The 115,343-nt window shown below is 36.5% G+C and carries 101 protein-coding genes (2 of these 101 only partly in view); 59 read left to right on the forward strand and 42 right to left on the reverse strand.

The annotated features are described in order from the left end of the window. Nucleotides 1–470, reverse strand: the 5' portion of a protein-coding gene (locus tag IO90_RS11385) for a hypothetical protein (protein WP_034966550.1). It extends 286 nt beyond the left edge of the window; 470 of the gene's 756 nt are visible here — the first part of the coding sequence; it begins with the start codon at nucleotides 468–470; the stop codon falls past the left edge of the window. 221 nt (nucleotides 471–691) lie between these two features. Here IO90_RS11385 and IO90_RS11390 point away from each other — a divergent pair, with 221 nt between their 5' ends. Continuing rightward, on the forward strand, nucleotides 692–1,141 hold the full coding sequence (locus IO90_RS11390) for a very short patch repair endonuclease (RefSeq protein WP_051878572.1): 450 nt from the start codon (nucleotides 692–694) through the stop codon (nucleotides 1,139–1,141). A 10-nt stretch (nucleotides 1,142–1,151) separates the two neighbouring features. Here the strand turns inward: IO90_RS11390 and IO90_RS18410 are convergent, their stop codons facing one another. The 9 genes from IO90_RS18410 to IO90_RS11435 form a co-directional block, all read right to left on the reverse strand. Further along, a complete protein-coding gene (locus IO90_RS18410; protein ID WP_051878575.1) occupies nucleotides 1,152–1,970 on the reverse strand; it encodes a M23 family metallopeptidase in 819 nt (272 codons plus the stop codon). Nucleotides 1,971–1,980: 10 nt separating this feature from the next. Next, nucleotides 1,981–2,745, reverse strand: coding sequence for a DUF6882 domain-containing protein (locus tag IO90_RS11400; RefSeq protein WP_034966551.1), 765 nt, complete (start codon nucleotides 2,743–2,745; stop codon nucleotides 1,981–1,983). Between the two features lie 13 nt (nucleotides 2,746–2,758). Continuing rightward, nucleotides 2,759–3,727, reverse strand: coding sequence for a Gfo/Idh/MocA family oxidoreductase (locus IO90_RS11405; protein ID WP_034966553.1), 969 nt, complete (start codon nucleotides 3,725–3,727; stop codon nucleotides 2,759–2,761). A gap of 103 nt (nucleotides 3,728–3,830) precedes the next feature. After that, entirely contained in the window at nucleotides 3,831–4,139 is a 309-nt protein-coding gene (locus IO90_RS11410; RefSeq protein ID WP_034966554.1) for a type II toxin-antitoxin system RelE/ParE family toxin, read from the reverse strand. Beyond that, nucleotides 4,121–4,363: a hypothetical protein gene (locus IO90_RS11415; protein WP_228374679.1), complete on the reverse strand. Its 243-nt coding sequence runs from the start codon at nucleotides 4,361–4,363 to the stop codon at nucleotides 4,121–4,123. Before IO90_RS11415 ends, IO90_RS11410 begins: the two co-directional genes overlap by 19 nt. Before the next feature lie 50 nt (nucleotides 4,364–4,413). Next, on the reverse strand, nucleotides 4,414–5,445 hold the full coding sequence (locus tag IO90_RS11420) for a Gfo/Idh/MocA family oxidoreductase (RefSeq protein WP_034968980.1): 1,032 nt from the start codon (nucleotides 5,443–5,445) through the stop codon (nucleotides 4,414–4,416). A gap of 196 nt (nucleotides 5,446–5,641) precedes the next feature. Then, on the reverse strand, nucleotides 5,642–6,394 hold the full coding sequence (locus IO90_RS11425; RefSeq protein WP_034966557.1) for a hypothetical protein: 753 nt from the start codon (nucleotides 6,392–6,394) through the stop codon (nucleotides 5,642–5,644). A gap of 251 nt (nucleotides 6,395–6,645) precedes the next feature. Further along, entirely contained in the window at nucleotides 6,646–7,470 is an 825-nt protein-coding gene (locus IO90_RS11430; RefSeq protein WP_034966559.1) for an SDR family oxidoreductase, read from the reverse strand. A 131-nt stretch (nucleotides 7,471–7,601) separates the two neighbouring features. Continuing rightward, nucleotides 7,602–8,579: a 3-oxoacyl-ACP synthase III family protein gene (locus IO90_RS11435; protein ID WP_034968984.1), complete on the reverse strand. Its 978-nt coding sequence runs from the start codon at nucleotides 8,577–8,579 to the stop codon at nucleotides 7,602–7,604. A 294-nt stretch (nucleotides 8,580–8,873) separates the two neighbouring features. Between IO90_RS11435 and IO90_RS11440 the strand changes: the two genes are divergently transcribed. The 3 genes from IO90_RS11440 (at nucleotide 8,874) to mazG (ending at nucleotide 10,935) form a co-directional block, all read left to right on the forward strand. Then, entirely contained in the window at nucleotides 8,874–9,524 is a 651-nt protein-coding gene (locus IO90_RS11440; RefSeq protein ID WP_034966562.1) for a protein-L-isoaspartate(D-aspartate) O-methyltransferase, read from the forward strand. Then, nucleotides 9,525–9,971, forward strand: coding sequence for a PH domain-containing protein (locus IO90_RS11445; protein WP_034966564.1), 447 nt, complete (start codon nucleotides 9,525–9,527; stop codon nucleotides 9,969–9,971). Nucleotides 9,972–10,164: 193 nt separating this feature from the next. After that, nucleotides 10,165–10,935: a nucleoside triphosphate pyrophosphohydrolase gene (gene mazG / locus IO90_RS11450; protein WP_034966566.1), complete on the forward strand. Its 771-nt coding sequence runs from the start codon at nucleotides 10,165–10,167 to the stop codon at nucleotides 10,933–10,935. Nucleotides 10,936–11,048: 113 nt separating this feature from the next. On the opposite strand, the gene IO90_RS11455 is transcribed toward mazG, so the two are convergent. Continuing rightward, a complete protein-coding gene (locus IO90_RS11455) occupies nucleotides 11,049–11,525 on the reverse strand; it encodes a cupin domain-containing protein (RefSeq protein WP_034966569.1) in 477 nt (158 codons plus the stop codon). Then, on the reverse strand, nucleotides 11,526–12,521 hold the full coding sequence (locus tag IO90_RS11460) for a zinc-binding alcohol dehydrogenase family protein (protein WP_034966571.1): 996 nt from the start codon (nucleotides 12,519–12,521) through the stop codon (nucleotides 11,526–11,528). A gap of 91 nt (nucleotides 12,522–12,612) precedes the next feature. Between IO90_RS11460 and IO90_RS11465 the strand changes: the two genes are divergently transcribed. The 4 genes from IO90_RS11465 (at nucleotide 12,613) to IO90_RS11480 (ending at nucleotide 14,877) form a co-directional block, all read left to right on the forward strand. After that, nucleotides 12,613–12,984, forward strand: a complete 372-nt coding sequence (locus IO90_RS11465; RefSeq protein WP_034966573.1) for a winged helix-turn-helix transcriptional regulator — start codon at nucleotides 12,613–12,615, stop codon at nucleotides 12,982–12,984. 81 nt (nucleotides 12,985–13,065) lie between these two features. Further along, nucleotides 13,066–13,668 (forward strand): LemA family protein, encoded by a 603-nt coding sequence (locus IO90_RS11470; protein ID WP_034966576.1) that lies wholly within the window; start codon nucleotides 13,066–13,068, stop codon nucleotides 13,666–13,668. Then, nucleotides 13,665–14,096 carry a TPM domain-containing protein gene (locus IO90_RS11475; protein WP_034966578.1) on the forward strand — a complete coding sequence of 144 codons (432 nt, stop codon included), beginning with the start codon at nucleotides 13,665–13,667 and terminating at the stop codon, nucleotides 14,094–14,096. The genes IO90_RS11470 and IO90_RS11475 overlap by 4 nt, the downstream gene beginning before the upstream one ends. After that, nucleotides 14,077–14,877, forward strand: coding sequence for a TPM domain-containing protein (locus tag IO90_RS11480; protein ID WP_034966580.1), 801 nt, complete (start codon nucleotides 14,077–14,079; stop codon nucleotides 14,875–14,877). The genes IO90_RS11475 and IO90_RS11480 overlap by 20 nt, the downstream gene beginning before the upstream one ends. A gap of 57 nt (nucleotides 14,878–14,934) precedes the next feature. Here the strand turns inward: IO90_RS11480 and IO90_RS18845 are convergent, their stop codons facing one another. Then, entirely contained in the window at nucleotides 14,935–15,297 is a 363-nt protein-coding gene (locus IO90_RS18845; RefSeq protein WP_034968987.1) for a hypothetical protein, read from the reverse strand. A 191-nt stretch (nucleotides 15,298–15,488) separates the two neighbouring features. Between IO90_RS18845 and IO90_RS11490 the strand changes: the two genes are divergently transcribed. The 4 genes from IO90_RS11490 to IO90_RS11505 all read left to right on the forward strand — a co-directional run bounded on the left by IO90_RS11490 (nucleotide 15,489) and on the right by IO90_RS11505 (nucleotide 20,741). Further along, nucleotides 15,489–16,013, forward strand: coding sequence for an NAD(P)H-dependent oxidoreductase (locus IO90_RS11490; protein WP_034966582.1), 525 nt, complete (start codon nucleotides 15,489–15,491; stop codon nucleotides 16,011–16,013). Beyond that, nucleotides 16,013–17,863, forward strand: a complete 1,851-nt coding sequence (locus tag IO90_RS11495) for a cation:proton antiporter (protein ID WP_034968989.1) — start codon at nucleotides 16,013–16,015, stop codon at nucleotides 17,861–17,863. The genes IO90_RS11490 and IO90_RS11495 overlap by 1 nt, the downstream gene beginning before the upstream one ends. Before the next feature lie 296 nt (nucleotides 17,864–18,159). After that, entirely contained in the window at nucleotides 18,160–20,241 is a 2,082-nt protein-coding gene (locus tag IO90_RS11500; RefSeq protein WP_228374704.1) for a M3 family metallopeptidase, read from the forward strand. A gap of 128 nt (nucleotides 20,242–20,369) precedes the next feature. Beyond that, on the forward strand, nucleotides 20,370–20,741 hold the full coding sequence (locus IO90_RS11505; RefSeq protein WP_034966586.1) for a hypothetical protein: 372 nt from the start codon (nucleotides 20,370–20,372) through the stop codon (nucleotides 20,739–20,741). Nucleotides 20,742–21,135: 394 nt separating this feature from the next. Here the strand turns inward: IO90_RS11505 and IO90_RS11510 are convergent, their stop codons facing one another. The 5 genes from IO90_RS11510 to IO90_RS11530 form a co-directional block, all read right to left on the reverse strand. After that, entirely contained in the window at nucleotides 21,136–21,582 is a 447-nt protein-coding gene (locus IO90_RS11510) for a carboxymuconolactone decarboxylase family protein (protein ID WP_034966588.1), read from the reverse strand. Nucleotides 21,583–21,695: 113 nt separating this feature from the next. Continuing rightward, nucleotides 21,696–22,271, reverse strand: a complete 576-nt coding sequence (locus tag IO90_RS11515) for a Crp/Fnr family transcriptional regulator (RefSeq protein WP_034966590.1) — start codon at nucleotides 22,269–22,271, stop codon at nucleotides 21,696–21,698. A gap of 69 nt (nucleotides 22,272–22,340) precedes the next feature. Continuing rightward, nucleotides 22,341–22,970, reverse strand: a complete 630-nt coding sequence (locus IO90_RS11520) for a PH domain-containing protein (RefSeq protein WP_034966592.1) — start codon at nucleotides 22,968–22,970, stop codon at nucleotides 22,341–22,343. A 45-nt stretch (nucleotides 22,971–23,015) separates the two neighbouring features. Next, nucleotides 23,016–23,558 (reverse strand): transposase, encoded by a 543-nt coding sequence (locus tag IO90_RS11525; RefSeq protein ID WP_228374680.1) that lies wholly within the window; start codon nucleotides 23,556–23,558, stop codon nucleotides 23,016–23,018. Nucleotides 23,559–23,678: 120 nt separating this feature from the next. After that, nucleotides 23,679–25,604 carry an ABC-F family ATP-binding cassette domain-containing protein gene (locus tag IO90_RS11530; RefSeq protein ID WP_034966594.1) on the reverse strand — a complete coding sequence of 642 codons (1,926 nt, stop codon included), beginning with the start codon at nucleotides 25,602–25,604 and terminating at the stop codon, nucleotides 23,679–23,681. Nucleotides 25,605–25,997: 393 nt separating this feature from the next. Between IO90_RS11530 and IO90_RS11535 the strand changes: the two genes are divergently transcribed. Beyond that, nucleotides 25,998–26,972 carry a deoxyhypusine synthase family protein gene (locus tag IO90_RS11535; RefSeq protein ID WP_034966597.1) on the forward strand — a complete coding sequence of 325 codons (975 nt, stop codon included), beginning with the start codon at nucleotides 25,998–26,000 and terminating at the stop codon, nucleotides 26,970–26,972. A 79-nt stretch (nucleotides 26,973–27,051) separates the two neighbouring features. On the opposite strand, the gene IO90_RS19015 is transcribed toward IO90_RS11535, so the two are convergent. The 3 genes from IO90_RS19015 to IO90_RS11545 form a co-directional block, all read right to left on the reverse strand. Continuing rightward, a complete protein-coding gene (locus IO90_RS19015; RefSeq protein ID WP_165569352.1) occupies nucleotides 27,052–27,198 on the reverse strand; it encodes a hypothetical protein in 147 nt (48 codons plus the stop codon). Between the two features lie 81 nt (nucleotides 27,199–27,279). Continuing rightward, entirely contained in the window at nucleotides 27,280–27,585 is a 306-nt protein-coding gene (locus IO90_RS11540; protein ID WP_034966599.1) for a DUF493 domain-containing protein, read from the reverse strand. A 75-nt stretch (nucleotides 27,586–27,660) separates the two neighbouring features. Next, nucleotides 27,661–28,215: a ferritin gene (locus tag IO90_RS11545; protein ID WP_034966601.1), complete on the reverse strand. Its 555-nt coding sequence runs from the start codon at nucleotides 28,213–28,215 to the stop codon at nucleotides 27,661–27,663. Nucleotides 28,216–28,510: 295 nt separating this feature from the next. On the opposite strand from IO90_RS11545, the gene IO90_RS11550 reads away from it, so the two are divergent. The 5 genes from IO90_RS11550 (at nucleotide 28,511) to bglX (ending at nucleotide 37,619) form a co-directional block, all read left to right on the forward strand. After that, nucleotides 28,511–31,333 (forward strand): SusC/RagA family TonB-linked outer membrane protein, encoded by a 2,823-nt coding sequence (locus IO90_RS11550; RefSeq protein WP_034966603.1) that lies wholly within the window; start codon nucleotides 28,511–28,513, stop codon nucleotides 31,331–31,333. Between the two features lie 137 nt (nucleotides 31,334–31,470). Beyond that, nucleotides 31,471–32,775 (forward strand): RagB/SusD family nutrient uptake outer membrane protein, encoded by a 1,305-nt coding sequence (locus tag IO90_RS11555; RefSeq protein ID WP_410492588.1) that lies wholly within the window; start codon nucleotides 31,471–31,473, stop codon nucleotides 32,773–32,775. An 80-nt stretch (nucleotides 32,776–32,855) separates the two neighbouring features. Next, nucleotides 32,856–34,244: a glucoamylase family protein gene (locus tag IO90_RS11560; RefSeq protein ID WP_117596595.1), complete on the forward strand. Its 1,389-nt coding sequence runs from the start codon at nucleotides 32,856–32,858 to the stop codon at nucleotides 34,242–34,244. Between the two features lie 240 nt (nucleotides 34,245–34,484). Beyond that, nucleotides 34,485–35,195: a prolyl oligopeptidase family serine peptidase gene (locus IO90_RS11565; RefSeq protein ID WP_034966607.1), complete on the forward strand. Its 711-nt coding sequence runs from the start codon at nucleotides 34,485–34,487 to the stop codon at nucleotides 35,193–35,195. Between the two features lie 96 nt (nucleotides 35,196–35,291). Then, on the forward strand, nucleotides 35,292–37,619 hold the full coding sequence (gene bglX, locus IO90_RS11570; RefSeq protein WP_034966609.1) for a beta-glucosidase BglX: 2,328 nt from the start codon (nucleotides 35,292–35,294) through the stop codon (nucleotides 37,617–37,619). Nucleotides 37,620–38,100: 481 nt separating this feature from the next. On the opposite strand, the gene IO90_RS11575 is transcribed toward bglX, so the two are convergent. Continuing rightward, a complete protein-coding gene (locus IO90_RS11575; protein WP_034966611.1) occupies nucleotides 38,101–39,462 on the reverse strand; it encodes a PQQ-dependent sugar dehydrogenase in 1,362 nt (453 codons plus the stop codon). 224 nt (nucleotides 39,463–39,686) lie between these two features. Between IO90_RS11575 and IO90_RS11580 the strand changes: the two genes are divergently transcribed. Together IO90_RS11580 and IO90_RS11585 are read left to right on the forward strand one after the other, a co-directional pair. After that, nucleotides 39,687–42,596, forward strand: coding sequence for a protein translocase subunit SecDF (locus IO90_RS11580; protein ID WP_034966613.1), 2,910 nt, complete (start codon nucleotides 39,687–39,689; stop codon nucleotides 42,594–42,596). A 356-nt stretch (nucleotides 42,597–42,952) separates the two neighbouring features. Beyond that, entirely contained in the window at nucleotides 42,953–44,170 is a 1,218-nt protein-coding gene (locus tag IO90_RS11585) for a TCR/Tet family MFS transporter (RefSeq protein ID WP_034968999.1), read from the forward strand. A gap of 182 nt (nucleotides 44,171–44,352) precedes the next feature. Here IO90_RS11585 and IO90_RS11590 read toward each other — a convergent pair whose 3' ends face one another. After that, nucleotides 44,353–45,603, reverse strand: a complete 1,251-nt coding sequence (locus tag IO90_RS11590) for a chloride channel protein (RefSeq protein WP_034966616.1) — start codon at nucleotides 45,601–45,603, stop codon at nucleotides 44,353–44,355. 149 nt (nucleotides 45,604–45,752) lie between these two features. Between IO90_RS11590 and IO90_RS11595 the strand changes: the two genes are divergently transcribed. Both IO90_RS11595 and IO90_RS11600 read left to right on the forward strand, forming a co-directional pair. Next, nucleotides 45,753–46,076 (forward strand): twin-arginine translocase TatA/TatE family subunit, encoded by a 324-nt coding sequence (locus tag IO90_RS11595; protein ID WP_034966617.1) that lies wholly within the window; start codon nucleotides 45,753–45,755, stop codon nucleotides 46,074–46,076. A gap of 3 nt (nucleotides 46,077–46,079) precedes the next feature. Next, on the forward strand, nucleotides 46,080–46,631 hold the full coding sequence (locus tag IO90_RS11600) for a phosphatase PAP2 family protein (RefSeq protein ID WP_034966619.1): 552 nt from the start codon (nucleotides 46,080–46,082) through the stop codon (nucleotides 46,629–46,631). Between the two features lie 3 nt (nucleotides 46,632–46,634). On the opposite strand, the gene IO90_RS11605 is transcribed toward IO90_RS11600, so the two are convergent. Both IO90_RS11605 and IO90_RS11610 read right to left on the reverse strand, forming a co-directional pair. Further along, nucleotides 46,635–47,465, reverse strand: a complete 831-nt coding sequence (locus IO90_RS11605; RefSeq protein ID WP_034966621.1) for a GLPGLI family protein — start codon at nucleotides 47,463–47,465, stop codon at nucleotides 46,635–46,637. A gap of 88 nt (nucleotides 47,466–47,553) precedes the next feature. Continuing rightward, on the reverse strand, nucleotides 47,554–48,027 hold the full coding sequence (locus IO90_RS11610; protein WP_034966623.1) for a 23S rRNA (pseudouridine(1915)-N(3))-methyltransferase RlmH: 474 nt from the start codon (nucleotides 48,025–48,027) through the stop codon (nucleotides 47,554–47,556). Nucleotides 48,028–48,057: 30 nt separating this feature from the next. Between IO90_RS11610 and IO90_RS11615 the strand changes: the two genes are divergently transcribed. Continuing rightward, a complete protein-coding gene (locus IO90_RS11615) occupies nucleotides 48,058–48,996 on the forward strand; it encodes a YihY/virulence factor BrkB family protein (protein WP_034966625.1) in 939 nt (312 codons plus the stop codon). Nucleotides 48,997–49,205: 209 nt separating this feature from the next. Here IO90_RS11615 and nhaA read toward each other — a convergent pair whose 3' ends face one another. Beyond that, nucleotides 49,206–50,372, reverse strand: coding sequence for a Na+/H+ antiporter NhaA (gene nhaA, locus IO90_RS11620; RefSeq protein ID WP_034966626.1), 1,167 nt, complete (start codon nucleotides 50,370–50,372; stop codon nucleotides 49,206–49,208). 1 nt (nucleotide 50,373) lies between these two features. After that, nucleotides 50,374–52,575: a RelA/SpoT family protein gene (locus IO90_RS11625; protein ID WP_034966627.1), complete on the reverse strand. Its 2,202-nt coding sequence runs from the start codon at nucleotides 52,573–52,575 to the stop codon at nucleotides 50,374–50,376. Between the two features lie 255 nt (nucleotides 52,576–52,830). On the opposite strand from IO90_RS11625, the gene IO90_RS11630 reads away from it, so the two are divergent. From IO90_RS11630 to IO90_RS11645, 4 genes are read left to right on the forward strand one after another with little or no spacing between them, the layout of a single operon-like run. Then, nucleotides 52,831–54,273 carry a circularly permuted type 2 ATP-grasp protein gene (locus IO90_RS11630; protein ID WP_034966628.1) on the forward strand — a complete coding sequence of 481 codons (1,443 nt, stop codon included), beginning with the start codon at nucleotides 52,831–52,833 and terminating at the stop codon, nucleotides 54,271–54,273. A 47-nt stretch (nucleotides 54,274–54,320) separates the two neighbouring features. After that, nucleotides 54,321–55,250: an alpha-E domain-containing protein gene (locus IO90_RS11635; protein WP_076768782.1), complete on the forward strand. Its 930-nt coding sequence runs from the start codon at nucleotides 54,321–54,323 to the stop codon at nucleotides 55,248–55,250. A gap of 57 nt (nucleotides 55,251–55,307) precedes the next feature. Beyond that, nucleotides 55,308–56,288 (forward strand): transglutaminase domain-containing protein, encoded by a 981-nt coding sequence (locus IO90_RS11640; RefSeq protein ID WP_034966632.1) that lies wholly within the window; start codon nucleotides 55,308–55,310, stop codon nucleotides 56,286–56,288. A 32-nt stretch (nucleotides 56,289–56,320) separates the two neighbouring features. Beyond that, nucleotides 56,321–56,734 carry a VanZ family protein gene (locus IO90_RS11645; RefSeq protein WP_034966634.1) on the forward strand — a complete coding sequence of 138 codons (414 nt, stop codon included), beginning with the start codon at nucleotides 56,321–56,323 and terminating at the stop codon, nucleotides 56,732–56,734. A 131-nt stretch (nucleotides 56,735–56,865) separates the two neighbouring features. On the opposite strand, the gene proC is transcribed toward IO90_RS11645, so the two are convergent. From proC to IO90_RS11675, 6 genes are read right to left on the reverse strand one after another with little or no spacing between them, the layout of a single operon-like run. Then, nucleotides 56,866–57,669 (reverse strand): pyrroline-5-carboxylate reductase, encoded by an 804-nt coding sequence (gene proC / locus IO90_RS11650; protein ID WP_034966636.1) that lies wholly within the window; start codon nucleotides 57,667–57,669, stop codon nucleotides 56,866–56,868. Between the two features lie 20 nt (nucleotides 57,670–57,689). Beyond that, nucleotides 57,690–58,391, reverse strand: coding sequence for a DsbA family protein (locus tag IO90_RS11655; protein WP_034966638.1), 702 nt, complete (start codon nucleotides 58,389–58,391; stop codon nucleotides 57,690–57,692). Between the two features lie 4 nt (nucleotides 58,392–58,395). Continuing rightward, on the reverse strand, nucleotides 58,396–58,947 hold the full coding sequence (locus IO90_RS11660) for a hypothetical protein (RefSeq protein ID WP_034966640.1): 552 nt from the start codon (nucleotides 58,945–58,947) through the stop codon (nucleotides 58,396–58,398). Nucleotides 58,948–58,998: 51 nt separating this feature from the next. Further along, complete coding sequence (gene murB / locus IO90_RS11665; RefSeq protein WP_034966642.1) at nucleotides 58,999–60,039, reverse strand: UDP-N-acetylmuramate dehydrogenase; 1,041 nt, start codon at nucleotides 60,037–60,039, stop codon at nucleotides 58,999–59,001. After that, entirely contained in the window at nucleotides 60,039–60,485 is a 447-nt protein-coding gene (locus tag IO90_RS11670) for a hypothetical protein (protein ID WP_034966645.1), read from the reverse strand. Before IO90_RS11670 ends, murB begins: the two co-directional genes overlap by 1 nt. Before the next feature lie 11 nt (nucleotides 60,486–60,496). Continuing rightward, a complete protein-coding gene (locus tag IO90_RS11675; protein ID WP_034966647.1) occupies nucleotides 60,497–61,699 on the reverse strand; it encodes a pyridoxal phosphate-dependent aminotransferase in 1,203 nt (400 codons plus the stop codon). A 123-nt stretch (nucleotides 61,700–61,822) separates the two neighbouring features. Here IO90_RS11675 and IO90_RS11680 point away from each other — a divergent pair, with 123 nt between their 5' ends. The 4 genes from IO90_RS11680 to IO90_RS11695 all read left to right on the forward strand — a co-directional run bounded on the left by IO90_RS11680 (nucleotide 61,823) and on the right by IO90_RS11695 (nucleotide 64,716). Continuing rightward, nucleotides 61,823–62,449: a YiiX/YebB-like N1pC/P60 family cysteine hydrolase gene (locus tag IO90_RS11680; RefSeq protein ID WP_034966649.1), complete on the forward strand. Its 627-nt coding sequence runs from the start codon at nucleotides 61,823–61,825 to the stop codon at nucleotides 62,447–62,449. 75 nt (nucleotides 62,450–62,524) lie between these two features. Beyond that, entirely contained in the window at nucleotides 62,525–63,754 is a 1,230-nt protein-coding gene (locus IO90_RS11685; protein ID WP_034966651.1) for an aminotransferase class I/II-fold pyridoxal phosphate-dependent enzyme, read from the forward strand. Nucleotides 63,755–63,954: 200 nt separating this feature from the next. After that, the gene (locus tag IO90_RS18420) at nucleotides 63,955–64,395 is read left to right on the forward strand and encodes a DUF4395 domain-containing protein (RefSeq protein ID WP_051878585.1); all 441 of its coding nucleotides are present in this window, start codon (nucleotides 63,955–63,957) and stop codon (nucleotides 64,393–64,395) included. A gap of 9 nt (nucleotides 64,396–64,404) precedes the next feature. Then, complete coding sequence (locus tag IO90_RS11695; RefSeq protein WP_034966653.1) at nucleotides 64,405–64,716, forward strand: NIL domain-containing protein; 312 nt, start codon at nucleotides 64,405–64,407, stop codon at nucleotides 64,714–64,716. On the opposite strand, the gene IO90_RS19020 is transcribed toward IO90_RS11695, so the two are convergent. The 6 genes from IO90_RS19020 to IO90_RS11725 all read right to left on the reverse strand — a co-directional run bounded on the left by IO90_RS19020 (nucleotide 64,711) and on the right by IO90_RS11725 (nucleotide 70,835). Next, nucleotides 64,711–65,490 (reverse strand): helix-turn-helix domain-containing protein, encoded by a 780-nt coding sequence (locus tag IO90_RS19020; protein ID WP_165570275.1) that lies wholly within the window; start codon nucleotides 65,488–65,490, stop codon nucleotides 64,711–64,713. The two genes, IO90_RS11695 and IO90_RS19020, sit on opposite strands and share 6 nt — an antisense overlap. Before the next feature lie 486 nt (nucleotides 65,491–65,976). Beyond that, nucleotides 65,977–67,668 carry a T9SS type A sorting domain-containing protein gene (locus tag IO90_RS11705; protein ID WP_034966655.1) on the reverse strand — a complete coding sequence of 564 codons (1,692 nt, stop codon included), beginning with the start codon at nucleotides 67,666–67,668 and terminating at the stop codon, nucleotides 65,977–65,979. A 147-nt stretch (nucleotides 67,669–67,815) separates the two neighbouring features. After that, nucleotides 67,816–69,123, reverse strand: coding sequence for a UDP-N-acetylglucosamine 1-carboxyvinyltransferase (gene murA, locus IO90_RS11710; RefSeq protein ID WP_034966657.1), 1,308 nt, complete (start codon nucleotides 69,121–69,123; stop codon nucleotides 67,816–67,818). Further along, entirely contained in the window at nucleotides 69,123–69,776 is a 654-nt protein-coding gene (locus IO90_RS11715; RefSeq protein ID WP_034966660.1) for a DUF4290 domain-containing protein, read from the reverse strand. The genes murA and IO90_RS11715 overlap by 1 nt, the downstream gene beginning before the upstream one ends. 175 nt (nucleotides 69,777–69,951) lie before the next feature. Further along, nucleotides 69,952–70,377 carry a thiol-disulfide oxidoreductase DCC family protein gene (locus IO90_RS11720; protein WP_034966662.1) on the reverse strand — a complete coding sequence of 142 codons (426 nt, stop codon included), beginning with the start codon at nucleotides 70,375–70,377 and terminating at the stop codon, nucleotides 69,952–69,954. Continuing rightward, nucleotides 70,374–70,835, reverse strand: coding sequence for a heme-binding domain-containing protein (locus IO90_RS11725; RefSeq protein ID WP_034969013.1), 462 nt, complete (start codon nucleotides 70,833–70,835; stop codon nucleotides 70,374–70,376). Before IO90_RS11725 ends, IO90_RS11720 begins: the two co-directional genes overlap by 4 nt. Nucleotides 70,836–71,353: 518 nt before the next feature. Between IO90_RS11725 and der the strand changes: the two genes are divergently transcribed. After that, the gene (gene der, locus IO90_RS11730) at nucleotides 71,354–72,664 is read left to right on the forward strand and encodes a ribosome biogenesis GTPase Der (protein ID WP_028121367.1); all 1,311 of its coding nucleotides are present in this window, start codon (nucleotides 71,354–71,356) and stop codon (nucleotides 72,662–72,664) included. A gap of 427 nt (nucleotides 72,665–73,091) precedes the next feature. Next, on the forward strand, nucleotides 73,092–73,742 hold the full coding sequence (gene upp, locus IO90_RS11735; RefSeq protein WP_034966664.1) for a uracil phosphoribosyltransferase: 651 nt from the start codon (nucleotides 73,092–73,094) through the stop codon (nucleotides 73,740–73,742). A gap of 61 nt (nucleotides 73,743–73,803) precedes the next feature. Here upp and IO90_RS11740 read toward each other — a convergent pair whose 3' ends face one another. Then, nucleotides 73,804–74,460 carry a ComF family protein gene (locus IO90_RS11740; protein ID WP_034966666.1) on the reverse strand — a complete coding sequence of 219 codons (657 nt, stop codon included), beginning with the start codon at nucleotides 74,458–74,460 and terminating at the stop codon, nucleotides 73,804–73,806. 123 nt (nucleotides 74,461–74,583) lie between these two features. Next, nucleotides 74,584–76,236 carry an alpha-glucan family phosphorylase gene (gene glgP / locus IO90_RS11745; protein ID WP_034966668.1) on the reverse strand — a complete coding sequence of 551 codons (1,653 nt, stop codon included), beginning with the start codon at nucleotides 76,234–76,236 and terminating at the stop codon, nucleotides 74,584–74,586. A 303-nt stretch (nucleotides 76,237–76,539) separates the two neighbouring features. Between glgP and IO90_RS11750 the strand changes: the two genes are divergently transcribed. The 25 genes from IO90_RS11750 to kdsA all read left to right on the forward strand — a co-directional run bounded on the left by IO90_RS11750 (nucleotide 76,540) and on the right by kdsA (nucleotide 113,964). Continuing rightward, nucleotides 76,540–77,319, forward strand: coding sequence for a hypothetical protein (locus IO90_RS11750; RefSeq protein WP_034966670.1), 780 nt, complete (start codon nucleotides 76,540–76,542; stop codon nucleotides 77,317–77,319). An 803-nt stretch (nucleotides 77,320–78,122) separates the two neighbouring features. Then, nucleotides 78,123–83,183, forward strand: coding sequence for a beta strand repeat-containing protein (locus IO90_RS11755; RefSeq protein WP_034966671.1), 5,061 nt, complete (start codon nucleotides 78,123–78,125; stop codon nucleotides 83,181–83,183). Nucleotides 83,184–83,508: 325 nt separating this feature from the next. Further along, on the forward strand, nucleotides 83,509–87,918 hold the full coding sequence (locus tag IO90_RS11760) for a YDG domain-containing protein (protein ID WP_034966673.1): 4,410 nt from the start codon (nucleotides 83,509–83,511) through the stop codon (nucleotides 87,916–87,918). Between the two features lie 656 nt (nucleotides 87,919–88,574). Beyond that, on the forward strand, nucleotides 88,575–88,841 hold the full coding sequence (locus tag IO90_RS11765; protein ID WP_034966675.1) for a hypothetical protein: 267 nt from the start codon (nucleotides 88,575–88,577) through the stop codon (nucleotides 88,839–88,841). Between the two features lie 47 nt (nucleotides 88,842–88,888). Next, complete coding sequence (locus IO90_RS11770) at nucleotides 88,889–89,497, forward strand: sugar transferase (RefSeq protein ID WP_034966677.1); 609 nt, start codon at nucleotides 88,889–88,891, stop codon at nucleotides 89,495–89,497. Beyond that, nucleotides 89,490–90,098, forward strand: a complete 609-nt coding sequence (locus IO90_RS11775; protein WP_228374681.1) for an acetyltransferase — start codon at nucleotides 89,490–89,492, stop codon at nucleotides 90,096–90,098. Before IO90_RS11770 ends, IO90_RS11775 begins: the two co-directional genes overlap by 8 nt. A gap of 169 nt (nucleotides 90,099–90,267) precedes the next feature. Next, nucleotides 90,268–91,401: a DegT/DnrJ/EryC1/StrS family aminotransferase gene (locus tag IO90_RS11780; protein ID WP_076768783.1), complete on the forward strand. Its 1,134-nt coding sequence runs from the start codon at nucleotides 90,268–90,270 to the stop codon at nucleotides 91,399–91,401. 10 nt (nucleotides 91,402–91,411) lie between these two features. After that, nucleotides 91,412–93,343 carry a polysaccharide biosynthesis protein gene (locus IO90_RS11785; RefSeq protein WP_034966680.1) on the forward strand — a complete coding sequence of 644 codons (1,932 nt, stop codon included), beginning with the start codon at nucleotides 91,412–91,414 and terminating at the stop codon, nucleotides 93,341–93,343. Nucleotides 93,344–93,384: 41 nt separating this feature from the next. Further along, entirely contained in the window at nucleotides 93,385–94,188 is an 804-nt protein-coding gene (locus IO90_RS11790) for a polysaccharide biosynthesis/export family protein (protein WP_034966682.1), read from the forward strand. A 26-nt stretch (nucleotides 94,189–94,214) separates the two neighbouring features. Next, on the forward strand, nucleotides 94,215–96,539 hold the full coding sequence (locus IO90_RS11795) for a GumC family protein (protein ID WP_051878592.1): 2,325 nt from the start codon (nucleotides 94,215–94,217) through the stop codon (nucleotides 96,537–96,539). 8 nt (nucleotides 96,540–96,547) lie between these two features. Continuing rightward, entirely contained in the window at nucleotides 96,548–98,917 is a 2,370-nt protein-coding gene (locus tag IO90_RS11800) for a GumC family protein (protein ID WP_034966684.1), read from the forward strand. 55 nt (nucleotides 98,918–98,972) lie between these two features. After that, the gene (locus tag IO90_RS11805) at nucleotides 98,973–100,436 is read left to right on the forward strand and encodes a flippase (protein WP_034966685.1); all 1,464 of its coding nucleotides are present in this window, start codon (nucleotides 98,973–98,975) and stop codon (nucleotides 100,434–100,436) included. A 141-nt stretch (nucleotides 100,437–100,577) separates the two neighbouring features. Then, on the forward strand, nucleotides 100,578–101,708 hold the full coding sequence (locus tag IO90_RS19245; RefSeq protein WP_034966687.1) for an EpsG family protein: 1,131 nt from the start codon (nucleotides 100,578–100,580) through the stop codon (nucleotides 101,706–101,708). A 20-nt stretch (nucleotides 101,709–101,728) separates the two neighbouring features. Then, nucleotides 101,729–102,574 carry a DUF4422 domain-containing protein gene (locus IO90_RS11815; protein ID WP_034966689.1) on the forward strand — a complete coding sequence of 282 codons (846 nt, stop codon included), beginning with the start codon at nucleotides 101,729–101,731 and terminating at the stop codon, nucleotides 102,572–102,574. Nucleotides 102,575–102,636: 62 nt separating this feature from the next. After that, nucleotides 102,637–103,488, forward strand: coding sequence for a glycosyltransferase (locus tag IO90_RS11820; protein WP_034966690.1), 852 nt, complete (start codon nucleotides 102,637–102,639; stop codon nucleotides 103,486–103,488). An 83-nt stretch (nucleotides 103,489–103,571) separates the two neighbouring features. Further along, nucleotides 103,572–104,294, forward strand: coding sequence for a glycosyltransferase family 2 protein (locus tag IO90_RS11825; protein ID WP_034966692.1), 723 nt, complete (start codon nucleotides 103,572–103,574; stop codon nucleotides 104,292–104,294). A gap of 113 nt (nucleotides 104,295–104,407) precedes the next feature. Next, complete coding sequence (locus tag IO90_RS11830; RefSeq protein WP_034966693.1) at nucleotides 104,408–105,742, forward strand: GH39 family glycosyl hydrolase; 1,335 nt, start codon at nucleotides 104,408–104,410, stop codon at nucleotides 105,740–105,742. 17 nt (nucleotides 105,743–105,759) lie between these two features. Continuing rightward, nucleotides 105,760–106,833: a glycosyltransferase gene (locus tag IO90_RS11835; protein ID WP_034966695.1), complete on the forward strand. Its 1,074-nt coding sequence runs from the start codon at nucleotides 105,760–105,762 to the stop codon at nucleotides 106,831–106,833. Nucleotides 106,834–106,958: 125 nt separating this feature from the next. Continuing rightward, nucleotides 106,959–107,927, forward strand: coding sequence for an NAD-dependent epimerase/dehydratase family protein (locus IO90_RS11840; protein ID WP_034966697.1), 969 nt, complete (start codon nucleotides 106,959–106,961; stop codon nucleotides 107,925–107,927). Nucleotides 107,928–108,150: 223 nt separating this feature from the next. Then, nucleotides 108,151–108,609: an adenylyltransferase/cytidyltransferase family protein gene (locus IO90_RS11845; protein ID WP_034966699.1), complete on the forward strand. Its 459-nt coding sequence runs from the start codon at nucleotides 108,151–108,153 to the stop codon at nucleotides 108,607–108,609. Then, nucleotides 108,606–109,151: a dTDP-4-dehydrorhamnose 3,5-epimerase gene (rfbC, locus tag IO90_RS11850; protein WP_034966701.1), complete on the forward strand. Its 546-nt coding sequence runs from the start codon at nucleotides 108,606–108,608 to the stop codon at nucleotides 109,149–109,151. Before IO90_RS11845 ends, rfbC begins: the two co-directional genes overlap by 4 nt. Nucleotides 109,152–109,272: 121 nt before the next feature. Beyond that, nucleotides 109,273–110,664: an exopolysaccharide biosynthesis polyprenyl glycosylphosphotransferase gene (locus IO90_RS11855; RefSeq protein WP_051878597.1), complete on the forward strand. Its 1,392-nt coding sequence runs from the start codon at nucleotides 109,273–109,275 to the stop codon at nucleotides 110,662–110,664. A gap of 143 nt (nucleotides 110,665–110,807) precedes the next feature. Beyond that, nucleotides 110,808–112,109, forward strand: coding sequence for a 30S ribosomal protein S12 methylthiotransferase RimO (rimO, locus tag IO90_RS11860; RefSeq protein ID WP_034966704.1), 1,302 nt, complete (start codon nucleotides 110,808–110,810; stop codon nucleotides 112,107–112,109). Between the two features lie 347 nt (nucleotides 112,110–112,456). Beyond that, nucleotides 112,457–112,984, forward strand: a complete 528-nt coding sequence (locus IO90_RS11865) for a DUF1697 domain-containing protein (RefSeq protein ID WP_034966707.1) — start codon at nucleotides 112,457–112,459, stop codon at nucleotides 112,982–112,984. Between the two features lie 170 nt (nucleotides 112,985–113,154). Beyond that, on the forward strand, nucleotides 113,155–113,964 hold the full coding sequence (kdsA, locus tag IO90_RS11870; protein WP_034966710.1) for a 3-deoxy-8-phosphooctulonate synthase: 810 nt from the start codon (nucleotides 113,155–113,157) through the stop codon (nucleotides 113,962–113,964). A gap of 99 nt (nucleotides 113,965–114,063) precedes the next feature. Here the strand turns inward: kdsA and IO90_RS19250 are convergent, their stop codons facing one another. After that, nucleotides 114,064–114,225, reverse strand: a complete 162-nt coding sequence (locus IO90_RS19250; protein ID WP_081871814.1) for a PH domain-containing protein — start codon at nucleotides 114,223–114,225, stop codon at nucleotides 114,064–114,066. Nucleotides 114,226–114,413: 188 nt separating this feature from the next. Here IO90_RS19250 and IO90_RS11875 point away from each other — a divergent pair, with 188 nt between their 5' ends. After that, nucleotides 114,414–115,343, forward strand: the beginning of a protein-coding gene (locus IO90_RS11875; protein ID WP_410492594.1) for a TonB-dependent receptor plug domain-containing protein. The gene runs 1,278 nt beyond the window's last position; the window shows 930 of its 2,208 coding nt (coding positions 1–930); its start codon is at nucleotides 114,414–114,416; the stop codon falls past the right edge of the window.

Here is a 115,343-nt window from a genome sequence, read left to right on the forward strand (position 1 = left end):
TCTCTATTCAAAATATCTTTTAAAAAAATATCTCCATTTGTTTTAGTGTTATAAAAAAAATTATGTTTGACAATATATTTATTGAAAGTAATATCAAATTTGCTGGAAATTTGTTTTGCTTCATTTTCATATTGATAATAGTCAATAATTTTTCCGACATTCTTTCCATCTTGATAAAATAAAAATATCTTGACTCCTCTCCCTCGAAGAATACGATTCACAGAATACATAAATCGTAATTCATAAATGCTTTCTTTCAAACCAAAATCTAACGTTCTTGTGATTGGGTGATAAAAGTTTTGAATATCAAGTATATTCTCAAATTTTTCGTTTTTAATATTTTCAATTTGAATAGAATCTGAACTGAAAATAAACTTTTCAAATTCTTTTTTAGCTACATCATAGTTATCTTCTTGACAGTAAACTATCAATGAAAAGAAGACGAGCAAAAAAGAAAATAAAGGTTTCATTAATCTGATTTCTAAATAGACAAAGTTATTTCGTCGTTTCAAAAGTTGGATGATTCTGTTTTCTTATTTATTTGGTTGGAAACAATAATACTCGATTGTAAATATATCATATTTCTTGAACTCACAAAAAGTTAGATTCATTTATACCATCAATTCTTACAAAATTCTATTTGGTCTCGCTTTTGAATTTAACATAATATATTTTGTGAAGGATTCTAACAATGAAGCAACCAGATAATTTTGTGAGAGACAAACGTTCACCAATTCCTTTGAGTGAGAGTGTTTCAAGGGTTATGCGAAAAAACAAGAGCAAAAATACACAGCCGGAATTATTGCTTAGAAAAGAGCTTTGGAAAAATGGAATCCGTGGTTATAGACTTCATTCCAAAAAACTTCCCGGAAAACCAGATATTGCTTTTATCTCGAAAAAGATTGCGATTTTTGTTAATGGTTGTTTTTGGCACCGATGTCCACACTGTCAATATAAATTGCCCAAAACGAATAGGGATTTTTGGAAAGATAAATTTGAGAGAAACATCGCAAGAGACCTAAAAGCCAATGACCAATTGAAAGAGATGAAATGGAAAGTGATAACCATCTGGGAATGCGAACTAAAGAACAAGGAAAAGCTGGAACTGACTGTCCAAAAAATAAAAGACCACATAACGTGATCTTTGTAGATTAATAATTTCGCGTATATTTTTCTTTCTCCTGCAAGTAGATCGGATTGGGACTTTCCTTCACCCGAAATTTCGTTTTATAGTAAGTTCGCTCACCGTTGATTTTATTGGTGAAAACTGAAAAATGTAGATGTGGACCTTTGCTCCAGCCGGTATTTCCACTGTAACCTATGAGTTGACCTTGCTCCACAATGTCTCCTTTTCTCACCACAGAACCATTTTTTTTGAGATGCACATATTCCCCTAATGTCTGGTCTGAGTGAAGAATGATGATTTTGTTATTGTATTGAGCACAATCTTTGGTACTGCAAAATTTATCGGAATCGGATTTTACAAAAACAACTTTTCCGCCTCTCGATGCTGTTACTTTTGAATTAAACTTGTGACTGAAATCCAATGAATAAGCATTCTGATGTGAAAAATTCCCGTTGTAACCTTGATAGATGCTCTCGGTTTTATCTTTTTCGTAAGGCAACCAATAAGTCGTGTCATCTGCCTTTGAAACATTGATGTCTCCTAAAACATAATAATTTTTATACTTGAAACTGTATGGCTCAAACTTTTCTTTTGGAGAGAATTTGGCGAAAATTTCCCTTTTTGTATTTGCAGGAATCACCTTGATGGTGGAATTGGGAATTGAAACGTCCATATTTTTAGTTTCATAAGTAAACTCGATGCTTACCGGTGCCAACTCATTATTGGAAATGTACAAAATGTAATCTCCATCCACCTTTTCTTTTTCAATCGTGATGTTTAGATCTTCTTGAGAATGAAATAATGAAAAGGTGAAGAAGAAAACAAATAGTTGTAGGAATTTCATCTCAATATTTTTAGTATGATTTATTTTGATTGGATTTTTTCATTTCAAAATAACAATCTTCACAAACTAATTTGATTTTTGCAAATTCTTCTGATTTGTCGTTCCAACCATCGCATTCTATTCGCTTCCTTTCGCATTCATCGCACCAAGCAGAAAAATCATCATCATCTTCCAAATCCATTCCTGGAAAAGTTTCAAATGATTCCTCAAAACCTTTCTTAGAATCAAGTTCTAAATGCTGACAAACAAATGCTGGTCTTTTAAAACCGTGATTACCACAATCTACAGTTTTTTGTTTGAGTTTCCTAATTTCTTGATTGCTGTCGGGGTTTATTAACTCTGTTAATAGTAAGAAATGTTCTAGATTGTCTCCATTGATTTTATAAACGCCAATTCCTGCTAATAATTTTTGACTAATTGCTAAGAATTCCCAGCCATCAAATTCATCACTTGTAAAAGTTCCAGTTGTTAATTTTTCAAATTGATTTTCTTCCCCAAATTGTTTGATTTTTAAAGTTTCAATTTTATTTTTCTCATTCAAATAATTATTGAACCAGCTCCACATCCAAGTTTTCTGACTCAAAGAAAAAGTTCCAATGGGAATATATTTGAAAAAGATTTCATCATCGTCACTGTTGTATAATCTTAAAATCGCCGACTCACCATCATAAAACCAATTAGCATAAGAATCAATATCAAATTCTTCCTTGAATCTGTTTTGAATAGGAATTAGTCTGTCAAGTTCTGATTGAGCAAAATTTTTATAATCATTCATCGATTATCGGTCATCATTTATAACTTACCAACCTCATAATCTCCAGCGCTACCTTCAAAGCCTCCGTTCCATCTTCCAAAGAAACCTGAACGGGAACATCATATTGAATAGCATTGGCAAAACTTTCCAGCTCATCAAGAATCGCATTATTCGGCTGAATGTTCGGATATTCGAAAAGGATTTGGTTTTTCTCGCCTTCCGCATTTTCGATAATCATATCAAAGTCGGATGGATTTTCCGGTGCTGGTTTCATTCGGATAACTTCGGATTTTTTTTCCAAGAAATCGACAGAAACATAAGCATCTTGCTGGAAAAATCTCGATTTTCTCATTGCTTTCATTGATATTCTTGAAGTCGTCAGATTCGCCACACAACCATTTTCAAACTCAATTCTCGCGTTGCAAATGTCCGGCGTTTTGCTCACAACCGAAACACCACTGGCGTGAATCAACTTCACTTTCGACTTCACCAGACTCAGCAAAATATCCAAATCGTGAATCATCAAATCCAAAACCACAGAAACATCTGTCCCTCTCGGATTGAATTCCGCAAGTCTGTGAATCTCGATGAACATTGGATTTTTAATATAATCTTTCGCACCAATGAACGCCGGATTGTACCTTTCCACGTGACCAACTTGCGCTTTGATTCCAAACTCGTTGCATTTTTGAAGAATTTCTTCCGCCTGTTCCAGCGTTTGCGTCACAGGTTTTTCAATGAAAAAATGGATGCCTTTTTCAATCGCTTTTAATGCATAATCATAATGGTAAAGCGTTGGCGTCACAATATCCAACATTTCGATTTCGTTCAAAAGTTCCTCCAAACTTTCAAAATATTTATAACCGAATTCCGATTCCAGTTTTCGGCCGTTTTCTGCGTCTTTGTCGTGGAAACCAACGAGTTCGTACTTCTCAGATTGATTCAACAATCGCAAATGGATTTTTCCCAAATGTCCCGCGCCCACAAGTCCGGCTTTTATCATAGCTAATTTTTCTTAAAGACGTAAATTTAAGAATTATCGCCAACCAACATAAAAAAAGACCCAGAATTTTTAAACTTTCTGAGTCTTGTCATTTTAAAAATTTTTAAGTGTAGTCGAAGTCTGTATCATTTTCATCTCTTCTTGCATCCCAAATTGATAAAATAATCAACTGCGTTTCAGTTGCTTCGTAGAAAATCAAGTAATTGCGAACAATGCTGATTCTCGTGTTTTCATCAGTTGTTGTTGTTCTGCCAATTTTTGGATGTTGAGATAATAGATTGACAGCTTCGCTAAATGATGTACTGAGCTTTTTGCTGTAAGTTTTTGATTTGGTCTTGTTTGTCCAATAAATTAGAATTTCCTTAAGTTCAAGTTTTGCAGAGTTAGTCCAGACTATTTTTCGTTTAGCCATTGCTGAATCTCTTTGTTTACTTGTTCATCACTGGATATTTCTCCATTTGCATATTCTTTTCGAGCTTCTGCAATTCTGTTTTCTTGTTGTTTTGATAATACAAAAGCATTTTCATCCAGTTCAAAATCCAACAATTTTTTAATTTCTCGTATAACCCGAATCTCTTTCAATTCGGTTATTTTATTGATAACATCTAATTTTAATTGTAATTCGGCTGAACTCATTTGGATTTTATTTATATCAAATTTACAAAAAAATTAAAAACATAAATGTTTTATCCTAAAGATATCAATTTGCCTTTCTCAGAACTTTCCTTCGTTGCCTCAATCACTTTCATCGTCTGATAAGCCTGTTTCGCAGTCACGGGAACCTTCTTGTCGTTCACAATCGCCTCATAAAGGTCATCACAAAAGTTAAGATAATTCCCTTGAAAAGTAGGGAAGTGGACAACTCTGTCATTGTAAACCAAAAGTCCGGTTTTTTCTTCTGGCTCCGTTCCCCAATTCTCGCGATTCGGAACTTTTCCCAATTTCAATTCATCTTCTTGCACGTCGCCACGATGTTTTAGGAAACTTCCTTTCTTGCCGTGGAAAACATACGCGGGCGTTGGTTCTTTCACGAAATAACTGGATTTCAATCTCACGCGTTTGTCCGAATAATAAAGCAAAATATCAAAATAATCATCAATCTGCGTATTCTCTCTTGTCCTTCTGATATCTGCAAAAACTTTCTCAGGATAACCAAACAAAGTCAAAGCCTGGTCGATGATGTGCGAACCCAAATCCATCAAAATGCTCGCGCCGGGATTTCCATTTTCCTTCCACGCTTTCGGGCTCAGTTCCGGATTGTATCTTTCAAAACGGATTTCTGCTTCCACGATTTCGCCAAGATAATCCTCATCCAAAACCTTTTTCACAGTCTTGAAATCACTGTCATATCTTCGGTTTTGATAAACGCAGAGTTTCATTTTTTTTTCTTTCGCCAGTTTGTGCAATTCTTCAGCTTCCTCAGAAGTTGTCGTAAAAGCTTTCTCCACCAAAGCATTTTTCCCAGCTTCCAAAACTTTCTTCGTAAATTCGAAATGCGTGTCGATTGGCGTATTCACAACAACCAATTCAGCATCGCTTTCCAGAACGGCTTCGAGAGAATCAAAGCTCGTGACTTCCGGATAATCTTGCTGGATTAATTTCTTGCTTCGTTCATAAGCGCCCAATAATTCGTAACCTTCGTGAACTTCGAAAAACGGTGCGTGAAACAATTTCCCAGAACCGCCGTAAGCCAACAAGGCTGTTTTTATTTTTCTCATAAAATTCTCACAATTAATTTGAAATAATTTCTGTCTTGCAAAGTCGCAATAAATTTGAAATAAAACCACAAAAGTCACATAAGAATTTTGCAGTTAAAAAAATATTGTTTTAGTATTTTGGGCAACTTGGGAATACAACTGGAATTTATTAAAAATTTAACCTAATGAACTATGCTAGACTTTTATGATGCAACATTTATTTTCTCTTTTTTGAAAAAACTTCCAAAACTCCATTTTTTCCTTTTTCTCCATACTTATCTGTTGCATTTTTTCCTTTTATCACATTAATTTTGTCGACATCTTCGGGTTTTAGAGAATACATTGATTCTTCACTAACTTCTTTTCCGTCCAGTATTATTAATGGTTTTACCTCTTCCGGATTTTCTTTATGATATGAATAACAATTAGCCCAAAAGGCAATTCCTACAATAGGTTGTTCTGAATAATATTTTTTATCAATTGGATATTGTGGTTTTTTGTCCTTATTGATTTTTACATAAAAGTAGATTTTTTTACCGTTATTAATTCCATAATAATCAGAGCACCCACGAGATGTCCAAGTCAGGCTATCATATTTTTTTATAATGTCATTTGCTTTTAGGGTTTTCATATCAATATAATTTCCATCAGGCAAATAACCTTTAAAGTCTTCTGTTAAATGAATTTTCGCAATCGTATTTAAGTCAGATTGGTGTTTTTGAAAAATCACGTCTGGATATAATTGGCTTTCATATCCAATTCTGTTTTCAAATCTAGCATCTTGAACAAAACCATCTGAGCATAAATCCATCTCGACGACGCTGGATTGCTTTAAATTTGGGTCTTTTTGTTTCAGATAATCAATTGTCAACTCACATAATTTAAAATCGAAAAGTTTAATAGTATCGCTTCTTTGTGAATACGTTTTAATAGTTGTAATTAAAACTAAAATTGTCAATATTTTCTTCATTGTAAAGTTTTCTATAGTCAGATATTTCGTAGACTAAACTGATTTTGCAAATTTAATTCTTATAAATCCGCTCAATCCACCCAATCTGCGAGAGATTTGTTATAGATAAGGCTTAGAGAGCCTCAGCCTGACATCGCTGAAAATAAATAGTTAGGAATTAGATTTGTAATTCTGAGCGGATTCGAAGACCTTCAAAACTCTAAGACTCTAAAACACTCCAACTCTCAAACCCAAAAATTCTCCAACTCAACCTATCCCATAATATGAAAACCACCATCCACGTGACGGATTTCGCCAGTAATTCTCGTTTCTTTTCGGAAAAGATGAACAATCTCGTGAGCCAAATCTTCCGGCAAAGCATTTCCAAGCGGACTGATTCTGTTAGCTCTTTCCACATCTTCAACTTTCAAAGTTGCGTTGCCAGCTTTGCTTCCCATATAAGGTGAGAATCTAATGGCGTTGGCGCGGATTCCGTATTCTTTTCCCAATTCATAAGCCATTTCTATCGTCAGCCTTTCGAGCGCCGCTTTTGCAATACTCATATTGATGTAAGGGAAAAACGAAACTTTTTCTGCTGCGATATAACTCAACGAAACAATCGAAGATCCTCTTTGCAAAACACCATTGGACAACAAAGCGTGACATAACGAAATCAACGAAAACGCCGAAACATTCATCGTATCATTAAATTCCTCAGCAGTTACTTCCAGCATTGGTTTCACGGATTTGTTTCGGATGGTTTTGTCCATCGCAATTGCGTGAAGAAATCCATTCAGCTGAATGTCTTTATTTTTCAAATCCTCAGCAAGGAATTTTAAACTATCTGGAAGTGTCACATCCAAAGGCGCGGTGTAAACATCATTTCCCAAAACTTTCTTACAAGCCGATTCAAAATCCTCGTAGTTTTTATTGAGAAATCCTGCTGCTTTTTCAGAAAGATTGTTGTGGAAAGGTGTCACGCCCAAACCTGTGCAAACGACTTTTCCGTTGTTCTCTAATATTTTCTCAGCGGTTTTCATCGCCAAAGAATTTTCATCTGCAATTCCTGTAATTAGGAAAGTTTGATTTTCTAACATAGTTTCCAAGTGTTATATATTAACGCAAAGGCGCTATTTTTTTATTTGAATTTTGTTTAAAAGTCGCAAATGAAAACTTTGCGACTTTTATTAGTTTTTTACTTTGAAATCTTGCGACTTTGCGATAAAAATTATGCCTTATAAAGCGCAGTTCCCCAAGTCCAACCCGAACCAACAGCTGCGAAAAGCAAGATGTTTCCAGATTTTACTTTTCCACTTTTGTAGGTTTCATCAAGGACAATTGGGATGGTTCCGCCAGAAGTGTTGGCGTATTTGTCCATATTCGTCATTACTTTTTCGAAAGGAATGTTGGTTTTTCTGGCGGTTTCCTGAAGGATTCTGATGCTCGGCTGATGTGGGATTACCCAATCTACATTGTCGGAAGTCATTTTGTTGGCTTCCAATATTTCGTCGATGGTTTCTGGTAAAACTCTGGTTGCGGTTTCAAAAACCTCTTTGCCGTTCATTTGGAAATAGTGAAGTTTCTGTTTCAAAGTTTCTTCCGAAGCCGGCATTTCCGAACCACCTGCTGGAATATTAAAATGATATTTCCCCGTTCCGTCCGCGTGCAGTTTGAAATCGAAAAAGCCTTTGTCTTCAGTTGTTGCAGATAACAAAATCGCACCTGCACCGTCTCCAAAGAAAACTGAATCTTTTCTTTCCCAATCCGTAATAGTCGAAAAAGTGTCTGCTCCGATAACCAAAACATTTTTGTACATTCCGGTTTCTATGAACTGACAGCCGATTGCGATTCCATAAAGTCCGCCTGAGCAAACTGCCGAAATATCAAAGGCAACCGCTTGTGGTGCATTCATTTTTTCCTGAACGAAACACGCTGTTGATGGCGCTTGACGGTCAGGTGTTGAAGTGGCGACGATTATTAAATCAATATTTTCTGGTTTTACATCGGTGTTTTCCAATGCTTTGAGTCCGGCTTTGTAGGCCAAATCGCTGGTCACTTCGCCTTCTGCAATTCGGCGTTCTCTGATTCCGAGATTCTTGAAAATCCATTCGTCGGACGAACCTACTTTTTCGAAAAATTCATTTTTTAAAATTTTTGGTGGAACGTACGAGCCTGTTCCTTTTATGTAAGCTCTTATTTTCTGCATAACATCCATTCGTTCATTCAATTAATTAAAAGTTTATTTAAATATTTGGTAAAAAAACAATCAAATTTATAAAGTTTAATCTGATTGAAGTAGAATTTTTTAATAAATGTTGAAAATTATGATTCTTGTTTGGATTTTAAATTTATCCTTCGGAAATTGCAAGTTATAATAGTTAATTCCATAAAACGGAAAGACTTCGACTCCGCTCAGCCTGACATCGCTGTAGTAATAGCTTAAGTATTAGAGTTGTCACACTGAGCGGAGTCGAAGTGCCAATTAAAAAGCAATTAGTAAATGAGAGATACTTACGTTCACAAAGGGAAAAGAAAACAATTAATGGATTATCTTCATCAGAAGATTGGAATCACTGACGGTTTTGTTTTGTCTGCGATGAACGAGGTTCCAAGGCATCTTTTCATAGAAAGTGTTTTCGAGGATTATGCGTACGAAGACCGCGCTTTCCCGATCTTGGCGAAACAGACGATTTCTCATCCTTCAACCGTTGCGGAACAAACGGAATTGTTGGAAGTTGAAGAAGGCGAGAAAATCTTGGAGATTGGAACTGGTTGCGGTTATCAGACGGCAGTTCTTATCAAAATGAAAGCTTTGGTTTACACGATTGAACGTCAAAAAGACCTGTTCGATTTTTCTCATAAACTTTTCAGAGAGTTGGATTTGCGTCCGAAGTTTCAGAGTTTTGGCGATGGCTTTGCTGGTTTGCCGACGTTTGCGCCATTTGACAAAGTCTTGGTAACTTGTGGTGCGGAAGTTCTGCCCACAGAATTATTGAAACAATTAAAAGTCGGAGGTAAAATGGTCATTCCACTTGGGAAAACCGATGAACAGATTCTTTACCGATTTACGAAGATTTCGGATACGCAGTTTGAGAAAGAGGAATTTGGGGTTTACAAGTTTGTACCGATGTTGCAAAATAAATCACATTAAATGAAAATTTTTACCAGCCGATTGGATGGCATTTACGCCACAATGTATATTGTAATTACGGTTTTCCTTTTGGGAATTGTTGGAGTTTCTTACTTTGATGAGGATTTGAATGTGCTTGGATGGAGCATTTTAACGGCGATTCTTTTGGCTGTTGTAGTCGTTTTGTCTATCAGTTTTTTCTTTATTAAAATTAAAATCAAAGATGAAGAACTGATTGTCAGCGTCATCTATAATGTTTTCAGAATTAACATTTTTAAAATTACAAAAATCAGAATTGGTGAGACGATGTGGAGCGGTTTTCACAAATGTGGAACTGCAACGGGCGGATTGATTATTTTTTCGAAAAATAAAAACGACCTGTACATTACACCGAAAAATCAAGATGAATTTTTGGAGGAATTGCTGAAAGTTAATAGTCATATCATTATTGAAGATGTGAGAAAATAGTTGATGGTTGTTGGTTGAAAGTTGATGGAAATTGACTTTGAAAGACAAATGTTGAACTTTGCGAAGCGCAGCCCGACTTGAGCGGACTCTTCGAGAGCCTCAGAGTGACAAAATGGGAACGGAGGACAGATAAAGGCGCCCAAATAAATAAGAATAAAATTAATAATCATTTATCAAATATCATTCATCATTTATGAACACACGAGAGGAAAAAATGGAGGCTTTTGGAAGGCTTCTTGATATAATGGATGATTTGCGGGAAAAATGCCCGTGGGACAGGAAGCAGACGTTGGAAAGTTTGCGCCATCTGACGCTTGAGGAAACTTACGAATTGTCTGATGCGATTCTGAACAATGACCTTTTGGAAATCAAGAAAGAGATTGGCGATGTGCTTCTGCATTTGGTTTTCTATGCGAAAATCGGTTCTGAGAAAGAGAGTTTTGATATAGCTGATGTCATCAATTCTTTGAATGAGAAGTTGATTTTCCGCCATCCGCATATTTACGGCGATGCTGTTGCGGAAGATGAGGAAGCAGTGAAGCAAAATTGGGAAAAACTGAAATTGAAGGAAGGAAATAAGTCCGTGTTGGAAGGCGTTCCGAAGAGTTTGCCTCCGATTATCAAAGCTTACAGGATTCAGGATAAAGTGAAGGGGATTGGTTTTGAGTTTGATTCTGCGGAAGATGCGTGGGCGAAAGTGGAAGAGGAGTTGGAGGAATTTCACGCGGAAACTGAGGCTGATAAAAAGGAGCAGGAGTTGGGCGATGTTTTCTTTTCTTTGATTAATTATGCCAGAATTTCTGGCTTAAATGCTGATACAGCTTTGGAACGAACGAACTCGAAATTCATTTCCAGATTTCAGAAAATGGAAGAGTTGGCTTTATCTAAAAACCTTAGCCTCGCTGACCTTAATCTTGTAGAAATGGACGAGCTTTGGGAAGAAGCCAAGGTTTTTGAAAAATAAATCTTATCTGTTAAAATTTTATAATCTCGCTGATCAGGCAAATTGAGCAGATTTTTTATCTATATTAAATCTGCAAAATCAGCGTAATCTGCGAGAATTTTTTTTCTAATTGATTATTCAGCATCAATCAAAACTGCCAATTGGATACAGTTTTCATCAGAACGATTACTCCAAGCGTGATTCGTTCCGGTTTGGATGACTATGTCGCCAGCTTGCAAAAGCGTTTCATCTGTGTCGGTGATTAGATATATTTCGCCTGAAAGAATGATGATATAATCCAGACTTTTGGTTTGATGCACCAGCGGATGAGGTTGTCCCGCAGACGCTTCGATTCCTAGTTGCTTATCTGGTGGAATCTGGACGTAGCGGAAATAAGTTCCATTTTTAATGACACTTGGAATTGCGGAATTTTCTGTCGGTTTTTCCTGTTCAAAACTTGCCGGCATTTTGCTGGTTTGCCAGACGTCGGAAATAATCAATCCGGGAAAATGTTCTGAGACATTGGTAACGATTTCGTCTTTTGCGATGTAAGATTTTCCGTTTTTCGTTCCGGTGATGATTCTTCTCGGAATTGCTTTGATGTTGCTCATTTATTCTTGATTTTGCATTATTAATTTTTTGCCTTGCGTTTGATTATTCTTCAATAATTGTTGCGCTTTTTCAGCAGTTTCAGAGGAAAGTCCACCAATAATTTTGATTGGTAAAGATTTGACTTTTCCATCGTCGATGTATTGTTTGATTTGATTGAGAGATTTTCTGAAATGATTGTAATTTTTCTCTTTTGCATAAATAAAATTTGAAATATTGAGAATAGTTGCACCAACTCCGAAGAGTGAATCGCTAGCTTTTGGTGTGATGAAATGGGTAACATTGGCGTAGATTCCGTTGGCTTTCAAAACGTCGGCGGAGATTTCTGATAATTGATGTCCAACTGCATCGATGACCAAATCGAATTTCTGATTTTGATTGATTTCTAAAATCTTCTCAGCTAAATTATCCTGATTGTAATTGACTATTTGATTTTCATTAAGGCCAATCTCAATTAATTGTTTGATACTTTCCTGATTGCCAGCTGTGACAACAATTTTCTTATTTAAATTTCCTAAAATTAATCTCAAAACAAAATTCCCAACTCCGCCGGATGCGCCAGTTATCACAACATTTTCTATTTGATTCCAATCAACGCGATTGAAAATTTGTAAAGCTGTAATTCCGATAGAAGGCAAACCAGCTGTTTCTTCAAAACTGATTGAAGTTGGTTTTTTCGCCACAATAGCTTGAGGTAAAATAATTTCTTCAGCATAAGTTCTGTTGCTTCCCATACTTCCGCAAACGAAAAAAACTTCGTCGTCAATCTTCAAAAGGTTCACATTTTGTCCAGTTTCGACGATGATTCCGGAACCTTCTCTTCCAAGGATATTAGAAAATAAATATCTCTTTTCGTGTTCATTTTCCCGCATCTGATAATCGATGGGATTGAAGCCGGATGCGAGGATTTTGATTCGGACTTCCTCTGGATTTATTGGTCTTAGCGTGACGGTTTCGTCTTTAAGCTGATTGTTGTCGTCTAGAATAATAGCTTTCATATTACTTTATTTTAATACAAAGTTATTGGTAAAAAGCTTTAAATTTGTTAGTAGTTAACCAAAGGTTACTAGTTACCTTAATGAAATCGATATGAGTAAAATTGTTGTAGATAATATAGAAAGAGAAGCAACTTGCGGTGAAGAACTGATGGCGATGAGAGATTGTTTGGATATTCTGGGCGGTAAGTGGAAGCTGATGATATTGAGATATTTGACCAATCGGGAACACCAAAAGTTACATTTCAAAAAACTTCAACGCGAAATTAATGGGATCTCTGCCAAGATGCTAAGTAAAGAATTGAAAGAATTGGAAACCAATCTTCTCATCACCAGAACTGTCGAAGATGACACGCAAATAATGGTTTTCTACGCCATTACGGAATACGGTAAAAGCGTCACGCCACTTACAGAAAATCTCGTCCAATGGGGAATCACACACAGAAAGAAGATTATTGAAGGTTAATGCCAATATCCATAAAAATTAATTTTAAGATTGCATTTAATTTGTATATTTGATTAATTAACATTTATAAAAACATAAAATATGAGAGGTAAAGGTTGCCTGATTGTTGGTGTCGCACTTTTGGCATTGGCAGCAATAGTTTTCTTTTGGGGATCTGGAAGATACAATTCTATGGTTAAAGCGAATAATGATGTTCTTGAAAAATGGGCGAACGTAGAAACCGTGTATCAAAAACGTGCGAACTTGATTCCAAATCTTGAAAGAACAGTAAAATCTTACGCAAAATTTGAGCAGGAAACTTTGACACAAGTAGTTGAGGCAAGAGCAAAAGCAACTTCTGTTAATGTAGATCCTACAAATATGACGGAGGCGGATATGGCAAAATTCCAACAAGCACAAGGTCAACTAAGCGGAGCGCTAGGAAAATTACTAATGGTTGTAGAAAAGTATCCAGATTTGAAAGCAGATCAGCAGTACATCAACTTCCAAAGAGAATATACAGCGATTGAAAACAGCATCCGTTCAGAAACGGTTTACTACAATGGATCTGTAAAAGGTTTCAACAATCTTGTGGAGACTTTCCCTGGAAACATCGTTGCGGCTTTGTTCCCGAAATTCAAATCTAAACCAACATTCAAAGCAGCAGAAGGCGCGCAAAATGCACCTGATGTTTTCTCAGAATAATGAATCATTTTCTTACAAATACAGAGATGGCTTCCCTCGTGGAAGCCATCAAATTAGCTGAAGACCACTCTTCGGGAGAGATTCGTGTGCACATAGATTCCACCGGGTTGGACAATTTTGCAAAGAAAGCTTTCCATATTTTCCAATCTCTGGAAATGCACAATACCAAAGAGAGAAACGCCGTGTTGTTCTATGTGAATTTTGAACAGCATTATCTCACGATCATTGGTGACGAAGGTATTCATAAAAAAGTGAAACAGTCTTTTTGGGACACGCTCCACGACGAGATCACAGCTGAGTTTGCTAAAGAAAATTACCACAACGGACTGAAAGATGCCATCCTGAAAACTGGCTACGAACTGAAAAAATATTTCCCTTTCGAAGGGGAAAATATCAATGAACTACCCAATGATCTCAGCTTCTCTTAAACGATTTACTTTCGCATTCTTCCTGGTCTTTGGTTTGTTTGTCAAAGCTCAGTTGGTGCCGGAAAAACCAGCCGTGCTTTATCCTGTTTACGATAAAGTAGGATTGTTGACGGAGTCGGAAAAAAATGCACTCAACCAAAAATTGATCAAAGTATCCGATTCCTCGTCCACCGAGATTTTAGTTATAATTCTTCCGACAGCAGGTGGCGAAGATGTGAATTATCTCGCGACAATGTACGGTCAAAAGTGGGGAATTGGACAAAAGGGTATTGATAATGGCGTTGTATTTCTGATTGCGACGGAGGACAGAAAGTTTTCCATCCAGCCAGGTAGAGCAGTTGAGCAATATTTGACAGCTTCCGTGGCTGGTCAGATTTTGGATTATCTGGTGACACCAAGCTTCAAAAAAGGAGAATGGTACAACGGGATAGACAGAGGCACTTCTGCGATTATGGAAGCGGTTCAGGGTAAATTCAAACCGATTGTAAAGAAGCAGAAAAAAGAAGATGGAATTAATGTCGGAAGCGTTATTCTGATTGTTCTGATCATTATCATTCTTATGAGTATCATCAACAAAAACAACCGTGGAGATGATGACGACGATGATTACACGCTTTCCCGAAAAGGAAACCGACGATACCGAGGGGGATTCTTCCCGTTCCCATTCCCAGGCACTTTTGGTGGCGGTGGATTCGGAGGCGGAAGCAGTGGAGGCGGCGGTTTCGGAGGCTTTGGCGGCGGCGGAAGTTTCGGCGGCGGTGGCGCTTCTGGCGGATGGTAGAATAGAGAATGAAATTATAAATAATAAACCCGGATGATTGTATCTTCCGGGTTTATTTTATTTATGTTTTGCATTCCTCAACAAGTAATGATAAACATTTTGATTGCCAATTGAGATTGCATAAGCTGTTATGAATTCAAATCCATTTTTTGACATGAAATTTAGAGCATCAATCATTGAATTGAAATCGATAGGTTTTCCATCTGCATCTTTTACAATGGTTTCTTTACCAGTTGAGAAAAATTTTGTTCGTTGCCCAAAATCAATTTCTATAGTAAGTTTTGTAGTTAATAGCTTTGATGTTCCAACAATTCTAACATACTCTACATCAATATCTTTCAATGGAATATCATTTACTGTTTGTGCATTAACTAAATAGCCACCTAGAAGTAAACAAAAAGAAAATAAAGTTTTTTTCATTATAATATTTATTTGTGTGCGAAAGTATACTTTTAATTTCTCAATCAAATGCGGAAATCCGTAACCGTAAAAAAAAGTTTCTGAAAGTGAAGTACATTTTTTGTATTCCAAAATAATTTTCAATTTCGTAATACATTGGAATTTGATTTGAAGCGATTTTTTAATTATATTTACGAAAACCGCATTTTCCCTTGAAGAAAACACTTGTTCTATTTGCACATCCTTATTTCGAACATTCTACAACCAACGTAAGATTGTTGAAATGTTATGAGGAGATGCCAAATGTGACGTTGCGCGATTTGTACGAGGATTATCCAGATTTTCATATTCAGCCTTTTCGCGAGCGCAAGAGAATTGTGGAGTATGAAAGGATAATTTTCCATTTTCCAATCATTTGGTTTGGCTTGCCACCATTGTTGAAACTTTGGATCGATGAGGTTTTTGATATGCGTTGGATCTCCGAAGGTGGCCTTAATATCCTTTCTGGCAAAGACGCAATCATCATCACTAGCGTCGGCGGAAGCGAAAATAACTATTCCAAAGAAGGAAAATACAAGACCAGCGCAGAAGAACTTCTCACAGGGCTTCGCGTTTCGCTGGACATCAATAATATCGAACTTGTAAAAACACATATCGTTTACAATGCAGATAATCTGGACAGTAATCAATTAGATATTTCATGTAAACAACTCTCACAAATACTCAAGGAAGTATGATGGAAAACTCTATTGCAATGACGATTCTAATTTTTCTGGGCGTTGCCATTATTATGGTGCCGTTGGGGAAGAAACTGGGTTTGAGTTCCGTGATCGGCTATCTACTCGGCGGTATTTTGATTGGCCCATTTTGTTTACAGCTCACAGGCAAAGACGCCGCAGACATTATGCATGCCTCAGAGTTAGGTGTCATTATGCTCTTGTTTTTAGTCGGATTGGAGTTGGAACCACAGAAGCTATGGCAAATCAGGAAACGAATTCTAGGACTTGGGCTCAGTCAAATGTTGCTTAGTATTGTCGGGATTTTCGTTGTGTTTTACATTGCAGGATTCGGGCTACAAAAATCGTTTATCATTTCGCTTTGTTTCGCAATGTCTTCCACAGCGATTGTTCTTCAAACGTTGAAGGAGAAGAACCTTTTCCGAACCGTTAGTGGAGAGTCTTCCTTTTCGATTTTGCTATTTCAGGATATTGCGGTGATTCCGATTTTGGCGCTTCTGCCATTTCTCGCAAAATCCCAGAAAGCCGTTTCTCAGATAGATCACGAACGAGTTCTATTGCATTATATTCCCGAATGGTTACAACCTTTTACAGTAATTGGAGCCGTTCTAGCATTGATTTTATTAGGTCGATATATCTTCATCCCATTTCTAAGATTCGTTTCGAAGTCTGGACTAAATGAGCTCTTGACCGCCGCTTCGTTGTTCCTCGTGATTGGCGTTTCAGAATTGATGATCTCCATTGGTTTAAGTCCGGCTTTGGGTGCGTTCATTGCAGGCGTGATGTTGGCAAACAGCGAGTTCCGGCACGAGTTGGAAAGTAATATAGATCCGTTCAAAGGTTTGCTTTTGGCGGTGTTTTTTGTGAGCGTTGGTGCGACGATCAACTTTGATATCATTGCTTCCAAACCTGTTTTTATTTTTTCTGCCGCGTTTATAGTGTTGGCTATCAAAGCTTCTGTTTTGTTCGGAATCGGGAAATATTATAAAATGAACAACGAGCAAAGTTTTTTCCTAGCGTTTGCCTTGTCGCAAGTCGGTGAATTTGCTTTTGTTTTGATTAATTTTTCCGCCAGTTTATTTTTAATTGATTATCAGGCCAACTCAGAATTGATGGCGATTGTAGCGATTACGATGTGTATTTCGCCACTCCTTTTGATCTTCAAAGAAAAAGTTCTCGACAAACGTTTTATCAAACAAAAATCTGAGGAAAATGTTGAACTCGGCATCATCAAACAAAGAAAAATCATCATCGTTGGATTTGGCTATTTTGGAAGTACAGTTGGTAGATTGCTGAAAGCCAACGGAATCCGATCTACAGTTTTGGACAACGATCCGGATAGAGTTGCGTTGTTGCGCTCGAACGGATTCAATGTATATTATGGCGATGCCACCAAGCCAGCACTTTTGCGTTCTGCCGGAATCGAGGATGCAGAATTGCTCGTGGTTTGTCTGGATGATCCGGAGAAAAATAAATTGCTTGTAGATTATGCCAAAGAAAATTATCCCAATCTCAAAATCTTTGTCCGCGCCAAAAACCGTTTGGATGCCTACGAATTTCTGAATAAAAAAGTCGATAATATCTACCGGGAAACCTTGGGAACCGCTGTGGATATGGCTGTTGACATCCTTCAGGAAAACGGAATGCGGAAATACACCGCCAGAAGAATGGGGAAACGATTTATGATTATCGATAAAGCGATGACCAGACGACTCGCCAAAGAAAAAGATAAAAACCTGATCACTTTTACATTGCGCGAAACCTTGGAACGCGAAGCCGAATTGCTCGCATTGGACAGTATTTCCTTCGAAGAAAACCATTGGAGTGGAGACGAGGACGATGATAAATGATGAAAGTAATTTGTGCGGCTTTTTCCGTCTTCCACTCCCTCCCGATTTTACATCGTGATCCACTCAAACATCGATTCAATACAAAAAAATAAGGAATTGAGATAAGTCGGTCTGCAGATTCGTCATAGAACAGCATTAGTCAATAGATTGAGGTTTTGTTTAAGAATCGAATTTTCAAAAAACACCATTCGATTATTCCCGCACTTTTCATTACATTTATTCCCTAATTAATTTTATAAATGAAAAAAATAAAAACTTCATTACTAATAACATTTCTTGCCGTAAATACAGGAAATATGATGATAAATGCTCAGCAGAAAAAAGCGTCTGCAACCACAGAAAAATCTATGAACAACAATCCTTTTCTTAAAAATAGTCCGTTGCAATACCAAGCTCCGGAATTTGATAAAATCAAAGACGAACATTTCAAACCTGCTTTTGAAATCGGACTCAAAGAACAATTGGCAAACATCGATAAGATAATCAATGACAAGTCTGCACCAACATTTGAGAACACGTTTTTAGCTTTGGAAAACAGCGGACAAACTTTGGGACGCGCAACGATTATTTTTTATAATCTGACAAGTTCCAATACCAATGATGTCCTTCAAAAAATAGAGGAAGAGTACGCACCAATTTTCGCCGCACATTCGGATAAAATTTCTCTGAATGAAAAATTATACAAAAGAATGAAAGCGGTAAAAACGGATAAATTGGATGCAGAAAGCAAAAGATTGACCGAGTTTTATCTAACTAACTTCGAATTGGCCGGCGCCAATCTTTCGTCTGAGAACAAAGAAAAACTGAAACAGATCAACCAGCAATTGGCAACATTATCTACACAATTCAGCAACAAATTGTTGGAGGCCAGAAAAAATGGAGCTGTTTTGATTTCTGACGTCAAAGAATTGGATGGACTTTCCGCTGATGAAATTGCTGCGGCCGCAACAGATGCAGAACAAGCAGGACAAAAAGGAAAATATCTTTTGGCTCTACAAAATACCACACAACAACCAATGTTGCAAAACTTAAAAAACCGAGCAACAAGAGAAAAACTTTTCAAAGCTTCTTGGACCCGCGCTGAGAAAGGCGATGCCAACGACACAAGAGAAACGGTTGAGAAATTGGCAAAATTGAGATTGCAGAAAGCGCAACTCTTTGGAAAGAAAAACTTCGCAGAATGGAGCTTGCAAGATCAAATGGCAAAAACGCCGGAAGCCGCAATGGGACTTTTGGCACAGTTGGCAAAACCTGCTGTAGAAACTGCAAACCGCGAAACGAAAGAAATCCAGGAGGTGATCGATGCGCAGAAAGGAAACTTCAAAGTTGAACCTTGGGACTGGAATTTCTATTCCGAGCAAGTGAGAAAAGCGAAGTACGATTTGGACGAAAATGAGATCAAACCTTACTTCGAAGTGACCACGGTTTTGGAAAAAGGTGTTTTCTACGCCGCTGAGAAATTCTACGGCATCACGTTCAAAGTGAGAAAAGATCTTCCAACTTACCATCCAGACGTGGTGGCGTACGAAGTTTATGACAGAAACGGAAAATCTTTAGCCTTATATTATCTGGATTTCTACACCAGAAGCAACAAAAGCGGTGGCGCGTGGATGAATAATTTTGTTCCCCAGTCGCATTTGTTAGGTCAAAAACCTGTGATCGTGAATGTCTTCAATTATCAAAAACCTGCGCCAGGAAAGCCGTCTTTGATTTCTTATGACGATGTAGAAACAATGTTCCACGAGTTTGGTCACACCTTGCACGGTTTGTTTGCAGACCAAAAGTATGCGTCAATTTCCGGAGCCAATACACCACGGGATTTTGTGGAATTCCCTTCTCAAATCAATGAGCATTTTGCTTTGGAAGCTGAGGTTTTGAAAAACTACGCCTTGCATTATGAGACAAAACAACCGATGCCTCAAACGTTGATTGATAAAATCAAAAAAGCGTCAAACTTCAACCAGGGTTATGCGACCACAGAATTGGTGGCGGCCGCAACTTTGGATATGAATTGGCATACGGTAACTTCTGACAGCCAGCTAATTCCAGTTTTGGATTTCGAAAAACAAGCGTTGAACAAATACGGATTGCTGGTGCCACAAGTTCCTACAAGATATCACACGCCTTATTTTGCACACATTTGGGGCGGAGGTTATTCGGCTGGATATTATGCTTATCTGTGGTCAGAAACTTTGGATTCCGATGCTTGGGAATGGATCAAAGCAAACGGCGGATTGACCAGAGAAAATGGCGACCGTTTCAGAAAATATATTCTTTCCGTTGGAAATAGCGTAGATCTGAACAAGGCTTTCGAAGGTTTTACGGGTCACAAAGCGGACATCAAACCGTTGCTTAGAAGCAGAGGTTTTATTAAATAAACTTTGTCAAAGATTTAGAACTTTTGCAAAGTATTGAAAAACGTTTCCAATTTTGGGAACGTTTTTTTGATTCACCTTTTTTTTAAGTAATTTAGTCTGAACAAAATAATGTCAGTTTTGATTACATTATGAAAAATAAATTTTCTTTTTTAAATTTCGAAAGTGAAAGAAATCTTTTTAATATTTCTGTCTTTCTAGCTGTTACTTTTATTTTGCTTCACATCATATCTTATAATAGAGAATCATTTGGAGTCATTAAAGGATATGCACCTTATGAATTTGGATTTAATATGTTATTTTTTCTACCAACTCTCTTATTTGTATCAATTGGAACATTAGTTATTGGTTTGAAAATCAAAGCGAAATGGCATACTTATAAAGATGTAAAATTGAAGTGGTACACAATTATCTTAATATCACCTACTATTTTATTTTTGAGCTTTATATTTTTAAGAATATTGCTATTAGTCGTAACATCAATTATTTCAGAAATATTTTAGATTAATATCAATTAATAATTGCGAAAATTTCACCAATTACTGAGTATGTGAAGATTATCTCAAAGCCTTCAGAAAATAATTTTTCACATTCCGAAATCCAAAATCCAAAAAATATCGTAACTACTTGTAACAATAATAGTTTCATAGTTTATTTTTTCCGGGATTCTGTTTTTGGATTTTCATAGGTTGACGGCAGGATTCCGGATTTTTTATCGAAAGAGAGAAATGTAATTTGTTGTTTTTATAGTTCCATTTTTCGATTTGTTATTTTCTAAATCCCAGTCGGCTCCTGATTGGGATTTTTTTTGTTTAGAGTATGATGTAATGACTAAAAACAACAATGAGAATATTTTAATAAAAACATTCTCATTGTTGTTGAAATATTTAATGAAAATTAAACTTCTCCAATTTCCAATTTTGTACTGATGGCGATTCTGTTCCACGCATTGATGGTCACAATTGCCATGATGATTTCTGCGATCTGCTTTTCAGAAAAGACTTTTGTTGCTTTTTGATACGTTTCGTCGCTCAATCCAGCTTGTGAAATTAAAGTGATTTCTTCCGTCATTTTCAAGGCAACTCTTTCTTCGTCTGTAAAGTGGCTTTCTGCTTCGTGCCAGGCGCTGACGATGAAAATTCTCTCTGCATTTTCGCCATATTTGATGGCATCTTTGGTGTGCATTGCCAAGCAGTAAGCACAATTGTTGATCTGTGAAGCGCGAATCTTGATAAGTTCATTGATGGTTTTAGAAATCTCCGAGTTGGCCAGATAACCTTCCAATCCCAACATTGCTTTAAAAGCTTGCGGATCAGTTTTACTGATGTTGATGCGTTTGTCCATTTTGTAATTCTTTTAATTTGTTAAGACAAAATTCTGAAATTGAGAACCGAAAAAACTTAAACTGGTTTAAGAAAGTGCATCACGGAAATTACGTTTGGAATTCTTCTTTAAAACTAAGAAACTATTTTCTTCCGAAGTTCACTGAGATATTCTGGCGTGAATCCTAGAAAGGAAGCAATCAGATATTGCGGAACGCGCTGAACAAATTCTGGATATTTCCGAAGCAGATTGAGATAGAATTCTTCCTTCGAGTAAGAAAAAATATATTTGACTCTCCGTTGATTGGCCGAAAAAGCTCTCTGATAGACGATTCGAAAATACTTCTCCATCACTGGAAATTGCTCCAACAGTTTTTCCTGAGAATCATTGGATATATACAAAACTTCGGACTTCTCCACCGTTTGGATAGAAAAATCTGCCGGCGTTTTGTGCTCAAAAGAAAAATTATCGGTCATCCACCAGCTTTCCAAGGCAAAGTCTGTAGTTTGCTCGGTCCCTTTTTCATTGATGAAAAACTTGCGCAGAAGTCCATTCAGTACAAAATAATTATACTTGCAAATTTGTCCTTCCTCCAAAAGATTTTCTTTTTTAGCAAAATTCTTGACTTCGAAATAGGACAAGATTTCCTCAAAATCGTTATCGCTGATCTTGATAAATTTTTCTAAATGGTTTCGGAAGATTTGAGACATTTGTTTCTAATTGATGAGTGTAAATTTAAATAAAAAGCAAAATGCTGATTTACATTTTGCTTTGCGTTTTTACATTCTGCCTAAGATTTCTTTTTTCTTAGCTTCATAATCTTCCAAGGATATCAAGTCATTGTCCAGAAAAGCTTTTAGTTTCGTCAAGGTTTCCATTGGGTCTTCTGTTGGAACTTGTGGTTGTATCGGCTCTTTCGGTTCTTCCGGTTTTTCCGGTTTTTCATTCTGTGTGTTAAAGGTAAATCCTCCTGAGGTTGCACGCTTGTCTTCCAGCTCTTTTTGTCGGCGAAATTCTATCATTTCTTCCTCTTTGGCTTGTGCGTATTGATACAATTTTCTCGCTTGAGATTTTGGAATATAATCAATCGTCTCAACAAATCCGCTGACCGCCGTCATCTTAAAAGTAGAACCCAGAATCGCTTCGCTGATATGACTTTCGCCCACATCTTTCCAAAGATAATCCTGAAAATCCGTCACCAAACCAAACGATTTCGAACGGAAAAAGATGATCCTTTTATTCGTAAGTACGATAGAATCTGGCGAAATGTTGATAGCTGGTTTATTCTGAACAGCGATGTATTCTAAGGTTTCGCCATTGGTCAAAAGGTCATTTACTTTTTCCGCAATTTTTTCTACCGCTTTTGGATCTTGATCTTCGTTCAGGAATTTCTTTATATCGTTTATCATTTTTGAATTTTTAAGTTTTATCAAATGTGAAATTACGAAAACTAATTAATTCCAAATAACTTTCAGGTCTCGGAATTCCAAATCAGAATTTGATTTTGTGAAAGTGTTGCTTTTAAGAGAGGAATTAACTCGGAACCTTAAAATTTTAATTAATAAAGGATTGTCGACGATATCTTTAAAGGAAAAGTGAAGTTTCATCGGAACTGTAGTTGATAATTCTGGATATGTATTGCTAGATTTAAAAAGGTCTGCTTTGTATAATTCACCACCCAAATCAATGATGGAAATGTCTTGTATCACAAGATTTTTATCGACATCTTTTGCCTCTATAAGAGAAGTAATTGTGATAGTTTTATCAGTTTTATTACCAACGACTTTTGTGATTCTGAAATTATTATTGTCTTTCTCAGATTCAAGAATTGGTGCATTGATTTCAAGAACTTTTTTTAAATAATCATTTTCAGTTTTAATGGTTTGAATCTCTGACTTTAGATTCGTGTTTTCCAGTTTTACATTGTCGCAGTTGCTTTGCGCATAAAAAACGCCATTAAGAAGAATAGCGGAAATCAGAATGTGTTTCTTCATCATCGTATTTTAAATTAAAAATTGTGTTTTACAATCAGTGAAAATATAAAAACTTAATATATTAAACAAAAAAACTGCATCAGAATATCCAATGCAGTTTATAATTTATTTTATAGTTTAATCTTAACCTTCCAGTTGAGTTCCCAAGAATTCCCATTCCTGCAAAGTCAGATCCAATTCTTCCTTGATTTTGTTGTAAGTTTCCAAAGTTTCTTCAGACGGATTTTCTTTGGTGAAAGAACCTTCGAATTCCTCGATTTTCAATTCAAGTTCAGAGATTTTTTCTTCGACTTTCTTGATCTTGTTTTGGATGTTCTTTTGTTCTTTGCTTACGATGATATTAGATTCCTGAGTTTTTACAACTGGTTCTGGGATCTTAACTTCCGGAACTTCTTCCTGATGAAGTTTAGCTTTCTCAGCCGAGATCTCGCGGATGCTTTCTTTCTGTCTGAATTCCAGATATTCGTTGATGTCACCAAGGAATTCCTTCATACGTCCATCACGGAATTCGAAGATCTTGTCAGACAATCCTTGCAAAAATTCACGGTCGTGAGAAATGACGATCAAGGTGCCTTCAAACTTCTGAAGTGCCAATTTGATAATTTCCTTCGACTGGATATCCAAGTGATTCGTAGGTTCATCCATAATCAAGGTGTTGAACGGACGAAGCAACAATTTACAAAGCGCCAAACGGTTTCGCTCACCTCCGGAAAGAACTTTCGTTTTCTTCGTCACATCTTCGCCTTGGAAAAGGAAAGATCCCAAAAGATCACGGACTCTAGGTCTTGTTTCCTCGGTTGCAGAATCTTCTGCTTCCTGTAGAACAGTTTTATCAGGCGTCAAAACTTCTTCCTGATTTTGAGCGAAATAACCGATGTTCACATTGTGTCCAAGATTCCAGCTTCCAGAAAAATCGGTGATATCGCCAGCAAGAATTTTTGCCAAAGTTGTTTTTCCTTGACCATTTTGCCCAAGCAAAGCGATTCTTGCGCCTCTTTCTACGATGAAATCTACCTTGTCGAAAATCTGTTTTTTACCATAAGCTTTCCCCAAATTTTGAGCTTCGAAGATTACTTTTCCAGGTTGAACACTCGGTTGGAAACGGATATTGAATTTAGAAACGTCCTCATTCTCCACTTCAATGCGTTCTACTTTGTCTAGTTTTTTGATCAATGATTGCGCAAATGATGCTTTGGAAGCACTCGCACGGAATTTGTTGATCAATTCTTCTGTATGTTTTATTTCTGCATCCTGATTCTTTTTGGCCTGGATGAGTTTTTCTTTTCTGTCTTTTCTTAGTTCAAGATATTTGGAGTAGTTGGCCTTGTAATCGTCTATTTTTCTGTTGTTCACATCAAAAGTTCGGTTACAGGTAGAGGTCATAAATTGCTTGTCGTGACTTACAAGCAACATCGAGCCTTGATAATCTTTCAAGAAATCCTCCAGCCAGATGATAGATTCCATATCCAAGTGGTTGGTAGGCTCATCCAGAAGCATCAGATCGTTTTGCTGCAGAAGTAATTTTGCCAGTTCAATTCTCATTCTCCAACCTCCGGAAAACTCGTCGGTGATCTTTTGGAAATCATCCGCTTTGAAACCCAATCCAAATAGGATTTTCTCCACATCGCCTTCCAAATTGTAAGCATCGAAATTCATCAGAAGATCGTTCAGATCTGTCATTCTGTTGATGAGGTCGGTGTATGCATCACTTTCGTAATCGGTTCTGGTCGCCAGTTGATGGTTGACTTCTTCCAATTCATCTTTCAAAGCATTGATCTGCTCAAAAGCCTGCATTGTCTCATCCCACACAGTTCTTCCTTTTACGAAGTCAAGATCCTGTTTTAGGAAACCAATTGTGATCTTACCTTCCGTGACCACATTACCTTCGTAGAAATTGATCTCTCCGGAAAGTATTTTGAGAAGCGTGGATTTTCCAGCTCCGTTTTTTCCGACCAATCCGATCTTATCACCTTTTTTGATGGTAAAATTGGTGTCTTTGAAAAGATAATTTCCTGCGTGATGTAAGCCTAATCCCTGAACCGAAAGCATTGTATTCTATATTTTATTTGAATTTGCAAAAGTAGTGAAATATGATGGAAGATGGAAGCTGGATGTTGGAAGTTTATATTTGCTTAATAATTAAGACGTTATTGAAAGAATAGTTGGCTTCGAGAGCCTCAGCCTGACAGTTGTTGATTGATTATGTTTAATGATAAAGTTGAATTTATACTGAAACTTGCAGCCCGACTTATCTCAATTTCTTATTTTTTAATTTGAATCGAATTCAATAAATTTTATATGGAAAAAATCTGACGATTTTTGAATTTTTATTGGTCTTCGAGAGCCTCAGACTGACAATTATTTTACTTAAATCATTCAGCTTCCACTATCCAACTTCCATCATCCAAACAAATCCTTATCTTTGCAAAAATCTTAAACAAAATGAGCAAACCGATTACTGAGTTCATAGAAAAATATTATTTGCACTTCAATGCTGCGGCATTGGTAGATGCTTCCAAAGGATATGTTGCGCATCTTAAAGATGGCGGTAAAATGATGATCACGCTTGCTGGAGCAATGTCAACTGCTGAGTTAGGGAAAATCTTGGCTGAGATGATTCGCCAGGGGAAAGTGGATTTCATTTCTTGTACTGGTGCAAACCTTGAGGAAGATCTGATGAATCTTGTGGCGCACACGCATTACGAAAGAGTTCCAAACTATAGAGATCTTACGCCGAAAGAAGAATGGGATTTGTTGGAAAGAGGCTTGAATAGAGTGACTGACACTTGTATCCCGGAAGAAGAAGCGTTCCGAAGATTGCAGAAGCACATCTACGAAATCTGGAAAGATGCAGACGAAAAAGGAGAAAGATATTTCCCACACGAATATATGTACAAAATGATCTTGTCTGGCGTTCTTGAGCAGTATTACGAGATTCCGAGAGAAAATTCTTGGATGATTGCGGCGGCTGAGAAAAACTTGCCGATTGTAGTTCCAGGCTGGGAAGATTCTACAATGGGAAATATTTTCACGTCTTATTGCATCAAAGGCGATTTGAAGTTTTCTACAATGAAATCTGGAATCGAATATATGGCTTATCTGGCTGATTGGTACCCGAAAAATTCTGGTGGAAAAGGCGTTGGATTCTTCCAAGTTGGTGGTGGAATTGCGGGTGATTTCCCAATCTGTGTGGTGCCGATGTTGTATCAGGATATGGAAATGCACGATATTCCGTTCTGGAGTTATTTCTGTCAGATTTCAGATTCTACAACGTCTTACGGATCCTATTCCGGAGCGGTTCCGAACGAGAAGATCACTTGGGGTAAATTGGATATCAACACACCAAAGTTCATCGTGGAAAGTGATGCGACAATTTGTGCACCTTTGATGTTCAGTTATATTCTTGAGAATTCTTAATTGAGTGAGTTGATTATATAAAAAAGAAAGCGTTCAAATTATTTTGAACGCTTTCTTTTTATGTTTTAAAGTTGATGATCTAGTCTAATGAATTTACCAAAACCTTATATCGATAACCGAAAATGAGTTTTTGAAATTTGTTGAGTTTTGTAAAATCTCGTTTGCTATATTTTGGTAAAATCGCTTTGTTGATGTTGTTCAGAACTCTGAAAAATGCTTTTTTCATAACTTGAAATTTTAAAATACTGATGGTTAAAATACAAGTTTCAAGCCACTCTAAAAATCATTTATCAACTATTATTTATTATTAAAGCATCATCACATTTTCTATTTTCGCAACCTTTTGATAGATATCGATGACTTGATCCGCATCCATCACGAAACATTGCAAAGAAACGGATGTGTATTTTCCTTTGGAGCTTTCTCTATTGGATAAAGTGTATTTAAGGCCATCAAAAACTCTTAAGATCTCTGTGATCTTTTCAGAATCTCCCGGAACAATGAATTTAAAAAGATATTCCTCTGGAAAGTTGTGTTGACTTTCTAATTTTTCCTTCAATGATTTGTAAAATTCTTCTGGATTATTGTGGTTGGTTTCTACGATATCTGCCATTTTATTTTTGATATTAATTAATAAAAAATCTCCGCTAAAAAACGGAGATCAAAGTTAGTGATATTTAATTTGTCGTTACGAAGGATTTTCGGCCGTCGCCTCTTGTGGAAGGGAAACATCATCTGGCGCAGATTCCAAAGCTTTGTCCAAAGTGAAAAGAGATTCGTCTGAAGCGCTGTCTCCACCAGCGATTTTCAATTTATCAATCAACTCAAGAGCTAATTTTTCTTCTTCGATTTGTTCTTTCACAAACCATTGCATAAAGTTCCACGTTGCCCAATCTTTCTCTTCAAATGAAAGATTAACAATCTCATAGATGGCAGTCGTATTATCAACTTCGTGTTCAAAAACTTTATTAAATGCATCTGTCAAACTCTGTGGGTTCTCTGGTGGCGCAGGAATTGCTTCAACTTTTGCTTCGCCACCTCTGTCAAGAATGTAGCGCATAAACTTGATCATATGATTTCTCTCTTCCTGTGAGTGTCGGTAAAGGAAATTGGCAATTCCGCCGTAACCTTTGACGTCTGCCCAACAGCCATAAGAAAGGAATATTTGTGAAGCATGTGCTTCTTTTGTCATTTGTTTTATCAGTGCCTCTTGCATTTGAGGCGATAATCTGTTGGTATTCATAATGTTATATGTGATTAGGTTTGTTTGATATTAATTTTACAGCCTTACCATAAAAAAAGACTGAAAAAGGACTTCTATTATTAACTCATTTTGAGTAATTAAAAGAGCAATTCAGTGAAAATAGACAAATACCAAGCCAAAACAGTGATTTTTTCGGCGGTGAATTTTGGTCAAAGATGATTGTTTTTTGGGTTAATGAATTGATTATTAATTAATTATGAATTTTTTAGCATTAATTAACGTTCTGTTAAAAATTTATTTATATTCGAATTAGAAAATAATACTTAAGATTATTATGAAAAAAAATTATGTGAAATTACCATTGCTCATTGCCGCGATCTATTTTGGAGGCAACTTGCATGCACAATCCACACAAGACACAACTGCACAAGAAAATAAAATCGAGGAGGTAGTTGTCATCGGGTATGGATCACAAAAGAAAGAGAATGTAACAGGAAGTATCGGGATTGTAACTGCAAAAGATCTTGCGGATAAACCCAATGCCAACCCTTTAAACTCTGTTCAAGGTAAATTAGCTGGGGTGAATGTTGTTACATCAGGAACGCCAGGTGGATCTCCTAGAGTTGATATCAGGGGAGTTGGATCTCTCTCTGGAAATACAGTTTTCATCGTAGATGGAATGTTGACTGAGGATATTTCTTTCCTTAATCCTCAAGATATCGAGTCGATGAGTGTTTTGAAGGATCCTTCCAGTTTAGCTATTTTTGGAGCTAAAGCTGCGAATGGAGCAGTTATCATCAAAACTAAAACTGGAAAAGGGAAACCTGTTTTCAATCTTAACTCTTATTTAGGATTTAAAACTGTGACCAATGTTCCTAAAATGGTGAACTCTGATCAATACATTGAGTTATACAATGAGAAATTGCTTAATGATAATAATGGATCTTCAGAAGGTTCAATCAGCAGAGCGGATTTTCCTGCGAACACAGATTGGTTCAAAGAGATTTTCCGTACAAGCATTATCAACTCAAATGACTTTTCTGCATCAGGAAGTTTGGGGAAACTTAATTATTATGGTAGTGTAGGTTATCTTCAAGATGAAGGAAATCTAGCTGCAGGACAAGGTATCAATTCTGGAAGTGGTTTTAATAGATTTAATACCAAATTGAATCTTAGTTATAAAATTACTGATAACATTACCTTGGGTAATAATTTCTCTTATTCCAAAACACGTACAGATGTTTCACAAAACCCTCTGTTGAATGCGCGTAATGCACCACCATTGTTCTCTGCTATGAATCCTACAACAGGAAGTTATCAGTTTTTCAATGGTTATTCCATTGCAAATCCAAGAGCGCAGTTGGATCTTTACAGATCTCAAGTAAGGCAAGATAGATTATTAAACAATGTTTTCGCTGAGATTAAATTTTTGAAAGATTTTACTTTTAGAAGTAGTTACACAAGTGATAGCTATAATCCAAGTCAATACGAATATACGCCAGCAATTACGTATACACCAAATGCGACTTTATCAAATTTAATTACCAGAAATGTCAGAAATCGAAATTATGTTTGGGATAATACGATCAACTGGAAAAAGGAATTGGGTAACCATAATTTGGAGTTGTTAGCTGGCTTTACTAGAATCAGAGACTCAAGATCAGAGGATGTTTGGATTGCTAAAAACGTAAATTATGATGGGACTAATGGTTCTCTAAATATTTTCAACGGTACAGATATTTTTAATTATCAAGATACAGCACCAGCAGTTACAGATGGTAGACCAGCGGCGACTCAGGATCAGCAAAGAATAGAATCATTTTTTGGAAGAATCAATTATGATTACCAAGGTAAATACTTATTAAACGCTTCTGTACGTAGAGATGCATCTTCACAGATTTCTACAGATAGATACAAGACTTTCCCAGCGGTAAGTATTGGTTGGGTAGTTTCCAAAGAAGGCTTTATGAGCGAACAAAATGTTTTCAATTTATTGAAGTTTCGAGCAAGTTGGGGTAAACTAGGTAATCCAAGAGTTGTAAGAGATTTTACTCAAAATGTCTCAATTATTGGAGGTGGTGCATATTATGGTAATAGCGGTTATCCTGCAGCCACTCTTGATAGAGTTATTGACCCGAGCATTGGGTGGGAAACAACTACAGGAACAGATGTAGGTGTAGAAATGGCTTTCCTTAATAACAAGTTGAAATTAGAAGCCACTTACTATGACAAAGAATCTAAAGATGTAGTACATGGGATTTTCCAAGGAACAATTTCTGGAGCAAGTAATCCTTATAATTTTATTACAAACGCATACTCATTCAGAAATAAAGGTTTTGAAGTTTCAGCGAACTATGCGGCAGACTTAAGTGAAGGAGTTAAATTAGGGGTTTATGGAAACTTCACGACTCTTAATAACAAAATTACAGATGTTTTTGGCGGATCATTCCTAGAAACTGGAGCTAGTTTATTTGGTAATTCTATTGTAAGATTACAAACAGGTCAAGCAGTAGGATCTTATTACGGATATCAAGTTGTTGGTGTTTTTCAAACTGATGAAGAGGCAGCAGCATCTGGACAAACTGGTGCAAAAGCAGGATGGTTCAAATTTGCTGATAACGATGGGAATGGTGTAGTCGATACCAGAGATAAAACTTTCTTAGGAAGTCCGATTCCAAAAGGAACTTACGGATTTGGAATCAACATGAATATTCATTCGATTGATATAGGTGTAGATTTCCAAGGTGTATTTGGTAACAAGATTTACAACTTCAATAGAGAACAACGTTTCGGTAACGAGAATTGGGATCTTGATATGTACAACAACAGATGGAGAGGTGCTGGTACATCCAATACCAATTCTATGATTACTTCTAATCAATCTGTGATTTTGCCTAATAGTTATTTTGTAGAAGATGGGAGCTATATAAGAATTAGAAATATACAAGTAGGTTACAGTTTGCCAAACAATATTGCAGAATCCCTGTCAGTTAGAAAATTGAGAATTTATGTAAGTGCTCAAAATCCTTGGACAAGTTTCAAATACAACGGATTCTCTCCAGAAATACTTAATTCAGATAGAGTACAAATGGGTATTGATCAAAATATCTACCCAATCTCTGCTATCTATTCAATGGGTATGAACTTAACATTTTAATTAGAAAAATCATGAAAAAAATATTTTTAACACTTTCAATATTCTCGTTGATAGCAAGTTGTAGCGATGATTTTGTAGATATCAAACAAGAAGGAGTTACTGTAGGTACGGATTTCTTTAAGACTGAAGATGATGCTATGAGAGCTACAAATGCAATTTATAGTTTTCTTCGAAGCTGGGAAAACTCTGGATTTCCTGCACAATTTGTATTTGGAGTAACTGGTGATGATGTAGAAAAAGGTTCTAATCCTGGTGACGCATCATTTATTAATGCCTACGATAATTTTTCATTTACAATCAGTGATGATGGGGTCAATGGCTACTGGACCGGACAATGGCAAGCTGTTCAAAGAACAAATCAAGTCATTACAAATGTTCCGAATATAGATATGGATGCTAATCTGAAAAACAGATTAATTGCAGAAGCTAAAATGCTAAGAGCCTATTTCTATTTTAACTTAGTACGAATCTATGGTGGTGTACCAATTTTTGATGGTCTGAAATCACAAACAGATTACTTAAATACTCCAAGAAATACTGCCGCAGAAGTTTATGCTTTTATTGTTAAGGATTTAACAGAGGCTTCAGAAGTTTTACCTCAGTCTTATGGTGCCGCAGATGTAGGAAGAGTTACAAAAGGTGGTGCATTAGGTCTACTTTCCAAAGTTTATCTATACATGAAGGATTATCAGAAAGCTTACGATACATCTAACTTGGTAATTGGAATGGGCTATGCATTGGAGCCAGATTTCAATAAGTTGTTCAGACCAGCTGGAGAATTTGGTTCAGAATCTGTATTTGAGGTTAATTGCGGTTGCTCACCAGAATTCGGCGGAAGTCAATACGCTGAAGTTCAAGGTGTAAGAAATCAATTTGGTTGGGGCTTTTTTACGCCTACCCAAGCTTTGGAAGACGCTTTCGAGCCAGGTGATGTTAGAAAAGAATTTACAATTTTGAGAGAAGGTGAAACGACACTTGAGGGTGATTTGATCAAAAAAGGTGATCCACAAGCTGGAAATACATGGAATCAAAAAGTTTATGTACCGACGTCATTAAACAATAATGCATGTGGTTATGGCTCTATTCAAAATATCAGAATTTTGAGATTTGCAGATATTCTTTTGATCAATGCGGAAGCTGCAAATGAACTTGGTAATACAGGAGTTGCAATCACCAATATTAATAAAGTAAGAGAAAGAGCTAAGTTGGGAATAACTCCAGCCTCTACACAAACTGCATTAAGATTAGCAATATGGCAAGAAAGAAGAGTTGAGCTTGCTATGGAAATGGATAGATTTCCAGATCTCGTAAGAACAGGCCAAGCGGCTCAGTATTTAGGTCCATTAGGATTTGAAACTGGTAAAAATGAACTCTTTCCTATTCCATTAAGAGCAATTACCGATGGTAAAGGTATTCTTACACAAAACCCAGGTTATAACTAATAGCCTAGAATTTAATACCAATATTTTAAGAGGAGGATTTTGTCCTCCTCTTTTTTATTAATATAAAATGACGTAGAATTATGAAAAGTATGTTATCACTCGCAGTTGTTTCACTCACGGTCTTACTATCGTGCAAAAATACCCAACTCGCAAACACCAATTCAGACTCCAAACCAAGTGCAAAAAACTTGACAGAAAATCAATTGATGGACAAAGTTCAAAGCGATGCCCTCAAGTATTTCTGGGATTTTGCAGAACCAAATTCTCTCTTGGGAAGAGAACGATACCACGAGGACAATATCTATCCGGACAATGACAAACACGTGGTGACAACCGGAGGTTCAGGTTTCGGATTGATGACACTTTTGGTGGGAGTCGATAGAAAATTCATTCCAAGAAAAGAAGCTGTAAAAAGATTGACCCACATCGCAGATTTTCTAGATAAAGCAGAACGTTTCCACGGCGCTTGGCCACATTGGATCAATGGCGAGACCGGAAAAGTAACACCGTTTGGAAAGAAAGATAATGGCGGAGATTTGGTAGAAACCGCATTCTTGGTTCAAGGGATTATTTGCGTCCGGGAATATTTCAAAGACGGTAACGAAGAAGAAAAAGCACTCGCTGCAAAGATGGACAAACTCTGGAAAGGCGTAGAGTGGAACTGGTACACAAAAGGTGGCGAGAAAGTCCTCTACTGGCATTGGTCGCCAAGTTACGGCTGGGAAATGAACTTCCCACTTGAAGGTTACAACGAATGTCTCATCACTTACGTTCTAGCCGCTGCATCGCCAGACTATTCCATTGATTCCGAAACCTACAACAAAGGTTGGACGCGCAACGGAACCTATACAACAGACAGAACAAAATACGATTTACCACTTTACGTCAAACACAATTACGCAGAAGAATTCGGAGGTCCGTTATTTTGGTCACAATATTCGTATTTAGGTTTGGATCCAAGAGGATTGTCGGATCAATATGTAAATAGCTATTGGGATTTAAACAGAAATCACGTCTTGATAGACTACAAATATTGCGTAGAAAATCCACTCAATTTTAAAGGTTATTCCGAGAAATATTGGGGATTGACGGCAGGTTATACCAGAAACAAAGACGGTTCTGTAGGCTACGCCGCGCACCAACCGATGAAGGAGGATTTTGGTGTCATCACGCCAACTGCCGCGCTCAGTTCAATGCCTTATACGCCAAAAGAATCTATGGAAATGTTGAGGTTTTTGTACGAAGAAAAACCGAAGTTTATCGGAAAAGCTGGACCTTATGACGCAACTTCCATCCATTTTGATGACTGGACGACGCCTCGTTATCTCGCTATCGATCAGGGAACTATCGCGCCAATGATCGAGAATCACCGCACAGGATTACTGTGGAATCTCTTTATGAATGCGCCTGAAATCCGAAACGGACTCAAAAAAATCGGTTTTAAGTCCGCAGAACATAAGATTGACTAATCAAAAAGTACTATCTTTAAACACGAAAATTTAATGTATCTTTTTGAGACATTAATTAGCTGTTAGGAGCTTGATCCCGCTGTCCGCTATATCTTTTTTGTTTACGACGTTTTGTCATTTGATTGAAAATATGGACAAAACAAAAAAGGATGCCGCTACCATCGGGGCTATGGGATTTGCAAATCAAATTAAACATTTGTCAACGCTCCACGATCAACGCAATTTCGAAAAACGAACAAAATGAATTTAAAACAAAAATTTCTCCCGTTTTTATTCTTAGGAATCACATCTTTGGCAACCGCTCAGGAAATCAAATCCGAGTTCAACAAAGAAGTCAAGGTCCAGAAAAAAATGTCCTACATTTTGGATATGCCTCAAAACGCAAAATCCAAAATCCCTTTGATTGTTTTCCTCCACGGTTCTGGCGAGAGAGGCAACGATTTGGACATTGTGAAAAATCACAGCCCGTTCACCTACAAGAATTTAATCAAAGAACCCGTTGCGATTTTAGCACCACAATGTCCGGAAAATACATGGTGGGACACAGAAGCAGTATATTTCCTCATCAAAGAAATCTCCGAAAAGTATAAGATTGACAAGGACAGGATCTACCTCACCGGATTATCGATGGGCGGTTGGGGAACTTTGAAATTGGCAGGCGAGCATCCCGAAATGTTTGCTGCAGTTTCAGCCGTTTGTGCGCCAACAGATCGCGTGATGTGGGCCAATATTCACAATTACAAAGACCTCAATATCAAATTATTCCACGGTGGGATGGACGATATCGTACTTCCGGAAAATGCTTTTAACTTTTACCAAAAATTACATCCCGTAAATCCAAAAGCAGAACTCACGATTTTCCCAAATGACAATCACAATTCTTGGGATTCAACCTATTCGGATCCGAAGTTATATGAATGGATGTTATCTTTGAAGAAAAGTAAAAATTAGAAAATTAAAAATATATAAATGAGATCACTATTTAAATATGATCTTTAAAATAGATCAAATCAAGCGATCGCATAGGACTTAAAAATAAATTTAAATATGAAAAAGTTTGTAATCTTAGCTGCACTGGCATTGTCGCCGTATTTTATGGCGCAGGGTATTGTGTCCAAACCTGTTCAGTCTTTCCAATCTGCTCAATATCAATCCAAGAAAAAAATCTTTGTTGACAACTTGATTTCCAAAATGACTTTGGATGAGAAAATTGGTCAATTGAATTTGCCTTCTTCTGGAGATTTTACCACAGGTCAAGCTCAGAGTTCTGATATTGGCAAAAAGGTGGAGCAAGGTTTGGTGGGTGGATTATTCAACATCAAAGGTGTTGACAAGATCCGTGATGTTCAGAAAATAGCAGTGGAAAAAAGCCGTCTGAAGATTCCAATGATTTTCGGGATGGACGTGATCCACGGTTACGAAACAACATTCCCAATTCCATTAGGGATTGCATCATCTTGGGATATGGATTTGATTCAAAGATCGGCGCAGATTGCGGCGCAAGAATCCACAGCAGATGGCATCAACTGGACTTTCTCGCCAATGGTAGATGTTTCCAGAGATCCAAGATGGGGAAGGGTTTCCGAAGGTTCTGGTGAAGATCCGTACTTGGGAAGCCAGATTGCAAAAGCAATGGTTTACGGTTATCAGGGAAATGACTTGTCCAAGAAAAATACAATGTTGGCTTGCGTGAAACATTTCGCACTTTACGGCGCTGGGGAAGCAGGTAGAGATTACAACACGGTAGATATGAGCCACGTCCAGATGTACAATATGTATTTCCCACCTTACAAAGCTGCAGTAGATGCTGGCGCAGGTTCTGTGATGGCTTCCTTCAATGAAGTGGACGGGATTCCTGCAACGGGAAACAAATGGCTGATGACAGACGTTCTTAGAAAACAATGGGACTTCAAAGGTTTTGTGGTGACGGATTATACCGGAATCAACGAAATGATCGACCACGGAATGGGAGATCTGAAACAAGTTTCCGCTTTGGCAATGAACGCCGGAATCGATATGGATATGGTTGGAGAAGGATTTTTGAAAACTCTAAAACAATCCATCTCCGAAGGAAAAGTGACCGAACAAACCGTGACAGATGCTGCAAGAAGAATCCTCGAAGCTAAGTACGATCTTGGCCTTTTCGATGATCCTTACCGATACACAGATACGAAGAGAGCGCAGAAAGAAGTTTTCAGTCCGAAACATTTGGAAGCGGCAAAAACAATTGCTTCTCAATCTATGGTTTTGATGAAAAATGATAAGCAGGTTCTTCCACTTAAGAAGTCTGGAACAGTTGCTGTAATCGGTCCATTGGCAGACAACGCGATGAATATGACCGGAACCTGGAGCGTTGCAGCAAAACACGCGAATTCAATTTCATTGTTAAGGGGATTGAAGGAAACCGTTGGGAAAGATGTCAATTTCATTTTCGCAAAAGGAAGCAACGTTTACGAAGATGCTAAAATGGAAGAAAAAGCGACGATGTTTGGTAAAGATGCTGGCAGAGACAGCCGTCCTGCAGAAGAAATCAGGAAAGAAGCTTTGACAATTGCAAATCAAGCAGATGTGATTGTTTTGGCAATGGGAGAAAGTGCCGAGATGAGCGGTGAATCCAGCTCCAGAACAGACATCGGAATTCCTGAAACTCAAAAAGAATTGTTGAGAGAACTTAAGAAAACCGGGAAACCAATCGTGATTGTTTTATTCACTGGTCGTCCATTGGTCTTGACAGAAGAATCCCAGTTGGCAGACGCTATTTTGAACGTTTGGTTCCCAGGAAGTATGGCTGGATATGCTATTTCCGACGTGCTTTACGGAAAAGTAAATCCATCGGCAAAGTTACCAATGACGTTCCCAAGAAGCGTAGGACAAGTGCCACTTTATTACAATTCGAAAAATACAGGTCGTCCATTAAGCCAAGAAAATACAGACAAATGTACATTTGAGAAATTCCGTTCCAACTATCTGGATGAGTGCAACACGCCACTTTACCCGTTTGGATATGGATTGAGTTATACCAAATTTGGTTATTCTGATGTTTCCGTCAGCAATGCAAAACCAGTTGGGGATACACCAATTGAGGCTTCTGTAACATTGACCAACAGTGGAAAGTATGAAGGTGCAGAAATCGTTCAGCTTTACATCAGAGATTTGGTTGGAAGCAACACAAGACCTGTAAAAGAACTGAAAGGTTTCCAAAAAGTTTACCTGAAAGCAGGCGAAAGCAAAAAAGTGACTTTCAAGATTTCGCCAGAAGATTTGAAATTCTTCGACAACCAATTGAAATACGATTGGGAAGCCGGAGATTTCGATATTATGATTGGAACCAGCTCCAGCGAAGTAAAAACAACGAGAGTGAATTGGAGTAAGTAACAATCAGTTGGTATTTATGGTTTTGGGATATTTAATATTTTAGAGCCCGTTTAAATTTCATCAAAATTATTTCCCCGGCCCTAAAGGGAGTAATTTTGATGAAATTTTCCAGGCGTTTTTCCACCCTTTAGGGTCGGGGAAAAGAAAAATGCTTTGGAAAATTTTATTTTTTAATCATTTTTAAACACGCTCTTAGAAAATAAATAAAAATTTCAAAGACTTATACATAAGTTATAATAAAAAAGAAAGACACAGCGTGGCGACCTAGTGGTAGAAAAACAATTCATTACAAGCAAAGCTCCGGAGGAGCGACCTATAACATCAAGATGATTTGCATAATTTCTACTGTCTAAAAATTTAAAAGATTTGCATTAAAAAAGCCTTTCAGAATTAATTTCTGAAAGGCTTTCTTATTTGTGTCAATAGGTTTCTCGAGATGTTTCATAACAGTCAGTCTGAGGCTCTCGAAGACCATTAAAATTTAATATTCCTTAAGGATTTTCTGACTCATTATTTTAATGTCATCTTTCTTAAGAACCAAAATATATTCCCCAGGAGTCAAGAGCGAAATATCAACGCTCTTATCATTTTCGGCAACATTTTGCTCTTGAACTGTTCTTCCGGCCAAATCCAAAATCTCAGCAACCACATTTTTCTCGTTAAGGTTTTTGATGTAAAGAATATTTTTTGCAGGAAGTGGTGCGACTAAAATTTGAGTTGTAGGAATGTCGTTCACAGATAAGTTGCTGGATTTAACTTTAAATATTTTTCCGTTGCTCGCCCCAACATAAAGTTGTTTTTGATTGTCTTCTCCAAAGGTTGTGAAACTATTTCCACTAAAAGCAGATGACCAAGTGATGCTGGTATTATCCAAAATTCCGATTTGCTGAGAACAGAAATCTGCAAAAATATATTTTCCAACCAGATCTGGATAAAGATTACCTCTGTAAACATAACCACCCGTGATCGAACATTTGCCACCGGAATGGTCATATTGCACCACTGGGAAAGTCATTGTAGAAGAATTGGCGCACCCAGCAGTGTTGTACTCGCTATTTCCTTCGTAACATCTCCAGCCATAATTGACAGCCGGCGTGGTTGCAGGAACTCTGTTGATTTCTTCGATTAAATTTTGCCCAACATCCGCAATCCAAATATTGTTCGTCGTTCTGTCAAAAGAAAATTTCCAACCATTTCTTAGTCCATAAGACCAGATTTCATCCGCGCCCTCTACGCCTACGAAAGGATTGTCAGCTGGAATATTGTAAGGATTAGTTGAATTAACATCGATTCTCAATAATTTTCCTAAAAGTGAATTCCTGTTTTGCCCGTTGTTATCTGGGTCGCCACTGCCACCGCCATCTCCTGTTGAAATATAAAGGAAACCATCAGCACCAAAATGGATACTGCCACCATTGTGATTGGTCTGGCTTTTTGGAATCGACATCATTATTTTTTCAGATGCGGGATCCGCTGTATTTGGATTAGCTGAATTGGCGGTGAATCGGGAAACTGTAATCGTTCTACCTGCTCTGTTATAATAAACATAGAAATATCGATTGGTCGCAAAGTCGGGATGAAATGCCAAGCCAAGCAATCCCATTTCCCCACTGAAGTTGACTCTGTCTGTGATATTTAGAAAATTGGTGGCTTCAAAAGTACCGTTGGTATTCAAAATTCGGATGGTTCCAGATTGTTGGACCACGAAAAGTCTGCTGTCATTACTCGGTGAAGCGATGATCTCCACCGGATTGGAAGCGGTCGCAAATTCTTCCAAGATGATCTGTTGTGAATATATTTCTGTTGCAAATGCGCAAGAGAGAATGAGTATTAATTTTCGCATAACTTATTATTTTTGAGATTATTAATAAACTAACCAAATTTCATACCTTACCATTTCATAATTATTTAATTAATAATAAAAGCTAATTTTTAACTCTTTTTTTGAATGAAAAGTCAGAATTAATTTCATTATAAAAACTATAATGCACTTTTCTCATTTTCAAATTCTTATTTCCGCTATAAATCATTATATTTGCCGACTTAATTTATATATATCGTAAGAAAATGCAAGGAAAAGGACTCGTTACATTAGTTGCCATCGTTCTTGGATTAATTTGCCTCAATGAGCTTCTGCCTTCTTTCTATGCCAACAAAATAGAAAAAGAAGCAAGAGCAATTGCCGGAGAAAATCCAGTGAAATACCAGGCTGAGCTAGACAGACTTTCTAAAGACACCCTTAATCTCGGTTTTACATCGTTGGATTACACGTCTGCAAAACAGAAAGAAATGAAACTCGGATTGGACCTTAAAGGTGGTATCAACGTATTATTGGAGATCAACCAGAGAGATTTGGTGAATGATCTTAGTAATTATTCAACAAATGCTACTTTGATAGAAGCATTGGACAGAACAGACAAAGTGCAGAAAAACTCAAGCCAACAGTACATCGAGGATTTTTTCACTCAGTTCGAAGCTGTGACCAAAGAAAAAGGTACCAACCTGAAACTTGCAGATCCTGAGATATTCGGGAACACCAATCTTTCTGAGATCAAGTTCAACACGCCAGACGATCAGGTGAAAAATATCATCAGAAGAAAAATCGATGCCTCTGTATCAACTGCTTTTGAAGTACTTAGAACACGTATCGACAAAATGGGTGTAACGCAACCAAACGTACAGAGAGTTGCGGGAACTGGAAGAATCTTGGTAGAGATGCCAGGGATTCAAGATAAAGACAGAGTTTTGAAAATGCTTCAGACTTCTGCGAAACTTCAGTTTTGGGAAGTACAATTGGCGCAGGAAGTTGTTCCATATTTCTCTCAACTTGACCAATTGGTAAAAGCAAAAGGAGATTCTATCGGTGTTGCAAAAAACACTAATTTGATGAACCTGATCCAGATGAGTGCTACACCTGGAAACGCTGTTGCCAACGTGAAATTGTCTGATACAGCAGTTGTAAATAAAATACTTAACAGTGATGTAGCTGTCAAAGCAAGACCTGTTAATTTGAAATATACCCAGTTTATGTGGGGTTACAAACCTGAGTCTAATTCTACAAACAGTCTTGTTTTATACGCAATCCGTGGAAACATTACTCAAAAAGCACCTGTTGATGGCGCTGTAGAATCTGCAAACATCAATTATGACCAATTGGGTCGTATCGTGGTAGATATGCAAATGGATTCTCAAGGTGCTCGTGATTGGAAAACAACGACTGAGAAAAATCAAGGAAAAGTAGTTGCAGTAACGCTTGATAACAGAGTTTACACAGCACCTTCTGTAAACCAAGTGATTCCTAACGGAAGAAGTCAGATTTCTGGAAACTTTACTCAAGAAGAAGCTAAAGATCTAGTGGATGTTCTTGGAGCTGGTAAATTGCCTGCAGGTGCGAAGATCGTACAAGCGGACGTTGTAGGTCCATCTCTTGGAGCAGAATCTATCAACGATGGTGTTTTATCTTTTCTTATTGCATTTGCAGTAATCATTGTTTACATTATTTTCTACTACGGTGGAGCCGGTGTTTATGCGGTAATTGCAATGACAATCAACTTGTTCTACATCTTCGGAATTATGGATTCCATCGATGCGACGTTGACACTTCCTGGTATCGCGGGTATCGTACTATCTATGGCGATGGCGGTGGATGCGAACGTGATCATCTATGAGAGAACCAAAGAAGAACTTTTCCGTGGAAAAGGAATCTTGGAAGCTTACAAAGATGGTTTCAAACACGCGATTTCTGCGATTATTGATGGTCACCTTACGACTTTGATCACCGCGATCATTCTATATGTTTTCGGAACGGGGCCAATCAAAGGTTTCGCGGTAACATTGATCATCGGTTTGATTATGACATTGTTTACTTCGGTACTATTATCAAGAGTAATGATCTTCAACAGACTTGAAAAAGGTAAATCGCTTTCTGTTTGGACTGCACCAACTAAAAACCTCTTCAGAAATACTTGGATCGATTTCATTGGTAAAAGAAAATATTCTTACATCATTTCTTCTATATTAATGATAATCGCAGTTGCATCTATTGCAATCAACGGTTTCAAATATGGTATAGACTTTACTGGTGGACGTAACTACGTGGTGAGATTCGAAAAACCTGTAGATGCAGAGAAGATCGAGAACAGCATTGGTCAATTGATGAAGACTGCAGATGGTCAAAACAATATCGTTGAGGCCAAAACTTTCGGAAGCTCTTCTCAGTTGAAGATCACAACGGATTATTTGATTGACGATGAGTCTCTTGCAGCAGATCAAACTGTTGAGCAAAAAGTTTACGAAGGCTTGAAACAAGACTTACCGGCTGGAATGACTTTGGCAGATTTCAAATCCGCTGAAAAAGGACACGCAGGAATTGTCTCTTCTACCAAAGTAGGACCAACAGTTGCAGATGACATCAAGACGCACGGTATGTTGGCAGTTGGAGCGGCTTTGCTGGGGATTTTCATCTATATCTTGGTGAGATTCGACAAATGGCAGTTCTCTTTGGGAGCGGTTGTTGGTTTGTTCCACGATGCGGTGGTGATCCTTGGGGTTTACTCGTTGTTCTACAAAGTAATGCCATTCAATATGGAGATCAATCAGGATTTCATTGCGGCGATTCTTACCGTAATTGGATATTCCATCAATGATACGGTGATCATCTTCGACAGAATTAGAGAATACCTTCGTGAGAAAAAAGCGTTGACATTGGCAGGTTTATTTGATGATTCCATCTCTAGTACGATTGGTAGAACTTTCAATACGTCATTTACTACGATTTTGGTGATCCTTGCGATCTTCATCTTCGGAGGCGACAACTTGAGAGGCTTTATGTTCTGTCTATTGATCGGTATTGGATTCGGAACTTATTCTTCCATCTTCATTGCATCGGCTACGGCTTATGACTTCTTGAGAGGAAAGAAAAAAGAAGACAAGGTAACAGGGAAATCTTCTATCAGCAACGCTGAAATAGTGAAATAGTTTTCCTTAAAATATATAAATATCATGAAAGCCCTCAAGTGAATGAGGGCTTTTTCTATTTATGTAATTAGATGCTAAAATATTAACCCTTTCAGAGTTTGAAACTCTGAAAGGGTTTTTCCAAGTGAGTTATTTTATTTTAAATAATTATTGATGTAACTCAATGCGTTTTTCGGACTTTGAAATATTTAAAAAAAAGATATTATTGATTTTTCTATATTTAATAATACCAGCGAGATGCTCAATGTAGTTTTAGATTTTTTCTATGTACTTCCAATTTAGTTTGAGAATAGAAACATTGTAAGTTATTGAAATTACAATTCCAAAATCAAAAAATTCCTATCTTCGCATTCGTTATGAAACAAAATCAAAAATCCGCCGCCATTGGTTTCATCTTTATCACGCTGTTGATAGATATCACAGGCTGGGGAATCATCATCCCCGTAGTCCCGAAACTGATAGAAGAACTGATCCACGCAGACATCAGCGAGGCTGCGAAATATGGTGGCTGGTTGAGTTTTGCCTATGCCTTTATCCAATTTGTTTTCTCGCCTTTCGTAGGAAACCTGAGTGATAAATACGGAAGACGACCCGTGATTTTGCTTTCCCTTTTTGGATTCTCAATCGATTATATATTTCTGGCTTTGGCGCCAAGCATCTGGTGGCTTTTCGTTGGAAGAATCATTGCTGGAATTACCGGCGCTAGCATCACAACAGCAAGTGCCTACATTGCAGATATTTCCACAGATACAGACCGCGCGAAGAACTTCGGGATGATCGGGGCGGCGTTTGGTTTGGGTTTTATTATTGGGCCGGTTTTAGGTGGCGTTTTGGGGCATTATGGTGCTAGAGTTCCGTTTTATGCGGCAGCAGTTCTGTGTATGATCAATTTTATCTATGGCTATTTCGTTTTGCCGGAAAGTCTTTCCAAAGAAAATCGACGAGAGTTCAGTTGGAAGAGAGCCAACCCGATTGGATCTTTCAAATTCTTAAAAAAACATCCCGAGATCTCAGCACTTACGACCGCTTTGATTTTAATTTATATTGGCGGACACGCCGTCCAAAGCAATTGGAGTTTCTACACGATGTATAGATTCAACTGGGATGAGAGAATGGTCGGGATTTCGCTTGGCGTTGTTGGTTTGCTCGTAGGATTGGTTCAAGGTGTTTTGATAAGATGGATCAATCCGAAAATCGGCGATCAGAAAAGTATCTTTTACGGATTGATGCTCTACGCGGTCGGAATGTTGCTGTATGCTTTTGCGACGGAAGGGTGGATGATGTTGGTTTTCACGATTCCTTATTGTTTGGGTGGGATTTGTGGCCCGGCTTTGCAATCCATCATTACCAAAAATATTCCGTCCAATGAGCAAGGTGAACTTCAAGGCGCATTGACAAGTTTGATGAGTGCCACTTCCATCATCGGTCCACCATTAATGACGAATTTGTTCTATTATTTCACGCACAAAAATGCACCATTCCTATTTCCGGGAGCACCATTTTTCTTGGCGTTTCTACTGTTTGCAGCGAGTATTTATTTTGTTTCTATTAGTTTTAAAGGGAATAAATCTTAAAAATAAGTGTTTATTGAATTTTATTAGAATATTCAATTTTAATTAATTTTTGTTCATTCCAACCCTAAAGGGAGTAAAAATTAACTTACAAATTCCGTCAAAATTACTCCCTTTAGGATTGGGGAAAATATATTTGATGGAATTCTCACCTTATTCTTTATAAGCGCGATTAGAATTTTAACCTAAACTTTCGGTGCGTAGGTGTAAACATTGTAAGGCAATATACTTTGAGCCATTTTCTGAGCCAGAATGCATCCCAACAAAACAGGAAAGAACAACGCATATCCATTCGGAACCAAACTGCAAGTTAAAATCAATGCGGTAAATGGCGCATAGATCGCTGCAGAAAGTGTGGCGGCAATGCCTATCAAAACAAAATTAATAAGAATCAAAGACGTTCCGAAAAAGCTATTGCAAGCCATCGCAAAAGCCAATCCCAAATAAGCACCGACAACAATGCTCGGTGCAAAAACACCACCATCACCGCCTGCGCCCAAAGTGAGCGATGAGGCTAATGGTTTTAATAAAATCAAAGCTAAAAGAAACAGCAACGAATAGCTTTGTGGATGATTAATCAATTCATTTAAAGAATGATAACTGTCACCGTACAAAAATGGGAAGATACATATCAAAATTCCAACAGCCAACGCGCCAAGATTGACCCTTAAAAAATTATTGTCGATTCCAGAAAAGAATTCTTTTATTTTGATGACCAAAACCGTGAAGTAAACGGACAAAGTTCCCCCGAGCAAACCTAAAATTACCATAAACGGAACGGCAACCCAATGCCATTCTTTTGCAGGAATATCAATCAAAGGTTGCGACGGAAAAAAGTAGAGGAAAACATAAGACAACAATGTCGAAGACAAACAACTGATCAATAAAGTTTTGCTGACTTTTCTTGCAATTACTTCCAAAGCAAATAGAAATCCAACCAACGGATTTCCGAAAAGAATACCAACGCCAGCTACTACGCCCGCGCAAATCAATTCCAATTTATAAACATTTGCGGCGAATTGTTTTTCATAAACCGAATTTCCAATCGTTGCCGTTGCAACAACCGTAGAAACTTCGATTCCTGTAGAGCCACCAAAAATAACGGTCAAAAATCCATTAAAATAATGAGAAGGGATTTTGAAGAAGGGAAGATGGTCTTTCCGCTGATCTACGGTTTTGTAAATCTCAGTAATGCCTTTGTTTTTTCTATTTTTGAAGAGATATTTTCGTAAAAAATAAATGGCTGTAATTCCAATCGTCGGCAGAACAATAAACAAAAGTGGATTTTGTTTTTCGGCCAATTCAAAAATATATTCCTGGAAAAATTCCGTGATTTTCTTCAATGAAAAAGCCAGAAAAGATGCGATTATGGCAATGATTAGGGATGTTGTAATTAATTTTAAATAGTTGTGCGCCTTTACTTTCTGTCTTTTCATTGTCCTAAACTCTTAATGGTCACAAATTTACGGCAAATTGTTCGGAGTTATTCTGATTGTGGGATGACATTTCTCTTTTTATCAATTTTATAATAAATTTAATAATGATCTGTATATCACTTTTCTAAATCTTTGCTTAATTTTGTGAAATGGAATTGAGTATTGGAGAAATGCTGATGATTGCTTTGGCAATTGTTGTTTTGTTCGGCCCCGATAAATTACCCGAGATTGCAAGAGGTCTTGGCGAAGGTGTGCGCAAAATGCGTGGAGCTGTGGATGACATCAAAACCGAAATTATGAAAGAAGCGGACAACCCTCTGTCCGAGATCAAAAATGAAATCGACAAGGTGAAAAAATCTGCTCAGGATTTTAATCCGCTGGCAGATGATAACACCACAACTTTCATCAACGAAGAAATTCCAAAACAAGATCTTTCCGAAGACGATTCTCACGAAGGTCCTGTAAGCCGATAATCTATGAATGGACTAATAGAAATAGACCACGAACTTTTGCTTTTCCTCAATGGATTGGGCAATTCCACATTTGATCCTTTTTGGCTGACCGTAACGGGGAAGTGGTTTTGGATCCCGTTTTACGTGATTCTTCTTTATTTATTCTACAAAAGTTTTCCCTTGAGAAAATTCTTCTTTATCCTGATTTTCATCGCCATTGGCGTTACGATTTCGGATCAGTTGGCAAGTATTTTCAAGCACGGGATACAAAGGTTTCGTCCTTGTCACGATGAGTTGTTGGTTGAGAAAATGCGAATGGTAATTTGTGGTGGTAATTTTGGATTTTACTCGGCACACGCTTCAAGCTCGTTTTTTGTAGTGAGTTTTGTGTCGATGTTGCTAGGGAATAAATACAAGTATTTACCATTGATTCTACTTGTCTGGGCAAGTCTTGTTTCCTACAGCCGGATCTATCTGGGCGTTCATTTCCCTTTTGATATTCTGTTTGGCGCGCTTGTCGGATTTCTTTTAGGTGGTTTTTTAGCAGAGTTGGCGAAGAAGGTGATCTACAAATAAAACTTATTTTTTTGGATAAGCAAACGCTTTGTCCAGTTCTATCGGATTGTAATTTTCAAGAATCTCATTCTGTTCTTCTTTTATTAATTTTCCCAATTCTTCAGCTTTGTAAGATGTTCCGTAATAGGTGAATTCTTTTATTTTTCCGTCATTCAGACCTTCGCGGATGTCGCTCAAAGGATCATTAAAGTATTCTAAAGCTTTCTTTACAACTTTGGATTCTGTGGTGGGAATTGGCTTGTCTCCGTACCGAAATTCCAAGATGTTTGACGTGTCGTAAGTGGTTTTCAAATTGTTGCTTCTCACGAGATCGAAAACGTAATGTTGCTCGCTATCTTCCAACAAGATCACCAAACCTGGCAATCCTTGAAATTTGTAAGGTCCTTCTGCAAAAGGAATATCTTTCGTAAACCACGCCATCCAGTTTCTACCACCAAACTCAGAAGTTGCTTTTTGAATATTAAATCCCTGATATTTTTTGGTTTCATTGGTAAGATTCCATTTGATGATATCATTTGTCGGATAAGAATATAAATTGTCTGCAACCATTACAAAATTTGTATTTTTCGTTGAATTTCTTTTTCTGGTAACAGGTAGCAATTCATCGTTCCAGCTTCTATTTTGAGAATTTGTGGCTTTGTTGATAGAGTCTTTTTCCAGAAAAGTGTAGCTGTAATATTTGACATCATTCGGATTGATGTCCAAAACCATAAAGGCTTTTTTCGGGTCGGTTTCTTCTGGATTTGTTTTGTATTTTAATTCATAAATGAAGCGGTGAGTCTGTGAAAAAGTAAATGCCGATACGAAAACAAAAAGCAGAGAGATCATTTTCATTTTATAAATATTTGAAACTAAATTATAAAAATTAATTTAAATACCGTGATGAATATCATTTATCACTGGTCAATCATCATTTATGCAATCAGTCATTGTGATAAGGTTTTCCCTGCAAGATTGTTGCTGAGCGATAGATTTGTTCCACAAAGAATAGTCGAATCATCTGATGCGTGAATGTCATTTTTGAAAGTGAAATTTTCTCATTGCAACGTTGGTAGATTTCGTCTGAAAAACCATAAGCGCCACCAATTAAGATATTAACTTTCTTTACAGAGCTTCCCATCCAGAAATCGATTTTTTCTGAAAATTCTCGGCTGGTGAATTGTTTTCCTTTTTCGTCTAGAAGAATCACGAGTTCGTTGGATTCTATTTGATTAAGGAATAGTTTGGCCTCTTCCTTCTTCAATTGGTCTGGCGTAAGGTTTTTTGCATTCTTGACATCTGGAATTTCGAGAAGTTCAAAGTTCCAGTGTTTCGGGATTCTAGGCAGATAATATTTGATGAGAGAGATGATTTCTTTGTCATCCGTTTTCCCAATGCAGATCAAATTAATACGCATTTACTATATTTGTGGGGCAAAGATAACTGAATGGCAAAAAAATTACAGCGTTTTTTCCTGAAAATCAAAAACTTTTTCGACGATATTCATATTCCGGTTCTGGGGATTTCCCTCTGGAAGATGTTCTCAATCTACTCAGATGCGATTTTTAAAAATCCTTTGGGCAGGCAAGCGGCGAGCATTTCCTGGAATTTTTTCCTTAGTCTTTTCCCTATGATTCTTTTCTTTTTGTCGGTTTTGCCATACATGCCACATTACGATAAGCTTCAGTTTTACATCTTCGAGGTTTTGATGCCCCGCGTTTTCCCTTCACACATGCAGAGCGACGTTACGAGTTACATACAGGAAAGCATCATCCCGAATATGAAATCCATTAGCAATTTGACGATCTTGCTATCTTTCGTTTTTGCGACGAATGGTTGTTTTACGTTGATCAATGGTTTTAATAGAAATACAGAGCTGTCGAGAACTTTTGTCAAAGAATATCTTTTGGCAATGCTGGTTACGATTTGTTTCCTAAGTGTAGTTTGCCTCTCGATTTTCGGAATCTATTACAGCGAAGTGGTTTTGAAGCTTTACACGCCGACTTACGACATCACTTGGTTTACAAAAAACCTGACAAAGATTATCAGTTTTGTATCATTTCCTTTATTTTATTTTGCATTGCTGGCGATGTTTTATTGGGTGGGTTGCCTCAAAATCACAAGAATCAGAGAGGCTTTTCCAGGTGCTATTTTGACAACGGTTTTGTTTGTTTTGTTGACTTATTTCTTTGCGATTTATGTGGCAAATATTGCGAGATACAACGTTCTTTACGGTTCCATCGGTTCCATTATTTTAGTAATGGTTTGGGTGAATGTTAATGTATTTCTTGTCTTGATGGGGAATGAATTGAACCTCGCCATCAAGAAAGTGAAGTTGGAAAAAATTGTTCGTGATGAGATGAGGGCAATCAATGATGTGAATTAATTATTTCAAAAACTTAGTATTAATTTTAGAAATCCTTATATTTACAGTACTTAAAAGCAACCAACACTAAAATATAAAATCATGGCAAAAAGTCAAGACGCTAAAAAAACGACCAAAAAAGAGCCTCTCAAAACTCCAAAGGAAAAGAAAGAAGCCAAAAGAGAAAAGAAAAATGCATCTAAAAGAGATTAGAATAACAAACCTTTCAATTAATTATTGAGAGGTTTTTTCTTGGTTTTCAAAATAAAGTATCCAACAATTCCTGACAAAACAGAAGCAATCAAAATACTGATTTTTGAAATATTCTGAATTTCAACTTCGTCCGGAAATGCCAAAAGCGAAACGAAAATCGACATTGTAAACCCAATTCCTGCGAGAAATCCGACGCCAATCATTTCACGCCAACCGGAAAAAGCAGGTAGATCGCTCCACTTTAATTTGATGGCAACCAGTGAGAAAAGATTAATTCCCAAAACCTTTCCGACAAACAATCCGCCAATGATTCCCAAGCTCAAAGGATTAATGAAACCTTCGAAAATCTCCTTTTGAAATGTAATGTTTGTATTGGCCAATGCAAACAAGGGCATGATCAAAAAACTAACTGGAATGTGAAGTTTTTGTTCTAATTTTTCTAATGGAGAAGGCTCTGTTTCAGAAATATTTGTTGGAATGGTAAATGCTAAAATCACACCTGAAATCGTCGCGTGAATCCCAGAATGGTGCATAAAATACCAAAGAAAAAGTCCTGGAATAATGTAAAATAGTAGGTTTTTGACTCCACTTTTATTCAATATTACCAATAGCATTGTGATTCCGCCACAAATTCCCAAAGAAACCCAATCGATGGAATCTGTGTAAAACAAAGCGATCACGATGATCGCTCCCAGATCATCCACGATTGCCAACGCGCTCAAGAAGATTTTCAAAGATGCCGGAACGCTTTTCCCAAGCAAAGAAATAATCGCCAAAGAAAATGCAATGTCCGTTGCCATCGGGATTGCCCAGCCATTTTTAAAATCTGTGTTGTGGTTGAGAACGACGTAAATCAAAGCTGGAATCAACATTCCGCCAATCGCGCCAAAGATCGGGAGGCTTGCTTTTTTGATATCAGAAAGTTCGCCTTCCAGAAGTTCACGTTTGATTTCCAAACCGACCAAAAGAAAGAAGATAGCCATCAATCCATCATTGATCCACACTGAAACCGAGTAATCAAGATGGAAAATCTCCGTCCCAATTTTTGTATCCAAAAGATTTTGAAAACTTAATGATAATGGGCTATTTGCGATCAGCAAAGAAACCGCAACAAAAACAATCAGAACAATTCCCGAGCTTTTGCTGTTGTGAAAAAAATCCTGAAAATAGTTGCTTGAAATCATTTTACAAACGCTTCACTTTTGAAACGCCATTAATTCCTTTGAGTTGTTTGAAAGTCTCTTCCAGCTGGCTTTTGTTCTTCACTTCAAGGTTGATATTTCCTGTAAAAATCCCGTCGTTGGAAGCGATGCTCATACTTTTCATATCCATATTCATCGAGTTGCTGATGACCGCTGTGATGTCGTTGATCATACCCATTCTGTCCAAGCCTTCGATCTCGATTTTGACTCTGTTTTTGAAACTTTCCGCATTCACCCATTTCGCCTGTAGAACCCTGTAGTCGTAATTAGCTCTAAGATTGATGGCGTTCGGACAACTTTCGCTATGGACTTTGATGCCATCAGAAATCGTGATGAAGCCAAAAATCTTGTCTCCCGGAATCACCGTACAACATTTTGCAAAAGAATAATTGAGCTTTTCCTCATCCTTCCCAAAGACAATCATATCCAAGTTGGAATCTACTTTTTCAACAAATTCTGCCTTGTTGGATGTTTTTCTGAAACGTTGGAAAAGGTTGCTCAAGATACTTTTTCCATCAGAATATCGTTTGATGTCACCGATGTCGAAAGTGCCATTTTGGAAACCTAAGAAAAGATCTTGTGAAGTTTTTAGATTGAGGAATTTTTGCAATGCATTCACTTCCTCATCATTGTAATTCAGTTTTGCATGGCGCATTTTCCTTTGCAGGATTTCTTTTCCTTCCGCTGTATTTAGATTTTTTTCGGAATTAAGGATATTCTTAATCTTGGATTTCGCTTTGGAAGTCACCACAAAATCCAACCAATCTGGTTTAGGTTTTTGGTTTTGTGAAGAGAGAATGTCGATCTGATCTCCGTTTTGAAGCACATAACTTATCGGGACCAATTTCCCATTAATTTTTGCTCCAAGACATTTCGTTCCCAAATCTGAGTGAACAGAAAATGCAAAATCAAGTGCTGTTGCACCCGTCGGAAGGATTTTGACCTCGCCTTTTGGTGTGAAAACAAAAACTTCCTTGGAGTAAAGATTTAGTTTTATATTGTCAAGAAGTTCAGATGTTGAAAGGTTTTGCTGTTGTTCCAAAACATCACGGATCTCCGAGACCCAATTTTCAAATCGCTGATCATCGGTGTTTTTTCGGTAGCCTTCTTTATATTTATAGTGCGCGGCGACTCCTTTTTCCGCAATCTCATTCATGCGCTCGGAACGGATTTGAACTTCGATCCATTTTTTGTCGGGACCCATCACCGTAAGATGGAGACTTTCATAGCCTGTGGACCTTGGTTGCGAGATCCAGTCGCGCATTCGGGCAGGGTTGCTGTGGTACAAATCTGTTACGATAGAGTAAATTTTCCAGGCCAGGAATTTTTCATTTCGAGGATCGGATTTGTAAATGATTCGGATTGCGTAATTATCATAAACTTCCTCGAAAGTCACGTTCTGCTTCTGCATCTTGCGATAGATCGAGCTGATGGCTTTTGCCCGCCCTTTGATTGTGAAGTTGAGATTTTCCTCTTGCAACTGCTCAGAAACTTCTTTGGTAAACTCTTCCACATATTTTTCCCGACCTTCTTTCGCGGTTTCCAACTTGCTTAGAATTTCGTTGTAAACATCAGGATTATTATATTTAAGAGACAGATCTTCCAACTCAGATTTGATGGAATAGAGTCCAAATCTGTGTGCTAAAGGTGCATAAATGTAAGACGTTTCCGAAGCGATTTTCTTTTGCTTCACAGGATGCATACTGTCCAATGTTCGCATATTGTGAAGTCTGTCGGCAATCTTGATCAGAATCACCCGGAAATCTTCAGAAAGTGTGAGAAGTAGTTTTCTGTAATTTTCAGATTGTACAGAAATATTTTGCTGATTCATCACAGAGATCTTAGTCAATCCATTTACGATGTCAGCAATAGTTTCTCCAAATATTTTCTTGAGGTCTTCGTAAGTGTATTCAGAATCTTCGATGACGTCGTGGAGTAGCGCGCAGGCAATACTTGTTGCTCCCAAACCAACTTCATTGGCCACGATTTTTGCAACTTCTATCGGATGGTAGATGTAGGGTTCGCCGGTTTTTCTGCGCTGATCTTTGTGCGCATCCAAGGCAATATCAAAGGCTTTTCGGATCAGTTTGTTTTGTTCCTCGTCCAGCGTTCTGTAAGTGTTGGAAATCAGGTCTTTATATCGGGCAAGGATTTCCTTGTTTTCTTTCTCTAAGTCGTAGATCATCTTTTAGTTATCTCATGACGAATATATGAAAAAATAGGTGGATTGTCAAGAGATATTTTGCTTTGATGGTATTAAATTTTTTAATTTAAAATTTGTAAAACTATTTTTAGCTAATTTGTTATCAATTGTGCATTTGATATTATTTAAAAATTAAACCCCTTTAAAATTAGGTTAAATATTAAAAATATAATCATAAATTATATTTATACCCCTTTAAATTTATATATTAGTTCTCAGAATTATAAAAACTAATATATGGCTGAAGGTTTACTCAATCATTATCAAACTTTGGAAAGTGTTTTTGATGAGATGATGTCTGATCAATTTGTAAGGAGTCATTATCAAGAATTCATTAGTTCTTTTGAAAAAATGGACATTTCTGAAATGGATCAGAAAACTGAGCTTGCCAAAAAGCTTTTTATGACTCAAGGCATCACTTTCACTGTTTATAACGACGGCGAAGGCATCGAGAAAATATTTCCTTTTGATATTGTTCCAAGGATCATCCAATCCGCAGAGTGGGATTTTATAGAAAAAGGGATCAAGCAACGTTTGAAAGCTTTGAATATATTCCTGAAGGACGTTTATCATCAGCAATTCATTTTGAAAGATGAGATTATTCCTTCATCTTTAATATACAGCTGTCCGAATTTTCTTCGGGAAATGATCAATGTGGATGTCCCTTTTGATATCTACACGCACATCAGCGGAATCGACCTTATCAGAGACCACGACGGGAGTTATTATGTTTTGGAAGACAATCTTAGAACGCCTTCGGGAGTAAGTTATATGCTTGAGAACCGTAAAATGAGTTACCGCCTTTTTCCGAATATTTTGCCAAATATCAAAGTAAAACAAGTCAATAATTATCCGGATTTATTAATCAAAAATTTACTTTCACTCGGAAGACAGATCAGTTCAAAGCCAAATGTGGTACTGCTGACGCCTGGGATTTACAATTCAGCTTATTTTGAACATACCACTTTAGCGAGATTAATGGGAATCGAGTTGGTAGAAGGTCGCGATCTTGTAATTCAAAATCATATGGTGTATATGAAAACGACAAAAGGTCTTAAAAAAGTGGATGTGATCTATCGTCGGGTTGATGATGAGTTTTTGGATCCGTTGGTCTTTCAGAAAACGAGCGTTTTGGGTGTTCCGGGATTGTATCATTCTTACAGAAAAGGAAATGTGATCATCGTGAACGCAATGGGAAATGGTGTGGCAGACGACAAAGCGATCTATTCTTACGTTCCCGATATGATCCGATATTATCTCGGTGAAGAACCACTCCTGAAAAGTGTTCCAACTTACCGAATGGAAAATATGGACGAACGGAAATTCGCAATCGAGAATATGGATAAAATGGTCATCAAGAAAACCAATGAAAGTGGCGGTTACGGAATGTTGATCGGCGATGTGGCAACTGACGAAGAGATTGCAGAATTCACCAAGCAGATAAACCTTAATCCAAGAAATTATATCGCCCAACCAATTATCAAATTATCAACGTCGCCTTGTTATATCAATGGTATTTTGCGACCAAGACGCGTCGATCTTCGACCATTTGCTTTGTATGGTCCAGACGGAATCGATATCGTTCCAGGCGGATTGACTCGCGTAGCAATGAAGGAAGGTTCCATCGTCGTAAATTCCTCACAAGGTGGCGGAAGTAAAGACACTTGGGTCGTAGATTAAATTATAAATGATGAATCTCATTAATACAAAAAAACAAAACTCAAAAAATGTTAAGTAGAGTTGCAGAGAATATCTTCTGGATGAGCCGTTATATGGAGCGGTCCAATTTCCAGATCAAAGTTTTTCATACCCGGTACATCGCCTATCAGGATGGTGCTTCCACAGAAAGTTGGGAGAATTTTTGTGATGAATATCAAATTAAGGTCGAGGATAGTGACCATAGTTTTGGGAATCTCCTTTCCAAAGCGCTTTTTGATGTCGATAATGATTCATCGATTGCGAATAATATCTTCAGAGCGCGCGAAAATGCCAGAAGTGCGCAGGATCACATCAACAAAGATGTGTGGCAATGTCTCAACGATTTTCATCATCAAATGAAAGATCAAAGTCTGATCCGTCAGGCAAAATACGGCGACCCGATAAGCGTTTTCGATGCTTTGGTAAAGCAGGCGATGGTCTATTATGGTGTCATTGATAATTCTGTGGCAAGAGATTTTGGCTATTGTTTTATCGAGTTGGGAAAATACGTGGAAAGGATTCTGAATGGCATCAATCTCATCAGGAAACAATGGCTTTTGTACGGCGAGGATCTTTTGGATAATGATTATTCCAGCTGGCGATATTTTCTGAGTTCCGTCAGTGGCTATGATTTTTATCTACGGAACAATCTCGGAATGATGGAAAAGGAAAGGATATTTTATCAGATCATTTATGAACCTTTGTTTCCAAATTCAATAGCTTATTGTCTTCAGGAAATAGAAAAGTTTGCCAAACATTTGCAGGCCAACAGCAATGCTGAGGAAAAAGATGAATCTGTGGAATTCTTCATTGGGAAATGTATTGCAAACGTCCAGTTCACGAGGCATCCGAGAACGAGAGATGAAAAAATGCAGTTTCTCGCCAAAATAGAATCCGATGTTTACGAAGTTGTGAATGTCTTTAATCAAAGTTTTTTCGGATTGGTCTTGAAAATCTGAAAATCTGTCTCAATTTAATTATCACTCTAAAACCCTCAAACTCTCCAACTTAATATTATGCCAGTTTTCAACGTTTTACATATCACAAAATACGAATATCCATCGCCTGTTACAGATAGTGCGAACCAAATTATCCTATCGCCTTTGAGTAATGATTTCCAAGAGGTCATCAGTCAGAAGTTGAGTCTTTTTCCTAATGTCAAACTTGATTTCTATTTTGATTTTTTCACCAATAAAGTCGGTGTGTTTACCATTGTAGAGCCTCACAATTTTCTGGAAATCAAATCAGAATTGGTTGTGGAAACTTACCCGATTGAATTGCCAATTGTCGATATGGACGTCCAAACGCAATGGGAAGATGTGAAAGAGCAAAGTCAGGTTTTTCCTTATGTGGATTTTGTGCGTCAGGAAAAGATCGAAAGCAAAGATGAGATTTTCGAAGCAGTTAAAAATATCGCAAAACCAGAGTTGTCTGTGATGGAAACCACGACTGAACTTTCTACTTACATTTATGAGAATTTTGCCTACAAACAAGGCGTTACGGATTATGAAACCGAGATTGACGAAATCTGGAAACTGAAAGCCGGCGTTTGTCAGGATTTCGCGCATTTACTTTTGGCGATGTTGAGAATGTTGGGTGTTCCTTCGCGATATGTGAGCGGTTATATCAGTCCAAGTAATCAGGAACTTCGAGGTGAAGGTGCCACGCACGCTTGGGTCGAGGTTTACATTCCGGGTTATGGGTGGCTGGGGAACGACCCTACAAATAATTGCTGGGTGAGCGACCGTCACATCAAAATTGCCATTGGAAGAGATTTCAACGATTGTACGCCTGTGAAAGGAACATACAAAGGCCCTTCTAATCACATTCTCAGCGTTTCCGTAATTATTACAAATGAAAACACCAAAGAAAAAACCAGTTTACCGATAGTACCAATGTATGTGAGGGAAAATCCAAAAGTGATAGAGCAGACGTTGGATAACAATTCTTACCGTCGATTTTTGGAAATTCAGCAACAACAGCAACAACAGCAATAATTTTGAACATTAGATTCTGTAATTTTACAGAAATGTTTCAGAAATTTTATAAAATTACGATTCCGTTTTACACAATTTTTCTTTTGTATCTGATGTTTTTCGGATTCGGAAGAGGTCAGTATGATATCAATATTGTAAGACTGTCACCGTTGATTTCGACCTTTAGTTTTGTGAAGGAAACGATTCTTTGGAAAACGGTTCTCATTAATGTCTTTGGAAATATCATAATGTTCACGCCTTTTGGATTTCTCGGAATTGTCTTTCCGAAACTCAACGATTTTAAAACATTAATCATCAACTTTCTCTCAGCAATTATCATCATAGAAAGTCTCCAATATTTTACAAGACTCGGCGTATTCGATATTGATGATGTAATTTTGAATACGATTGGTGTTGCGATTGGCTTTTGGTTTTACAGAATTTTGGTTTTGAGAGCCTCAGCGTGACAATGGAAAGCAAATGATAATTTGATGTTTTTCTCGCAGATTTAGCAAGTTTTGCAGATTCATAAAATTAAAATCTGCTTCATCTGCCAAATCTGCGAGATTAAAATTGATTATGTAAAACAGAAATTAAATCACTTGTTCAATTCCTTTGCTCGATTTTCCGCCGCAAATATTCCTTTTTTTAGGATTGATTTCAATTCGTTTTCGTCAAAAGTTTTGAGTGCAGCTTCCGTTGTTCCACCTTTTGAAGCAACGTCTTTTATTAATTCTTCCAGAGACTTGTCCGAATTATTGATAAGATGATAAGCGCCCAACATGGTTTGTTTTACGAATAGTTTTGATAGATTTTCATCGATTCCCATTTCTGTTCCGGCTTTTATCATCGCATCGATGATGTAATAGAAATATGCTGGGCCACTTCCGGAAAGTGCCGTTACGCCGTTCAAAAGACTTTCGTCTTCCAAATAGACCGAACGTCCGGTGGAATTCAATAATCTTTCGACATTCATTAATTCTGAAAAAGAAATTCCGTCTGCCGCTGTATAACCCGTGATTCCCATTCCCAAAAGAGTGGGGGAATTTGGCATTGCGCGAACCACAGATTTATGATTCAAAAGTTTCTGAATTTTCTCAATGGAAATTCCTGCCATTATCGATAAAATTAAAGATTTTTCTGAAATTTTGAAAGGCAGATTTTCCGCAACGAAAGTGAAATCCTGAGGCTTTACAGCGATGATAATTAAATCAGCTTCCAGATTTTTGATTTCCTCAAACGTGGAGATTTCCGAATCGGGAAAAGATTCTTTGAGTTTGGATTTTTTGTTCTCGTTTCTGGTGATGAGATGGAGGTTTTGCGGTTTTATCAATTCATATTTCAAGAACGACCTTGAAAACGAAATACCCATATTTCCTGCTCCTAAAACTGCGATTTTCATATTTGTGTTTTTTTTATGGATTAGCAATTTCCTTCAACGTCGCAGGAATCGCCTTCTTGGATTATTTTGATATCGGAATTAGATGCAGAAAATTCCGTCCAGCTTTTTTCCAAAACTTCCGAAAACAAATGCGTCGGCTGAGCTCCCGAAATTGCATATTTTTCATTAAAGACAAAAAACGGAACACCTTTGATTCCTAGAGAATCGGCGGCGAAAATATCATTCTTTACCAGTTTTGCCAACTCTGGAGATTGCACCGCATGTTGGATTTCTTCTTTTGAAAATCCTAATTTTTCTCCAATTTCCGAAAGCACTTCAACATCATCAATGTCTTTTCCCAATTTGAAATAAGCTTCGAAAAGAAGTTCTTCCATTTCGGTCGCTTTTCCTTTTTCTTTTGCGAGTTGAACCAGCATTTGACTTTTGAAAGAATTAGAAACTTTCACTTCATCAAAATTAAAACCGATGCCCGCATTTTTTCCAGATTGAATCAGGTTTTCGTGCATTTGCATAATTTGAGACATCGGAATACCTTTGACTTCAGACAGATATTCGTAATGATTTTTGGTCAAATCGGTTTTCATATTGGGGTCGAGTTGGAACGAATGCCAATTGACCTCGACTTTATCATTCTGAGAAAATGCCTGAAGCGCTTTCTCAAAATTTCTTTTTCCGATGAAACAAAACGGACAACGTGTGTCACTCCAAATATCTACTTTCATTTTGTTATTTTAAATATTTTCTAAAAGTCTTAGAGTAATTGTCATTAAAGTTGATCAATTCGATGTTTTTAAAAGAAATGACATCTGGTTTTTTATAGATTTTTCCAGTTGCGCTGTAATTTTGAATCGTCACGGATTTGTCATTTACTTCTAAAATTTCACCAATCGAAAATACATCTCTCTTCTTTTTTTTGCTCTCTACAATACAGTGGAAATCTTGTTTTTTAATTGATTTGAAAAGTGATTCAAAATCATTCAAAGAAGTTTTGTCTATGATTTTATGATTGAATTTGATGAGGTTTTCTTCCAAATAGATCTTCTTTGAAATTTCATCAACTTTATTGTGTCGAATACTTTTGACCCTGTCGTAAGGGACGATTTTAATTCCTGATAATGAAAAATCATAAGTTTCCTCAATCATCAAAAATTCATCAGAAAATTTGACAATGAAACCAGAAATTGCAGAATCATCGTAAAGAATTGTCTTTACAAAATCAACTTTATCAATATTTTTTTGAACCAGTTTTTTGAATCCTTTGTCTGATAATTTTTTCATTTTTTTTAATTATAAGTTAAAACGTCCAACTTCCATCTCCCAACTTTCCATCTATATTATATTAACTTCCCGTTCCAGCTCAATCCCATATTTTTCTTTTACGGAATCAATAATCATTGTTGAGAAATCAAAAATCTCTTTTCCAGTCGCATTCCCAGTTGCATTGATGATGACCAAAGCCTGAAGTTTATGTGACGCCACATTCCCGATTTGTTTGCCTTTCCAGCCACATTGTTCAATGAGCCAGCCAGCGGGAACTTTTACAAAATCGCCATTCGGATAACCTGGGATATTTTCGAATTTTAGTTTTAAAGTTTCATATTGAGCGAGCGGAATTGTCGGATTTTTAAAAAAGCTTCCAGCATTTCCAATCTCTTTTGGGTCGGGCAATTTGCTTTGTCTGATGTTAATGACCGCTCTGGAAACATCCTGAATCGTCGGATTGATGATTCCGATATTTTCCAATTCGGATTGGATTGCGCCATAAGCAACATCAATTCTATGAATATTTCTAGTCAATCGGAAAGTCACTTCCAAAATCACATATTTCCCTTTGCCTTCCTGCTTGAAAATCGAATCTCTGTAACCGAATCGACATTGTTCCGCGTTTAAGGTTTCTATTTCAAGGGTTTCAAGATTCAAAACTTTACAGCTTTCAAAAACATCTTTGATTTCCGTTCCGTAAGCGCCAATATTTTGCATCGGAGAAGTTCCTACATTTCCAGGAATCAACGACAGATTTTCCAATCCGCCGTAATTTTTCTCCAGACAAAACATCACAAATTGATGCCAGTTTTCTCCAGATTTTGCAGTGATCAGAATTTCATTTACATTAATGATTTCTTCGGTAATTCCTTTCAGATTTAATCTGATTACTAAGCCCTCAAAATCCTTTGTTAAAAGCAAATTGCTTCCGCCACCTAGGAAGAGTTGGAGAGTTTGAGGATTTGAGAGTTTGAGATTGTCACACTGAGCTTGTCGAAGTGTTTGAATAAGTTCTTCTACAGAATTGACTTCAGCAAAATATCTTGCAGAAACCTCTACGCCAAAGGTGTTGAAAGGTCTGAGAGAAATGTTTTCTTGAATTGTCATTATTTATATTGAGGAAGCAGATTGTTCAATTCGGTTTTCAACTTTTCCAATTGTTTATAACCTGCAGATTCAACTGGAACATTGTAGATTTCGTATTCTTTTTCTGCTGTTATGACTCTGAAAATCTCATCTGGTCCATCGTAAACTCCACGTCTTTCGCCACTTTGGGTTTTGTCCAAAACATCCAAGTTGATTCCGGAAACTAATTTTTCCCAATCTTTCTTAACGATTTTCTTACTTATGTTTGGAAATTCTTGTGTTCTTCCACCTCTCGCAACAGATTCCAAAGAGTCTGCCGTTGCGGTAATAGATGTAGTTCCGCCTCTTCCAAAAGTGTGAGTGAAGGAAATTGATTTGATAGATGAACTTGTCTGTGCAGTTGTTTTGCAACTAAGCAAAAACAAAGAAAGCGCAGAAAGCACAAATCCAATTTTTATTATTTTCATCGTTTTATGTTTTATTTAAATTCAGAATTATATTGTTGGATCGCATCTTTCAAGATCTCGACACTTCTTTTAAGATCTTCCTGTTTCAAAACGTACGCGATTCTCACTTGTTTTTTCCCAAGTTCAGGATTGCTGTAGAAACCGCCCATTGGCGCAACCATTACAGTTTCATTGTTGTTAGAATAACTTTCCAAAAGCCATTGTGCAAATTTCTCTGTATCATCTACTGGCAATTCCACACCACAATAGAATGCACCTTTTGGTTTTGGACAGACCACTCCGGGGATTTCGTTCAATAATCCTACCAAAAGATCTCTTCTTTCCGTGTATTCTTCTCTTACTTTTGCAATGTATTCTGCATCATTTTTATGCGCGGCCGTTGCTGCGATTTGACCCAAAAGAACGGGACTTAATCTAGCTTGTGCAAAAAGAATTGCTGCATCGTGGATTTTTTTTGAACGCGTAATTAAACAGCCAATTCTCGCCCCACACATCGAATATCTTTTGGATTCGGAATCGATAACGATCACGTTGTCTGCAACTTCTGGAAACTCGAACATTGAGATTTGATGTTCTCCGTCGTAAACATATTCTCTGTAAACTTCGTCGGAAATAATGACAATGTCGTGTTTTTTTGCAATCTCTGCCAATTGCTGCAGTTCTTCTCTTGAATATAAATATCCAGTTGGATTTCCTGGATTACAGATCACTATCGCTCTTGTTTTATCTGTAATTCTTTTCTCAAATTCTTCAATGGAAGGTAATGCAAACCCTGTATCAATCGTGGATGGAACCGCAACAATATTGATATTGAAAGTTCCTGCAAATCCGTTGTAATTTGCATAGTAAGGTTCTGGAATGATGATCTCATCGCCGTCATCGCAAAGTGTGGAAATGGCGAAGTTCAAAGCTTCTGAACCACCGTTTGTCACAATGAAATTATCTGTGGTCAAATCGGTAAACCCTAATGAATGGTAGTAATCTCTAAGCGCAATTCTGTAATCCAGATTCCCTTCGGAAAGTGCATATTCCAGAACTTTGAGATCGATGTTTTTGATGGCTTGTAAAGCGGTGTCAGGCGTCTCGATGTCGGGCTGACCAATGTTGAGGTGATAAACTTTGATTCCTTTTTGTTTTGCTGCTGTTGCAAACGGAACTAATTTTCTAACTGGAGACGCGGGCATATGTTGTGCGCGCTGAGATATTTTCGGCATTGTTTATTGACTTTGAGGTACAAAAATAGGGGAAAAAATTCAATCTTCAAGGTTCAAAATTCAGAGTTTGGAATGGCATATTAAATTTTGAACATTGTGTCTTGAATTAGTAGATTTGCAAGTATGAAAAAATCGGTTTTACTTTTTTTGTTCTTGTTGACATTAAGTTGTAAAACTTACAATACCTCAATTTTGGAAAACGGAGATTTGCTTTTTGTGCCAGCTGTGGAAACGGGATTGTCCGGCGCCATCAACAATGTGACGCAGACGAAAAAGAAAACGTCTTATGACCACATCGGAATCGTGAAGAAAGAATCCGACCATTTGTATGTTCTCCACGCCGCGCCAAAAGGTGGTTCACAAAAACAGAAATTAAATCATTTCCTGAAGGAGCAAACCAAACTCGGACAAAAAATTGATGTTTATCGTTTGAAAGAAGAATATCAATCTGTTATTCCAAATTCTGTTTCGAAGGCTGAAACTCTGGTTGGGAAACCATATAACTTTACTTATATCTTGGATGAAAATTCGTATTACTGTTCAGATTTTGTGGAGAGAGCTTTTCGTGAGAATCAGATTTTTGCATTGGAACCAATGACTTTCATCGATCCTAAAACAAAGAAAACCAATGCGTTTTGGGAAAAATTCTATCAAGATAAAAACCTGAAAGTGCCAGAAGGTGAACCTGGCTGTAATCCAAATGGACTGGCGTCTTCTGAAAAATTAAGCAAAATAGGAGAAATCAAGTAAAAAAAATTTGAAATTAATTCATACTTATTTGATAGGAATTAGTATTTTTCTATATTTGCCTTCATAAAATTTACTATGGATATATTTGAAAGAATTGAAAATAACCCAGGTCCATTGGGCGAATTTGCAAGTTATGCAGATGGGGAATATATTTTTCCACAATTGGAAGGCGAGATCTCTACAAGAATGGTTTTCAAAGGCCGAGAAATGATTGTCTTTAGCCTCAACAATTATCTTGGTTTGGCCAATCATCCAGAAGTACGAAAAATTGATGCAGAAACTGGGAAAGCTTTCGGATTGGCTTATCCAATGGGTTCCCGCGCAATGACGGGACAAACCAAATACCACCAGCAATTGGAAAGAGAGCTTGCCGATTTTACCCAAAAAGAAGATGCACTTCTATTGAATTTCGGTTACCAAGGAATGTTTTCATTAATTGACACCCTACTGACCAGAAATGATGTAGTGGTCTACGACAGCGAAAGTCACGCATGCGCGATTGACGGCGTCAAATTGCACCGAGGAAAAAGATTCGTCTTCGCCCATAATGATATCGAAAGTTTTGAAAAATCGCTTCAAAAAGCAACTAAAATAACCAATGAAACTGGAGGTGGAATTCTGGTTCTGACAGAAGGTGTTTTCAGTATGAATGCAGAACAGGGCAAGCTGAAGGAAATTGTCGCTTTGAAGGAAAAATATCCATTCCGACTGATTGTTGACGATGCGCACGGACTTGGCGTGATGGGAAAAAATGGGATTGGAACAGGCGAGGAGCAAGGTGTTCAAAATGATATCGACCTTTATTTTTCGACTTTTACCAAATCATTTGCAGGTTTTGGAGCGTTTGTTTCTGGGAAAGCGAGCGTCATCAAATATGTAAAATACAACATTCGTTCGCAGATTTTTGCAAAAGCCTTGCCAGTGACAATGGTGATTGGAATTCAAAAAAGATTGGAACTAATCAAGAAAAATCCGCAATTGCGTGATCGACTTTGGGAAAACGTCCACAAAATTCAAAAAGGTTTGACGGAACTCGGTTTCGATATTGGAAAGACGGATACTTGCATCACACCGGTCTACATCAAAGCTGATACATTAGAAGCGACGTTAATTGTGAAAGAACTGAGAGAAGTTCATGGGATTTTTACAAGTATTGTGGTTTATCCTGTCATTCCAAAAGGTTTGGTAATGCTAAGAATCATTGCGACAGCAGAACATACTGATTTTGAGATAGAACAACTTTTATTGGCCTTCAAAAGTTTGAAAAAAGAATCAAGTCATCCACCAATATTAATAAATGATTAATTTCTGAAAATTTAATTCATACTTATTTGGTGGGAATTAAATAATTTCTATATTTGCAATAGAATTAAGATTAAATGAAACGCATATTCTCTCAAATCATAATGTGTAACTCCAAGTAGATCATTGGGTAGGAGAGAATATGTCTTAAGCTTTACCCCTTTTCGGTAGAGCTTTTTTTATTTCAAAAATTGATATAAGCTATGGGAAAACTTTCTAATAAAAATATTTACGTCGATGAGAATGCTGTATCGATTGTGGCATACCAAGTGATTCTGATCACCGTTTTCGGGATTCATTTTCAACAACAATGGTTGTTGCTTTTTCTGGCCTTCGACTTTCTTCTTCGTGCCACCGGATTGTTCGCTTCGCCATTATATTATGTAGCGAAGAAAGTTTCCGAGTTTCTCTATTTTGACAATAAACCTGTTTTTGCAGGACCTAAGAGATTTGCAGCGATGTTGGGATTTGTAATGACAATCCTCATTGCATTTTCTTATGATTCCCAAATTGGGATTTTCCTTGGCATTACGCTGATTGCATTGGCCGCTTTGGAAAGTGTTTTCAGCGTCTGTATAGGCTGTTACATTTACAATTTTCTAATCGTCCCGATTCAAAACAAATTCAACAATTCACCAAAATAATATATGATTATGATTTACAAACAAGAAACTTTCGGCAACAGTTTTGTTCCGAAGCCAGCAAAGGAAATTATTCTGGAAATAGAACTGAATGGAAAAATCAGATTTGATCTTCTGCTTTACACGATTTACAACCATTACAAAATCAGTTACAAAATCGTAAACGCACACATCGAATATCTGAATGGGAACAACTTCGGGAACGTAAAACTTCTTCTGAAAATAACGGATGATGAGATCGACAAAATCGAAAATTATCTTGGCGAATATAAAATGATGAGTTGCAAAATACCTGTCTTACAACAAAAAAAAGAAGCTTCATAAAGCTTCTTTTTTATTTTTAATATATTCTGATGGGGAGATTCCTGTTTTCTGTTTGAATATCCTATAAAAACTTGCTTTGGATTGAAAACCACAATCGTTGGCAATAGACATAATGGTAAATTTCGTAGTATCTCCTTTTTCAAATTTTTCAAGAACCTCCTTGATTCTGTAATCGTTGATTAGATTATAAAAATTAGTATTAAGATGTTGATTCAGAAGTTCGGAAAGTTTTTTATTGGAAATTCCTATTTTGTCAGATAGATCTGTTAGATTGAGTTCGTCATCCAAAAATATCTTGTCAATTTCAAGTAGCTTATTTAATTTTTCTTTGATGATCTCTATTTTTTCACTTGAAAAAGCATCCAATTGTCTGATTGGAGAATTCTTTTCCAAATTTTCGGAAAGCTCAGCATCTTCATTATTTGAAAGATTGATGACGTTGGTATTACCGCTGTTCTCAATCTTTTGTAATAGAAAATCAGGCATCAGTATTCTGGACTGGAACATCCCTTGATATCCAAGATACAGATAAAATCCTACAAATAAGAATGCGATGATTGTTCCTATATTCCATGGTATTTGAGGAAAGAACATTTCATAGATTGTACAGCAAGAGTCAATTAATATGATTGCAAAAAGACCTAATGTCAATTGCTTGTACCAGCTGAGGTCATCCTTTTTCAGAATAGAATAGTTTTCTTCAAAGAGAATTTCTAGTTTTGCGAAAAAATTTAATGTCAGAATGATGTATACGCCTAAAAATGTATTTTCCAATAAATTGAAATAAGGCTCTATTGCATTGTAAAATTTATGAAAGAATGTTAAATAATCCGTAGCCATTGCAATAGATAACGGAATATTAAGACATAAGAAGACGATAAAAAAGGGAATAAGATTTTTAAGAAGAGGTCTGATGATTTTTTTCTGAGGAAGCACCAGAGATTTGAGTAAGAACAATATCACTGGTCCTAATAAATATCCAACGCCATGACCAAAAAAGACAGCAATAGCACCAATTATATGTGACCGATGCAAATAACCGTAATAATATAAAAGAAAGAAAAAGGCGTTACTAAATAAAACAATGAGCAGTAGCCGTGTAATGTCTCTACCGGATCTGATGAGAAAAAAAATCAATAAAAAAATAAAAAACATTCCGGCAATCAAACCGAAGTCAATAAACATCTCCCAACTTTCCATAGTGAAAAGTAGAGAATCTATTAGACTTTTACAAATTTGATTGCCAGAATTTAATAAAATTTAATTTTTAATAATTTTTGATTGATATTTGTTATCGATCTTTAGTATATAAGTGCCTTTCAGAAGAATATTTGTTTTTACTTCTTGATTCTTTCCAAGTACGCCAGATAAAATTTCTCTTCCAATCATATCATAAATGGCATATCTACTTCCTGATAATTCTTCTTTTGCCTTTACATAAAAAATATCTGAAGAAGGATTTGGATAAACTAAAAGATTTGCTTTTGAATTTAAATCCTGTACGCCAAGATCCGTATTAGTAAGTTTTACAACATAAGAATCTCTGAAACCTCTGGAGGAAACATAGTAGTTGCTACTTCCGGTCGGGTTGAGATTTGCAAGCTCATCAAATGCGCCTCCTATGTAAATGTTATCATTCGCATCTTTCGCAGCACAATGTGTATCAATAAAATCAACGCCGGCAAATAATTTTGCATCAACAAATTTACCTTCGGTGTTTAATTTTGCCAAAAATGCATTCATAAAATGGTTAGTGTTCTGTTCTACTTCGATGTCATCAAATTTTACATTACCACCGACATATCCTGTTATAAAAGTCTCTTGATTTTTGTTAACAACAAGACCGTAGCCGAGAGACGAAGCTTCTTCTGTCAAAGGTTTCATGTAATTGGCCCAAACTAATTTTCCATTATTGTCGATCTTGAATACAAATCCAGTGAGCATGTTTTCTGCTGTGAAAGTATATTGTCCATTATGATCAACGTCTGGTCCGAAATCTATCGTACCTCCAAAATATCCTGAGACGTAAGCATTGTTACTATCATCCAAACTAAGACGTGTAGGTGTTGCGCCTGTACTGGATGTAAGGCTTTTGGTAGTTGTTACATTCACAAATTTCCCAGATAGATCCATTTTTAAAACAAAAACATCGAATCCCTCCGCTGTAAATTCATGTGTTTGATTAGCATCCGGATCAAAATCTGTAGTTTCTGTGAAGTTACCTAATATGTAAAGATTTTCATTTTGTAATTTCATATCCATGGTAGTTGTCAGAAAGCCACCAATTGTTTTTACCCAAGAAAGGTCTCCGTTATTTGATAATTTTACAAAAAAAGAATCTACCAGACCTTTTGGTGTCAGAATGTTTTCAGCTTCTGATGGATCAAAGTCAACTGCTCCGGAAAAATATCCAGCAAGATAAACCTCTCCATTGGAAGATACTTGTACAGCACTAGTTTCTTCGTAGCCTTCTCCTCCGATTCCTTTGGCCCAGACAAAATTGCCATTCGGGTCGAGTTTCAGAACAAAAATATCTTGCGCGCCGTGGGACGTCAATGTTTGTGCTGTACCACCTGGATTAAAATTGACAGTCTCTTCATAGATTCCTGTTACATAAATATTATTGTTAGCATCTACAGTGATAGATGTTCCATAGTCGTTAGACGTTCCACCTATGCCTTTGACCCAGAGTAATTGACCACTTGGCGAAGTTTTAGATATGAAGATATCGTACATTCCTTTTGACGTAAGATCTGTCTGCTGCAATTCTTCTCCAAAAATAGAATTATCAGTAAAGTATCCAGTTGCGTAAGAATTCCCTTGCGCATCTACAGCCAATGAACGAATGACATCGTCTCCCTCTCCCCCGAATGTTTTGGCCCAAGAAAATTCCTGCGCACTGGTTTGAACAATCCCTACTAGGATTGAAATAAAATAAAATACTTTTCTCATATTTAACTGGATTATTTAATTATTAAGACAAAATAAGTGAGAAATATGATAGTAAAGTTCTTATTGGAAGCAGTGAGACACTAATATCTGATTTTTTTTGAATTGAATATTAATGTTTAAATAAAAAAAGTGTTCTTAATGAACACTTTAAATTCTTCTAATATCAGCACCAATTGCTCTCAATCTCTCATCGATGTTTTCATAACCACGATCGATCTGTTCGATGTTTTGAATGACTGATTTTCCTTCTGCGGAAAGTGCCGCGATGAGCAAAGCGTTTCCAGCTCTGATGTCTGGGGAAACCATTGTCGTTCCTCTCAACGGTGTTTCTTGATTCATTCCGATGACAGTTGCTCTATGTGGATCGCAAAGAATGATTTGCGCGCCCATATCGATCAATTTATCCACGAAGAACAAACGGCTTTCGAACATTTTTTGATGGATCAAAACCGAACCTTTTGCTTGAGTTGCCACAACTAAAATGATTGATAAAAGATCTGGCGTAAATCCTGGCCAAGGTGCATCTGAAACGGTCAAGATAGATCCGTCGATGAATTTCTGGATTTTATAATTTTCCTGAGAAGGAATATAAATATCATCACCTCTTTGCTCCAACTGGATTCCCAGCTTTCTGAAAGTATTGGGGATCACACCCAACTCATTCCAATTGACGTCCTTGATTGTGATCTCTGATTTTGTCATCGCTGCCAAACCAATCCAAGATCCGATCTCTACCATATCAGGTAACATTCTGTGGTCGGTTCCGTTCAATTTGTCAACGCCTTCTACAATCAAAAGGTTCGAGCCAATTCCGGAGATATTCGCGCCCATTCTGTTTAGCATTTTGCATAATTGCTGAAGATATGGTTCGCAAGCGGCGTTGTAAATGCTTGTTTTTCCTTTTGCTAAAACTGCTGCCATCACGATGTTTGCAGTTCCAGTGACGGAAGCTTCCTCCAAAAGGATGAATTTTCCGTTCAGTTCTTTTGCTTTTAATGAGTAGAAAGCTTCTTCTTCATCATAAGAAAATTCTGCTCCCAATTCCACAAAACCTTGGAAATGCGTGTCCAAACGTCTTCTTCCGATTTTGTCACCACCAGGCGTTGGAAGATAAGCTTCACCAAATCTCGCCAACATCGGGCCCAAGATCATCACAGAACCTCTCAGTTTTGCGCCGTCTTTTTTGAATTCTTTGGATTTTATATAGTCGAAATTAACCTCATCTGCCTTGAAAGTGTAATCACCTTTTCCGTTTTTGGTAACTTTTACATTAAAGTCTTGTAAGATCTCAATCAATTTGTTGACATCTTTAATATCCGGAATATTGCTGATTCGCACCTCGTCTTCGGTTAGCAAAACAGCACAAAGGATTTGCAAAGCTTCGTTCTTGGCACCTTGCGGTGTAATCTCGCCGCTTAATTTTTTCCCTCCTCTTATTTCGAACGCATCACTCATTATCTTCTGTTATTTTTATGGTTTTGGAAATTGTTTTTCCTGTTGTTATTTTGATTGTTGTTTCTGTTGTTAGGGTTGCGGTTGTTATTATTTCGGTTCGCCGCATAGTATATTTTGCTTCTCTCCAAAGATTCCAAGCCAGTAAGATCCAGTTTGTCACCGGACAGTTCCTTCAAATGGCGAAAGATCACATCATCCTGCACGTGCTCTTTGTTGTAGACGTTGTAGGATTTTTTCATATTGTTGGCAATCACGTGGGTGAGGGCTTCTTTTTCGTCGCCTTCTTCCAATGCAATCGCTTTTTCTATCAATTGTAAAATGCTTTTTCCGTAGAATTTATAAGCATTGTCCAACGATGGGTAATCCATTTTTCTTGGTTTCGAAATCAAATCTTCTGCCGAAACAGGAGGATATGGAGAATCTACATCCAACTCATAGTTTGACAAGATGAAAAGATGATCCCAAAGTTTGTGTTTATAGTTTTCTTCATCGCGAAGATGCGGGTTCCTTTGTCCCATGAATTCCACGATTGCAAGAGCCATTTCGTTGCGTTCTTCTTTGCTGGTAAGCGTTTTGCAATGCTCCACCAGTTGCTGTATGTTGCGCCCATATTCGGGCATTAGTAGTTGTGTTCTGTCGGTATTATATTCCATAATGGTGCAAATATAAAACATTTCGGGTTCAAAGTCTGAAATTCAAAATCGAGTGCTTGTTTTTTTCTTGATCAATGTCTTTTTGGTTGAGAATTTTAGATATGACTAAGCTCTTGAAATCTTCTCTTAAGCTTGTCTGGCTGAGGCTCTCTAAGCCTTTTTAATTAAGGAAATGCTATTTCTCAATAAACTTTTTCCTCTGTTCCGTACTTGGCAAAAAACATTGATTGGAAGCCAACTTTTGTCGATTACGCGAAACAAGATTATAAAATTGATTCCCGATTGCGTCAGGAAGTATTTTCCCAATTGAAGCCAAAGAATAAATACCGCCAATTTCGGAAGCTATTTCCAAAATCGCCTGATATTTGGTCAGGTAAAAACTATCTGGTTTCCACAGATAAAGCGTATCAAAAACCTGATTCGGAAGATTTCTTTCATTCAAAAACTTCTGTCCAAATTCCGATTGTAGCGACGAGAATAGGAACTTGTCATTTTTATCCTTCTCCAAGATCCATTGCACCCAATGGTTGCAAAATCCACATTCGCCATCATAGAAAACGATGTTTTTGTCTTTGAAACTTACTGAGATATCTGTGGTCATAAGGCGTTGGTTTGTTGGATTTGTTTTTGGACCATTCGGAAATAATCCACTAATTTTTTTCTTTGTTCATCAGTCAGTTTTGCATCAGGATGTCCGAGCGTGTAACTTTCCAAAGGCATTTTTTTCTGTTCTACATATTCCGAAGCTTCCTCCAATTTATGGATTTGACGTTTGGAATCGTAGGTTGCAAATGTAGAGAAATTAAGTTCCAGTCTTGCCTCATCGATATGACTTTTCAAAAGCCAACCCGCTGGCTGAATGTAGCTGTAAGCCGGATATTCTGTTTCGTTGGAATGACAATCGTAGCAGGAATTTCTGATAATATTGGCAATCGGTTCCGGCGTATTTTTAATCTTAATAAAATCCATTCCATCATTGGTCGCTGGATTCACTTTATCAATTTGAAAAAACTGAATCATTATGAAAGCTACCAAAAGAACAATTAATACTTTTTTCATAGTTTGATTTTGCATTAATATAACAAAATCTCGTCCAAAAGGTAAAATCAACAAACAAAGCAAATGTGAAAAGAAAAAATCTAAAAAATCTTTGCTGAGTTTGTAGTTTATACTGAGCTTGTCGAAGTGTCTTTGCGAACCTTAAAATATTTTCAATAAAGTCAAAAAATCTTAGCGGACCTAGAGCTTGTTTAAATTTCATCAAAATTATTTTCCCCGACCCTAAAGGGAAGTAATTTTGATGAAATTTTCAAGGTGTTTTTCCACCCTTTAGGGTTGGGGAAAAGAAAAATGCTTTGAAAGTTTTATTTTATAATCATTTTTAAACATGCTCTTAGTGTTCAAAATTCCGCATAATTATCCCTCACAAAACCTTGGAGCTGAAACTCAAAACCTTAAACACGAAAAATTTCGTACATTTGCAAAAATTTTGGGCTTCGAAAGTCGAAGTAACCCATTCTTAACCAAGTCTTACGCTCATTGATTCTTAAGCTGAGCTGAGACCAAGAAACAAATTTATGTCAAATATTGTCGCAATCGTTGGGCGCCCCAACGTAGGAAAATCCACATTATTTAATCGATTATTAGAAAGAAGAGAAGCCATCGTAGATTCTACTGCCGGCGTTACCAGAGACCGTCACTACGGAAAATCTGACTGGAACGGCGTTGATTTTACCGTGATCGACACAGGTGGTTATGACGTAGGAACAGACGACGTTTTCGAAGTGGAGATCCGCAAGCAGGTCCAATTGGCTGTGGACGAAGCAACTTCTATCATCTTTATGGTGAGCGTGGACGACGGACTTACAGACACCGATCAAGAGATCTTCGAATTATTAAGAAAATCAAACAAGCCTTTATATTTGGTAGTCAACAAAGTGGATTCTTCCAAAGAAGAACTTCCTGCAACCGAATTTTACCAATTGGGCGTTGAAAAATATTTCACTTTATCTTCCGCAACAGGCTCCGGAACCGGAGAATTGCTAGATGCTGTGGTAAGAGATTTCCCGACTACAGATTACAAAGATCCATTCGAAGGTTTGCCAAAGATCACCATCGCAGGCCGTCCAAACGTAGGAAAATCTACAATGACGAACGCGCTCCTTGATGTTGAAAGAAATATCGTAACCGATGTTGCCGGAACCACAAGAGACAGTATCCAAACTTTGTACAACAAATTCGGACACGAGTTTGTGCTGGTAGACACTGCCGGAATGCGTCGTAAAGCGAAGGTTTCCGAGGATCTGGAGTTCTACTCTGTAATGAGATCCATCCGTTCTATCGAATATTCCGATGTCGTGATCTTGATGGTAGATGCCACGCAAGGTTGGGAATCTCAGGATATGAACATCTTCGGATTGGCTCAGAAAAACAGAAAGGGAATCGTGATCCTTGTCAACAAATGGGATCTCATCGAGGACAAACATACTAACACGATCCGTGATTTTGAACAATCCATCAGAGACAAAATCGGTCAGTTCAATGACATCCCCATTCTTTTCGTTTCAGCTTTGACGAAACAAAGAATCCTGAAAGCCGTAGAAATGGCAATGGTTGTTTACGAAGACCGTAAGAAAAAGATCAAAACGTCCAAACTGAATGAAGTGATGTTGCCGATCTTCGAAGCAATGCCACCGCCGTCCAACAAAGGAAAATACATCAAGATCAAATATTGTGTGCAGTTGCCAACGCCATCGCCACAGTTCGTATTCTTCTGCAACCTTCCGCAATATGTGAAGGAGCCGTACAAGCGATTCACCGAAAATCAACTTCGTAAAAACTTTGGTTTCACCGGAGTGCCGATCGAGATCTACTTCAGACAAAAATAAAAATCCAAACCCTTTCTTAGTTCAAACTTCGAGAGGGTTTTTTTATTTTAGGAGCATCACGTGTCTATTTCTTTTCACCAGTCAAACCCGCTATCCACTATATCTTTTTCTTTTTCAGAACGTTTGCAATCCAAATCGAAATGGAGTACCAAAAAAAAGAAAAAGGATGCCGTTCCTATCGGGGCTATGTTGAGGTTTTCCATCATCTTTCAAGATTTTAAAATTAGTTTTATTAAAAAGCTATTCTAAAAAAGTCGCAGAGCGACTATCTGTTAATAGAACAGAAATCAGGAATACGAAAAAGCTCCAGAAGAGTGACCTATAACAATCAAAATATCATTAGATAACGAATTTCATTTAAAATAATTTGAAACCAAATTTAAACAGTTTCCAAATTTTTACGATATTTACCCACAAAATAAACGAAATGCTAAAAGTTTTATCAGAAGAATTCTCACTAGTGAATTCCTGGATCAATGACCTTCGAAATGTTGAGGTACAAAATGACCGTTTAAAATTCCGTAGAAATATGGAACGCATCGGCGAAATTGCCGCTTTCGAGATCAGCAAAACTTTGAATTATATCGACATCGAAATTACAACGCCACTGGAAAAGATCTCCGTCAAAGAAATCGAAACACAACCAGTCATCACTACGATTCTTAGAGCTGGCGTTCCATTATTTCAAGGGATTCTCAATTATTTTGATAAAGCAGATTGCGGATTTGTAGCGGCTTATAGAAAACACGATATCAACGATTATTTTTCCATCAAACAAGATTATCTCACTTGCCCGAAATTGGACAATCGTCCATTGATTGTGGCTGATCCAATGTTAGCAACCGGCGCTTCACTCATTGAAGCCATCAAAGATCTTTTGACCAACGGAAAACCAACTTCCATTCATATCGTTGCGGCCATCGCTAGCAGACAAGGCGTTGAAACTATCCAAAAAGCTTATCCTGACGCAAACATCTGGATTGGCGCATTGGACGAAAGTCTGACTTCAAAAGGTTACATCACGCCAGGTTTGGGTGACGCAGGCGATTTGAGCTATGGCGAGAAACTTCAACGCTAAAATTTATCAATTATAATTGATTGCCACTCATCATTTATCAATTATCATTCATCACTTATTACTATATGTCCATTGCCATCACAAGCAAACTGACCTTCACATTGTCGGAATTGCGCAGGATTTCCCAAGCGATGTTTGAGCTTGTGTTTCCGGTGGTGTAAACGTCATCGATTAATAATAGATGCTTATCACAGATCTTCTTGGTCAGTTGATAGGCATTTTTTGTTTTCAGACGTTCGCTTTGTCCTTTCTTCGCTTGTGCCTTGGAATGTTTTGTTCGTTGAAGAAGAGAATGGCTGATCGGAATCTGAAAATGCTTTGACAACTCATTTCCGAAAATATGAAGTTGATTGTAGCCTCTTTGTTTCAGCTTTTTGGGATGGAGTGGAACGGTGGCGATGAGGTCTGGCTTTTTGTCTTCGAAGTTTAATTTTTCGATCGTCCATTCTGCGAGATTCTTCCCGATCTTTTCGCGGTGGTTATACTTCAATTGTTGAATGATCTTTTGCGACAGACTTTCCTTTTCATAAAGCATTAATGAAAACGCATTTTCAACCGGAAATAGGAGAGAAGCCTTTTCCTTCAAACCATTGTTTTCTGAGAATTGATGATGGGAAAAATGGATCTTGTCTTTGCAAATCTCACAGACGATCTCATTTTTGTCAATCAACTGATTGCAATCCAGACAGCGGTTTGGGAAGAGAAAATCGAAAAGCATTGTTTGTGTTTTGAAAATTAAAATTAAGAATTTAATTCAAAACTAAAAACCCCTTCAGAGTTTTAAACTCTAAAGGGGTTAGAAATTATAAGATTTATATAATTAATAATTTACCATTAATAATTAATAAAGCAATTTGTAATATTCATCTGCCATTCTATCACTTCCGAATTGGATTTTTACATCATCCATTGCGTTGTGGACAATCTTTCTCCATTGGTCTGGCTTCTCGTAATAGGCTGGGATGATCTCGTTTTCCAAAACGTCATAAAGATTATTAAGGTCAAATTGATCTTGCTCTATCGTTGGCCAATTGTCATAATCCGCCTTTGGAACTACGAAGGAGTTTTCCCCATGTTTCGCAAATTCCGGAATCCAACCATCATCCGTTGAAAGGTTGACAGATCCGTTCATAGAAGCGGTCATTCCGCTTGTTCCGGATGCTTCTCTTGGAACTCTTGGGTTATTCAACCAAATGTCAGAACCTTGTTTTAATGATTTGCTTAATGCCAATTCGTAGCCTGTAAGCACGGCCATATTTTTATGATTCTTGCTTTCCTCAACCAAGTTGTTAAAAGTAGAGATCGAGCCATAATCCATCGGGTAAGGTTTTCCTGCCCAAATGATTTGAACTGGATGATCTTTGTTGGATAGCAATTTTCTGAAACGCTCTTTGTCTGCCAAAAGAAGGTCTGCTCTTTTGTAACCTGCGAAACGTCTTGCCCATACAATGGTGAGAACTTTTGTGTCAAACATATTTCCAGTTTGATCTGCTACGATTCTGAAGGCTCTTTTCTTTAGATAAGCTTTTCTGATGTCAAATTCTTCATTGTCACCATTTTCTTTGTGCTGATAAAGTGCTTTGTCTCCCCAATAACCAAATTCCTGAGCGTTGGTGATCGACCTGATTTCGCAGATGCCTTCATATTTGTTCCACATTTCTCTGGAAACTACGCCGTGCAACTGGGAAACACCATTAGCAACTCTTGCCATTCTCAAGGCACAAAGTGAATGGTTGAATCTGTCGTCTTCTACACCTTCGATCTTCTTTACCTCATCGATGGTCAATCCGCAGAAATACGACATATCGTGGCAAAGGTGGATGTTGTGTTTTTCGTTTCCTGCTTCTTCTGGTGTGTGTGTGGTGAAAACCAATTTTTCTTTCACTTTGGCCAAATCACCGCCATATTTTCTTAATAAATAAAATGCGGCTGGCAATCCGTGCGCCTCGTTCAAGTGGTAAACATCTCTTTCGAAATTCATCACGTCCAAAAGTTTTGCACCACCTTTTCCTAGAAGAATGTATTGGGCAACTTTAGTAGATTCGTTGGCATCGTAAAGTTTATGGCAGATCGTTTTTGATAAGTGATCATTCTCAGGAACGTCTGTGCTCAGGAAGAACATTGGACAAGTTTTGAAAGTCTCTGGAGCCAAGTACCAAACTTTTACCCAAACCGGGGCGTTGTGGATCTCGATTTGAAATTTGATGCCGGTATCTTCTAAGAAACTGTACATTTTTTTTGTCCAGATTGGATTCAGGGTTTGATCCATATTTCTGCTTTGGTCGTAGTAACCATATTTCCACAAAATCCCGATTCCCAAGAAATCCTGTTTCAAATTGTAAGCACTTTTCATATGAGAACCTGCAAGGAATCCCAAACCACCACTGTAGATCTTAAGCGATTGGTCTATCGCAAATTCCATTGAGAAATAAGCTGTTTTTTTTGAGTAATCTGGATTGATGCTGTAAGGCATCTTGAAGTTTTTAAAATCCATTCGTATTATTTTTTTAAGGTCTTGTCTATATACTTGCAAATATAACAATTACTTTTTGGTACGGGAGTTTAGTAGGAATAATGTTAAAAAAATCAATGAAAAATTTCGACACCCGGCTGTTATTGCTTGTTTTTGAAGCTTTCTATTTGTTTTTAGAAGTCCTTAATCTGGAATCTTCCTTCTGTATTGTCAGGCTGAGGTTCTCGAAGCCTTTTCATTTTATTATTAATTTTAATTCATATAAGTGTTTAGTGTTCAATTATTTATTAAATTTAAACAGGTTTAATTTCTAATCAATTCAAAATGATCTATTGTGAAGACCTTCAGAAGAATTTGGACGTGTACGTCGCTTCCAAAACCTGCAAATCGGAAAATATGGTAAAGTGGTACGATTCCATTGGTAATGCAAATCTGCACGAGCGCGAGGAATATCAAAAGAAAACCGAGCTTCTTTTGCTGAGTACATTATTTGCTCATTATCCAGATATTGAAATCGAAAATTTGACAGGTGAGAGTCCGGATTTTATTATTAATTATCAGGGAAAAAGCATCGGTGTTGAAGTTTCGGAGATCATCAATCATTTTGAACTCAAGAAAAAAGAAAGTTACATCAATCATATCTTTCGAACCGTGGAAAGTTTGCTTTCGGATTATAAAAGTCTTTCCGGTATTTATTATCTCAGCATCGATTACCATCAGGAAGATTTTTATCAGCAACCAGAGCAGTTGATCAAAGAAATCTCGTCTGCAATCACCAACAACAAGAACACGAAATTTGTCAAACATATCAGGAGAACGCCCCATCACAAGGGCGTTCTTTTGTTTTTAGAGTATCGGTTTTCTTTGTTCGATGAGCTTCACTCCGAAAAAATCCGCCAGGTTATCGAAAAGAAAAACAGCAAGTACAAACTTTACAATGCTAAAGCCAAAGAATGCTGGTTGGTTTTAGTTTCAAATATGTACAATATAGCTTCCCGATATACCTACATCTACGCCAAAGAAGAATTGAAGAATATTAGCAGTCCATTTTCTAAAATCTTGCATATTGAGAATCTTCATAGTCAGATGATGGTGATCAAATAAATCTTTACCAAAATTAATTGCTTGAAAAAAATTGTTATTCTGTATTATATAGAATAAGGTTTGTTTCGTGTAAAAATGGGCATTAATAGGCGAATAAACTAATGTTGTAGCGGATCAATGTTATAAAAAAACTTTATTGAAAATGATATACAATTAAACGCTAGTTTGGTTAATAGATTGTATTAATGTTAAATTTTTAAACAAGTTGCAAAGAATTCAATAAATAGTTTACATTTGTCTTCGAAAAAAAAATAACACAAATGAGAAGAGATTTATTCTTCGGTCCACTTCAGGATCGCATTTCTAGATGCCTAATATTATTGACTGTGCTTTTGAGTGTTGGAGTTTGGGGGCAGGTAACACTCGCAGGATGGACTTTTCCAACAACCTCCGGTAATGCCCCTGCTACTTTAGGTGCGGAATGTGGAGTTTTATCTACATCATCCAATTTTTATGCTGATGGAACAAATGGATCTAGTAATTGGTCAGATGCCGCTTCTAGATTATATTTTGCGGGTAATACAAATTCTTCCGCCCCTTGTTCTGTTACTGCTGCAACTGGGGCATATTCTTTAGTGAATAGTTCTTCTCATAACGGTAAAGGAATTATTTTTAAACTATCAAGTTCTGGTTATAAAGATTTAGTTTTAAGTTATGATACTAGAGGTACTAGCACGGGTTTCTCAACACATGTATGGTCATATAGTATCGATGGTACTTTCTTTAGTAATTTATCCACGATTACTGGTAGGACAGATACATCTTTTTCAACGCAAATTGTTGATTTTAGCTCAATAACTGCATTGAACGATATACCGGTTATCTATGTTAAACTAGTACTTTCGGGAGCTTCTGGTACTGGAAATAATAGAATTGATAATGTAAAGTTTGTTGGAACAGCTGTGCCGTCAGGTAAAACTGTAACTTTCAACTCAAACTATGGTACTCCAACTACCACTACGCAAACCTCGTCCATCGCAGCAAATCTTACTGCAAATTCATTTACTAGAACAGGTTATGCCTTTGCAAATTGGCATACAACAACTTCTGGTACAGGAGGAACAACTTATACAGACGGACAGAATTACAGTTTCTCATCCGACCTTGCTTTGTATGCACAATGGAACATTAATCAATATGCTGTTTCATATGATTTAAATGGTGGTACAGGAACAGTTCCAACAGCTCAAACCGCCAATTATGATTCAAATATTATTTTGTCCTCTGGTACTGGGTTTTCTAGGGCTGGATTTACTTTTAGTGGTTGGAATACTGTTGCAAACGGGAGTGGAACTGCATATGCTGCAGGTGCAAACTATGTGGTTCCTGCCACAAACCAAACTCTTTATGCTCAATGGATCTCTACAGCACCAGTAATTAGTACTTCCGGTACCATCACCGCAATGACAACAGTATATGGAACGCCATCTGCTCCACGTAGTTTTACTTTCACAGCAAATAACTTAACAGGATCGCAACTTATTGCAACAGCATCTGTTGGGTTTGAAGTTTCTATAAGTTCAGATGGAACTTATGGTAGCACTGCAAACTATTCTGTGTTAGATGGAAGTTCTTCGGGTACGATTTATATAAGAATAGCAAAAACAACTTCTGTAGGTTCACATGCAGGAGGAAGTGTGACTTTAGCTGATAATACCAACTCCGCCACAGCGTCGGCAACAATTGCTACAAGTACGGTAAACCCAAAAGAGTTAACAATTTCAGGTCTCACGGCTACGGGCAAAGTATATGATGGAAATACATCTGCATCAGTTACTGGAACGCCAGCATACGTAGGATTAGAAAATAATGAAACATTTCCCGTTAGTAATAGTGCAACATGGGCATTCAGTACAAAAAATGTGGGAGCAACTTTAACTAGATCAGGTAATTATAATGCTCCAAGTACCAACTACACCATTACGCAACCAGCTTTAACAGCCACAATAACTCCAAAGACACTCGCGATTTCTGCGCCATCAATTACTTCAAAAGTATATAATGGTTCTACCACAACAGGAGCAGTCTCGCCAGGAACACTTTCGGGACTTGTGGGAACTGAGGCTCTTGCTGTTTCAGGGATCGGAACATTTGATGTACCAAACGCTGCTGATGCTGGGACAAATAAACCGGCTACGATCGTTTACACTTTGGCAAATGGCTCAAATGGAGGTTTGGCAACAAATTACTCTTTAGCAAATGGAGCGGGAGTGGGTGATATCACAAAGGCAACACCTGTTTATACAGCTACAACTATTTCCTTAAGTGTTGGTGGTAGCCAAACTATTGCGTCAAGTATTTCAAACTCTCCAGGTGCACTGACTTTTTCATCTTTAAATACAGGAATTGCAACTGTTGGCGCAACAAATGGTCTTGTGTCAGGTGTTGCAGTTGGTTCGACCACAGTTAATGTTACTCAGGCAGAAAGTACTAATTATATCGCTGGTAGTACGGCAGTTCCAGTGAGTGTGAACGCTATTACCTATCTTAATGGTGATTTTATGACAAAATCCACAGGGACTTGGACAAATAATACAAGTGGTACTGTAATATGGTACAAAAGGGTAAATGGGGCATGGGTTGAGCAATCAGCTGGTTCATTTCCTTCTGGAACAACTAGTTCTTACACTGTTTACATTACAGAAGATATTGAAGTGCCTGCATCAGGAGTGACTCAGCTTGCTACTTCTAAAATCTATGTAACCAATAATAAAACCTTAACATACAGATGGGGTTCTAATCAGTGGACTTTTAATAACATTATAATTGATAATGGTGCTACCATAAAGTTAGATGCAGCAGGAAGGTTTACCGTGTCAAGTTCTGGACAATTTGAAATATTGAACGGTGGCAATTTCAACTATAGTAATACTTCAACCAACGCATCCGCTGCAAATATGAATTCCTCGCTTTGGAATGGAACAGAAGTTTTCCATCCAAATTCTAATGTGATTATTGGATATCACCAGAGCGGAGGCAGTAATTATTTTTTACCTTCTGCTACTAGCTTAAGTACACACACGGAAAATGGAACAACTGCTTACTTTGGAAATTTGATTTTTGATGCTTCTGTTCAAGACATAAGGCTTACTGCTACTAATTTGTCCTCAACAACAACTTATCTAACTGCAGGGAATTTGGAGATAAGACCTTATTCTATATCTAGCGGATCGCAAAATTTATTTTATGGAGCTGGTAATTGGATTATAGGTAAAAACTTAATAATTGGTTCGAATTCAACTTCGGCGGTTAATTCATCTACTGTTGTTTTGAAAGCTTCAACAAATTCAGGAAATATAGGGATAAAAGTAAAAGGGGATGTCATTAATAATTCAACTAATACCTTAAACCTTTCAAATAGTACATTGGGATTGATGGAGTTAAATGTTGATGGTGATTTGGAGATTGGTGAATCTGCTAAACTTATTAGTACTTTAAATAGCAATCCATCTTTCAATTTTTCAGGTACAGGCAATGGCTCTACGGATGCTTTAACCCAGACGATAGATGTGAAAAATGCTGCGACATCAAGTAATATCGTATTCAGTGTCAACTCTGGTGCGTACGTAAAACTCATCAATCAAGATCTTGCTTTAGGGACTAACTCCTCATTTACAGTAAAGACTGGAGGTACTCTAGATTTCGGTTTCAATGGTGCTAATGCGTTGAATATAACTAGGGTGGTTGCTCCTGCTGCTGCAGTCGGTCAATCATTTACCAGTGAGACAGGAAGTACCCTGAAAATATCCTCGCCTGACGGGATTGTTGCAGGATCTACAACGCCCGCTAGTGATTTGTACAAAGGAAATGTACAGGTCGGTTCATCCAATGCTGCTAGATTATTCAGTCCCAATGTGACTTATCACTACATAGGAAAAGCAAATCAAATCACAGGTAGTGGTTTGCCACAAGGTATTACAGGTAAAGTGATCGTGGATCTGGAAACACAATCCGTCACGCAGGACGATCTTGATTTTAAATCTAGTAATACAACTTCTTTCGGAACTTCCGGTGGTAACAATGGTGTTTTAGAAATTAGAAAAGGAAGGGTGTTTGATGAAGCTGGAAATGGTTTCAGAAATTTCAATGGCATTGCTGATGATGGTGAAGATGCGACACAACGTGGTGATATTACTATGACTGGAGGTAGATATGTGATTTCTGGCTCGGGAACCAAGCCCAACTTGTCCGGGAATTATAATCTTGTTGCAGGTACCGTAGAATTTGCTGGAACTTCTGCTTCTAAGATTAGAGTAAAGCCCCTCTATCACAATGTGGATGTTTCTGGAACCAATGTGGAGCCAGGAGGTAAAAATCTGAATGTGAATAATTTGTTAAAGATTACGGATCCATTTGCTGTGTTTACTATTCCATCAACTTTGGAGTCAGAAAATCCGTATGTTGTAAATGCCAAAAAAGGAATTCAGATAGTTGCTGGTGGTAAAGCACTTTTTAAGAATAATGCGAATCTATTGCAAGACAAGGATGCTGCAAACATTGGAAGCATTACAATGGAACGCAATGCAAATGTACCATCCACACAGTACAATTATTGGTCATCACCAGTTAAGAGTCAAACTTTGTATAGTTTGTATGCTGGGATTCCTAATAATTCTGTGATGGTTTATAATTCTGCTAATGACCGATTCACTGCGCTTACAACAGCTAGCAATCCTTTGTCTGCGTTCGCTAAAGGTTATTCTATCAAAGGATCGGCGACATTAGGGGATGCTATCACGGCAAATTTCGTTGGTGAACCGAATAATGAAACGACTTCCGGTGTTAATACTATAGTTTTGTCCGCTGCAGGAAATAATTATAATTTAATTGGAAATCCATATCCGTCGAATCTTAATATTCAAGCATTGTACAATGATCCAGATAATACTGCTAAATTTTATAATGATTTAGACGAGTCGCCAACAGTCTACTTCTGGGATAATACAAGCAACACCTATCTTTCTCAATTAGGATCGGGCTATGTCAATCAAAATTATGCAATATTCAATTTGTCCTCTGGTGTTGGAACGTCAGCACCAAGGTTTGGAACAAGTGGTAAAATACCAAATGGCATTGTGAAACCAGGTCAAGGATTTATTATAAGAGCTTTGGAAACAGCTGGAAATCTTACTTTTAAAAATTCTCATAGAACTAGCACTTCTGGAGTAGGTGGCGTTTATTATAAGGAATCTTCGGAAAATAATGATAGATATTGGCTGCGACTTACGACTTCAAATAATATGAATATCGTTATAGCTTTGGCTTACAATCCGGAGGCTAGCAATTCTTTTGAGCGTTTCGATAGTACTATTTTCAGTGAGGCTGTTACGGAGAATTTTTATTCATTAAGTTCAGATTCCAAAAAGTTGGCAATCCAGAGCAGGGAAGGAAATTTCAATTCTGAAGATGTCATTCCTTTGGCTGTCAAAACTTCTGTCAACGGAACTCAAAAAATCAGTATCAATGAAAAATCAGGCATCTTCGCTGAAAGTCAGAGTATCTATCTCAGAGATAAATTATTGAATAAAATCATCAATTTAAGTAGTGGTGATTATACTTTCGAAGCTTCAAAAGGAACAGATGCCACTCGTTTTGAGATTGTCTATAAAGATACTTCTGTTTTAGGGAATAATGAAACTACAAAATCTGACTTCATCGTTTACAGAGACAAAGATTCGTTCGTGGTTAAGTCCTCGAAAATATTAGGTAGAGTAGAGATTTATGATGTTGGTGGCAGATTGATTCGTCAGCTGACATCCAAAGAAAAAAGTTTGACCTTTGATGCAAGTGAGTTGTCAAATGCGATCTATATTATAAAAGCAGAAAATTCTGGTGATGTGAAAACAAAGAAGATTCTAAAATAATATAGTTTTAAAATAGATTTAAAAACCTTTCAGAATTTCATTTCTGAAAGGTTTTTTTATGTCAAAAATTTATTTGCAGAAACAAATCTGGATTAATATTCCTTTATCCGATACACACCAAATTTTGTTAATTATTATCTTCAATGTAAACTAAATACTAATTTTTTTAAAGTATTAATAAAAATAAAAAATATTTCTTTCACGATATGTGTTAATATATTAATTTTGCTAAATTATATATGATAAATAAATTGTTATGAAGATAAAATTACTAATTAGTTGTTATTCTGCTAGTGTTAGGAGACAATTACTGCTATTCCTATTGATGGTTACAGTTGCTAATGTTTGGGGGCAAACCACTATAGCGTCTGATGGGCTCAATAATTCCACCTCCGCATTTAATTTGACTGGAGGAGCATATTACTCAGGTAGTTCTGCTACAGGGGACAGGGTTGCTAATTCTCCGTTCTTTAGTGAGGGTACACACGGGTATGGAGTGACGAATGGGACGGCAACTTTATTATCAAATAATATTAATACATCCGGATACTCTTCGGTTTCTGCTACATTTAAACTAGCGTCATTTTCTATTGGTTCTACAAGTAATGGAGCAGATGCAAATGATATTGTAACTGTAGAAATAAGCCCTGATGGTGGTACAAATTGGTATAGTACGGCCAGAGTTTTAGGGAATGCTAATGCTTACTGGTCATATAGTGCTGGCGGATTAGCTTCAACAGCTTATGACGGAAACGCCACACCTGTAGACTTCAGTTCCGCATCGGGTAATGCAGGTAGTGGAGGTTTTTCTACAGTTTCAGTAACTGGTTTACCGGCTGTAACAAATTTGAGAGTTAGAATAACACTTTTAAATAATGCTGCAGCTGAACGTTGGATTGTAGATGATTTTAAAGTGACAGGTACATCTGCTCCAACTTCTGCTCCGGTAGTAACCTCAGGTACCGGTTTTACTGGTACTGTAAACACACTGCTTTCAAACTTTCAGATTAGTGCGAGTAATAGTCCATCATCTTATGCCATAAATTCTGGTACTTTGCCTGCAGGTCTTAATTTTAATACAACCACAGGTATTATTTCGGGTACACCAACTGTCGCAGGCGCTGGATCAGTAACAGTAACAGCTACCAACGCTATTGGAACTAGTAGCCCGGTACCAGTAACTTATAATATCGCGAAAGCGGGACAAACAATTACCTTTGCTGTTCTGGCTGCAAGATCCTATGGAGATGCCAATTTCACATTGTCGGCTACTTCCAATTCTGGTCTAGCGGTTAGCTACGCAAGTTCTAATCCTGCGGTTGCCACGGTTTCTGGTAATACAGTTACAATCGTTGGAGTGGGAAACACTAATATCATTGCTTCTCAGGCAGGTGATGCCACATACAATCCGGCTACCGATGTTTCAAGATCGCTTGTTGTTAATACAAGATCGCTTACTGTAACAGGTTTAACGGCCGCTAACAAAGTTTACAACGCGTCAAATATTGCTTTAGTTGATGGCTCTCCAGTGCTTAATAATGTCCTTGATGGAGACGTTGGAAGTGTCACACTATCTGGAACGCCAACATTTACATTTGCAAATGCTAATATTGGAGCCAATAAAACCATAACAACCTCAGGTTTATCATTGACTGGTTCCAAGGCTTCCAACTACAGCCTAACACCTCCATCTCTAGTTGCATCTATTACTCCTAAACCATTGACGGTTACTAATGCAGTTGCGTACGATAAAACTTTTGATGGAACTACGATTGCAACGGTAACAGGCGGTACGCTCAACGGTGTAGAGCCAGCTGATGCTGCAACGGTACTGTTAGCTCCAAACGGTGTGTTTGCAACTTCTGATGCAGGAACAAATATAGCTGTAACGCTAAATCTAACAGGTAATACACTAAATAACTATACGCTGACCCAACCAGGTCTGACGGCTAATATTCTAAAAGCAGTGCAGGCTATTATTTTTGATGATATTCCTGTTGTTGTTCTACCGTCATCTTTGATAGATTTGAATGAATATGCATATTCTACACAGGGGTTAGAACTCACTTATGCAAGCTCCAATCCAGCTGTAGCATCCGTAACGGATAATATTCTGACACCTTTGGCAGCAGGAACAGTTACCATTACAGCTTCACAGGCGGGTGGTACTAATTATGATCCTGCAACTAGTGTTGAGAAGGTTGTGACAATTATTGCTACTCCTGTTGCTACTCCTGCAGACCCGATAACTTATACCTCAATTACTGCAAATTGGCTAGCTGTCCCAGGTGCTGAAAGGTATGCGTTGGATGTTTATAAAAAAGAAACAGGGGTAGGTGAAGTTGCTGAAACAGCTTCATGGAATTTTAATACAGCTTCTCCTGCTTTAGTTCCTAATGAAATTTCTATTTCTGCGATTTCACAGGGGAATAATAATGGTACAACTACATTAATAGATGGTGGATCTGCATCTTCTGGATATGTAGGTGCTTCTGGAGGTAATAATGCTGGAGCAGCGGCGAGAATTGGAGCTTTAAATACAGCTACAGGTGGAAGCGCTTATTTCCAATTTACAGTGACGCCAAATAATGGTAGTTTTACATTGACGGGGATAAGTTTTGGTACGCGTTCCACAGGAACAGGTCCCCAACTTTATACATTAAGATCCTCAGCAGATGGGTATACCACTGATATTGCAACTGGAACTATTAGTGGAACTTCTTGGAGTTTGAAAACAAATTCATCTCTGTCAGTAGTTGCAAATCAAGCGGTGATATTTAGATTGTATGGTTACAATGGTTCAGGTGGGGCCCAAGCAAGTACAGCTAACTGGCGTATAGATGATTTGTCTTTGAATGTAATAGTGCCAACAACAACAGAAGTTAAAAGTTATGTTTTAGAAAACGAAAATGTAGATAATGTAACTTCTTACACTGTGGCTAATCTAGAACAGAATACAGAATATTTCTATGTAGTAAGAGCCGTAAATGGAAGTGCGGTTACCGCTGATTCCAATGAAATAGATGTTACCACAAAGACAGGTATTGTTTGGAATGGAACAGCTTGGAGTAATGGTGATGGACCAACAGGTACAGAAGATGCAGAGATCATTGGTGCATACAATATCAACGAAGGATTTGAAGTTAACAATCTTACAATTGTAGGTGATGGGCTTTTAGCTATTCAGAATAATCAGGATGTTGTTGTAAATGGAACCATCTCGGTGTTTACAGATAACAGATTGGTTTTGGAGAATGATGCCAACCTGATCCAAACATCTGCAGGAGTTGATAATAATCCATCTATCAACCATGCAATTCTTGTGAAAAGATTTGCTTTGCTGCCAACCGTAGGTTACACTTTCTGGAGTTCTCCTGTCTCTGACCAAAATCTTTACAGCTTCTCAGATGGGTATAACTCTGCAAACGGAGGCACTGGCGACGGAACGCCTTGGAATAGATTCTTTGTCTATAATGAAGCCAACGACTATTTTGTGACCAATATTGCAGGCGAAATAACGCTTAACAATCAATCTATATTTGACACTGGTAGAGGATACGCAATCAAAGGAAAAAATACTTTTGGAAACATATTGCCATATCCTACGACAACATTCTCTTTCAGTGGTAAGATAAACAATGGTCAGTTGTTCTCACAAAATCTTAAGAATTCTTGCGCTCAAGAAGCAGGATGTGAGAAAGGGTACAATCTAGTTGGTAATCCGTACCCTTCAAGTATTGATTTCGAAGCCTTGTATAATGCTAACTCTTCTAAGATCTATGGTTCTGCTTATTTTTGGACCAATAATGACATTACTGCATTAACCCAACAAGGTTCTGGATATAGTGGTAACAACTATGCTATCTATAATCTAAGTGGCGGAACTCCGGCGGTGGAAGTAGATCCAAATCCAGGGAATGCTATAGAAGTTCCAAATGGTGTTGTTAAACTAGGGCAAGGTTTTATAGTAAAAGCAAAAGTTGCTGGAGTAGGTCAACCTTTGGAATTCAATAATGATATCAGATTGGGTTATGATCCGGGAGCAATTTTCTATAATAGTAGAACTGCTGTGGTCAAAGATCGTTTCTGGTTGACATTTACTTCGCCTACAAATATTTCGAACACAATATTGATGGCCTATTTGCCTCAGGCAACAAATGATTTTGAAATTAATTATGATGGTGAATTGTTTGTAATTGGTTCTGATTCTTTTTATTCTATACTGGGAGCCAGAAAACTGGCAATCCAAGGTAAAGCAGATTTTAATGCAGATGATAAAGTGGCATTAGGAAATGTATATTCAAAAGCTGGTGAGTATAAAATCTCTATCAAAAATAAAGAAGGAATCTTCACAAATGGTCAAAACATATATCTAAAAGATAAACAACTGAACAAGATCGTCAATTTGTCAGAACAAGATTATGTATTCCAGGCAACCAAAGGAACCAATAACACGCGTTTCGAGATTGTTTACAAAGATTCATCTTTCTTAGGTGCAGATGATATAATTAAGAAATCCGATTTCAATATTTATAAAGATGGAAATGCCTATGTTGTCGCTTCAACGAAACCATTAGGAAGAGTAGATGTTTACGATGTGAGCGGAAAACTTCTTAAGTCTATCAAAACCAACGATTCCACTCTAAGAATTGATGTTTTAGATTTACCTAACGGGGTTTATATCATCAAAGCCGAAAACTCTGGAGATATTCACACGAAGAAAATCATCAAATAAAAAAATGATTAACATACCCTGAATAGAGATTTCTATTTTTGAAGTAAAACGCTCTTCTATAGAGCGTTTTTTTTTAGCCATACTTTAGATTGATGAATAATTATACTTTTAGAATTACGCTCGCAATAACTAATTGTAATGGTTGTGTATAACAAACATTTGTTTCCGGACGGAAGAAAGATATGTTAAAGATGAATTAATAGGAAGTTAAACCCGTCTGTTGCCAAACAATGTATATTTGTGAGAGCTAACAATAAACTTTGTTTGAAATCGTCTACACAGAAGCCAAATTATATAAGCAGCATCATTGTCATGGATCCAGAATCCAAGCACCAACCAAGAAATATGACGATGGTTCAAATTATAGAGTCTGTTTATAAATGATTAAAAAATAAAATTTTTTAAGTATTTTTCTTTTCCCAACCCTAAAAGGATAGAAAACGCCTTGAAAATTCCATCAAAATTAATCCCTTAGGGTGGGGAAATAATTTTGTTGAATTTGAACAGCCTCTATAATTTGGTACTTTAAATTTAATTAATATTGAATTTGATTAAGTTTTAACATTTTTTTATATATTTACACCTTGAAAAATATGTTTTGTATTAAACAACCAATGAGAAAGTATTTATCATTAATATATGTAGTACTTAGTACTATGGCTTTTGCTCAGTTCCAGGACAATGTCTTCGAACAGGACAAGACAGTTGTGCAACCAAAATCTGAGTTAAATGCGACAGCAGAAGCTGATGATGGCCAGTCTTCATTTGGGAAAGTTCCCGATCCGGGAGATCAACAAGAAGCAGGACCTGGAAACCCAGGGGATCCAGTTGTTTCAATTGATGATTATATTCCAGCACTATTGCTTAGCGGATTACTTTTGGTGGTTTACTACCAGAGAAGAAATAAAAAGGTTAATATTTAATATATTTAAATCCGGAATTTTTTTAAATTTCGGATTTGTTTTTCATTATGTACAGAGATTTTCTTAAGCCGATTTTTGATTTTTCTTTAGCATTGGCTTTGATACTTGTTCTATCGCCGGTTTTTATTTTGTTGATTCTTTTGCTTTATTTCTTCAATCAGAAAAATGTTTTCTTTTTTCAACAAAGACCTGGCAAAAACGAACGTGTCTTCAAAATCATAAAGTTCAAGACAATGACGGATGAAAAGGATGCTTCTGGACAACTTTTGCCAGACGAGTTCCGATTGACCAAAATGGGAAAATTTGTAAGAAAAACTTCTTTGGATGAACTTCCACAACTACTCAATGTTTTGAAGGGTGATATGAGTTTTATAGGGCCAAGACCGCTTTTGGTAAGCTATCTATCGTTATACGATAGTGAGCAAAAAAGGAGACACGATATAAAACCAGGCATCACAGGTTGGGCCCAGGTCAATGGAAGAAATGCAATAAGCTGGGAGAAAAAATTTGAATACGATGTGTGGTATGTAGATCATCAGACTTTTTTACTAGACATGAAAATTTTTTTATTGACTATAAAGAAAGTGGTGAAAAGCGAAGGAATCAATACTGCTGGACAAGCAACAACAGAAAATTTTAAAGGGAATAATGGCTAACGATATTTGCATATTGGGTGCAGGAGGTCACGCAAAAGTGGTAATAGAAATCGCTGAACAGACAGGTTATAAAATTGCAGAAATTTTTGATCAGAATGAAGATGTAACGGAAGTGTTGCAATATCAGGTAAATCACGATCTCGAAAATCTTTCTCAATGCAAAAATGTTTTCTTGGCCTTGGGAAGTAATCAAAGCAGAAAGATGAATGCAGAGAGTTTTTCCACGATCAAGTCTAATCTGATCCACCCTTCTGCTATCATATCTAAAAATATTATTATAGGTTTTGCTAATGTTATGATGGCTGGTTCCATCATCAACTCCTCTACCAAAATAGGAAATCATTGTATTATCAATACGGGTGCTACTATAGATCATGATTGTGTGATCGAAGATTTCGTGCATATCTCACCAAGTGTTGCTTTGGCAGGGAATGTAAAAGTACAGGAAGGTGCACAGGTGGGAATTGGTGCCTGTGTAAAACAAAATATAAATATTGGGAAGTGGGCTATTGTAGGCGCTGGAGCGGTTGTTGTAAATGATGTTCCAGATTTTACTGTAGTAATTGGAAACCCTGCAAGGGTTGTAAAGACTTTAGCATAGTTTTAAAAAGTGTGTTTTTTTTCCGTAATCATATTGTGATTATGTTGATTATTTTTTTATTTTCTTGGAGAATTTAAGATTATCTGTTTTGTATATTTAATAATACAATATTTAATCAATATATTTAAATGAATTGTAATATCTTTGCAATCGAAAAAACTAATTGGAAATGGATTCTAAAATTTGGCTATCATCACCTCATATGGGAGGTGGAGAAATGAAATATATTCAAGAAGCATTTGAACATAATTGGGTTGCACCGCTAGGGAAAAATGTTGACGAATTTGAAGTGGCTATAGAGCGTTTTCTGGATGAAGATAAATTTGTAGCAGCATTGAGTTCCGGTACTGCAGCTTTACATTTAGCATTAATTCAATTAGGTGTGGGCTATGAGGACGAGGTTATTTGTCAATCATTTACTTTCTCTGCGTCGGCGAATCCAATAAAATATCTTGGAGCGACGCCGGTTTTTGTGGATTCCGACAAAACCAATTGGAACATGTCACCTGAGTTTCTGGAAATAGCCATTCAGGATCGAATTAAAAATCATAAAAAGCCAAAAGCTGTCATCGTTGTGCATCTTTATGGGATGCCCGCTAAAATGGATGACATCTTGCAAGTTTGTAACAAGTACGATATTCCATTAGTAGAAGATAGTGCAGAATCATTAGGTTCAACCTATAAAGGTCAAAAGTGCGGGACATTCGGAGAATTTGCACTGTTGTCATTTAATGGTAACAAGATTATCACAACTTCTGGAGGTGGCGCATTGGTCACTAATACAAACGATCAAAAGGACAAAACTATTTTTCTATCTACGCAAGCAAGAGATCAAGCACCGCATTATCAGCATTCCGAAGTGGGGTACAATTACAGATTGAGTAATATCTGTGCAGGAATCGGAAGAGGGCAGATGGAAGTTTTGGATGACAGAGTTGCACAAAGAAGAGCCAATCACGATTTTTACAAAGATTTGTTTTCAGGTATAGACGCGGTGGATGTTTTTACAGAAATCAATCCTGACTTTTATTCAAATCATTGGCTCACTAGTATTACATTAAATAAAAATCTAACTGCAAAGACGAATCATGATTTCATGAATGCCTTTGCAGAGAAAAATATAGAAACGCGACCATTGTGGAAGCCAATGCACCTACAACCAGTTTTCAAAGATTGTCCGTATTACGGGGAAAACGTTGCAGAAGAATTATTCAACCAAGGTCTATGTTTACCTTCTGGTTCCAACTTAACAAATGATGATAAAAAAAGAATTTATGGAGTAATTACTAATTTTCAATTTTAACTAGCCAAACATGGATAAGGAAAAAAATCTCAAGAGATTTTCGCTCAATGATAATGTATTGGATCTTGCGGATCTGAAATTCCTGCCAAGATGGGTCATTTTAATTATCGATTTATTAATAGTACTTGTCTCTCTCTTTATCTCCCATTTACTGATACTAGGTTTGGATGTGAAACATTATCAAGTGTATCCACTCTCTTATGTCTTTGGTTTCATCATCGCGGTCAATGTTTTGTACATGTATATTTTCAAAACATATCTTGGAGTGATAAGACATTCTACTTTTGTCGATCTCTTCAAGATTTTTTTGGCAAATCTATGTGGCGTTTTAACGATTGTTATTATCAATTATACTTACTTTTTGAGTTCATCAGAAAAAGTAGTTCTGATTCCTTTTTTGGGATTGTATTTTGCTATTTCTTGCTTGTTTTTATTTGTATTTAGGCTTTGTGTAAAAGGCTTTTTTAATATCATCAAAGAAAATAAAAGAAGTGGCAGCAGGAAAAAAATATACATATTGGGTGATGATGATACATCTGTAGCCATTGCCCAAGTCATTCTTTCTAATCCAAACTTACCATTTGATATCAAAGGTTTTATCTCTTACCATGATAAAAAGGTAAGTATCAAACTTTTGGATAAGCCTATCATCACCAAATCGAATTTCATTAAGAATCTAAAAAATGGAGTCAGTGATGTTTCTGGCGTTTTGGTCATCAAAGAAGCTTTGCAAAGAGAAGAGTTAGATTTTTGGGTGAATGTATTTCTAGAAAATAATCTTAAGATTTACAAGGCTCCATCTCTTCAAAAATTGCGTAGCAATGAAATGATCAATCAGATCAATACCATTCAGATCGAGGATCTTCTCAATAGAAGACCCATAAAACTGGATAATTTGGAAGTGAAAAAAAGACACTTCCAAAAAACAATTTTGGTAACTGGTGGTGCTGGCTCTATAGGTAGAGAGATTGTAAGACAGGTCGCACTTTTGGAACCTTTGCAAATTGTGATATTGGATCAGTCTGAAACGCCATTGTATGACACCGAGTTGGAGATGAAGGAGACTTATCCTCATATCAATTTCAAATTTGTCTTGGCAGATATCTCCAACCTTAGCCGATTAGAGCCTATCTTCAAGAAGTATAATTTTTCTATGGTGTATCACGCGGCAGCATACAAACATGTGCCACTAGTAGAAGAAAATCCTCACGAGGCTGTTTTGGTAAATGTGATGGGTACCAAAAATCTGGCACTTCTGGCAAGCAAATACGGTGTCAATAGATTTGTCATGGTCTCGACAGACAAAGCTGTGAATCCTACGAATGTGATGGGAGCATCCAAAAGAGTAGCTGAGTTGTTTGTACAATCCTTGCAAAATTTAGAAGGGAACTCTACAAAATTTATTACCACTCGTTTTGGAAATGTGCTAGGATCCAATGGATCTGTAATTCCCCATTTCAGAAAACAAATAGAAAAGGGAGGTCCGGTCACAATCACTCATCCTGACATTGTAAGGTATTTTATGACCATTGCAGAAGCTTGCGAATTGGTTTTGAATGCCGGGACTATGGGACAAGGTGGTGAGATCTATGTTTTTGATATGGGAGAACCTGTGAAGATTTTGGATCTTGCTAAGAGAATGATCAAGTTATCAGGATTTGAGCCCGACATTGATATCAAAATTATCTACACAGGTTTAAGACCTGGCGAAAAACTGTATGAAGAACTTTTAAGCGACAATGCTCGTACGCTACCAACGTCTCACGAAAAAATTATGATTTCCAAAGATCCGTCTATGCAGTTTGAAGAAATTGATGAACTCACGGAGCTTGTAATAGAGTTTTCCAAGAAAGAAGAGAAGCAGGAAATTGTGAGAATACTGAAATCTATCGTAAAAGAATTTAAAAGCAATAATTCTATTTATGAATCGTTAGATAAATAAGAATCCCTATATTTGCAAACCCTCAATTTAAGAAAACATTTATGAGAAGAGTTTTATCCATAGTTTTTATGGCTTCATTATTTTGTGTAATATTTTCATGTAAGGCAAAAGAAGATATCGACTATATGAAGAATATAGAGAGTGTTGCAATTCAAACCTCCAAACAAAATTCAAAATTCACAATACAAACCGGCGATCAACTAGTTATTTTGGTTTCAGCAAAAGATATGGATGTTGTAAAACCTTTTAATCAAAATTACTCCTCTAGTGAGATTTCTCAGTACTCATTACCAAGTAGTAATTTACCATTGCAAGGGCAAAGTTCTGTTTCTGGGCCAACATATATTGTAGATTCCAATGGATTTATCCAGTTTCCAATTTTGGGCAATCTAGATACTAAGGAAAAAACTTTGGAGCAGTTTCGTGAGATTCTTAAAGAAAGGTTAGCACAGTATGTAAAGGATCCTGGGGTGAGCATTAGGAATACAAATTTCACGGTCACTGTCTTGGGAGAGGTCAATAGAACAGGTCAATTCTTAATAACAGCTGGTCAATCTGCTACGTTACTTAATGCAATTGGTCTTGCAGGAGACTTGACGATATATGGGCAAAGGAAAAATGTATTGATCGTTAGGAATGTTGATGGAAACACTACTACTCAGAATATTGATCTTACAAATGCTGAGTTTATCAACTCGCCTTATTATTATTTAAAACAGAATGATGTGATCTATGTTTCTCCTAATAATTCTAGAAAAAATGCATCGGCGTATGGTCCGCAAACTGGGGTATGGATTTCTGTTGCATCAGTCGTTGTAGGTCTATTCGCGCTTCTATTCAGGTAAATAATTTCATTTTAGCAACACTAATAATGGAAAAAACAACTAATAACCCACCTGATTTTGACATTTATTCACTTTTAAAGCCATATTTAGCAAAATGGTATTGGTTTTTAATTAGTGGAGTTATTTTTATCCTAGTAGCTATTTTATACATCAAAACCGCAACGCCAATCTATAGTATTCAAGGAGCAGTCCTGATAAAAGATGCTAAAAAATCTATCTCTGGATCCCCCATGGGTTCTGTAGGTATTCTGGATGGCCTCTCAGGTTTTGGTGGTATGAGTACTAATAGTATTGAAAATGAAATTGAGATTTTCAAGTCCAAAAAGCTTGTAAGGGATATAGTTTCTTTGAACTCGTTACAGACTACCATCTATAGTACAGAAGAATTAAGAAAAAAAGAACTTTTTGGAGATACGGCACCAATAATCATTCATGTTTTAACTGAAAAAAAGAATAAAAAATTCCCTAAAAAAAATTTTCTATTACATTATAAAGAAGATAATCTCGAATTAGAGTCAGATGAATTCGAAATCAAGAAGACTTACAATTATGGGAAATTAATTAATCTTCCTTTTGCTAATATTATAATTACAAAGAACAAACACTTTGATGCTGAAAAGGCTGAGAAAATAGGCAATGTCTTTGAAATTAATTTTTCTACATTGGAATCTTGTGCTACCTCTACTCAAAGACAGATTCAGGTAGATCTTGCTGATAAAGATGCAACCGTAATAAATCTTGCCATTGAAGGTCCTCAGGTTGACAAGGCAACACTTATTCTAAATGAATTGATAGCGGCATATAACAAAGATGCAATACTAGATAAAAATTCGGAGTCTCAAAAGACTAAAGAGTTTATTGATGATAGAATTAATAAAATTTCCAGAGAGTTGAGTGATGTTGAAGATGAAAAAGAACGTTTTAAAACAAAGAATAAAATATCTGACATACTCACCGAAGCAAAAATAAATCTAGAATCATCAGCAGAAGCAAAAATGAAACAACTGGAGTTGGATGCGCAACTGGAGTTGACAAATAATTTGCTTTCATATTTGAACAAACAAAACAACACCCAGGTTTTGCCTTCTAATGTAGGGCTTAATAATGCAGATTCAAATAGTTCAATAAGTGCATATAATAGATTAGTTTTGGAAAGAAACCGAATACTGGAAAATGCAACACCTCAGAATCCGCTTGTTATAGATATTACAAAACAAATCAACTCTATGAAGGAGGCTGTTGCAGAATCTCTTTCGAAAAACAAGATGGGTTTGCAAATTTCGCTTAATGAGTATGTTGGTGAGCAAGGTGCAATTGATTCTAAAATAATAAAAATTCCTTATCAAGAAAAACTGTTTAGAAGTTTGGAAAGACAGCAACAGATAAAAGAAAGTCTCTATTTGCTATTGCTCCAGAAGAGAGAGGAGACTGCGATTTCACTTGCCGTTGTTGCTCCGAAAGCAAGAACAGTAGAACCTGTTTTTGTATCAGATAAGCCTGTGGCACCAAAAAAAATGATTACAATGGTAGTAGCTTTGCTGTTTGCTGCTTTGATTCCCTTTTCATATATCTATACAAAAGAGCTTTTCAACACTAAGATTGTCAGTAAGAACGATATCAAGAAATATTCCGATTTGCCAATTATTGCAGAACTTCCTTCAATTAATAAAAATGTAGATCATTTGATCAGAAAAAATGATTTTTCACCATTGGCCGAAGCATTTAGGATACTTGTTACGAATATGGGATTTATGTTGGATGTAGCTAGCTCTTCGAAAATCATTTTTGTAACATCATCAATAAAGGGGGAAGGGAAAACTTTTGTATCAATGAATCTTGCTTTGACACTTTCTAATTCTAGCAAAGTCATCATTATCGGAGCGGATATTAGAAATCCTCAACTGCAGAGATATGATCAGATAAAAAAACAAGTAAAAGGATTGTCGGAATTTTTATATGACAGCTCAATTTCAATAGATGATATTGTTCTTAAAAATCCGATGAATGATAAAAGTGATATAATATATTCTGGGATGATCCCGCCCAATCCTACAGAACTTTTGAAGAACGGTAGGTTTGAGGTGCTGTTGGAAATACTAAAAACCAGATACCAATATATTATTATTGATACAGCTCCGTTATTATTGGTGACGGATACGCTCACAATCGCAAAATATGCCGATCTCAAACTTTATGTTACGAGATCTAAATATACTGAGAAAGCTCTAATAGAGTTTATAGATGAAACTGTAAAATCAGGAAAATTAAATAAAGTAGCTCTTGTTTTGAATGACATATCCAGTGATGATTTTGGATATGGAAACAAATTTGGCTATGGTTACAATAATTAGTAATAGTAATGGATAACGTAAAAGAGAGAGTAGAGGAGATTAATTTCAGAGAACTTATAAAACCATACCTTACGCGCTGGCATTGGTTTGTGATAAGTGTTTTTATCATGGGGGTTTTGGCTGTCGTTTACACAAAATTCTCAACACCTATTTATAGTATACGCTCTTCTGTGCTCATTAAGGATGCGAAGAAAATGTCTAATGCATCTGGAGATTTTGGCGTGCTTGCAGGCTTAGGAGGATTTGCTGGGATGGGAACCAATAGTATTGAGAATGAGCTAGAGGTTTTCAAATCAAAAAATATTCTGGAAGATGTTGCGCGTAATTTAAAATTAGAGACATCTATCTTCTCAAGAGAAAAGTATCATGATGTAGAGCTTTATAGAGATACAAATCCTTTCAATATCATAGTGGTAAACGAAAAGGAGTACGAAGAATTACCAGAGAAACCAGTCGATATTACCATCAAAGGAGACGTAATTACACTATCTTCTGAAGAGTTCAAAAAAGGTAATATTGTTACGACTTACAACAAAATGATCAACTTGCCTTACGCTAATTTTATGATCGTGAAAAATCCTAAGTTTAATCGTAAGAAAGTTAAAAAACTAGACTTAAAAGAGTTCTACTTCAAGTATTCACATTTGAGTGATATTGTAGATGACTTCCAGAAATCTATAGATATTGATCTTTTGGATAAAGATGCTACAGTGATTGGGCTGTCATTGTCATATCCCAACAAGGATAAAGCAATAGACATCTTAGATGATATGGTGAGGGTGTACAATTTGTATGCGACTACTGACAAGAATACAGAGTCTAGCAAAACAAAAGATTTTATAGATGACAGGATACAAATTATCTCTAATGAATTAGGTGAGGTAGAAACAGAGAAAGAACAATTCAAAATTGATAATAATGTAATTGACATAGGTGCAGAATCCCGTCTCAATTTGCAGATTTCTACCGAAGCGAAAAGAAGGATGTTGGACATCGATACGCAGATAGAAATTACAAATGTTTTGATTGACTATGTAAATTCTCAGGGTAGTAACTCGTATCAGTTGATGCCAACAAACATAGGTATAGATAATTCTACATCTGCTGCTTCTAACATTTCCATGTATAATAAACTTATTCTGGACAGAAATAGGATGTTGGAAAATGCGACTACAGAAAATCCACTCGTGGTTGATATTACAAAGGAAATCAATGCCTTGAGAGGAGCTATGAAGGAAAGTCTTTATAAGAATCTAGCATCACTTAAGTCTACAAAGTCGTTTACATCCGGGTATGAAGGTTCTGCTGATAATAAAATGAGTAGAGTTCCTAGACAGGAAAAGCTTTTTAGGAATATCGAAAGACAACAAGGAATAAAGGAAAACTTGTATCTTCTATTATTGCAAAAAAGAGAGGAAGCTGCAATTACAATGGCGATAACTAGTGACAAAGCTCGTTCCGTAGATTCTGCTTATGCGCTTAAAAAACCAGTGGCTCCAAAAAAGATGTTGACCTTGCTAGGAGCAATGATTTTTGGTACATTGATACCTTTCGCGTTTATCTATACCAGAGAATTACTAAATAATAAATTGCTTAATAAGCATGATTTGGATAAATTAAGCTCTAATCCTATTTTATCTGAAATTCCTAGACTTGGAAGGAGAGACGATGAAACTATAAAACCAAACGACATCACCCCATTAGCAGAATCCTTCAGGATTTTGGTTACAAATCTAAGTTTTATGTTACCGAAAAAACAGGATGCAAAAGTTATATTTGTAACCTCTACAATCAAAGGTGAAGGTAAAACATTCGTTTCTGTCAACTTATCGTTAGCATTAGCTTCCCCGAAGAGAAAAGTTGTAGTGATAGGCTCAGATATCAGGAATCCACAATTGCAGAGATATAATCCTTCTATGAAAAATGTAAAAGGACTTACAGAATTTCTATATAATGATGATAGTGAGATTGATGACTTGATACACCCTAGTGGCTTTAATAATAACTGTGATTTCATCTATTCAGGAAGCATTCCGCCAAATCCCACAGATCTTTTACAAAATGGCAGGTATGAATTGCTATTAGAATCCTTGAAAGACAAATATGATTATATCATTTTAGATACTGCTCCATTGATGCTGGTGACAGATTCATTCCTGATTTCCAGTGTTGCAGATGCCACGATCTATGTTACAAGATCCGAAGTAACAGAGAAGAGTTTTATAGAGTTCGCAAATAGTAATATTGACTCCAATAAGATTATCAATGTTGGATTTGTAGTGAATGATGTTCATAAAACCAACTTTGGTTATGGAAATAAATATGGCTACGGATACCAGATGGAAGAAAAAAAATGGTGGCAGATTTTTAAAAAATAAATAAAACTAACAGGTTTATCAGCATTTCAAAAAATGTTTCTGATATCAAGTAATAATGGCTAAATCAATAAAAAGTAATTTTGTATATAATCTAATAAACACTAGTTTAGGTATACTTTTTCCTTTGATCTCGTTTCCCTATGCTTCAAGAATATTGATGGCAGAGGGAATCGGTGAGGTCAATTTTTTTCAGTCTATTATTCAATATGTATTATTACTTACCTCATTGGGAATTCCCATGTATGCTATTCGAGAAATAGCTAAAGTGCGAGACGATGTAACAGTAAGAAATAAAACGCTCTTAGAGGTATTGATTTTAAATTTGATATTGACTGTAATAGGCTATTTTCTAATATTTATTATTACTCTGACAGTAGCTAAAATACAAGTCAATATTCCTCTTTTCCTCATTCTTAGCCTTTCCATAATTCTTACAACCGTTGGATGCGATTGGTTCTATCAAGGGGTAGAAGATTTTAAATATATTACTATACGTGGTATTATTGTCCGCTCATTATCTCTCATTCTTTTGTTCTTATTGGTCAAGACGCAGCAGGATATTTTGTATTATGCCATTTGCATCACCATAGGCTCTGTAGGAGGTAATGTTTTTAATTTTTTCAGATTAAGAAAGTATATAAAGGTATCAGATATAAGTTCTGACTTAAAACCATTCAGACATCTGAAGCCCGTTCTCAGGATATTTGTTCTTAATTTGATTATCAGCATCTACATCAACCTTAATGTTATCATGCTGGGATTTATGAAAAGTAATGAGAGTGTCGGTCTCTTTACCTCCGCTACAAAATTGACACATGTGATTCTAACGATGGTTACTTCGTTAGGTGTTGTACTGTTGCCTCGCATGTCCAATATGATTCAAAATAATCAACTATCAGAGTTCCGGGAGTTAGCACAAAAGTCACTTGATATCATTGTTGCATTGACTTTACCGATATCATTTGGACTTATTCTGCTAGCAGATTTTGTGATTCCGATATTCTGTGGAGATACTTATGTGGATGCAATATTGACACTTAAGATACTGTCTCCGATCATTATTTTCATAGGCATTTCCAATGTATTGGGAATACAGATTCTCTATCCACAAGGACATGAGAAAATTGTGATTTTTTCAACAGCAATTGGTGCCATTGTTAATTTTATACTTAACTTATGGCTCATACCACTCTACAGTCAAAATGGAGCTGCTGTTTCAACCTTATTTGCGGAGCTCCTTGTAACTGTCATGATGTGTTGGATTGGTAAAAGATTGATTTGGGTAAAATGGAAAAAACAATATTGGATATATGCGCTTGCCACATTAGCCATGGTTGTTGCTGTTTCTTTGATTAAAAAGATCAATCTTGGTTTTATGCAAGATTTCGCGATCTCAATTTTAGCAGGATTTATTATATATCTCTTATTCTTAAAATTTACCAAAGATCCCTTGTATATTACTGCAAGAGATATTCTGAGTAATAAACTAAATATAAAAACCAATACAAATGATAAATGATTTGTTGACTGTCGAAGCAGGATTCTGCGAACTAAGATTTGCAAAGCCAGCCAGACAAAATAAAAAAGACCTTTTTTAAGATTGTAAAATTTTTTTTACAACGATTAAATAAAATATTTTAATAATATTATCCCCTGATTGATGTTTCCGTATCTGTTTGTTTTTGCGATTAGTATATTTTCCACATATCTGGCTCAGATCTCTCTGAACCGGAAAAATAAAGTTCTATTCTTTGTTTTTTCGGCAATTGCAATACTTACACCCTCATTATTGGCAGGTTTTAGAGATTCTGGCGTTGGAACAGATACAAAAATATATGTAGATTCTGTATGGAATCAGTTTAAACATATTCAGAGTTGGGGACAGTTTTATAAGTATTATAAGAATGATGCCTTCGCTGATATAGAGTTTGTATATCTATTACTTAATTTTGTAGGATCCCGTTTTGGAACCGATGTTCACATTATATATTTTTTAACAAGCTTCGTTATTGTTTTGTTTGTTTATTTGACAGCGTATGACAATAGGAAAAAGGCTTATATGTGGCTGGTGATGTTTGTATTTCTATTTGGTTTTTACAATCAGTCACTCAACCTGGTCCGACAAACCATCTGTTTGACTTTGTGTTTGTATGGATTCAAATATTTGGAAGAAAAGAAGTGGATCAAGTTTATTTTATTATTGATTGTAATTAAGTATACACATAACACGGGGATCTTTTATTTTGGTTTTATAGGTGCGTACATATTAGCAGTTTCAAAATATAAGGCGAAACACTTGGTACTATTCACTACACTTACTTGCTGTGTATTCATATTTATGTACTTCGATTACATCGTAGGTTTATTTGTAGTTCTGGGCATTCTACCGCAGAAATTTTTATACTACCTCAGTGGAGATACAATTAACTATGTTTTTGTATTTATTTTCCACTTTGCAATAAGTATGATTTTATTAGTAGCTTTAATTTTCAACATAAAATCAAATGAAAAAGATAAATTAATATCCTACATGTTTCTAAACTTATTAGGATCGATTCTCATTCTTACAGCATTAGTTTCTGTCTGGTCATTCAGAGTAGCATTTTACTTCTTATTTATCAGTGAGTGTATCTTGCTTCCAAGAGCATTATTTCTGATGAGAAAACATAAATTAGAATATTCAATATTAATACTTCTTGTAGTATCCATGTTTTTCACATATTGGTTTACGACTATTGCCTATTATAATGAAAATGAAACTTATCCTTATAAATCCGAAATATTAGAGTAGCTCTTTAATACTGTTTTATTATGAATTTAAAAATATTAGTTTGTTGTCTCAAGGATGACTTAAAAGTTGAAAACGAGTATTATTTGCCAATTCACGTTGGGAAAAAAACATCTGATAAAAATTTGCAGATGACTGGCGATGACACAGGGGATAACATAAGCTTGAAAAACCCTAATTATTGTGAGTTGACGGGTATATATTGGGCTTGGAAAAACTTGAAGAATGTTGATTATATTGGTTTATGCCATTACAGGAGATACTTCAATTTTGATAATGCCTTGTTTTCATCACCCAGTAAAAGATTAGGAACTGAAAATTTTAAAAAATCAGAATTCAATATATCTGACAAAGTAAAAGACAGTTTGAAAAAAGGAAATGTGATTGTACCTATATCTGAAAGTTTCCGAGTATCTTTATATATAGACTATTGTGTAAGGCACTATAGCGAGGACTTAAGATTTCTGGAAAAAGTCATCAAAAAACAAGATACAAAGTATTCTAATGCTTTCGATAAGATAATGTATGAAAATAATGAGCTTTATCCATACAACATGTTTATTATGTCATGGCAGGAATTTGATAAATATTGTACATGGCTATTTCCTATATTGGAAGAAATTGAGCAGTCTATCGATATTTCAAAATATGATTTCTATCAAAAAAGAATCTATGGATTTATGGCAGAAAGATTGTTTAACATATACGTAGAAGCCAATCAGCTAAAAGTAGATGAGCGACAGGTTCTTTTTGTGAGCGATGACAATTATAAGGTTTTGCCATATCTTTTTTTCGAAGCAAAAAGAATATTTAACAAATTGGTTTCAAAGCTGGCAAGTCCACCGCGGAAATTTTTCAGCAATAAATAATCGTTTGCAGTAAAATTGATTTTTACTTTAAATTATTTTTTATAAATTTATAATCATAAAAAATGAAATTATTAGGGATAGTTATAACCTATTTTCCCGATTTTCCTGAAATAGTAAGTAACATCAATTCTTATATCAATGATATTGATACTTTGATTGTATGGGACAATACACCTAATCAAGGCAATGATCATCATGTTCAAAAACTGAAAAACATCAGTCCGAAAATTATCATTTTAGGAAATGGTGAAAATGTAGGTATTGGCTCCGCTTTGAATGTGGCTGTCAAAAGGCTTTTGGAAAATGATTACGATTTTTTAATCACTTTTGATCAGGATAGTTATTTCAAATCGGGAATGCTAGAGAAATATAAAGAAATTGTATTGAACAATAGCGACTCTACTATTGGAGTTTTTGGGGTAAATTACACATCACACGACAAGTTAGCTTACACAAATAATAATGACATACTGGTTGTGAAAGAATGTATCACATCTGGATCTATCTATCCTAAGTCAAGTTTTGAAACTGGTTTAGAGTTTGATGAGGATTTGTTTATTGATGGAATTGATTTTGATTTTTGCTACAATATATATAAGCAATCTGGATTACAGACAGTCATTCTCACAGATGTGGTTTTGAATCATAAGATCGGATATTCTGAAAATAATCTCAGAGGGAAAATATCAGATAATTACTCTGCATTTCGAACATTCTACCTGATAAAGAATCATATCTATCTTTGGAGAAGATATTCGGATGTTTATCCAATAAGGAAGAAGGTCCACTTGATTGTAAAATATATAGGGCTAAGGTGCATATCTATTTTGTTTTTTGAAAATGACAAATCTGCCAAGCTAAAATCGATTAGAAAAGGAATTAGTCAAGGTTTATCAAAAAGAATTAAGAAATAATAATCCTTAGTTTGTTGGAAATTCAAATTTCAATCCCTAATTTGAAATTTGAATTTTATGCATATAAAAATAAAAACTAATACATGAAAATAAGTGTTTGTATGGCCACGTACAATGGCGAAAAGTATGTTGAAGAACAATTACGTTCTATACTTGCACAATTAAAGGCTACGGATGAGATTGTGATTTCTGATGATAATTCTACAGATGATACTATTGAAATAATCAAAAGTATGAAAGACGACAGGATCAAAATATTTTACAATCTTCTTGAGAAAGGGTTTACTTCTAACTTTGAAAATGCTCTCAGAAATGCTGAGGGAGATATTATATTTCTATCTGACCAAGATGATGTATGGCTACCCAATAAAGTAGATACTATAGTAAATCATTTGCAAGATTATGACTTGGTTGTTAGTAATTCCAAGGTTACTGATGAATTTTTGAATGTAACCAATGAGTCATTTTTTAGTATCTTCAATTCAGGACCGGGTATCTTTAAAAATTTAGCATACAACACTTACTATGGCTATTCTATGGCATTTCAAAAAAAGGTTTTAGAAAGAGCACTACCATTTCCAAGGAATCGGGAAGTTGCTTTTGATATTTGGTTAGGTTTTGTTGCAGAGATCACGGGCAAAGTCAAATTTATAAACGAAACTCTTGTCTTGTATAGAAGAAATGAAAATACTGTAACAACGATAAAGAAAAGTGATAGACCATTGTCGGGAAAATTGTACAAAAGATTTATTATTTTTAAATATGTTGTCAAATTTTATTTTAAAACAAAATTTAAAAATGCTTAATGCGTTAAATCATATTGTTTTTTTTTATTATTAAAGTTATTATAATCTAACAAATACAATAAGATATTTAAAAATACATTATTTTTGATTGAATGATTTTTAAAAAATAGTAAATGAAGACTAAAATTTATTATATGTATCAGATATCTTGTCAACTTCTTCAGAAAATTATTTTTTCTAGTTTACTTCTGGTATTTGTACTTTTGGGAATTTCAAATTTTCTTTTCCCTCAAAAGACGATAGAGTTAGACCTTTCTCAAAAAACATCTGGACAAAAATCTGTTGTAGGATTTTTGCACTTCAATGATCTTAAAGCATTAGAAAACGATATAGTGGAATTGAAACCAGTTTATTGGCGGATAGGAAGCTCAATGGCAGAAAAAAGCAAGAGGGTAGAACAAATAAAAATATTAAAAGGATATAATATAAAACCTATTCTCGTAATAACTGATTTTTTTTATCACAAATCAACTCAATGGAAAAAACCTTACTTAGATAGAAATAACTTATTAAATCTCGTAGAGGAACTTTACAAGGAGAATGGGAATACTGTAGTCTACGATTTGTGGAACGAGCCAGACATAGAGGTTTTCTTCGAAGGGTCACGGCAAAACTTTTTTGAGACCTTTAAGCTAATTCATGACAAAATTAGATCGCTCCCCGGAGGCGAAAATGCTATTATTATGGGGCCTTCTACTTCATGGTTTGTTCAGGATTTTTTTGAAGATTTTCTCAATTATTGTAACAAGAATAATATCAGGTTGGATCTATTGAACTGGCACCAGAACTATGGTATTGATGATGCTATAAATATGGGTAAAACCATTAAACACGTTAGAGAAAATCTAATTCAAAAATATCCAAACTTAAAAATAAAAGATATTATAATCCCAGAATTTGCAGGGCCGGAGGATTATTTCAAGCCACTTACATCTCTTGCCTATGTAGCAGTTTTAGATAAAGAAGGAGTTGCAGGATGCAAAACCTGTGGTGATGCACCATCATATCAAAACGAAAATACTTGCTGGAACAATTCTATAGATGGATTATTGACGCCACAAGGTAAACCAAGATCTGTTTGGTGGGTTTATAAATATTATGCGGAAAGTCTAAGTAACAGACTTAGTACAAAGGTTGATTCAGATAGAACGGTCGCAATTTCTTACATGTCCCAAGATAAAAATTCCGCTAATATATTGTTTGGAAACTTGGGAAAAATCACTTCATCCATTCAGATCAATTTAAAAGCAGTAAAGAAATCCTCTTTGTTTTCACGATCAACTAAAGTTAATTATACACTTTTTAAAGTTCCTAATACTGAACAAAAAGAATTAACTTTGCCGATTAAAGTAAAGTCAGGCTCTGTAAATTTGAAAAATGATAATGCTAATATCAAGCTCAATAGTATTGATACAGAATCCGTTTATTTGTTAAAGATTAATAAATAAAACAACAACCCATTTTTATGAAAATCTTACACGTTGCAGAAGCTTTCAGTACAGGGATTTATACTTATTTGAGGGATTTGACATCTTATATGCTTAATCTTCATGGTGCTGGGAACTATGAAATTGTTGTCGTTTATAGTAAAAGAGATGTGTTAGATGAATCTAAGATCAAAGATGAGTTTTCGGATAAAATAAAATTTATCAAACTACAAATGACTCGGAACATCAGTCCGAAAACCGACTTCAAATCATTCCTAGAACTAAGAAAAATTTTAAAAGCAGAAAAACCCGATATTTTGCACCTTCACTCTTCGAAGGCAGGTGTGCTGGGCAGGATGGCGGCAGTCGGCATTCTGAAGCGAGATAAGATTTTCTATTCCCCTCATGGCTATGCTTTTTTAAGACAAGATATTTCGCCATCTACACAAAAATCATTTCGACTTATTGAGAAATATGTGCAATTTTTTTTCGGCGGAATTACAATTGGCTCTGGTGAAACCGAGCTTCAGTTTGCGAAGAGTATTGGAAAAACATATTTTGTTAGAAATGGAATTGACTTCAAAAACCAAAATTTCACTCAAGATAAAACAGAGAATAAAAGATTTACTGTAGGTACCATTGGTGTTCTTCATGCACAGAAAAATCCACAAGGATTCAATGAGATAGCGCTCAAAATGCCAGATGTCGATTTTGTTTGGATCGGGAATGGAGAATTGGCCAATGAGATTACTGCGCCTAACGTTACAATTACGGGTTGGGTTGGTACCAGACAAGAACTACTGAGCCGTACTTCAGCATTTGATGTATATTTGCAAGTTTCCCTTTGGGAAGGACTTTCAATAGCTATATTAGAAGCTATGGCATTAGGAAAACCTATCGTCGCAAGCAATATAGTTGGTAATAAGGACTCGGTAGAAGATGGCAAAACAGGATTTCTTATCAACTCTATGGATGAGGCCGTTGAGGCTATCAGGAAGTTGCAAAACGACGCTCTCCGACAAGAGATGGGAAAGGCTTCTTACAATCGTTGCAAAGATTTGTTCGATAAAGACAAAAATTTTGAAGCACTAATAAAAATTTATGAATCTTAGGAAATCTATTTTCAAAATAAATTTTTGAAGATAATCATTGCTTTATTGAGATTAACATATAGAAATAGATAAACTTTACAACTTTTATAAAAGTTGTATATTTTTGAAACTAATCAACACAATTAATGAATTATTTTATATTTGGAGGCTCAGGCTTCATAGGTACACATCTGATCAATCATTTAATAGATAAGCAACCAGATGCTAAAATTTACAATCTTGATATAAAAGAAAATCTGCACAATGGCAAATCTGTTTTTATTCACTGCGATGTAAGATCAGAAATTAATATTAATGTTCCTGTGTCTGAAAATGATATCATTTTTAATTTTTCCGCAGTTCATACAACACCAGGACATCCCGACCACGAATATTTTGAAACCAATATAAAAGGAGCAGAAAATGTAACAGCGTTCGCTGAAAAATTTAACATTAAAAAACTCCTTTTCACCTCATCTATCGCACCTTACGGTGCATCCGAGGATATAAAGGACGAGAGCACTCTGCCAATGCCAAATACTCCTTACGGTATATCAAAGTTGGTTGCAGAGAAAATCCATATGGTATGGCAGTCCAAGAAAGAAACCGAAAGACAACTTACCATTCTAAGACCTGGAGTTGTTTTTGGAAAGGGAGAAAACGGGAATTTCACCAGATTATACTGGGGCATCAAAAAGCACAGATTCTTCTATCCTGGTAGAAAGGATACTATTAAAGCAAGTATTTACGTCAAAGAACTAGTTCGTTTCATGATTTACAGGATTGAAAATGCCAGTCCAGGGAATGAGATTTACAATTGTACCTACGAACCAGCATTTACAATTGAACAAATTTCGAATACGATGATGAAGGCTACGGACATGCAACGCACCATCTTCAAGATTCCTAGCGGAATCTTGAAATTTGCAGCTACTGTAATTGGCGCTATGGGAGGTAAATCTTTCGGGATTCATCCAGATAGAGTGAAAAAGCTGATGATATCTACTAATATTACAGGGAAAAAGTTTAAAAATTCAGGATATGAATTTCATTACACTTTTGAAGAGGCAATCAGAGATTGGTACAAGGACAATGATAATTTATTTTTAAAGTAGAAGCTTAAAAAATTATAATTCGGGTTATGACATGTTTGTAATGTTCCATCTGTCCCTAGTATTCTGAAGCTTTAATATGAAAATACGAGCGAAAGAAATTCATCTACAATAGCTTGTGTAGGTTATTATCAAAATAGATCTATATATTTGATTAAGAATCTTTGCGTTATATTAGCTATTAAGCATTGAAATTTATATTTTTGCAGTTATAAAACTAAACCCAATGAAAACAACCAAAATTGGAATTACATTTTCTTCCTTCGATCTCCTGCATGCAGGGCATATCAAAATGTTGGAAGAAGCAAAAACAGTTTGTGACTATTTGATTGTTGGCCTTCAGCTAGATCCTACATTCGATCGTCCAAACAAAAACAAACCCACACAGACCATCGTTGAACGTTATATTCAACTAAAGGCTTGTAAAGATGTAGACGAGATTATTCCTTATAATACGGAAGAGGACTTGATGGATATTTTACAATCATTTGTGGTAGATGTAAGGATCATAGGTGATGATTACAGAGATAAAAATTTTACAGGCAAACAATATTGCGAGGACAAGGGAATCGAAATCTTTTTTAACAAGAGAGACCACAGGTTCTCCAGCTCAGCACTTAAAAAATCAGTATTTGAACAGGAATTAAAAAAACTTGATTCAACATTAGGAAAACAGATTGTATGAAAATAAAAGAAACACCACTCAAGGACTGTTATATCATAGAGCCAACTGTTTATGAAGACGAGAGAGGCTACTTTTTCGAAAAGTTCAATGAAAAAAAGTTTGAAGAATTAACAGGTCTCAATGGCCACTTCGTACAGGATAATATTTCAAAATCATCTTATGGCGTCCTAAGAGGATTGCATCTTCAAAAAGGAGAACATGCACAGGCCAAATTGGTCTCTTGTCTTGAGGGAAAAGTATATGATGTAGCTGTGGATCTAAGAGAAGATTCTCCTTCTTTTGGAAAATGGTTCGGAGTAGAACTGACACCAGAAAATAAACTTCAACTATATGTACCGAGAGGTTTTGGTCACGGTTTTTCTGTTCTGAGCGATACGGCGGTTTTTGCATATAAGTGTGATAATTTTTATAACAAAGAATCGGAAGGAGGTGTTCTTTGGAATGACAAAGATGTTAATGTAGATTGGAAACTTCCATTAGAACATGTTGTTTTGTCCGAGAAGGATGCTGTACTTTCCAAATTTTCTGAACACAATTTTTAATTTTATTTATTTTTAGTCATCAGTATTTAAATAAATATTATATTTGAATATAATAACTGAGTCATTTTCATAAATGGTTAGTAATTTGATGGAATTAAATTTATTTACATATTTTTAGAATATGCCTCTTCATTTCTTGAAAAAATTGACTAGATTTTTAATACTGGGGGATTATATTTTTATTAATGTTTTCTTTTTTTTAGGTATTAATTTTTTTATGGATCAAGCTGAATATTCAAAAATTCACGCGGACTATAAAACCCAGTTGATAATACTTAATTTTTCCTGGTACATCATTACCAGGTTCGTAAAACTGTACAATGACCCTTCCTATAGAGACTCTGCAAAACATTTCAATGCACTAAGCAAAGCACTTCTGCTATTCATTGTTTTCTTTTTTTTCAATTTCAATCTGATATATTCTAAAACCATAGATGTTTGGTTTTGTGTGAAATATCTTTTGTCTTTAACATTTATAATGGTTTTAACAAGGATAATAGTTTTTTTACTAAGAAAAAAGTATAGGATAAAAATTAGTAGAAAGCTCAATTCTATTAACACAATTCTTATTGGTAAAAATAGCTTCTCAAAGAAAATACTTTCTAATGATGATATTAGAACTTCAATGGGGATCAGAGGTTTTTATTCATTAGAGGGTACCAATGAAAAAGGTAAGTATTTGGGCGACGTCAAATGCCTGTTTAATGATTTGGAAAATAGTAAAATAGATAATATTGTTCTTTGTGATGATTCTATTGATGAGGAGATCTATAATGACATCGTTCAGATTGCTGAGCATAAAATGATTAGAATATACATCGTTCCGGATTTTAAATATATCAATATGGGAAATCATGCGATGGATGTCATTCAAGGTGTGCCTTTTCTGAAAATGATGCCGGAACCTCTTACTGATTCAGAAAACCAATTTTTCAAAAGATTTTTTGACGTTGTATTTTCCTTGTTTGTAATTGTTTTTGTACTTTCTTGGCTGATTCCAATTGTTGCACTGATTATTAAGTTAGAAAGTAAAGGGTCGGTATTCTTTCTTCAGAAGAGATCCGGAATCAAGAATGAACCTTTCAACTGTATTAAGTTTAGAAGTATGTCTATCAACAGACATTCTGATCATCTAAGTGCGAAAAAAGGCGATAGTAGGATCACAAAATTTGGTAAGTTTATGAGGAAAACTAGCATTGATGAACTGCCTCAGTTTATTAATGTTCTAATTGGAAATATGTCCGTAGTAGGACCAAGACCACACATGCTCTCCCAGACCAATCAATACTCCAAGATTACAAAGAAGTACATGTTGAGACACATTGTAAAGCCAGGGATCACCGGATGGGCACAAGTGATGGGCTCGCGTGGTGAGATATTTTCTGATAAGGATATGGAAAAAAGAGTAGAAAAAGATATCTGGTACATCCAGAATTGGTCATTCTTTTTGGATTTGAAAATAGTTTTCCTTACGTTTTATAATATTGTGAAAGGTGATGAGCAAGCTTACTAAAATATCCCTTATTTAAACAAGATATAAATATAAAGAACCAAATCACGGTTCTTTTTTTTATTCCTAAATTTGCAACCTCAAATTGAAGTCTTCCTAAAGCTTTCAATATCATTTATCATCTATCAATCATCATTTACATAAAGATGCGTACTAAATCAACAGGTAAGAAAAAAATAAATATCGTCACACTCGGATGTTCCAAAAACGTCTATGACTCAGAAGTTCTGATGGGTCAGCTGGAGGCCAATGGCAAAAGCGTGGTGCACGAGGAAAAAGGCGATATTGTAGTAATCAATACTTGTGGATTTATCGATAACGCAAAGGAGGAGAGTATCAACACGATTCTCGAATACGTAGATCTTAAGAATCAAGGTATTGTAGAAAAAGTTTTCGTGACAGGCTGCCTTTCCGAAAGATACAAACCAGATTTGGTTCGCGAAATTCCCGATGTCGACCAGTATTTCGGAACCCGAGATTTACCGATTTTATTAAAACATCTCGGCGCAGATTACAAGCATGAATTGGTGGGCGAGAGATTGACGACTACGCCAAAACATTACGCCTATCTCAAGATCTCCGAAGGCTGTGACAGGCCATGTTCGTTCTGCGCAATCCCGTTGATGAGAGGAAATCACATTTCTACACCAATCGAAAAGTTGGTCATCGAAACTCAAAAATTAGCAAAAAAAGGCGTGAAAGAATTGATCTTGATTGCTCAGGATTTGACCTTCTACGGACTTGATATCTACAAAAAAAGAGCATTAGGAGAACTTTTGCAAGAACTTATAAAAGTAGAAGGCATCGAGTGGATCAGGCTTCACTATGCCTTCCCGACAGGTTTCCCAGAAGACGTTTTGGACATCATCAGAAACGAACCGAAAATTTGCAACTACATCGATATCCCGCTTCAGCACATCAATACAGAACTATTAAAAGCTATGAAACGTGGAACCACTTTCGAAAAAACAAACACCTTGCTGGACAAGTTCCGTGAGAAAGTTCCGGATATGGCCATCAGAACCACTTTGATCGTCGGTTTCCCAGGCGAGACAGAAGAAAAATTCGAAGAGTTGAAACAATGGGTTCGCGATCAAAAATTCGACCGATTGGGCTGTTTCACCTATTCCCACGAGGAAAACACAACAGCCTACGTTTTGGAAGACAATATTCCAGACGAGGTGAAGCAGAGAAGAGTAGAAGAAATTATGGAAGTTCAGCAACAGATTTCTTGGGAAAAAAACCAAGAAAAAATTGGAAAAACCTTCAAATGCATCTTCGATAGGAAAGAAGGCGATTACTTCGTCGGCAGAACCGAGTACGATTCTCCGGACGTTGATAACACAGTTTTGGTGCCTGCAAAGGACGTTTACATCTCGATTGGAGAATTTGCAAACGTGAAAATCACATCAGCCGAAGACTACGATCTGATTGGGGAATTGGTTTAAATCACCTCCTACAACCAAAAATACAAGAGTTTGGATCAGTTCCAGACTCTTTTTTTACGTTTCAAATCCAAATTTTCATTAATTTTAAATCCAATTTTTAGGAGCTTGATCCCGCTGTCCACTATATCTTTTTTGTCATTGCGACCCACGTTTGCTTATCCATCTGAAACATTCTACCGCAATGCCAAAAAAGGATGCCGTTCCCATCGGGGCTATGGGTTTTCCAAACAATTTGAAACTTTGCCAATCAATTGAGGTTTTAGTAACAATAATAATTAATTTCGCTAATTATCAATTATCAATTATCAATTATCAATTATCAATTATCAATTATCAACCATCAACCAATGAAAAATTTCTGTGCATTTCTCCGTGGCGTCAATGTCAAAGGAACCAATATGAAAATGGCTGAGGTCTGCAAAGTCTTTTCAGATGCAGGAATGCAAAATGTTTCCTCAGTTTTGGCGAGTGGGAATATTTTGTTTCAGTCAGACACAAGTGTGATTAATTTGAAGGGAGTTTTAGAAAAAGCGATGTCAGAGCATTTTAATTATGATGCTTTTCTTTTCCTCAAAAACGAAAACGAAATCAATGATATTCTCGCAAAAAATCCATTTCCGGCGATAGAAGATTTCCACAACTACATCTTTCTCGGAAGCGAAAAAGTAGAAGAAACTTTGCTAGAAGAATTCGAAAAAGCCACAAAAGAAGAAGGCGAAAAAGGAAAAATCATCAACAATATTTTCTATTGGCAAGTTCCAAAAGGACAAACCCTCAACTCTACTTTCGGAAAAGTCCTCGGCAAAAAAAGCCTGAAAGATAAAATGACAAGCCGGAATATTAATACTTTTGAGAAAATCATTAAGAAATTCTGAAAATATCATTTGCCAATTCAAAAATATCAACCCCTTCAGAGTTCAAAACTCTGAAGGGGTTTTTCATAAGTGGAGTAAGTTTTCTCTTTAATCCGTATATTTGTACTAGATTTTGGAGACAAAACGAAAAGTCTAAAATCTAATTTCTCACATCTAATATCTATAACTAAATGATACAATATCTGGACAAAATCCATCACAAAGATTCCAAAAACTTTTTCTTGATTGCTGGCCCTTGCGCTATCGAGGACGAAACAATGGCTTTGCAAATCGCCGAAAAGATTGTGAAACTTTCTGATAAATACAATATTCCATACATCTTCAAAGGAAGTTTCCGAAAGGCCAACAGAAGTCGCGTAGATTCTTTCACAGGAATTGGTGACGAAAAAGCTTTGAAGATTCTAAGAAAAGTAGGAGAGACTTTCAACGTTCCTACCACTACAGATATCCACGAAAACGAACACGCCGCAATGGCAGCAGAATATGTAGATGTTTTGCAAATTCCAGCTTTTTTAGTGAGACAAACCGATTTGCTGATTGCCGCCGCACAAACAGGAAAAGCTGTCAGTTTGAAAAAAGGACAATTTCTTTCACCGGAAGCTATGCAGTTTGCAGTGCAAAAAGTGAGAGATTCTGGGAATGACAAAACAGCGATCATCGAAAGAGGAAACACATTTGGCTACGGCGATTTGGTGGTAGATTTCCGTGGGATTCCGACAATGAGAGCATATTCGCCCGTGATTTTGGACGTGACGCACTCACTTCAACAACCCAATCAAAGTTCTGGCGTGACGGGCGGAAGACCAGAATTGATAGAAACAATCGCCAAAGCAGGAATTGCAGTTGGTGCAGACGGATTGTTCATCGAAACGCATCCTGACCCATCGGTTGCAAAATCGGACGGCGCCAATATGCTAAAACTCGATTTGCTGGATGATCTGCTCGGAAAACTGACAAGAGTTCGAGAAGCGATACTTTAAAAATTTAAAATAATAAAATTTTAAAATCCGGGCAATTCCGGATTTTTTTGTTCAAATATGAAATCAATTGAGATTGGAAACTTAATATTTCTTAAAACTTCAACAATTATTCTGAAACAAATCAATTTTCTGTATAAGAATTATAATTATTCTTTCGTTCTTTAGATTAATTGTTATTTTTGCTGATACAAGCCATTTTTTAAAATCAAAAAACCAAAGCTTTGAAAAACTATATTCTCTTAATTCTTTTCTTCTTGCCATTTTTGGCGTTTTCTCAAATTAATTTAAAGGTCTTGGACGAAGATGGAAAGGCCGTTTCTGAAGCAGAAGTCACTTACAACAACCAAACTTATCAAACCGATAAAAACGGAAACGTACGAGTTCCACTTTCAGATTCGGAGCAGACTTTGAGCGTGCAGAAAGAAAACTTTAAAGGTTTTTCAAAGGTCATCAAGCCAACACCGAAATCGCAGAGTGTGAACGTTCTTTTTCTGCCATCAATCAAAGAAAATGAAATTCAGGAAGTTGTTTTTCAAAAACAGAAAAAATTCAAAACCAACGATATTACTTCAATCGAAATTTCCGCGAAAGAAGCGAGAGAAGTTGCATCATTAGCTGGTGGTGTAGAAGGACTTTTAAAAAGTTTACCTTATGTAAATTCCAATGCTGAATTGAGTTCTCAATATATGGTAAGAGGAGGAAGTTATGACGAAAATTTGATTTACATCAATGACATCGAACTTTATCGTCCGTTTTTGATTCGTAATTCTTTGCAGGAAGGGATGAGTATCATCAATCCAGATATGGTTTCGACCATTAACTTTTCGCCTGGTGGATTTGAACCGAGATACGGTGATAAAATGTCATCTGCACTTAATATTTATTATAGAAAACCAGAAAAATTCGAAGTTTCCGGAGAAGCGAGTTTGATTGGCGGACGTTTGACAACAGGCTTTGCATCGAAGGATAAAAAATTCACAGGAATAGTTTCCGGACGTTACAGAAACACGAATCTCGTTTTGAATACTTTGAATGAAGATACAGATTTCAACCCGAGATATATGGATCTGCAGTCTTATCTTAATTATCAATTTAATGAAAAATGGTCTTTGTCATTTTTAGGATATTATGCAAAGAACGATTATCAGATGTATCCAAAGCAGAAAGAAGTAGATTTCGGAAGTGTTTTGCAACCTTTGAGATTGACAGTTTTTTATAATGGACAGGAAGATGACCAGTACAAAAATATGATGGGAACGGTGAGTGTGAACTTCAAGCCAAGCAAAAAATGGCAGTTTTCACTCGATAATTTCGCTTATCAAAACAGAGAGAGAGAATACTATTCCATCGCATCGGGCTACATCTTGGAAGCTTTCGAC

It is taken from the genome of Chryseobacterium sp. FH1 (genome assembly GCF_000735135.1).
Lineage (GTDB): Bacteria > Bacteroidota > Bacteroidia > Flavobacteriales > Weeksellaceae > Epilithonimonas.

Coding starts and splice junctions, on each gene's coding strand:
- IO90_RS11390 (WP_051878572.1), top strand. CDS start 692: ATGAAGCAACCAGATAATTTTGTGAGAGACAAACGTTCACCAATTCCT.
- IO90_RS18410 (WP_051878575.1), bottom strand. CDS start 1,970: ATGAAATTCCTACAACTATTTGTTTTCTTCTTCACCTTTTCATTATTT.
- IO90_RS11400 (WP_034966551.1), bottom strand. CDS start 2,745: ATGAATGATTATAAAAATTTTGCTCAATCAGAACTTGACAGACTAATT.
- IO90_RS11405 (WP_034966553.1), bottom strand. CDS start 3,727: ATGATAAAAGCCGGACTTGTGGGCGCGGGACATTTGGGAAAAATCCAT.
- IO90_RS11410 (WP_034966554.1), bottom strand. CDS start 4,139: ATGGCTAAACGAAAAATAGTCTGGACTAACTCTGCAAAACTTGAACTT.
- IO90_RS11415 (WP_228374679.1), bottom strand. CDS start 4,363: ATGAGTTCAGCCGAATTACAATTAAAATTAGATGTTATCAATAAAATA.
- IO90_RS11420 (WP_034968980.1), bottom strand. CDS start 5,445: ATGAGAAAAATAAAAACAGCCTTGTTGGCTTACGGCGGTTCTGGGAAA.
- IO90_RS11425 (WP_034966557.1), bottom strand. CDS start 6,394: ATGAAGAAAATATTGACAATTTTAGTTTTAATTACAACTATTAAAACG.
- IO90_RS11430 (WP_034966559.1), bottom strand. CDS start 7,470: ATGTTAGAAAATCAAACTTTCCTAATTACAGGAATTGCAGATGAAAAT.
- IO90_RS11435 (WP_034968984.1), bottom strand. CDS start 8,579: ATGCAGAAAATAAGAGCTTACATAAAAGGAACAGGCTCGTACGTTCCA.
- IO90_RS11440 (WP_034966562.1), top strand. CDS start 8,874: ATGAGAGATACTTACGTTCACAAAGGGAAAAGAAAACAATTAATGGAT.
- IO90_RS11445 (WP_034966564.1), top strand. CDS start 9,525: ATGAAAATTTTTACCAGCCGATTGGATGGCATTTACGCCACAATGTAT.
- mazG (WP_034966566.1), top strand. CDS start 10,165: ATGAACACACGAGAGGAAAAAATGGAGGCTTTTGGAAGGCTTCTTGAT.
- IO90_RS11455 (WP_034966569.1), bottom strand. CDS start 11,525: ATGAGCAACATCAAAGCAATTCCGAGAAGAATCATCACCGGAACGAAA.
- IO90_RS11460 (WP_034966571.1), bottom strand. CDS start 12,521: ATGAAAGCTATTATTCTAGACGACAACAATCAGCTTAAAGACGAAACC.
- IO90_RS11465 (WP_034966573.1), top strand. CDS start 12,613: ATGAGTAAAATTGTTGTAGATAATATAGAAAGAGAAGCAACTTGCGGT.
- IO90_RS11470 (WP_034966576.1), top strand. CDS start 13,066: ATGAGAGGTAAAGGTTGCCTGATTGTTGGTGTCGCACTTTTGGCATTG.
- IO90_RS11480 (WP_034966580.1), top strand. CDS start 14,077: ATGATCTCAGCTTCTCTTAAACGATTTACTTTCGCATTCTTCCTGGTC.
- IO90_RS18845 (WP_034968987.1), bottom strand. CDS start 15,297: ATGAAAAAAACTTTATTTTCTTTTTGTTTACTTCTAGGTGGCTATTTA.
- IO90_RS11495 (WP_034968989.1), top strand. CDS start 16,013: ATGGAAAACTCTATTGCAATGACGATTCTAATTTTTCTGGGCGTTGCC.
- IO90_RS11500 (WP_228374704.1), top strand. CDS start 18,160: ATGATGATAAATGCTCAGCAGAAAAAAGCGTCTGCAACCACAGAAAAA.
- IO90_RS11505 (WP_034966586.1), top strand. CDS start 20,370: ATGAAAAATAAATTTTCTTTTTTAAATTTCGAAAGTGAAAGAAATCTT.
- IO90_RS11510 (WP_034966588.1), bottom strand. CDS start 21,582: ATGGACAAACGCATCAACATCAGTAAAACTGATCCGCAAGCTTTTAAA.
- IO90_RS11515 (WP_034966590.1), bottom strand. CDS start 22,271: ATGTCTCAAATCTTCCGAAACCATTTAGAAAAATTTATCAAGATCAGC.
- IO90_RS11520 (WP_034966592.1), bottom strand. CDS start 22,970: ATGATAAACGATATAAAGAAATTCCTGAACGAAGATCAAGATCCAAAA.
- IO90_RS11525 (WP_228374680.1), bottom strand. CDS start 23,558: ATGATGAAGAAACACATTCTGATTTCCGCTATTCTTCTTAATGGCGTT.
- IO90_RS11530 (WP_034966594.1), bottom strand. CDS start 25,604: ATGCTTTCGGTTCAGGGATTAGGCTTACATCACGCAGGAAATTATCTT.
- IO90_RS11535 (WP_034966597.1), top strand. CDS start 25,998: ATGAGCAAACCGATTACTGAGTTCATAGAAAAATATTATTTGCACTTC.
- IO90_RS19015 (WP_165569352.1), bottom strand. CDS start 27,198: ATGAAAAAAGCATTTTTCAGAGTTCTGAACAACATCAACAAAGCGATT.
- IO90_RS11540 (WP_034966599.1), bottom strand. CDS start 27,585: ATGGCAGATATCGTAGAAACCAACCACAATAATCCAGAAGAATTTTAC.
- IO90_RS11545 (WP_034966601.1), bottom strand. CDS start 28,215: ATGAATACCAACAGATTATCGCCTCAAATGCAAGAGGCACTGATAAAA.
- IO90_RS11550 (WP_034966603.1), top strand. CDS start 28,511: ATGAAAAAAAATTATGTGAAATTACCATTGCTCATTGCCGCGATCTAT.
- IO90_RS11555 (WP_410492588.1), top strand. CDS start 31,471: ATGAGAGCTACAAATGCAATTTATAGTTTTCTTCGAAGCTGGGAAAAC.
- IO90_RS11560 (WP_117596595.1), top strand. CDS start 32,856: ATGAAAAGTATGTTATCACTCGCAGTTGTTTCACTCACGGTCTTACTA.
- IO90_RS11565 (WP_034966607.1), top strand. CDS start 34,485: ATGAATTTAAAACAAAAATTTCTCCCGTTTTTATTCTTAGGAATCACA.
- bglX (WP_034966609.1), top strand. CDS start 35,292: ATGAAAAAGTTTGTAATCTTAGCTGCACTGGCATTGTCGCCGTATTTT.
- IO90_RS11575 (WP_034966611.1), bottom strand. CDS start 39,462: ATGCGAAAATTAATACTCATTCTCTCTTGCGCATTTGCAACAGAAATA.
- IO90_RS11580 (WP_034966613.1), top strand. CDS start 39,687: ATGCAAGGAAAAGGACTCGTTACATTAGTTGCCATCGTTCTTGGATTA.
- IO90_RS11585 (WP_034968999.1), top strand. CDS start 42,953: ATGAAACAAAATCAAAAATCCGCCGCCATTGGTTTCATCTTTATCACG.
- IO90_RS11590 (WP_034966616.1), bottom strand. CDS start 45,603: ATGAAAAGACAGAAAGTAAAGGCGCACAACTATTTAAAATTAATTACA.
- IO90_RS11595 (WP_034966617.1), top strand. CDS start 45,753: ATGGAATTGAGTATTGGAGAAATGCTGATGATTGCTTTGGCAATTGTT.
- IO90_RS11600 (WP_034966619.1), top strand. CDS start 46,080: ATGAATGGACTAATAGAAATAGACCACGAACTTTTGCTTTTCCTCAAT.
- IO90_RS11605 (WP_034966621.1), bottom strand. CDS start 47,465: ATGAAAATGATCTCTCTGCTTTTTGTTTTCGTATCGGCATTTACTTTT.
- IO90_RS11610 (WP_034966623.1), bottom strand. CDS start 48,027: ATGCGTATTAATTTGATCTGCATTGGGAAAACGGATGACAAAGAAATC.
- IO90_RS11615 (WP_034966625.1), top strand. CDS start 48,058: ATGGCAAAAAAATTACAGCGTTTTTTCCTGAAAATCAAAAACTTTTTC.
- nhaA (WP_034966626.1), bottom strand. CDS start 50,372: ATGATTTCAAGCAACTATTTTCAGGATTTTTTTCACAACAGCAAAAGC.
- IO90_RS11625 (WP_034966627.1), bottom strand. CDS start 52,575: ATGATCTACGACTTAGAGAAAGAAAACAAGGAAATCCTTGCCCGATAT.
- IO90_RS11630 (WP_034966628.1), top strand. CDS start 52,831: ATGGCTGAAGGTTTACTCAATCATTATCAAACTTTGGAAAGTGTTTTT.
- IO90_RS11635 (WP_076768782.1), top strand. CDS start 54,321: ATGTTAAGTAGAGTTGCAGAGAATATCTTCTGGATGAGCCGTTATATG.
- IO90_RS11640 (WP_034966632.1), top strand. CDS start 55,308: ATGCCAGTTTTCAACGTTTTACATATCACAAAATACGAATATCCATCG.
- IO90_RS11645 (WP_034966634.1), top strand. CDS start 56,321: ATGTTTCAGAAATTTTATAAAATTACGATTCCGTTTTACACAATTTTT.
- proC (WP_034966636.1), bottom strand. CDS start 57,669: ATGAAAATCGCAGTTTTAGGAGCAGGAAATATGGGTATTTCGTTTTCA.
- IO90_RS11655 (WP_034966638.1), bottom strand. CDS start 58,391: ATGAAAGTAGATATTTGGAGTGACACACGTTGTCCGTTTTGTTTCATC.
- IO90_RS11660 (WP_034966640.1), bottom strand. CDS start 58,947: ATGAAAAAATTATCAGACAAAGGATTCAAAAAACTGGTTCAAAAAAAT.
- murB (WP_034966642.1), bottom strand. CDS start 60,039: ATGACAATTCAAGAAAACATTTCTCTCAGACCTTTCAACACCTTTGGC.
- IO90_RS11670 (WP_034966645.1), bottom strand. CDS start 60,485: ATGAAAATAATAAAAATTGGATTTGTGCTTTCTGCGCTTTCTTTGTTT.
- IO90_RS11675 (WP_034966647.1), bottom strand. CDS start 61,699: ATGCCGAAAATATCTCAGCGCGCACAACATATGCCCGCGTCTCCAGTT.
- IO90_RS11680 (WP_034966649.1), top strand. CDS start 61,823: ATGAAAAAATCGGTTTTACTTTTTTTGTTCTTGTTGACATTAAGTTGT.
- IO90_RS11685 (WP_034966651.1), top strand. CDS start 62,525: ATGGATATATTTGAAAGAATTGAAAATAACCCAGGTCCATTGGGCGAA.
- IO90_RS18420 (WP_051878585.1), top strand. CDS start 63,955: ATGGGAAAACTTTCTAATAAAAATATTTACGTCGATGAGAATGCTGTA.
- IO90_RS11695 (WP_034966653.1), top strand. CDS start 64,405: ATGATTTACAAACAAGAAACTTTCGGCAACAGTTTTGTTCCGAAGCCA.
- IO90_RS11705 (WP_034966655.1), bottom strand. CDS start 67,668: ATGAGAAAAGTATTTTATTTTATTTCAATCCTAGTAGGGATTGTTCAA.
- murA (WP_034966657.1), bottom strand. CDS start 69,123: ATGAGTGATGCGTTCGAAATAAGAGGAGGGAAAAAATTAAGCGGCGAG.
- IO90_RS11715 (WP_034966660.1), bottom strand. CDS start 69,776: ATGGAATATAATACCGACAGAACACAACTACTAATGCCCGAATATGGG.
- IO90_RS11720 (WP_034966662.1), bottom strand. CDS start 70,377: ATGACCACAGATATCTCAGTAAGTTTCAAAGACAAAAACATCGTTTTC.
- IO90_RS11725 (WP_034969013.1), bottom strand. CDS start 70,835: ATGAAAAAAGTATTAATTGTTCTTTTGGTAGCTTTCATAATGATTCAG.
- der (WP_028121367.1), top strand. CDS start 71,354: ATGTCAAATATTGTCGCAATCGTTGGGCGCCCCAACGTAGGAAAATCC.
- upp (WP_034966664.1), top strand. CDS start 73,092: ATGCTAAAAGTTTTATCAGAAGAATTCTCACTAGTGAATTCCTGGATC.
- IO90_RS11740 (WP_034966666.1), bottom strand. CDS start 74,460: ATGCTTTTCGATTTTCTCTTCCCAAACCGCTGTCTGGATTGCAATCAG.
- glgP (WP_034966668.1), bottom strand. CDS start 76,236: ATGGATTTTAAAAACTTCAAGATGCCTTACAGCATCAATCCAGATTAC.
- IO90_RS11750 (WP_034966670.1), top strand. CDS start 76,540: ATGATCTATTGTGAAGACCTTCAGAAGAATTTGGACGTGTACGTCGCT.
- IO90_RS11760 (WP_034966673.1), top strand. CDS start 83,509: ATGGTTACAGTTGCTAATGTTTGGGGGCAAACCACTATAGCGTCTGAT.
- IO90_RS11765 (WP_034966675.1), top strand. CDS start 88,575: ATGGCTTTTGCTCAGTTCCAGGACAATGTCTTCGAACAGGACAAGACA.
- IO90_RS11770 (WP_034966677.1), top strand. CDS start 88,889: ATGTACAGAGATTTTCTTAAGCCGATTTTTGATTTTTCTTTAGCATTG.
- IO90_RS11775 (WP_228374681.1), top strand. CDS start 89,490: ATGGCTAACGATATTTGCATATTGGGTGCAGGAGGTCACGCAAAAGTG.
- IO90_RS11780 (WP_076768783.1), top strand. CDS start 90,268: ATGGATTCTAAAATTTGGCTATCATCACCTCATATGGGAGGTGGAGAA.
- IO90_RS11785 (WP_034966680.1), top strand. CDS start 91,412: ATGGATAAGGAAAAAAATCTCAAGAGATTTTCGCTCAATGATAATGTA.
- IO90_RS11790 (WP_034966682.1), top strand. CDS start 93,385: ATGAGAAGAGTTTTATCCATAGTTTTTATGGCTTCATTATTTTGTGTA.
- IO90_RS11795 (WP_051878592.1), top strand. CDS start 94,215: ATGGAAAAAACAACTAATAACCCACCTGATTTTGACATTTATTCACTT.
- IO90_RS11800 (WP_034966684.1), top strand. CDS start 96,548: ATGGATAACGTAAAAGAGAGAGTAGAGGAGATTAATTTCAGAGAACTT.
- IO90_RS11805 (WP_034966685.1), top strand. CDS start 98,973: ATGGCTAAATCAATAAAAAGTAATTTTGTATATAATCTAATAAACACT.
- IO90_RS19245 (WP_034966687.1), top strand. CDS start 100,578: ATGTTTCCGTATCTGTTTGTTTTTGCGATTAGTATATTTTCCACATAT.
- IO90_RS11815 (WP_034966689.1), top strand. CDS start 101,729: ATGAATTTAAAAATATTAGTTTGTTGTCTCAAGGATGACTTAAAAGTT.
- IO90_RS11820 (WP_034966690.1), top strand. CDS start 102,637: ATGAAATTATTAGGGATAGTTATAACCTATTTTCCCGATTTTCCTGAA.
- IO90_RS11825 (WP_034966692.1), top strand. CDS start 103,572: ATGAAAATAAGTGTTTGTATGGCCACGTACAATGGCGAAAAGTATGTT.
- IO90_RS11830 (WP_034966693.1), top strand. CDS start 104,408: ATGAAGACTAAAATTTATTATATGTATCAGATATCTTGTCAACTTCTT.
- IO90_RS11835 (WP_034966695.1), top strand. CDS start 105,760: ATGAAAATCTTACACGTTGCAGAAGCTTTCAGTACAGGGATTTATACT.
- IO90_RS11840 (WP_034966697.1), top strand. CDS start 106,959: ATGAATTATTTTATATTTGGAGGCTCAGGCTTCATAGGTACACATCTG.
- IO90_RS11845 (WP_034966699.1), top strand. CDS start 108,151: ATGAAAACAACCAAAATTGGAATTACATTTTCTTCCTTCGATCTCCTG.
- rfbC (WP_034966701.1), top strand. CDS start 108,606: ATGAAAATAAAAGAAACACCACTCAAGGACTGTTATATCATAGAGCCA.
- IO90_RS11855 (WP_051878597.1), top strand. CDS start 109,273: ATGCCTCTTCATTTCTTGAAAAAATTGACTAGATTTTTAATACTGGGG.
- rimO (WP_034966704.1), top strand. CDS start 110,808: ATGCGTACTAAATCAACAGGTAAGAAAAAAATAAATATCGTCACACTC.
- IO90_RS11865 (WP_034966707.1), top strand. CDS start 112,457: ATGAAAAATTTCTGTGCATTTCTCCGTGGCGTCAATGTCAAAGGAACC.
- kdsA (WP_034966710.1), top strand. CDS start 113,155: ATGATACAATATCTGGACAAAATCCATCACAAAGATTCCAAAAACTTT.
- IO90_RS19250 (WP_081871814.1), bottom strand. CDS start 114,225: ATGGCAAGAAGAAAAGAATTAAGAGAATATAGTTTTTCAAAGCTTTGG.